Here is a 93,962-nt window from a genome sequence, read left to right as displayed (position 1 = left end):
GCCAAATCATCAAATTCAGCCACCATCACCCCGCCACACACCGAAGCGGGGCAAGCACAGATGACGGCAATCGCCTGACCCAAGCTGCAACGCCGGTTATGCAACAGTCCCCAGCGGGGAGAAGGTGGCCCGAAGGGTCGGATGAGGGGGCCGCATGGCACGCCCTTCATGTTGCCCTCCGCTTCCGCTACGTGCATTCGCGGCTTTGCCGCTCATCCCCCTCATCTGCCTGCTGGCATCTTCTCCCCGCTGGGGAGAAGAGGACGTGCCGCAACGTCCTTCCCCAAGCACTCTCCGTAGAAACAAAAAACGCCACCTCCGATCGGGAGGTGGCGCTGCAGTTCTCAAATCAGCCTTATCAGGCCGTGGCTTCGACGACGCGGACGGCTTTGGCGCGTTCCAGGGCTTCCTTGCGGACAGCATCCTGCACCTTCTCGAAGGCGCGAACCTCGATCTGGCGGACGCGTTCGCGGCTGATGTCGAATTCGGCCGACAGGTCTTCCAGGGTCACCGGCTCCTCGGCGAGGCGGCGAGCCTCGAAGATTCGGCGCTCGCGTTCGTTCAGCACGCTCATTGCTTTGCTCAGCATACGCCGGCGGGTTTCGAGTTCGTCCTGTTCGATCAGAACGTCTTCCTGGCTGTCGTGATCGTCCACAAGCCAGTCCTGCCATTGACCGCTGTCGCCTTCGGCGGCCTTGATCGGCGCGTTCAGCGAGGCGTCACCGGAGAGGCGGCGGTTCATCGAAATGACCTCCTCCTCCGAGACGTTCAACTTGGTGGCGATTTCCGATACGTGCTCCGGCTTCAGGTCGCCATCGTCGATCGCCTGAATGCGGCCCTTCAGCCGACGTAGGTTGAAGAACAGGCGCTTCTGGTTCGCGGTCGTCCCCATCTTCACCAGCGACCACGAGCGCAGGATATATTCCTGTATCGAGGCCTTGATCCACCACATGGCATAGGTGGCGAGGCGGAAGCCGCGCTCCGGATCGAATTTCTTGACAGCCTGCATCAGGCCGACATTGCCTTCGGAGACGACTTCCCCGATCGGCAGGCCGTAGCCGCGATAACCCATGGCGATCTTCGCGACGAGGCGGAGATGGCTGGTGACGAGCTTGTGGGCGGCGTCGCGGTCGCCGTGCTCGGCATAACGCTTGGCCAGCATATATTCCTGCTGCGGCTCGAGCATCGGAAATTTGCGGATTTCGTCGAGATAACGATTGAGGCCGGCTTCGCCGGCGGTAATGGACGGCAAGGTATTTCGGGCCATAGTGCACCCTCCTAAAGTGAATTCCGGTTCCCGATGAAAACGCGTCCCCGCGTCGAAAAGGCAAACCGGGACGTGCGGCTTTCTACCCAAGCCCGCACTAAGTCGATATACAGATAAGTATGGCGAAACGGCGGTTCAAGGCGCCGCTCACGCAGGTGTGAGACGGGGGAGGCGGAATTCCGCGGTCCCCTCTAACTCCGCAAGGCCTCGACAAGTTCCACCATGTCCTCCGGCAGCGGTACCTCGAAATGCATGAGTTCGCCGCTGCGGGGATGCTCGAATTGCAACATGAAGGCATGCAGCGCCTGGCGGTCGAACCCGTTGACCACCTTGCGGATCTCTTCGGGCAGCAGATTGGCCTTGGTCCTGAAGCCGGCGCCGTAGACCGTGTCGCCGAGCAGCGGGTGGCCGATATGGGCCATGTGCACACGGATCTGATGGGTGCGGCCGGTTTCGAGGCGGCATTCGACCAGCGAGGCGAGCGCCGTCGCGTCCGGGGATTCATGAAAGCGCTCGATCACCTCGTAATGGGTGATCGCCTCGTCGGCATCATGGCTGTCGGGGCGCTTGACGGCGCGGCGGGTACGATCGCCGGTGGCGCGGCCAAGCGGCGCGTCGACCGTGCCTGTCAGCGACCGGGGCCGGCCCCAGACGATCGCCTGATAGGCACGCTCCAGCGGCATAGTGCGGCCATGGTCGGCAAACTGAAGCGAGAGGTGGCGATGGGCAACGTCGTTCTTGGCGACCACCATGACGCCTGTCGTGTCCTTGTCGAGACGGTGGACGATGCCGGGGCGGCGAACGCCGCCGATGCCGGAGAGCGTATCGCCGCAATGATAGATCAGCGCATTGACCAGCGTTCCGGTCCAATTGCCGGGGCCGGGATGGACGACCAGGCCGGCAGGTTTCGATATGACGATGATGTCGTCGTCCTCATGAAGGATATCGAGCGGGATATCCTCGCCCTGAGGCGTCGGGTCTTCCGGTTCGGGCAGGGTGATCTCGAAACTGTCGCCGACGCGCACCTTGCGCTGCGGATCGGTGACGGGTACGCCCCGCATGGAAACCAGGCCGTCCTTGATCAGTGCCTTGATACGGCTGCGGGAAAAATCCTCGCCGACCTGCGCCGTCAGCCAGGCGTCGAGCCGGCCTTCGGCGGTTTCATCGGCGGTCAGGACTTTTCTAATGCCAACTGCTTGTTTAAAGGGGTCGCTCAAGACGCTTCTTCTCCGACGTATTCTTAGAACGGGACGCACAGATGACAGCAATCGAGCCAGACGACCAGGAAGAGAAGCCCCTTGATCCGGCGATGGAAAGTGTCCGGCGCAAGATGGTCCGCCTGCAGATCGTTTCCGGCGCCATCATGTTCGTGAGCCTTATGGCGGTCTTCGGTGCGGTTGTCTACAAGACGATGCGCGAGCCGAAGGACACGGCTCCGGCTGCCGCTGCCTCCGGTGTGCCCGCGGAGGCGCCGCTTGCGGCGACCGTTTCGCTGCCGCTGGGTTTCAAGGTGCAGTCGACCTCGTTCTCGGCGGGGCAGATCCTGTTTTACGGCGAGACCGTCGAGGGCAAGGCCAAGGCGCTGATCTTCGATCTCCGGAGCGGCCGCTCCGTCGCTGAGCTGACCGTCACGGGCAATTGAGCCCGGCATGGCCGCTCCCCCGATCGCCATCGCCAAAGCCGACGATCCGCGCGTCGCGGAATTCCGCGACATCCGCGAGCGCGATCTGACCGGGCGGGAAAACCGCTTCATCGCCGAGGGTACCGTCGTGCTTAGAATGCTCGCCGAGGCGCATGCGCAAGGCCGCGGCTTTCGCGCCGAAAAGATCCTGCTGCTGCGCAACCGTGTCGAGGGCATCCTGCCGATCCTGGACCGGTTTCCCGCCGACGTGCCTGTCTATGTCGCCGAGGCCGACGCGCTCGAGGGCATTGTCGGTTTCCATCTGCATCGCGGCGTGCTCGCACTTGGCCGGCGGGAGGAGCGTGACGAGGCAGCGCTTCTTGACGCCCTGCCGGAACGGGCGCTAGTCCTCGTCGGCTGCGGCATTTCCAATCACGACAATGCTGGCTCGATGTTCCGCAACGCCGCCGCCTTCCGGGCAGATGCCGTGCTGCTCGACGAAACCTCCTGTGATCCTCTTTATCGCAAAGCGCTGCGTGTCTCGGTCGGATCGGTGCTGAGCGTTCCGCACCGGCGCGGCGGCAAGGCGCTGGATCTGCTCCTTGCACTCGCCGAACGGGGTTTTGCCATCTGGACGCTTTCGCCGCATGGGAAAACGGACATTCGCGCCATTCCGGCGGCGGCACGCATGGCGCTCGTCGTCGGCACCGAGGGGGAGGGCTTGCCGGCAGCGCTGCTGGCCCGCTTTCAGAGCGCGCGCATCCCGCAATCGGACGAGCTCGATAGCCTCAATGCGGCGACGGCGACGGGGATCGCGTTGTTTTCCATGGCCTCGGCCATGGGTCGGATCTGACCCCTAAAGCAGTCGCGATCTTCAGATTCGCTCCCCGCTTTGGGTCTTTTATTATCTCGCATGTCGTTGTCGCAAACGGCTGCACAGTTTTGCGCGACATGCTTTAACGCACCGGATTGGCGATGATGGCGGCCGCCCTGTCGGCAAGGCTGACGCGGTCGTTCGGGTTCTTGGTCCCGGCATCCGGCAGCAGCGTGCGGATCGGCGAGGAAGGGCCTTCGTTGAGTGCGGTCAGCGCCACCATATTGGCGGCGATCGAGGCGATCTCCTCGCGGATCGCACCATCACGTCCGGCGACGGACTTTGCCTTCTGCAGGCGCTCGGCAAGGGCGGCGCTGCGCTTGCGGACATCCTCGCCCATCTCAGCCGCCATTGCGGCGGTATCGAGCATGGACGCGGCTGTGTCTTCGGCCGTCAGTTCCGCCGGCAGGTCAGCCGCCATTTTGGCAAGGCCTGCGTCGCGCAGCACCCGGTTGATCTTGCGGATCTCGGCATTGGCGGCTTTCAACTGCTCCTTCAGCTTGGCGATTTCCTGCTGACGGCGGGCGAGCAGGGTTTCCTTCTCGGCGGCGGAAGCGCTCTCACGCGCGGCCTTATCTTCCAGGCGGATCACCATATGCTGTTGCTGTGTCAGTTTCTGCTCGGCATCTTTGGCCCGCTTCTGCAGCAGGGTGACGTCCTGGCGCAATGTGTCGCGTTCGTCTCGCAGAGCGTTTGCGCGGAATTTCAGGCTTTCGGCCTCTGTTTCACGCGCGGCCAGATCAATTCTCAGCCCATCGGTTTGTTCGCTGAGCTTGCTCAGCCGCGTCCGCATTGCCGCCAGTTCGCTCTCCTTGTTGGCAGCGGATTGCTCGGCAATATGCAGATTGGTCTTCAACTGGCTGATATAGTTCTCATCCTTGCGCAGGTGCGAGCGCTGCTCGGCCGCCTCGACATGCATCTCGCCGATCTGGGCCTGCAATTCACCGATATCGGCGGCAAGCCTGCCGGCATCGACGGCAAGGGCATCGTGCCGCAGCTGGAGCGAGAAGGATTTTTCGCGTTCACGCAAAAGGTCCTGGGTGGTGCGCGCGTTTTCGGCGGCATAAAGGGCGCGCACCATATCTTTCTGGGCGCGGACCTCTTGCGGGCTCAGCGGCATCGTCGCTTTCAGCCGGTTTTCGGTATACCAGACGATGCGGCGGTGTACGGCCGGCGAAACCAGAAAGACGAGGAAGGCCGCGGTCAGGAAGCCCAATCCGAACAAGAGAGCGTATTCGATCACGGCGGGGCCAATCCCGTTCTTCGTTGGGCGGAACTTGACATCCGAAAACCGATTACGCGTTCGGCGTCCTATTCCGGGTCATCCGTGATGATTAAGCACGCATGGCGCATCGGGGCAAGGGCGCCGATGCGGGTGGCGACGGTTTCCGACGCTCCTGTGGCTTCAGAAGGGGTTCCAGGTCGGCGCCTGGGTGATCTTGAGATAGCCGACATTGACGCCGAGTCGGGCGCCGACGCCGGTGCGGATCGGCACGACCAGCACGTCGTTGTTCTTCAGCACCGTCATGCCGAAGCCCGCAATCACATAGGCCGAGCCACTGACGCCGCCGAAGCGGGCATAGATGCCGTCGATGGAAGGCAGATCGTAGACCAGCATCATGACGCGCGAGCCCTGTCCGCCATAATCGATACCTAGGGAGGGGCCTTGCCAGTAGAGCGGATGCTCGCCGGCATTCTTGGTGTTCAGCTGGCCTTCGCCATAGGTGAGACCGGCGATGAAGGCGCCGCCGCCTTCCTGTCCGAGAATATAACCGTTCGGCAGGCCGTATTTCTGGAAGGCGCTTTCCACCACCTTGCCAAGACCGCCGCTGGCGGAGCCAAAGAAGGAGTGGCCGGTATCGATGATTTCCTGCATCGTATACTGACCGTTGTTCTGAGCGGCGGCCGGCCCGGCCACTATCATCGAGGAGAAGACGAGGGCCGAGAGCAACCTGCAGAAGCCGATGAATCGGTGCGGAAATCGAGGGCGCATGGTGTCATCCGTTCGTCGTTGGTCGGGAGCGGACAACCGCTCGCGTCAATTGCTGCATTTTGCGCCGATCATCTTAACAATCGGTTTACCAAATATGGTGTCATTATGGCACCCAATGCGATCGCAAACTTCGCGCAATTTAGATGACGCATATTACCGGGCGCGATGAAATTGCCGCCCCTCAGGAGACGATGATGTCCAAGAACCCGAACCTTACCCTGTCCGGCCCGGATCTGGCCGCGCTCCTCTGCAGCCGCGTTTGCCACGACGTCATCTCGCCCGTCGGCGCGATCAACAACGGTCTGGAACTTCTCGATGAAGGCGGCGCCGATGCTGATGCGATGGACCTGATCCGCACCAGCGCCCTCAATGCTTCCGTTCGGCTGAAATTCGCGCGTCTCGCCTTCGGCGCGTCCGGTTCCGTCGGTGCCTCGATCGACACCGGCGAGGCCGAGCGGGCCGCCAAGGATTTTGCGGTGGCGGAAAAAAAGACCGAGGTTATCTGGAACGGACCGCGCGCCATCGTTGCCAAGAACCGGGTCAAGCTGCTGCTTAACCTCTTCCTCGTCGCCTATTCCTCCATTCCACGCGGCGGCGTGCTTGAGGTGACGCTGGAAAATCCCGAATTCGACGCCAAATTCACGCTCACCGCCAAGGGCAAGATGATGCGCTTGCCGCCGAAATTCGTTGAAATATCGACCGGCACGATCGAGGAGGCAATCGACGCCCATTCGATACAGCCCTATTACACCGTGCTGCTGGCTGAAGAGTGCGGAATGACGCTCGATCATAGCGCCAGCGCCGACGAATTGGTGTTCACGGCGGTAGTCGCTGCTGCTTGATTGCGGAGCCCGGGCGGGCGTCGGCGCCCATCCGGTAACGATTCCTTAGCCTGATGGACCTATCCTCCAGGGTTGTAAGAGGCCTCTTGTTGCGACGAATGCGGGGGCAAAGGAGCAGTCATGCAAAGGTTCATGATCACCGATAATTCGGACATCGTCCGCAAAGTCGGCAAGCGCATTCTCTCCGAACTCGATTTTCTCGTCAGCGAGGCTTCCAATGCCAGCGAGGCGCTGCAGCGCTGCCAGGCGGAACTGCCGGAATATCTGATCGTCGATTCCGGCATGGAAGGCGCGCTCGACCTGATTGCCGCCATCCGCGCGATGGATGGGGGCAAGGACGTCAAGATCTATTACTGCGTCATCGAAGCGGACCTCAAGAAACTGATGGCCGGCAAACGCGCCGGCGCCACGGATTTCTTGCTCAAACCCTTCGATCGCAAGATCCTGACCGCCGTTTTCGGGAACCGCGCGATCGCTGCCTGACGGCAGGCTTCTTGCCGGCGGAATCGGCCGCCCGTGAACATAAACGCCGAAGCGTAGCCGGACGCCGGCTGAGGCTGCGCTCCTCCGTTGATCGACATGCATAAAACAATGAACAAGGTGCGTCGCATGCGCCAAGTTTGATGCGGCGCTCTTTACGCCTATCCCGCCGATCGACCGAGTCTTGATCGCTTATTCGGGCGGCGGCCCTGTGCGGCGGAAACGAAAAATCCCGCCGGAAGGGCGGGATTTCGTCATTCCGATAAGGGGGATCGGAAGATTGGAAGCTCAGGCGGTTTCCGCGTATTCGGTGCCATCCGGCTCGCGAAGAACGTAACCACGGCCCCAGACTGTCTCGATATAGTTGGCGCCGCCGGCGGCATTGGCGAGTTTCTTGCGAAGCTTGCAGATGAAGACGTCGATGATCTTCAGTTCCGGCTCGTCCATGCCCCCGTAAAGGTGGTTGAGGAACATTTCCTTGGTGAGCGTGGTGCCCTTGCGGAGCGAAAGCAGCTCCAGCATCTGGTATTCCTTGCCCGTCAGATGGACGCGCTGGCCGCCGACTTCAACTGTCTTGGCATCGAGATTGACGATCAGTTCGCCGGTCATGATCACCGACTGGGCGTGGCCCTTGGAGCGGCGGACGATGGCGTGGATGCGGGCGACGAGTTCGTCCTTGTGGAACGGCTTGGTCATGTAGTCGTCGGCTCCGAAGCCGAGGCCGCGAACCTTGTCTTCGATGCCGGCCATGCCCGACAGAATGAGGATCGGTGTCTTGACCTTCGACAACCGGAGAGTGCGAAGCACTTCATATCCGGACATGTCGGGCAGGTTCAGATCGAGCAGGATGATATCGTAATCATACAGCTTGCCCAGATCGACGCCTTCTTCACCGAGATCGGTGGTATAAACATTAAAACTCTCTGATTTCAGCATCAACTCGATGCTCTGCGCCGTAGCGCTGTCGTCCTCGATGAGAAGTACCCGCATAATTATCCCCTTTACCGCCGCCGAAAGGTGGTCTGGCCCCCTACACGCTACCGAACAAGCTACGTGATTTGGAAGCTGCCACGAAATGGTTAACAAATTCTGATTCACTCTGGCAAGGAGTATCGAATTTATTAAATATTTTTTCCATTTCTCTGTTTTCCAATAGGAATCTCAAAAAGGCTTTCCTCAATTTTAACATTAGGAAACAGCGCTAAGTGATTCATCCGACTCGCCAATGAAAAGGTTCGAACTTCATGCCGCGGCATTTACCGACCCTTAAATCATCGGGCCTATCATTAACGATGCCCGTAAACGAAAGGTTACCAGCGGTAGGTTTTTGTTAATATCGCAGGAAATTTTTTAGCAAACCGTGTCAAAGCGGCGCGCAGGGCGGTTTCAAGTTGAGCCGGGGTCTCGCATCACGGGAGTAATGCGTATGAAGTCGCGAGAAAGTCTCGTTCGCCTGAAAGAGTTTCAGGTGAACGAAAAACGACGTCAATTGCAGCAGTTGCAGATGATGATGTCCGAATTCGAACGGATGACGAAGGATCTGGAGAGCCAGATCGTCGTCGAGGAAAAGAAGTCCGGTATATCAGACCCGAATCACTTTGCTTATCCGACCTTCGCCAAGGCCGCGCGTCAGCGGGCCGACAACCTGCAGGTTTCGATCAAGGAATTGAAGATGCAGGAAGAGGCGCTGGAATTGGCGCTTGAGGAGATGCAGGCGGAATATGCAAGGGCGTCGGCGCTGGAAGAACGTGACAGCGGCGCCCGAGCAAGGGCGTAAGAGAAAACGACGGGCGCCGGCTTCGGCGCCCCGGGAATCGCCACAGAGAAGCCATGTATGACGGGCGTGCTGGTCCGTCATACATGGCTTTTGGTGTTTGTCAGTTCACGACGTCGCGCCATTCCGGGTGGCGCTGCGCCTGCGCCTTGAAAAAAGGGCAGAGCGGAATGATCTTCCAGCCGCCGCTGCGGGCAGCCTCCACCGCGTGCAGCGCCAGTGCCTGGCCGACACCTTTGCCGCGCAGGGCATCGGGAACGGCGGTATGATCGATGATGACGAGCTTCGGCGATGTGCGCGAATAGGTCATTTCCGCCTGATGCCCTTCTACCTCGGCCGAATAACGGCCGCCGGAGGCGCCTTCGTCGTTTCGAATGTCCATTGTCTTTCCTCGCAGAGGGATGGGGATATTGTCGCCGGCGACGGTGACACGACCTCGCGATCATGCCAAGTCGGCGAGGCAATTGCTCGAGGAGACGGAGTGTTCATGAAAAAGATCGGTTCGGTGCGAGGTTCGCGCGGATGAGGGCGCTTTCGATGATCCGCCCGGTTCTGCTCGTGGCGGCGCCGTTCCTCTTGGCGCTCGGCCTCATCTTGCCGCTGGTCCGTTTCGAGACATTGTATTTCTTCGATCAGACCCCATCGCTTGTCGAGATCGTAGCCTCGCTCTGGCAGGGCGGGGATGGGCTGCTGGCGGCGATCGTTGCACTGGTGTCGATCGTGCTTCCGATTCTGAAGATGGTCGGGATCGCTGCGGAAGCGACAGGTGCCGGCGGCGGGGCCGGCAGTCTGTTTTATCGTCGCGTCGTGCCGCATCTGTCCAAGTGGTCAATGATGGACGTGCTGCTGGTCGCGATCGTCATTGCGGCGGCAAAGACGACGGGGTTGGCAGATGCATTCACCCAGCCTGGCCTGTGGTGCTATGCGGCCTCGTCAATGATTTCGGGCCTTCTGCACTCCCTGACGGGAGATGCGTCCGGCCCGAAATAACTCGTCGATGTTGGCGTGCGATCAGTGGCGATACTGCTGAATGCGCGTGGTGCGCAGGCCGGCGAGGCCATGGCTGTTGATCGACGACTGCCAGGACAGGAACTCTTCGACCGTGAGCGTATAACGCTCGCAGGCCTCTTCCAAGCTCAACAGGCCACCGCGAACAGCCGCGACAACCTCTGCCTTCCGGCGGATGACCCAGCGCCGCGTATTGGGCGGCGGAAGGTCCGCGATGGTCAGGGGGCTGCCATCGGGGCCGATGACATATTTCACTCGGGGACGTATCATTTCGGTCATTGGACTCTCTACACAACGCAAGACCACGAGCGCCACTCTAGCCTGCCACATTTAAAAATTGCCTAAGCCCAACGTAAGACTTTGATAACAAATTTAGACGCCCCGGAGTGGCCGATGAATGCCTGTCTGCCTCGCAAGACTTCGTCTCCGACCTCCCTTGTCCCGGCCCAGTTCATACGATTTGATGCTTGCTGCCCTCGCTTGCACAGCCAAACGGTCTTCGTCGACACTCCGGCGTGAGCCTTTCATCGCCGGCAGCGAAAACCGTTGATCAGCAATCGGCAGCAAAGCCTCGTCAGCTTTTACCAGGCCGCCGAACTCATTTATTGCTACAGACCAGGTGACGGCAATGGAGCGGACGATCCCTGACGATCTTCTGAGCGGAAGGGGCGTTTGCGAGGAGGGCGGCCAACCAGGAAATCGTCATCTGGACACGCTCTTCCAGGATGCGGTGAGAAATACCGTTGCCTTCGCATTACGTGGCGCTGACCTGAAACAATACATTTTCGCCTTTGTTAGGCAATGGCGCCCATGCCGGCAGCGAAGCAGGCTTGGCAATCGCTCCACCGCCTCAGGCGCTTCTCGGGCCAGCTCAGTCTGGAAGGCGCTCACCTCGCGCCAGATCGGATGCCTGAACCTATTCAAAGTGCTGCAGCGTCCTATGCGCCTCAGAAACGGCGCTGGGTCGGCTGACGGCAGGAGCAGGGACGAGACGCGATTCTTCTCGATCTCTCGTCCTATATGATCGTGGGGGTAGCTGAGGAGTGAGATGGCAATCGCGATTCGCTCAACCGCATGCGGGCGGTCGCCCGAGCATTCCGGTACCGGCTGCTCCGAGCAGCCGGCCCGTTCTCACAAAAAGCTTAGAAGCCTTTTCCGCCGGCCAGTTCCGATGCGACAGTTCCGACGATGATGCGCATATCCATCCAGATCGAGAAATTCCCGACGTAATAGAGATCGCTGGCGATGCGGGCGCGGGCTTTGGCCGGACGATCGGTCGGGCCGCGCAGGCCGCGCATCTGGGCGAGACCGGTCATGCCCGGACGCATTGCGTGGCGCTGGTGGTATTCGGGCACCAGCTCTTCGTAGAGCATGCCGCCGGCGCGCATGCCGATCGCGTGGCAGCGCGGACCGACGACCGACATGTCGCCCAACAGCACGTTCAACAGCTGCGGCAACTCGTCGATGTTCGTGCGGCGCAGGATGGCGCCGATGCGGGTGACGCGCGGGTCGTTCTTCACCGTCTGGGCAACGCCCGAGACATCGCAGAGATCGGTGCGCATGGAGCGGAACTTGTAGACCTTGATGGCCTTGCAGTTCTTACCCCAACGGGTCTGCTTGAACAGCACCGGTCCGGGGCTGTCCAGCTTGATCAAGAGGGCGACAAGGAGAAGTAAGGGCGCGAGGACGAGGAGGGCGCTCAACGACGAAACAATGTCGAACGCCCGCTTCAGGACGAGATCCACCCACGGCGCCTGCGACGCATCGCTGTGGATAACCGGGGTCTGGATCTTCAGGCTCGGCTGCTGGCGGCGGCTCGGCCGGAAGGACTCTGTCGAAATGGTGTTGTTTAGTTCCGTGATGCTCAAGGATCGTACTCTGTTGTCTTCGAGGGGCGCGGCGGCAATAGGCGATCAATGGTTTACCCTGTCACCAGGGCTGCACTCAGGTGTTGGTAACCCTACTAAAACGGAAAAATGCGACAATTGTGTAATGGTGTCCAGAGAAATATCGCATCGCAATAAATCTTTCGCACTTGCGTTAAGTTGAGGCAAACTCATGATATTTTGTTAAGAATTGGAATTTCGTCAAGGTTTTTAGGCCTTTGGCAGGGGCTTCCGGGGTGCTCCGGACGTTCCTTTTCGGTACGTACCGCATTGCCCACAAGCGTCATTTCTTAACAGAAACCGGGGCGAAATTTTTTCGCAAGAACGGTCGGCCTGTTATCTAACAGTGCCAAAATGTGACAAAACCAAGGCGGGATCGACGAGCTTTTGCAGGCAGAAGCTGTGGAGACACGGGGCTATCCCGCAGAATCACGTCTGTCATCCGGCTCTGCGAATCAGTCCATGACCGGCGGAGCTGAGATAATCGGCACGGGGAAGGGGCCTGTGGAAGGCGCGGAACGGCGAAGAAACGTGCCTGCGGCCTTTCAGCGATCCTTGCCGGCGGTCAGGCGGGCTCGAGGACGCGTTTCCTGCCGCCCCAGGAAATGAAATTCGGGTTGGCGAAATCGAAATCGGCTGCCGTTCCGGTCTTGCCGTAGGTCAGCGGCGCTCCGTCGAGCGTCACGGTCGAACCGCCGGCGGCGCGAAGCACTGCGTCGCCGGCCGCCGTGTCCCATTCCATCGTGCGGGTGAAACGAGGATAGACGTCGGCCTTGCCTTCGGCCAGCAGGCAGAATTTCAGCGACGAACCGATATTGGTGCACTTCGAAATCGCATGGTCGGCAAGGAAGGTTCCGGTCTCCGGGCTGTTGTGGCGAAGGCTCGCGAGCGCCAGACGGTCGGTCGGCTGTTTGCGCACGGTGATTGCACTGCGTGCGCCGACAGTGAAATCCTCCGTAACCACGAGCCTTTCGGCGTGGCCGCGTTCTCCCGAGAAGGCAAGTCCGAGCGCCGGAGCGTAGACGATCCCGGCCACCGGAGCGCCGTGCTCGATATAGGCGATGTTAACGGTGAATTCCTGCCGCCCGTCGACGAATTCACGCGTGCCGTCGAGAGGGTCGACCAGGAAGAAGCCCCGACCGCTGATGTCGGGCACACTGCCGGCGGCGACCGACTCTTCCGCCACGACGGGTATTTCGGGATAGTCTCGGGCAAGATGCGCGAGGATGATGCGTTCGGCCTCCTCGTCGGCGACCGTGACCGGACTTGCGTCCGCCTTCATGGCGACGGGAAAGCCTTCGCGCAAGACCGTTATGATGGCCCTGCCGGCTTCGAGCGCCGCCTTTTCGAATGTCCTCAGCATTGTCCTTTGCCGTTCGCCGCGCGGTGAGCACCCCGTTGTCGCTCGTCCGCAAACCATCCCTGCCACCATAGCCAATCTTATATGGTGTTTTGCCCCGCGCTCCGCACCCCGATAACGCAGTCTGCGATGCTACCATAAGCTTTCGGTCTTGTCAGACGAAGATGGCAGTTATTCGCTGGAATGGGATTCGCCAAAGCGGCGCGTTGCGGGTCTGATTTTGCTCCATCTTCCAATTCTGTGGAATAGCCTACGGCGCAAGAGCTTCATGAAGTTGAGAGTGAAATCGCCGGATGGTTAATTCGACGCCGGTTTTTGGCTAAAAACAGGACGTGCTTCGCCGATTTTCTGTGGATTTTGGTGCAAAATGCGCCATTTAGCCCTGTTCGAACAAGAATCTGCCGGAGTAAATCCTTTTTGTCTTCACATTTGCAACGAAACCGCTATGCATGCGGTCATGAGGTTGCCTGAAACGGGTGACCGAAGAACCAAAAAGAGATGCAGCATATTCGGCTCGCATCCAGGGGAAAACGACATATGGAGTATTTCGTCCAGCAGCTCTTCAACGGGCTGACGCTCGGATCCATCTATGGCCTTGTGGCTATCGGCTATACGATGGTTTATGGCATTATCGGCATGATCAACTTCGCCCATGGCGACATTTTCATGCTCGGTGGTTTCGCCGCTCTTATCGTCTTCCTCGTCCTCACATCCATCTTCGCAGGTCTCCCCGTGGCAATTCTGCTGCTGGCGATGCTTGTCGTCGCGATGCTGATGACGAGTTTGTGGAATTGGACGATCGAGCGTGTCGCATACCGTCCTTTGCGCGGCTCGTTCCGCCTGGCGCCGCTGATTACCGCGATCGGCATGTCGATCGTGCTGTCCAACTTCATCCAGGTGACGCAGGGTCCGCGCAACAAGCCGATCCCGCCGATGGTGAGCTCGGTCTATCAGTTCGGCAACATCTCGGTGTCGCTGAAGCAGATCATCATCATCGTGATCACCGCGGTGCTGCTCGCTGCCTTCTGGTACATCGTCAATCGTACCGCGCTTGGCCGCGCCCAGCGCGCCACCGAGCAGGATCGCAAGATGGCGGCGCTTCTCGGCGTCAACGTCGACCAGACGATCTCGATCACCTTCGTGATGGGTGCGGCACTCGCTGCCGTCGCCGGCACGATGTATCTGATGTATTATGGTGTCGCGTCATTCGCCGACGGCTTTACGCCGGGTGTGAAGGCATTCACCGCAGCCGTTCTCGGCGGCATCGGCTCATTGCCGGGCGCCGTTCTCGGCGGGCTGATGATCGGCCTGATCGAATCGCTGTGGTCGGCCTATTTCACCATCGCGTACAAGGATGTGGCGACCTTCGCCATCCTCGCTTTCGTGCTGATCTTCAAGCCGACGGGTATCCTCGGGCGGCCGGAAGTCGAGAAGGTATAACGTCATGGCAAACTTCGAGAATACTGCAGGCAAGCCCGATGCCGGACTTGTCCGCAAAGGCCTTACCGAAGCCCTTTTCGCCGCCGTCCTGTCACTCGGCATGTTCGTTCTCTATGTCGGTCTGAAGACCGATCAGAACATCAACAACGAGCTGATCATCGTCCAGCGCTGGGGATTGCTTGCGATCTTCGTCGCTGTCGCTGCGATCGGCCGTTTCCTGATGGTCGTTTTCATCAAGCCGAACATCGACCGCCGCAAGCTTAGAAAGGCGCGGGAGGGCGATCTCGATATTTCGACCGAGAAGAACTTCTTCCATCGGCACTTCCTGAAGATCGCGCTGCTTGCGCTCGTGCTCTATCCTGTCGTGATCGTGGCGCTGGTCGGTGCCCAGGGCTCGCTGAAGTGGATCGACAACTTCGGCATCCAGATCCTGATCTACGTGATGCTCGCCTGGGGGCTGAACATCGTTGTCGGTCTCGCCGGTCTGCTCGATCTCGGATATGTCGCCTTTTACGCGGTCGGCGCCTATTCCTACGCGCTGCTGTCAAGCTATTTCGGCCTGTCCTTCTGGGTGCTGCTGCCGCTTTCCGGCATCTTGGCCGCACTCTGGGGCGTCATCCTCGGCTTCCCGGTGCTGCGCCTGCGCGGTGACTATCTCGCCATCGTCACGCTTGCCTTCGGAGAAATCATTCGTCTCGTCCTCATCAACTGGACCGATGTGACCAAGGGGACGTTCGGCATCTCGAGCATTCCGAAGGCGACGCTGTTCGGCATCCCCTTCGATGCGACGGCCGGCGGCTTTGCCAAGCTCTTCCAGCTGCCGATGTCGTCCGCCTACTACAAGATCTTCCTCTTCTATCTCATCCTGGCGCTTTGCATGCTGACGGCCTACGTCACCATCCGGCTGCGCCGCATGCCGATCGGGCGTGCCTGGGAAGCGCTGCGCGAAGACGAGATCGCCTGCCGTTCGCTCGGCATCAACACGGTGACGACCAAGCTCACGGCCTTCGCGACGGGTGCGATGTTCGGCGGCTTCGCCGGCTCGTTCTTCGCAGCGCGGCAGGGCTTCGTCTCGCCGGAATCCTTCATCTTCCTGGAATCGGCGGTCGTTCTCGCCATCGTCGTTCTCGGCGGCATGGGCTCGCTGACCGGCATCGCGATCGCTGCGATCGTCATGGTCGGCGGCACCGAGGCGCTGCGCGAAATGGACTTCCTGAAAGTGGTCTTCGGGCCAGACTTCACGCCGGAACTCTACCGCATGCTGCTCTTCGGCCTCGCCATGGTCGTCGTCATGCTGTTCAAGCCGCGCGGTTTCGTAGGCTCGCGTGAACCGACGGCCTTCCTCAAGGAGCGCAAGGCAATATCCGGAAGCTTTACCAAGGAGGGCCACGGTTGATGAGCCCCGTTACCAACACGATATCGAGCGATACGCTGCTCAAGGTCGAGCACCTGTCGATGAAGTTCGGCGGCCTGATGGCCATCAACGACTTCTCCTTCGAAGCCAAGCGCGGCGATATCACCGCGCTGATCGGCCCGAACGGCGCCGGCAAGACCACCGTCTTCAACTGCATCACCGGCTTCTACAAGCCGACGATGGGCATGATCACGCTTAATCAGAAGAGCGGCAAGCAATATCTGCTGGAGCGTCTGCCGGACTTTCGCATCACCAAAGAAGCCAAGGTGGCGCGCACCTTCCAGAACATCCGGCTGTTCTCCGGCCTGACGGTTCTCGAAAACCTGCTGGTCGCCCAGCACAACAAGCTGATGCAGGCATCCGGTTATACCATCCTCGGCCTCATCGGCGTCGGCCCCTACAGGCGAGAGGCCGCCGCGGCGATCGAGCTCGCGCGTCATTGGCTGGTAAAGGCCGATCTGATCGATCGTGCCGACGATCCGGCAGGCGATCTGCCTTACGGCGCCCAGCGGCGTCTCGAGATTGCCCGTGCCATGTGCACCGGCCCGGAGCTGCTTTGCCTGGACGAACCGGCCGCCGGCCTCAACCCGCGGGAATCGGCAACGCTCAATGCGCTGCTGCAGAGCATCCGGGCTGAAACCGGAACGTCGATCCTGCTCATCGAGCACGACATGTCGGTGGTGATGGAAATCTCCGACCATGTCGTCGTCCTCGAATACGGCCAGAAGATTTCCGATGGCACGCCGGATCACGTCAAGAACGATCCGAAGGTCATCGCGGCCTATCTCGGCGTCGAGGATGAAGAAGTGGAAGAGGTGATCGCAGCCGTCGAGCAGCTCGAAGGAGGCGCAAACTGATGGGCGAAGTAATGACGGGCCAACCGCTCCTTCAGGTGAATGGCGTCGAAACCTATTACGGCAATATCCGTGCGCTGGCCGGCATCGATGTTCAGGTCAACAAGGGCGAGATCGTCAGCCTGATCGGCGCCAATGGCGCCGGCAAGTCGACGCTGATGATGACGATTTGCGGCAGTCCACAGGCCCGCAAGGGCGTGGTCGTCTTCGAGGGCCGCGATATCACCAAGCTGCCGACACACGAGATTGCGCGCCTGCGGATCGCGCAGTCGCCTGAGGGACGCCGCATCTTTCCGCGCATGACGGTCCTGGAAAACCTCCAGATGGGCGCCGGCCTCGACAATCTCAAATATTTCGCCGAGGACGTCGAGAAGATCTTCACGCTCTTCCCGCGTCTCAAGGAACGCCACGCCCAGCGCGGCGGCACGCTCTCGGGCGGCGAGCAGCAGATGCTGTCGATCGGCCGCGCGCTGATGGCGCGCCCGAAGCTCCTGCTGCTCGACGAACCCTCGCTCGGCCTTGCGCCGCTGATCGTCAAGGGCATTTTCGAGGCGATCCGCAAGCTCAACGAACAGGAAGGGCTAACCGTATTCCTGGTCGAGCAGAATGCATTCGCTGCGCTGAGGCTTTCCCATCGCGCTTACGTGATGGTGAACGGCAAGGTGACGATGAGCGGCTCCGGCAAGGAACTGCTCGCCAATCCCGAGGTTCGCGCCGCCTATCTCGAAGGCGGAAGACATTAGTCGAAGGGAGAGTTTGATATGCAGGGTCTTTTCTTCGAAAGCGATATCGGCGTTCGGATCGTCATCCGTACGCTCGTCGTGCTGATCGGCTTCTGGACGGCCTGGCGGGCCGGCAAGGCGGTTGCCGACGGCTGGAACAATTATCCGCTGGTCGTCGTCTATACCTTCCTGCTTGCCTGGGCGATGCAGTTCCTGCACCACGCCCTGTTCAACGGACCGATGCTCAGCGCCCTCTATTACGGCATCGATTTCGTGACGCTGCTCGTCTTCTCGACGGCCGGCTTCCGCTATCGCCGCACCAATCAGATGGTCAACAACTATTACTGGCTGTACGAAAAAACTTCCGCGTTTTCGTGGAAGGACAAACATTGACAGTCCGTTGAAACTAGGCATGAATTGCCTTCAGAGTGGAACAGCTTTCCTGGCGCAGTCAATGGTGGGTAATGCGCCGGGCCTTGGACCGGAACCCGCCCAAAAATTGGGAGTAACAATATGAAGAAGTCTCTTCTGTCGGCAGTGGCTCTGACGGCGATGGTCGCCTTCAGCGGCAACGCCTGGGCCGACGTTCTCATCGCTGTCGCTGGTCCGCTGACCGGCCCGAACGCCGCTTTCGGCGCGCAGCTTCAGAAGGGTGCCGAGCAGGCGGCGGCCGATATCAACGCTGCCGGCGGCATCAACGGCGAGCAGATCAAGATCGAGCTCGGCGACGACGTCTCCGACCCGAAGCAGGGCATTTCGGTCGCCAACAAATTCGTTGCTGACGGCGTCAAGTTCGTTATCGGTCACTTCAACTCGGGCGTTTCCATCCCGGCTTCGGAAGTCTATGCCGAAAACGGCATTCTCGAAATCACCCCGGCTGCTACCAACCCGAAGTTCACCGAGCGCGGTCTCTGGAACACGTTCCGTACCTGCGGCCGTGACGACCAGCAGGGCGCCATCGCCGGCAAGTATCTTGCCGACCACTTCAAGGATGCAAAGATCGCCGTCGTTCACGACAAGACCCCCTACGGTCAAGGTCTTGCCGACGAAACCAAGAAGGCGATGAATGCTGCCGGCGTGACCGAAGTCATGTACGAAGGCATCAACGTCGGCGACAAGGACTTCTCGGCCCTCATCGCCAAGATGAAGGAAGCCGGCGTCTCGATCATCTATTGGGGCGGCCTGCACACCGAAGCCGGTCTCATCATCCGTCAGGCCGCCGACCAGGGCCTGAAGGCAACGCTGGTTTCGGGCGATGGCATCGTTTCGAACGAGCTGGCTTCGATCGCTGGTGACGCCGTTGCCGGTACCCTCAACACCTTCGGTCCCGACCCGACGCTGAACCCGGCAAACAAGGAACTCGTCGAAAAGTTCAAGGCCGCCGGTTTCAACCCGGAAGCCTACACGCTCTACTCCTATGCTGCGATGCAGGCGATCGCAGGTGCCGCCAAGGCTGCCGGTTCGGTGGATCCTGAGGCCGTTGCCACGGCGATGAAGGAAAAGGGTCCGTTCCCGACGGTTCTCGGCGATATCTCGTTCGACGAAAAGGGCGACCCGAAGATTCCTGGTTACATCATGTACGAATGGAAGAAGGGCGCGGACGGCAAGTACACCTACGTCCCGCAGGGCATGTAAGCATAACTTCCCTTTTGGGATATGAGATTGAAGCCCGGTTCCGACCGGGCTTCTTTGTTTTACGAAGGTTTCAATTTCTGTTCGCCGCAGGGCCACCGACCTGCTGCGGCCGTCCCGCGAAGATCCTCGGCAATTTCGGCGGCGGCGATCCCATGCCGTTAATACCTTGTCGCCTGGAAAAGTGCAGCGGTTCGGGGACAACGACATGCATAAAAACAAAGAGCTAAAGCGCGTCGCATTAATCAAATTTGATGCGCCGCTTTATCGCTCACATCTCGTGCAGCACATGGGTCGCCTTGACGGCGGCCGATGCGCGGTTTTCGACGCCGAGCTTCACATAGATCTGTTCGAGATGCTTGTTCACCGTGCGCGCCGACAATCCCAGTATTTCGCCGATGTCGCGGTTGGCCTTGCCCTTGGCGATCCAGAGCAGCACTTCGGATTCGCGCTGGGTGAGCGAGAAGCGCTGGCGCAGCATCTCGTCGTCGCTGCGCGGATTGGCGGCAGTGAGGCGAAAGAGATATTCGTCAGGGCCGATTGCGCCGAGGAAGGCGAGCTGCAGCGCTGCTTGGCCGGCATGGGCGATCGAGATGATGCCGTCGCGCGCTGCGGCGACGCGGTCGCGCATCCAGCCGGCGATATGGCGGACGACGATTTCCATCCCGTCGTCGCTGCCCATGGCGGCATTGACAAGGCGCGTTGCCTGCGGCGTCGACCAATGGATCGCGCCGTCGCCCTTGACCGCCAGCAGATGGCGCCCGGCGGCGTCGAGGGCGACGCGGGCGCTCTGGGTCGAGCGGGCATTTCTGAGATGGACGCGAATGCGGGCGCGCAGCTCGTCGATATTGATCGGTTTGCTGAGGTAATCGACACCGCCGGATTCCAGCGCATGCACGACATGCTCGGTCTCGGTCAGGCCGGTCATGAAGATGACAGGCACCTGCGCCGCAGCGACATTCGCCTTCAGCCTGCGGCAAGTCTCGAAGCCATCCATGGCGGGCATGACGGCGTCGAGCAGGATGAGATCGGGCGTGATGCGCTCGACGATACCGAGCGCTGCCGTGCCCGATGTGGCGATAAGCACGGAAAAGCCGGATTGCTCGAGCGCATCGGCCAGGAAACCGAGCGCTTCGGGTGAGTCGTCGACAAGCAGAACGATGTCACGGGGCAGGGCCGGCTCAGCCAATGGATTCCACCTTTTCGTCGAAGTCGTGCAGGAAGGTCATGAAGCCGCCCATGTCGAAGGCGGCGACGTAGGCGCGAAGCTCTTCCGTGAATGGCCGATTTGCCTCCAGCTTGGCAAGGTCCGAAAGCTTGGCTTCGATGCCTCTGATATAGCCAATCTCCCCGAGCCGCAGCAATTCCTGCACATGGGCCGGGCCAGGACTGAGCATCGACGCTTCGGTCTTTTCCACAATGGCGGGGGCGTCGTCGGCATAGATCCATTTCAGGCCGAGATGGAGGGCGAGTTTGTCGCGCAGCTGGCGGATATCGACCGGCTTGCCGATCGCATCATTGTGGCTGTCGTCACTGTCGCTCAGAACGGCCGCATCGCCGATATTGGCCGAAAGCATCACCATCGGCGCCGTCTGGCCGGCCTCGCGCAGGCGCGAGACGAGCTGCCAGCCGGTCATGCCGGGCATCAGGATATCGACGAGGAAGAGATCCGGCATAATGCCGTCGATCAGCGTCAGGCATTCGGCGCCGCCTGCCGCCGTCAGAACGATGAAATCGAGCGGTGCCAGGATTTCGCGCATCATTTCGCGGTGATCTTCATTATCGTCGACGACAACCAAAGTGCGGCGCGAACCGTCATAACCGACGATGCGCTTTTCCTGCGGCGGGGCGGCGGCGCGCATGACGGCCGACAGCATCAGCCGCACGCGGAATGTCGAACCCTCGTCCCTCACGCTCGAGACTGAAATCTCGCCGCCGAGAGTGTTGGTCAGAAGCCGGGTGATGGTGAGGCCGAGCCCGAGACCCGGCATCGGCCGCACGCTTTCGGCCTCGCCGCGCTGGAAGGGTTCGTAGATGCGGGGCAGGTCCTTCTCTGTGATGCCGCGGCCGGTATCGGCAACGGTGAAGGTCGCCACCTGGCTGCGATAGCCGACATCGAAGGTGATACTGCCTTCGTCGGTGAACTTGATGGCATTGGAGAGCAGGTTGACGAGGATCTGGCGCAGCCGTTTTTCGTCCGTGCGGACGAATTGCGGCAGGGCCGGCGAGCGATCGTGAACGAAGTCAAGCCCCTTTGCCTGCGCCTGCGGCCGGAACATCTCGACGATCTGGTCGAGGAAATCCTGGATGTTGATCTCGTTGGAATAGACCTGCAGGCGGCCGGCCTCGATCTTGGAGATGTCGAGCAGTCCGTCGATCAGCCCGGAGAGGTGTTCGGCGCTGCGGCGGATGACCTTGATCGAGGATTGGCGCGGCGGAGGAATGGTTTCGTCGCGCTCGAGGATCTGGGCGTAGCCGAGCACGGCATTCAACGGCGTGCGCAGTTCATGGCTGAGGCCGACGACATAGCGGCTCTTGGCGCGATTGGCGGCCTCAGCCGTCTCCTTGGCATTCTGCAGGGCGGCGTCGGTCTTCTTGTGGGCGGCGATTTCCTTGAGCAGCAGCGTGTTCTGGCGCGAGGATTCTTCCTCGGCGACGACGCGGCTGTCATGGGCGAGCACATAGAACCAGCAGACGACGCCTGCGATCACCGAGAAGACGAAGAAGACGATGAGGATGGTGCGGTTGACGACTTCAGCCGTCTCGGGGGAGGCGGCGGCGACCTGATGGGCGATCATCGCCAGGATCGCGCCGATGGCGGTCAAGGCCAGGACGACGGCGATGCCGTAGCGGCCGAGGCGCGTCGTCAGCTTGCCCAGAATGGTTTCCGGCAGCAGCACCTTGGCGACGGTGCCGACCTGCGCGTTGAAACGGGCGGCCGGTTTGCACATGTCGTGGCAGCGGCTGTCGAGCGAGCAGCAGAGCGAACAGATCGGCGCGGCATAGGCCGGACACCACGCCATATCCTCCGGCTCGAAAGGATGTTCGCAGACGGAGCAGGTGATGCTCGTCAGGTTCTTCCAGCTCTGGCGCGGCTTGCGGGCGAGGTAGAATTTTCCTTTTGTCGCTAAGGCGAGCGCCGGCGAGGCGATAAGCGCTATGACGAGGGTGATATAGGGGGCGAGCGAGGCGGCGATAGCGCCGAAGGCGCCGAAATGAGCGATCAGCGATATTGTTGCCGACAGCGTCATGGCGCCGAGGCCGACCGGATTGATGTCGTAGAGATGGGCGCGCTTGAATTCGATGCCGGGCGGAGCGAGCCCAAGCGGCTTGTTGATGAAGAGATCGGCGAAGATCGTGCACAGCCAGGCCATGGCGATGATCGAAAAGATGCCAAGCGTCTCCTCCAGCAGCCGGTAGATCCCGAGTTCCATCAAGAGCAGGGCGATCGCGACGTTGAAGACCAGCCAGATGACGCGGCCGGGATGGCTGTGCGTCAGCCGCGAGAAGAAGTTTGACCAGGCGAGCGAGCCGGCATAGGCATTCATCACGTTGATCTTCAGCTGCGAGACGACGACGAAGGCGGCCATCAGCAGCAGCGCGGCATTGTGCCAGGGGACCATGTAGCCGAAGGCGGTCAGATACATCTGCGCCGGGTCGGCGGCGCGATCGACCGGCACGCCGGAGGCCAGGGTCAGCACGACCAGGAAGGAACCGGCAAGCAGCTTCGGCGCACCGATGACGACCCAGCCGGGTCCGGCAAGGAAGACGGCCAGACGATGGCGCCACTTGCGCCGCGGCTCCGGCGGCAGGAAGCGGAGGAAATCGGCCTGTTCGCCGATCTGCGACATCAGCGCCAGGATGACGGCCGAGGCTGCCCCGAATTGCACCAGATCGAACGCGGCGACCGTGCCTGGCGGGCCGGAGGTTTGGCGGATGCCGGCAAAGGCACGCCAGAGATCGAATTTTTCCCAGTCCATGAAGGCGATGAAGAGGAAGGGCAGGATATTCAGCACGATCCAGAAGGGCTGGGTCATCAGCTGGAACTTGCTGATCAGCCGCACGCCGTGCGTCACCAGCGGGATCACCATGACGGCGCTGACGATATAGCCGATCCAGAGCGGAATGCCGAGCGTCAGTTCCAACGCGCCGGACATGATCGAGGCCTCGATGGCAAACAGCATGAAGGTGAAGCTCGCATAGATCAGCGAGGTGATGGTCGAGCCGATATAGCCGAAACCGGCGCCGCGCGTCAGCAGATCGATATCGACGCCGTGGCGGATGGCGTAGCGGCTGATCGGCAGGCCGATCGCCAGCATGGCGATGCTTGCGACGATGATGGCGTAGAAGGCGTTGGTGGTGCCGTAGGAGAGTGTGATGGCGCCGCCGATCGCCTCGAGCGCCAGGAAGGAGATCGCGCCGATCGCCGTCTGCGCGATGCGCTGCGAGGAGAAGTGGCGGGCGCTCTTTGCGGTGAAACGCAGCGCGTAATCTTCCAGCGTCTGGTTGGCGACCCAGCGATTATATTCGCGTCTTACCGGAATGATGCGTTGGCGCGCTGCCATGTCTTCCTTTCGACATTCCGGTTGGCCTAATCGTCTCGGAACAGTTTTGGCGGTATGGGTGAGAAAGGCAAGGGCGGAGCACTGGCAGATTCACTGAACTGCCATATTTTTGAAGCCGCTCTGTCACACTCGCCCTCTAACTCTCCCGCCGTTCCTTCAACCATTTCAGGTATCATCCATGTCTGTTTCAAGCCTTTTCCGCCTGAGCACTGCTCTCGTCTGCCTCGTTTCGATCGTGCCGTCGCTTGCTGGCGCCGAGCAGGCCACGGCGGCGAAAGCACCTTACGTCGAGGCCGGAAACACCAACAAACGCGGTGACGCCTGTTTTTCGACTGCCGACACCAATGCCGCCGTTCACCTTCTCTCCGGCTTCCTCGAAGTCTGGACCCCGCGCACGCCTTTTGTCGACGCGGGCGTCGAAGCGCCGGCCAAGGACAATTGCCCGGCGGTCGCCAAGACGGATTGGGACGGCATTCCTTTCAGCAAAACCGACGGCCAGATCGTCAACAAGCTCGTTCATGATGCGAACATCGCTTATGTCGTCAAGGCGACGCGGGCGCGGACGGCCGAGCAGGCGGTCGCCGCCTATCTCGACGACCGGCGCGGCAAGAATGCCAGCATCGTCGACGGCCTCGGCCCGCTGACGGATGCCTGGAAGGCCGGCTCCAAGCAGACCACCACGATCACCGAGGTGGCGGCCGACGCGACGACGGTCAAATATGACGACAAGGGCAATAATCGCGGCGCCGGCAGCAAGCCGGATCCGGAAAACAAGACCGATGCCAACCCGGACATGGGGCTTGCGATCGACTTCATCAACGCCGCAAGCGCTGACGGCTCGACGGAACCCGCCAAGCGCTATTTTAAATATGGCCGTCCGTATCGCTGGAGCCAGGACGTGTCGGTTGTCCCGACCCTGGTGCCCGCCAAGAGCGGCAAGCCGGTCGAGGACGGCGGTTTCCCGAGCGGGCATACGGCGGAAGCGTGGCGGGATGCGCTCGCCATGGCCTATCTCGTGCCGCAGCGCTTTCAGGAAATGATTACGCGCGCCAGCGAACTGGGCGAGGATCGCATCCTTTCCGGCATGCATTCTCCGCTCGACGTGATGGGCGGCCGCATGCTCGGCACCGCGACGGTCGTCTACAATCTGAACAAGGCCGACAATTCAGCGCTGAAGAGCGATGGCTATGCCCAGGCGCAGTCGTGGCTGATCGCCAAGTCGGGCGTCCAGGATGCGGGGGCGCTTCAAGTCGCCGCCCATGCCGCGCCGCTTGCCGCAGACCGTTTTGCCGATCATGACGCCAATCGCGCTTACGTGCTGCAGCGTCTGAGCTACGGCCTGCCGACGATCCATGCGACCGATCAGCCGGCCCGCGTGCCGCAGGGCGCCGAAGCGCTGCTCGAGACCCGTCTGCCTTATCTCGACGGCGAACAGCGCCGCGAGGTTTTGAAGACGACGGCGATCGCCTCTGGCTATCCGCTCATCGACGACGCCGAAGGGTACGGCCGCCTCAACCTGTTCGCCGCAGCCGACGGTTACGGCGCCTTCGACCAGGATGTAAGCGTGACGATGGATGCGGCCAAGGGTGGCTTCAGTGCAATCGACACCTGGCGCAACGACATCGCCGGCAAGGGCAGGCTGGTGAAGAGCGGCAGCGGCATCCTCGGCCTGTCAGGCGCCAACAGCTATGCGGGCGGCACGGTTCTGGAAGAGGGCGTGTTGGTCGCCGGCTCGTCTTCGGCCTTCGGCACCGGCGGGCTGACTGTCAATGGTGGCTCGCTGGTTCTCGCCGCCGACAAGCCGTTGACCGTGGGTGGCGACTATCAGCAGACCTCCAATGCTGTCGTGAAGCTGGCGATTGGCGCGGACGGTGCCGGCACACTCGTTGTCGAGGGCAAGGCGGAGCTCGCCGGCGACCTCGACGTCACGCTTGCCGACGGCTTCACCCCGGCGCCCGGAACCACGATCGAGATTCTGAAGGCATCCAACGTCACCGGCAGCTTCGGCAAGTTCACCATCTCCGGCCACAGGGCGAGCCTCTCCTATGGTCCGACATCGGTCACTTTGACGATCGGCGACTGATTTCCGTGTCATAGCTGGAGGGCATCCCGGTCGCGGGATGCCCTTTGCTTTTCGGCCTGCCCGTTTACCTCCTGCGCCTACGTCATTTTGCGTATGTGTTTTTGCGATGCGGCACCCGATAGTCGCCTCGGCAACAGTTAACTCCGTTTCCGGCCTGTTGCGGAACAAGAGAGGGGATCAACCATATGAATCTCAAATCCACTATCACGGGTGCTGCACTCGGCGCCGTCATGGCGGCGTCGGCCGCCCTAAATGGCGCGGTCGCGGCCGATGACACCATCAAGGTCGGCGTGCTGCATTCGCTTTCCGGCACGATGGCGATTTCCGAAACCACGCTGAAAGACGCCATGCTGATGCTCATCGACGAGCAGAACAAGAAGGGCGGTCTTCTCGGCAAGAAGCTCGAAGCCATCGTCGTCGATCCGGCTTCCGACTGGCCGCTGTTTGCCGAAAAGGCCCGCGAGCTGATCGAAAAGGACAAGGTTGCCGCCGTCTTCGGCTGCTGGACATCGTCCTCGCGCAAGTCGGTGCTGCCGGTTTTCGAAGAGCTGAACTCGCTGCTCTTCTACCCCGTGCAGTATGAAGGCGAGGAATCCTCGCGCAACATCTTCTACACCGGTGCTGCTCCGAACCAGCAGGCGATTCCGGCGGTCGACTACCTGATGAACACCGAGGGCGTGAAGCGCTTCGTGCTTGAAGGCACCGACTACGTCTATCCCCGCACAACCAACAAGATCCTTGCGGCCTATCTCGAATCCAAGGGCATTCCGAAGGAAGACATTCTCGTCAACTACACGCCGTTCGGTTTCTCCGACTGGCAGACGGAGGTCGCCAAGATCAAGGAATTCGGCTCGGCCGGCAAGAAGACCGCCGTCGTCTCCACCATCAATGGGGACGCCAACGTGCCCTTCTACAAGGAACTCGGCAACCAGGGCATCAAGGCAACCGACATTCCCGTCGTCGCCTTCTCGGTCGGCGAAGAAGAGCTTGCCGGTCTCGACACCAAGCCGCTCGTCGGCCACCTCGCCGCCTGGAACTACTTCGAGTCGGTTGAAAGCCCGGCCAACAAGAAGTTCATCAAGGAATGGCACGCGTTCACCAAGAACGACAAGCGCGTGACCAACGACCCAATGGAAGCCGCCTATATCGGCTTCAACGCCTGGGTAAAGGCCGTTCAGGCCGCCGGCACCACCAATACCGATGCCGTCCTCGACAACATCATCGGCGTCACCGTGCCGAACCTCTCCGGCGGCTATGCCACCGTCATGCCGAACCACCACATCACCAAGCCGGTGCTGATCGGTGAAATCCAGGCCGACGGCCAGTTCGAAATCGTCCAGCAGACGCCTGCCGTCGTCGGCGACGAATGGTCGGATTACCTGCCCGACTCCAAGGACCTGATCTCCGATTGGCGCAAGCCCCTCAACTGCGGCAACTTCAATGTCGCCACCGGCAAGTGCGGCGGCAAGGGCTCCTGAGGAAGGATCCGATCCGTTGACAGCCTGAAGACTTCCGTCCGGAGCCGATCCGGACGGAAGCTCCGTCCTTACCGCTGCGCCTCCAGGTCGAGAGAGAAGATGTTTCGCGCCATCAAGATTTTTCTTCTGACATTGTGCCTGCTCTCGGGGCTGACGCTGCCGGTGGCCGGCCTTCGCGCCCAGGACGATGTGCATGCCCTTGTCGATGCACTCGGCGTCGGCGGCTTTCCCGAGCGCGATGCGGCCATCCGGGCGCTCGTCGCTTCCGGGGATCCGCATGTGAGCCAGATCCTGCAGCGCTTGAGCGACGGCCAGCTCTATGTCAATTCGGAAGGCGGCCCCGTTCTCGTGCAGGGCGGCACGGAGGACGAGCCGACTTATTCCGACCCGATCACCGGCGAGGCGGTCGCCGACATCGATCCCGACATGATGTCGAAGGTCAAGATCAACAATGCGCTGCGCACCACGATCACGACCATAATGAGTCAGTTGACGCTGCTGAGCCCGGATCGCTCCGCGCGGCTCGCAGCGGCCGAGGGCATGCTCAAGGACGCCGATCCCGCCAATCTCGATCTCCTGAATTCGGCCCTCTCGGCCGAGAAGGACGGCGAGATCAAAAACACGATGGAAGCGGCGCGCGCCGTGATGGTGCTGAAGAGCGACGCCGGCATCGAGGAGAAGAAGGCCGCGATTGAAACGGTCGCGGCGCGCGGCGGCCGCAATGCGCTGACGATCCTGTCGATGGCGATGGCGACCGCGCCCGACGATCTGAAGCCGGCAATCCAGGCCGAGATCGACTCGATCAAGCGCGACGTGGCGCTTTGGGATGTCGTCCAGAACGTCTGGTACGGCCTGTCGCTCGGCTCGGTGCTACTGCTTGCTGCAATCGGCCTGGCCATCACCTTCGGCGTCATGGGCGTCATCAACATGGCGCATGGCGAAATGGTGATGATCGGCGCCTACACGACCTATGTGGTGCAGGAAACGATCGCCTCGGCCTTTCCTTCGCTCGCCGATTATTCGCTGGCCTTCGCGGTGCCGGCCGCCTTCCTCTTCACCGGCCTCGTCGGCCTCGTCATAGAACGTTCGGTGATCCGCTATCTCTATGGCCGGCCGCTGGAGACGCTGCTTGCCACCTGGGGCGTTTCGCTGATCCTGCAGCAGGCAATCCGCAGCTATTTCGGCCCGACCAACCGCGAGGTTCGCAATCCGAGCTGGATGTCCGGCGCCTTTGATTTCGGCGGGCTGGTCATCACCTGGAACCGGCTCTGGATCATCGTCTTCTCGATGGTGGTGTTCCTGACATTGCTGATGCTGCTCAAGCGGTCCGCCTTCGGCCTGCAGATGCGGGCGGTAACGCAGAACCGGCGCATGGCCTCCTCCATGGGCATCCGCACCGGCTGGGTCGACGCCTTCACCTTCGCACTCGGCTCGGGCATCGCCGGCATGGCGGGCGTGGCGCTCTCGCAGATCGACAACGTCTCGCCGAACCTCGGCCAGAACTATATCATCGACAGCTTCATGGTCGTCGTCTTCGGCGGCGTCGGCAATCTTTGGGGCACGCTGGTCGGCGCCTTGTCGCTCGGTGTCGTCAACAAGTTCCTCGAGCCCTTCGCCGGCGCCGTGCTTGGCAAGATCCTGGTGCTCGTCCTCATCATTCTCTTCATCCAGAAGCGTCCGCGCGGGCTCTTCGCACTCAAAGGAAGGGCGGTGGAAGCATGATAACGGCCTTCCTTCTCCGGTCTCTCGATCGCAGGATCTCTATCGCCGTCGCCTTGTTGCTGGTGGTCGCCATCCTGGTGCCGGTTCTGAACCTTGCGACTGGCCCGAGCCATCCGCTGCACATTCCGACCTATATCATGGCGCTGTTCGGCAAATATCTGACCTATGCGCTACTGGCGCTGGCGCTCGATCTCGTCTGGGGTTTCTGCGGTATCCTCTCACTAGGCCACGGCGCTTTCTTCGCGCTCGGCGGTTATGCGATGGGCATGTATCTGATGCGTCAGATCGGCTCGCGCGGCGTCTATGGCGATCCCGTGCTGCCCGACTTCATGGTGTTCTTGAACTGGAAGGAATTGCCCTGGTTCTGGTACGGCTTCGACCAGTTCTGGTTCGCGGCGTTGATGGTGCTCGCCGTGCCCGGTCTGCTCGCCTTTGTCTTCGGCTGGTTCGCCTTCCGTTCGCGCGTCAACGGCGTCTACCTCTCGATCATCACCCAGGCGATGACCTATGCGCTGCTGCTTGCCTTCTTCCGCAACGACATGGGGTTCGGCGGCAATAACGGCATGACCGACTTCAAGGATATCCTCGGTTACAACATCCAGGCCGACGGCACGCGTGCCAGCCTCTTTGCCGCGACCGCGATCTTCCTGGCGCTGTCACTGACGATCGCCTCGGCGATCGTGCGCTCTAAGTTCGGCAAGGTGCTGGTCGGCGTACGCGATGCCGAGAGTCGCACGCGCTTCCTCGGCTACCGCGTCGAGCATTTCAAACTCTTCACCTTCGTTATATCGGCGATGATGGCGGGGATAGCCGGCGCGCTCTACGTGCCGCAGGTCGGCATCATCAATCCCGGCGAATTCGCGCCGGCCAATTCCATCGAAGTCGTCATCTGGACGGCTGTCGGGGGGCGGGGGACGCTGATCGGGCCGATTATCGGCGCGATCCTCGTCAATGGCGGCAAGACGATCTTTACCGGCCTCTTTCCGGAGTTCTGGCTGTTTGCGTTGGGCGGTCTCTTTGTCGCAGTGACGTTGTTCCTGCCGAAGGGCGTCGTTGGTACGATCTCGCAATATCTCGTCAGGCGGAAACCCGTTACCGACGCTGCCGAGCCGGCGGCTGAGGAAGACGGTATCGAGCCGAAAATCCAGGCAGCGGAGTGAGCACAATGATCCCCGACGTCAAACCCACCAGCGTGCTATACCTCAGCGGCGTCTCCGTTTCCTTCGATGGCTTCAAGGCGCTGAATTCGCTGTCGATCGTCATCGAACCGGGCGAACTTCGCGCCATCATCGGCCCGAACGGCGCCGGCAAGACGACGATGATGGACATCATCACCGGCAAGACCAGGCCTGACGAAGGCGAGGTGTTCTTCAACGGCACGATCGACCTCACCAAGAAGGACGAAGCCGATATCGCTGAGCTCGGCATCGGCCGCAAATTCCAGAAGCCGACGGTCTTCGAAAGCCATACGGTCTGGGACAATCTGGAGCTGGCGCTGAACCGCCGCCGCGGGGTGTTCTCGACCCTGTTCTACCGGCTGTCCGGCGAAGACAAGACGCGTATCGAGGAGATCCTGGAGACAGTGCGGCTCACGCATCGCCGCGACGAACTGGCCGCCAACCTCTCGCATGGGCAGAAGCAGTGGCTGGAGATAGGCATGCTGCTGGCGCAGGAGCCAAAGCTGCTGCTCGTCGACGAGCCGGTGGCCGGCATGACCGATGCTGAGACGGCGGAGACGGCGATCCTGCTCAAGGATATTGCCAAGACCCGTTCGGTCGTCGTCGTCGAACACGATATGGGCTTCATCCGCGACCTCGGCGTCAAGGTGACGTGCCTTGCGGAAGGCTCGGTGCTGGCGGAAGGATCGATCGATTTCGTGAGTTCGGATCCGAAGGTGATCGAGAACTATCTGGGGCGGTGAAGAATGCAACTTCGAGTCTTGAACCTGACAAGAGAAGACGCTCTAAAAGAGCGGGTTTATTGTGGGGTTTCATCATGGCTTTTCTCGGCATTCTGGTCGCGGCGATCAGCGGCGCGGTCATCTGGTATTGGCGTTTTAAAATGATGCGTGAGGCGGGAAACGAGATCATCGATTCCGTCGAGCGTATGCGGGGTGCCTATAAGCGCGGAAAGCTTCGCAAGCAGGCGGAGGCAGCGCCGCTGGCATCGATTGCCGATCCGGCGATTGCGGCGGTGGCCTTCTTCTTCTGCCTTGCCAAGGAAAAGCCGATCCATCTCGACGCTGCGAAGGATGTCGTCCGCAACCGCATGAAAGGTGTCATTAGGCCGGGCGACATGGAAGAGGTATTGGTTTTCGGCGAGTGGGCGTCCAAGAATGTCACCAGTCCCGAAGATCCGATCCGCCGGTTCCGGGATCTCTGGATAAAGGCGCTCGACATGCAGGAACGCCAGCAGCTGATCGGTATTGCCGAGGACGTGGCCGCGGCCGGCGGCGAAAGAACAAAAGAACAGGAGTACGCCCTGCAGACGCTGAGGCGCACGCTGATGAACTGATGGGGAATGGGTGAACGAATGCTGACAGTCGAAAACGCAAATCTGCATTACGGCGCAGCGCAGGCGCTGCGCGGCATCTCGATCAAGGCGGAGATGGGCAAGATCACCTGCGTGCTGGGGCGCAACGGTGTCGGCAAGAGTTCGCTTCTGCGCGCGGTCACCGGCCAGCATCCGCTGTCGGCCGGCACTGTCACCTTCAACGATACCAGGCTGAACGGCCTGCCGCCCTTCGCCCGTGCCAAGCAGGGCATCGGCTACGTGCCGCAGGGGCGGGAAATCTTCCCGCTGCTGACGGTCAAGGAAAATCTTGAAACAGGTTTTGCTCCGCTTGGCCGCCGCGACCGCAACATTCCCGACGATATCTTCAGTCTTTTCCCGGTGCTGAAGTCGATGCTGTCGCGGCGCGGCGGCGATCTTTCCGGCGGCCAGCAGCAGCAGCTGGCGATCGGCCGCGCCATGGTGACGCGGCCGAGGATCCTCGTGCTCGACGAGCCGACCGAGGGCATCCAGCCGTCGATCATCAAGGATATCGGCCGGGCAATCCGCTACCTGCGCGATTCCACCGGCATGGCGATCCTGCTCGTGGAACAGTACCTAGATTTCTGCCGCGAGCTTGCCGACTACGTCTACATCATGGATCGCGGCGAGATCGTGCATGAAGGACTTGCCGAGACGCTGGATACGCCGGAGGCCCGCCGTCATCTGACCGTCTGACCGGCAGCTGCCGCTTTTTACGGCAGACGGCGCAATGCTTTGCCAATCACCCGCGCGGGCAGACGGTCCTTGCTAGGCGGCATGGGAATTGCTTCCTTTCTGTCATCAGCGCGATTGAATGGAAGCGGCGGCGCGACTGAAAGGAACGATATGACGATTGTGGCGACAGCCACGCGACCGCAAAGAGCGGAGGGGCGCGGGCATCTGGCAGCAAAACTGCTCGACGGCCGTACGCGCATCCGTGAGCTCTATCAGGAGGGGGCGGCGAAGATCCGCCTGCCGGATACGTTCGATGCCTCGATGGAAGCCGTCATTATCAATACCGCCGGCGGGCTGACGGGCGGCGACCGGATGGACTGGAGCATCGTTGCCGGCGCCGGGACGAAGATCGACGTTACCACCCAGGCTTGCGAAAAGATCTACAAGGCCTCGGCCGGCGTCGCCGGGGTGACGACCCGCATCGAAGCGGGGGTGGGGGCACGTGTCGACTGGCTGCCGCAGGAAACGATCCTGTTCGACCGGGCGGCGCTCTTCCGCCGGCTCGATGTGGATCTCGACGACACTGCCGAATTTCTGGCGGTAGAAGCCGTGCTGCTCGGCCGCAAGGCCATGGGCGAGACGGTTGACACGGGGCTTTTCCGCGACCGCTGGCGCATCCGCCGCTCGGGCCGGCTGATCCATGCCGAGGAGCTTAGGCTTTCCGAGGGTGTTGCGGCGCTCTCGGCACGCCCGGCCGTGCTCGGCGGGCAGGTGGCCTTTGCGACGCTGCTTTATGCCGGGCCGCTGGCGGAGGCCTATCTTGGCAGGGTCCGGCCGCTCGTCGATGGGATGATGGGCGGTGCAAGCGCCTGGAGCGACAAGCTGGTCGTTCGCCTTGCGGCGGCCGACGGTTTCACCCTGAGAAAAATCCTGATCCCTGTCATTTCCGTCTTGCGCAATGGTGCGCCTGTGCCGAAAGTCTGGAATCTCTAAAGCGAAGCATGAAGCAGATGGGCAAGCAATGAACCTCACTCCGAGAGAAAAAGACAAGCTGCTGATTTCAATGGCGGCGATGGTGGCGCGGCGGCGGCTCGAGCGCGGCGTCAAGCTGAACTATCCCGAAGCGATCGCGCTGATCAGCGATTTCGTCGTCGAAGGCGCCCGAGACGGCCGTCCGGTCGCCGAGCTGATGGAGGCCGGCGCCCATGTGATCGGCCGTGATCAGGTGATGGAGGGAATTGCCGAGATGATCCACGATGTGCAGGTCGAGGCGACATTCCCCGATGGCACCAAGCTGGTCACCGTGCACGAGCCGATCCGGTGAGGAAATAGAATGCTGGAGCTCAGACCCAATTGCGAATGCTGCGACAAGGATTTGCCGCCGGAGAGCACCGAGGCGCGGATCTGCACCTACGAATGCACCTTCTGCGCCGATTGCGCAGACGATGTGCTGAAGGGCACCTGCCCGAATTGCGGCGGCAATCTTGTTGCCAGGCCCATACGGCCGACTGATATGCTCGCCAAACATCCGGCGTCGACGAAACGTGTGCTGAAGGCCGAGGGCTGCGCGCCCAGGGCAGCTTGAGGGGAACATCATGATTCCAGGCGAAATCATTGCCGCAACCGGCGACATCGAACTCAATGCCGGCGCACCGACGGTAACGCTGGAAGTTTCCAATACCGGCGACCGGCCGGTGCAGGTCGGCAGCCACTATCATTTCGCCGAGACCAATGCCGGCCTCTCCTTTGACCGCGCGGCGGCGCACGGCAAGCGGCTCGACATTCCGGCGGGAACGGCGGTGCGTTTCGAGCCGGGGCAGACGCGCTCGGTGACGCTGATCCCGCTTGCCGGCAAGCGCGAGGTCTACGGCTTCCGTCAGCTGGTGATGGGCAAGCTTTAACGGGAGGGATGCATGCGTTTGAACATCTGCCTCATCGGGGCGGCGATGCTGCTGGCGGCGGGTAGTTCCTTTGCTCAGGACATCGATTGCCAGAACCCCAAGACGCAATCGGATATGACATCCTGCGAGGCGGCGCGCCACGAGACCGCGGACAAGGCGCTGAACGAGCAATACAAGAAAACCCGCGCCGCCATGGTGGCGATCGACAAGGATCTCGACGGCGACATGAAGGGCGCGGAAAAGGCGCTGGTGAAAGCGCAACGTGCCTGGATCGACTATCGCGACGCCCAATGCGACGCCTTCGGCTTTCAGGCTCGCGGTGGCACGATGGAGCCGATGCTGGTTGCGGGATGCCTGGCAGAAGAAACGGACAAGCGCACCAAAGAGCTGAAAGAGCTCGAAGAGACGATGGGCAACTGAGGTGATCAAGAAGATCGTGATCGTCGGCAATGGCGAGGTCGCAGAGGCGGAAGCACGCGTAATCGATGCCGCCGATTTCGTCATCCGCTTCAACGATTGCCGCTCCTATGGCGCCGGCGGTGGTCGCACGGATGCCGTTGCGGTCTGCAACACCGGCCGGCCGGCCAAGGCGATGCTCAGTTCGCCTGAGTGGCGCGCTCATCCCGGCGTCGTCTCGGCCCGCGAAATCTGGAGCGTGCGTGACCCGGAAAAATTCGCCGCGATGCGAGCGCCGCTTGCCATCTCGCATCCCGATCTCGACGATTTCTGCGACGACTATACGGAGGCGTTCGGCGCCTTCTGCGCGGAGGTCGGCAAGAAGCATGTGGTGATCGATCAATCGGTCCACGACGCCGTCGATGCCTCTCTTTCGGCCTTTGCGCCCACCCCCTATGTCGTGCCGAGCAGTGGCATGATCGTCATCGCCCAGGTACTGAGCAAATTTGCCGAGTCCGAGGTGGCGCTGGCCGGCTTCGGTCATGCCGGCTGGGAATGGCACCCCTTTGCCGCCGAACGGCAGCTTGTCGATGGTTATATTGCCGCGGGCCGCCTCAGGCGGCTCGGCGGAAAAATGCTTGTCTCTTCCTCCTACGGAGTCTGATGGATGCCCTATAAGATCTCGCGCGCCGCCTATGCCGGCATGTTCGGACCGACCACCGGCGACAAGGTGCGCCTCGCCGATACGGAGCTCTTCATCGAGATCGAGAAGGATTTCACCACCTATGGCGAGGAGGTGAAGTTCGGCGGCGGCAAGGTGATCCGTGACGGCATGGGCCAGAGCCAGGTGACGCGGGCAGACGGCGCGGTCGATACCGTCATCACCAACGCGGTGATCGTCGATCATTCCGGAATCTACAAGGCCGATATCGGCCTCAAGAACGGGCGCATCGCTGCGATCGGCAAGGCGGGCAATCCCGATACGCAGCCCGGCGTCAATATCATCGTTGGCCCTGGCACCGAGGCGATTGCCGGCGAAGGCAAGATCGTCACCGCCGGCGGCATGGACAGCCATATCCACTTCATCGCTCCGCAGCAGATCGAGGAAGCGCTGATGTCGGGCATGACCTGCATGCTCGGCGGCGGCACGGGACCGGCGCACGGCACGCTCGCCACGACCTGCACGCCCGGCCCCTGGCATATCGCGCGGATGATCGAAGCGGCAGACGCCTTCCCGATGAACCTCGCTTTTGCCGGCAAGGGCAATGCTTCGCTGCCGGGCGCGCTGACGGAGATGGTGCTGGCCGGCGCCACTTCGCTGAAGCTGCACGAGGACTGGGGCACGACGCCGGGCGCGATCGACTGCTGCCTCTCAGTCGCCGACGACTATGACGTGCAGGTGATGATCCACACCGATACGCTGAACGAAAGCGGCTTCGTCGAGGATACGATCGGCGCCATCAAGGGTCGCACCATCCATGCCTTCCACACGGAAGGGGCAGGCGGCGGGCATGCGCCGGATATCATCAAGATCTGCGGCCAGCCGAACGTCATCCCGTCGTCCACCAATCCGACGCGGCCCTATACCGTCAATACCATCGCCGAGCATCTCGACATGTTGATGGTCTGCCATCATTTGTCGCCATCGATCCCTGAGGATATCGCCTTTGCCGAAAGCCGCATCCGCAAGGAGACGATTGCGGCCGAAGACATCCTGCACGATATCGGCGCCTTCTCGATCATCTCGTCCGACAGTCAGGCCATGGGCCGCGTCGGCGAAGTGGCGATCCGTACCTGGCAGACGGCCGACAAGATGAAGCGCCAGCGCGGTCGGCTGAAGGAAGAGAAAGGCGACAACGACAATTTCCGCGTTCGCCGCTATATCGCCAAGTACACGATCAACCCGGCAATCGCGCACGGTCTCAGCCATGAGATCGGTTCCGTCGAGGTCGGCAAGCGCGCCGACCTGGTGCTTTGGAACCCGGCCTCCTTCGGCGTGAAGCCCGACATGGTGCTGCTCGGCGGCTCGATCGCGGCAGCGCCGATGGGCGATCCGAACGCCTCGATCCCGACGCCGCAGCCGGTGCACTACCGGCCGATGTTTGCTTCTTACGGCAAGAGCCTCACCAGTTCCTCCGTCACCTTTGTCAGCCAGGCCTCGCTCGATGCCGGTCTCAAGGGCAGGCTCGGAGTTGCGAAGGAACTGTTGGCGGTGAAGAATACCCGCAGCGGCATCTCCAAGGCATCGATGATCCACAACGACCTGACACCCGAGATCGAGGTCGATCCTGAGACCTATGAGGTCAGGGCGAACGGCGAGTTGCTGACATGCGAGCCGGCGACGGTGCTGCCGATGGCGCAGCGCTATTTCCTGTTCTAGGCCCCCTCGTTCCGTGCGCCGGACGGTTCCGATGAAAACAGGCATCCGCTGGATGTTGCGGACCATATTGCTGGTCGTCGCTCTGGCGACGGCCGGAACCTTCATTCCCCGGCCGCTGATCGCACCGGTCGAAGCATCGTCCGCGGTGGCAACCCACCGGATTCTGCTTCTGTCGGGAACGATCCATACGGATATTGCGATTCCACTCGACGAGGAGACGCGGGCGGCTTTTTCCTTTCTCGACGATTCCGGCTTTCCGCTCGGCCATCCGAACGCGGAATGGCTAGTCGTCGGCTGGGGCGGCCGCGCCTTCTATCTGGAAACGCCGACATGGTCGGAGCTAAAGCCGATGCCGGTGTTGCGGGCCCTGACGATCGACCGTTCGGTGCTGCACGTGGATCTCGCCGGTCATATCACCGAGCCGCAGCCGGCCATTATGGCCTTCGATATCGGTAACGAACAATTGGCGCGGCTGCGCAATTTCATCTCGGATAGTTTTGTCCGCGACGCGGGCGAGGTGAAGCCGATCTCAAACGCAGGTTACGGCGAGATCGACCGGTTCTTCGAGGCGGAGGGATATTTCAACGCCCTCTTCGGCTGCAACACCTGGACGGCTGCCGCGCTCCGCTCGGCCGGACTTCGAACCGGCTTATGGAACCCGCTTCCACAATCATTGCGACTATCTGTTGGTGTCTACAATTGACGCAGCTGTGGACCGGCGCGCCGTCGTGCACGAACGAGAGGGTCTCCATCATGCCTGGCACGGACTCGCCGATAATGGGCTCGATGCCAAGGGCAGGGGCGACAACGTGATGCAGGCTTACGGGACATAAAAGTCCTGACCTGAGAAAAAGGCCATTGGTGCTTGCATCGGGAAAGGCTATTTTGCATGGTCGTCTTAGCAATACGGACATATCATGCAGCGCGTCACTTCCTATCTTCCCGCCGGTACCCCATCCTCCCATCCGACCGCCCAGGTCAAGCTGCCGCACGATCTGCGCCATCTGCGCCGCAAGCTGCTGCATCTGGAAAATGGCGAGATGGTCATGCTCGATCTCAAGGACCCGGTGCTTTTTGCCAACGGCGACCTGCTGGTGCGCGAGGATGGCGAACTGATCGAAATTCTGGCTGCCGACGAGAAACTCTTCGAAATTCGCGGACGCGACCGCACGCATCTCGTCGAGCTCGCCTGGCATCTCGGCAACCGGCATCTTGCCGCGCAGATCGAGGAGGACCGCATCGTCATCCTGCGCGACCATGTCATTCGCTCGATGCTGCAGGGCCTCGGCGCCACCGTCCTCGACATCGACGAGCCCTTCCAGCCGGCACGCGGTGCTTATCATTCCCATGCCGCCCATTCGCACGATCACGGTCATGCGTCTCATGACCATAGGCATGAGCACAAACATGAACACGGCCACGACCATGTGCATGGGCCGGGATGTGACCATGACCATGACCATGATCATGATCATGATCACCACCACGGGCATCACGGCCACAAGCACGACTGAGGCTCGATGACTGGGGATTTCGAGCTGCAGGCAATGCTGCGCTTGACGGCATGGCTCTCGCCGGCCTTTCCGATCGGTAGCTTTGCCTATTCGGGAGGGCTGGAGCGGGCGGTGGCTGACGGGCTCGTCACGGATGCGGCCTCGCTTGCGGCGTGGATCGGCACGCTGATCGGCCATGGCGCGATCTGGAACGATGCGGTGCTGCTTGCCGAAAGCCACCGGTGCCAGGCAGAAGCCGCGCGCCTCGCCGAGGTTGCCGCACTCGCAGAGGCGCTTGCCGGATCACGCGAGCGCCATCAGGAAACCATGCTGCTCGGAGACGCCTTCCTAGCGGCGGCCCGGGCTTGGCCGGACGAAGTGTTCGAGAGGCTGACCGGCAAGACCGCTTATCCCGTCGCGGTGGGCGCGGTTGCCGGTGCGCATGGTATAGGGTCCGAGCAGGTGCTCGCAGTCTTCCTGCACGCCTATGCCTCGCAAGCGGTTTCGACCGGTATCCGCCTCGGCGTCGCCGGGCAGAGGGACGGTGTTGCCCTGTTGGCCGGCCTTGAAGGGCACATTGCGGAGGTTGCCCGGCGGGCGGCAGCGTCGTCGCTCGACGACCTCGGCTCGGCCACCGTGCAGGCCGATATCGCCAGCCTGCGCCACGAGACGCAGGCGACGCGGTTGTTCCGCTCGTGAGGAAGTCAATTATCCGCAAAGACTGCGTCATTTGACGGTGGCGCCCGCTGCCGCCGTCGCTATCATTCGGTGCGATTGGAGTGAAACACATGAAATCAAGGAACGGACCCCTGCGCGTCGGCATCGGCGGACCGGTCGGCTCGGGCAAGACGGCGCTGACGGAAAAGCTATGCAAGGCGATGCGCGACGACTATTCCGTCGCCGTCGTCACCAACGACATCTACACGACCGAGGATGCCGAGGCGCTGGTGCGCATGCAGGCCTTGCCTTCGGAGCGGATCGTAGGCGTCGAAACCGGCGGCTGCCCGCATACCGCCATCCGCGAGGATGCGACAATCAATCTGCAGGCGATCGCCGGCCTCAATGAGCGCATTCCCGATCTCGACGTCGTCTTCATTGAATCCGGCGGAGACAATCTGGCGGCGACCTTTTCGCCAGATCTCGCCGATATCACCATCTATGTGATCTCCGTCTGCCAGGGCGAGGAAATCCCGCGCAAGGGCGGGCCCGGCATCACCCGATCCGACCTGCTCGTCATCAACAAAAAGGATCTGGCGCCCTATGTCGGCGCCGATCTCGAGGTGATGGACCGGGATGCGACGCGCATGCGCGCGAGCCGCCCGTTCGTCTTCTCGGACATGAAGCGCGGCGACGGCATCAGTTCGATCGTCAATTTCCTCAGGGAGCAGGGCGGGCTCTGAGTCAAACCGCCGCCGGTCGAAACCGCCGGTGGCATGATTGACAAAACAAAACGGGCCGGGAGATCGCTCCCGGCCCGTTTGTTTTTTCTTGGGCTTTGCTCACTCCGCCGCAAACGGCGGTAGCCGGAGCACGTTGGTGTCGTTGCCTTTGGCGGTCTTGCGCTTGCCTTCCGGCTTTTCGATCGCCGTCAGGCGCTCGTCCAGCGCATCGATATCGCTGCGGTTCTCGCGGGCCACGCGGGTGAGATCCTCGGGCGACAGCGGCAGTTCCTCCTCGTCCTTCCTGCCGACCATGCGGCCGAACATCCAGCCGAGCAGGCGGGACAGATCGTCCATGATCAGGAAGAAGGAGGGCACGACAACAAGCGAAAGCACCGTCGAGACGATGATGCCGCCGATCACCGCGATCGCCATCGGCGCGCGGAACGAGCCGCCTTCGCCGACGCCGAGCGCGGAAGGCAGCATGCCTGCCGACATGGCGATCGAGGTCATGATGATCGGCCGGGCGCGCTTGCGGCCGGCTTCGACCATGGCCTCGACGCGGCCCATGCCCTGATGACGCATCTCAATCGCGAAATCGACGAGCAGGATAGCGTTCTTGGTGACGATCCCCATCAGCATCAGAATGCCGATCATCACGGGCATGGATAGCGGGTTGTTGGTTATGATCAGGCCCGCCGCAACGCCGCCGATGGCGAGCGGCAGCGAGAACAGGATGGTGAAGGGCTGGATCACATCCTTGAAGAGCAGGATCAGCACGGTCAGCACCAGCAGCAGCCCCATCAACATGGCGTTGACGAAGCTCTGCTGCATCTCGGTCTGCACTTTGGTATCGCCGCTTTCGGCAAGATGCACGGTGGCCGGAATGTTGGTCTCCTTGACGATCTCGCGGAAACGGGCCGAAGCCGTGTCGAGCGCCACGCCCTGCGGCAGGTCGGAGCCGATCGAGACGACACGGTTGCGGTTGTTGCGCTTAATCGAGCTGACGCCTTCCGAATAGTCGATATTGGCGACGCTCGAAAGCGGAACGGTGCCGCCGCTGGCGGTCTGGATCTTCAATGCCCGGAGGGCCGCAAGATCGCGGCGCATGTCGAGTGCCGCCTGCACCCGGATCGGGATCTGGCGATCGTCGAGCGAGATCTTGGCAAGCGCCGCATCGACATCGCCGATAGTGGCGACACGGATCGTTTCGGAGATCTGCTGCGGGGTGATGCCGAGGCGGGCGGCCTCGTCCTTGCGCGGGTAGACCTGCAGTTCCGGGCGGGGCAGGGCGCCGTCGGCGCTGACATTGGCGAGCAGCGGGTCGGCGCGGAGCTTGGATTCGAGAATGCCGACGGCGTCGTTCAAATCCTTCTCGTTTTTGGAGAGGAAGTTGAAGGAGAGGTCGCGTTCGCCCCGATCGTTGAGCTTCAGGATATGGACGTCGGGAATGTCGCGCACCTTGGCGAAGACTTCCTTTTCAATATCCCATTGCGGGCGTTCACGGCCGTGGACTTCCACCTTTGGCAGCATTGGGCCGATGACCGGGATGTCACCGAGCACATCGTTGACCACCTTCTTGACCAGCGACTGGTCGAGCTTGTGGAGAGCCAGCGTGATGGTTGCACGGCGTAGTTCGAGATCGCCCTTCGGCGACGCGCCGCCGAGGACGAAGACACTTTCGACGCCGTTGATGTCCTTGACCCTGTCGTAGATTGCTTTTGTCGTCGTCTCGGTGTCGTCGAGCCGCGCGTTGGGCGGCAGTTCGACGGAGAGAACGATGCGCGAGGCGTCTTCGGGCGGCAGGAAGCTACCCGGAACCTTCATCAGCAGCATAACCGAACCAACGAGGAAGCCTACCGCCGCCAATAGTGTCAGATATCGGGAATATTTATGCCCGGTCGTCGCGCGGATCAGGCGCGTGTAGCCCTTCATCAGCAGACCGTCATTGTCGTGATGGTCGTCGACACCGTCTTCGGCGCGCATGAGGTAGGCGGCCATCATCGGGGTGATGAGGCGCGCCACCATCAGCGAGAAGAAGACGGAGAAGGCGACGGTCAGGCCGAACTGAATGAAGTACTGGCCGGGAATGCCCGGCATGAAGGAAACTGGCACGAAGACGGCGATGATGGTGAAGGTGGTGGCAATGACGGCGAGGCCGATTTCATCAGCCGCCTCGATCGCCGCCCGATAGGGCGTCTTGCCCATCTTGATATGGCGGGCGATGTTTTCGATTTCGACGATCGCGTCGTCGACGAGGATACCGGTCGCCAGCGTCAGGGCCAGGAAGCTGACGAGGTTCAGCGAGAAGCCCATCATGTCCATGACCCAGAAGGTCGGGATCGCAGACAGCGGCAGCGCGATCGCCGAAATCAGCGTCGCGCGCCAGTTCCGGAGGAAGAGCAGGACGACGATGACGGCGAGCAGCGCGCCTTCGAGCAGCGTGTGGATGGCGGCTTCGTAGTTGCCGTAGGTGAAATACACCGAATCGTCGATCATCTCGATCTTCACATTCGGGTTTTCGCTTCTGACCTTGTCGAGGCTCTGCGCTACGGTTTCGGCGACGCTGACCTCGCTGGCGCCCTTCGAACGAAAGACGCCGAAGGTGACAACAGGCGTATCGTTGAAGCGCGAGAAGGATTTCGGCTCCTCATAAGTGTCCTTGATGACGCCGAGGTCGGACAGCTTGACGAAACGGCCGTTCGGCAGCGCGATCGTCGTGTCTGCGAGTTCGGCAACATTGCGGGCATCGCCGAGTACGCGGATCGCCTGTTCGCTGCCCGCCACCTGGCCGCGGCCGGAGCCGAGGTCGACGTTGGTGCCGCGCAGCTGCTGGTTGACGCTTGCGGCGGTGATACCATGGGCATCGAGCTTGGCGGGGGTGAGTTCGATGCGCACTTCGCGCTCCGCGCCGCCGTAGCGGTCGACGCGGCCGATACCGGCCTGGCCCTGCAGGGCGCGCTTGACCGTATCGTCGACGAACCAGGAGAGTTCTTCGAGCGACATGGCGGGCGAGGAGACGGCGAAGGTCTGGATCGCTTGGCCCTCGACGTCGACCTTGGTGACGATCGGCGTTTCGGCCGTGGCCGGCAGGTCGCTGCGGATGCGGTCGATCGCATCCTTGACGTCCTGCACGGCCTGTTCCGTCGGCACTTCCATGCGGAACATGACGTTGGTCTGCGAGCTGCCGTCGGTTACCGTCGACTGGATTTCGTCGATGCCGGTGATCGAGGCGATCGCGTCTTCGATCTCCTTGGTCACCTGCATTTCCAGTTCGGCCGGCGAAGCGCCGCTCTGCGTCACGCTGATCGAAACCAGCGGCACGTCGATGTTCGGGAAGCGTGTGATCGGCAGCGTGTTGAAGGACTGGATGCCGATGAATATCAACAGGCAGAAGGCCAGCAGCGGCGCGATCGGGTTTCGAATGGACCAGGCTGAAAAATTCATCGGATGGTCTCTTTAGTTGGAAGCCGAGGGCTGTTCACGCACCGGCGTGATGCGGTCGCCGTCGCGGACATAGGCGCCCGCCTTGGCCACGACCTCATCGCCGCTCTTCAATCCATTGACGATCTCGACATAGGCCCCGTCCTGGATGCCGGTCTCGATCTTGGCGAATTTTACCACACCATCCTCGACCTTCCGGGCCGACGAGCCTTCATTGCCGGTCAAGACCGCGGTCAAGGGAAGCGATACGCCTTGGGTCTCGCGCACGATGATCTCGGCACTGCCATACATGCCGGAGCGCGCCTTGCTGTCATCGTCGATGGAGATATGGACAAGGCCGAGGCGGGTGGCCGGATCGACGGTCGGCGACACGAGGCGCACGGCGCCGGAAAGCTTCTCGCGGCTGCCGGAAAGCGAAATCGTCGCCTTCTGGCCGGCCATGATCCTGACGATGTCGCTTTCGGCGACCTCGGCGACGAGCTCGATATCGCCGTCGCGGATGAGTGTGAACAGCGGGTCGCCGTTACCGGCGGCAATGGCGCCGACCTTGGCGTTCTTTGCCGAGATCGTGCCGGCGACCGGCGTCTTCACATCGGTGCGCGCCAGCTTCAGATCGGCATCGGCGATCTGGCTGTCGAAGACCTTGAGGTCAGCTTCAGCGACCTCGATCGCCTGCTCGGCGGAGACGACGCGGGCATTGGCGGCGGCGGCGGTCGCATCGGCCTGCTCGACCTGGGCGGTGGAAACCGTGCCCTTCTTGACCATTTCCTGGGCGCGGGCCTGCTGCTGCCTGGCCTGTTCGGCATTGGCCTGCGCCTCGATGAGCTGGGCGCGCAGCTGGGCGAGGCTTGCCTCGCCCTTGGCCTTCGTCGCCATCATCTGGCTCTTCTCCAGGACCAGCGCGTCATCGTTGAGCGTCGCCAATGTGCTGTCGGCCTGAACCTTGTCGCCGATATCGGCTCTCAGCGTGCGGATCGACAGGCCCTCGACCTGCGGCTGGATATAGACTTCTTCGACTGGCTTGACCGTTCCCGTGCCGATGACACGGTCGACGAGGGTGCGATTTACAGCCGTGGTGACGACGATCGCCGGCAGGTTCTGCTGCGGTTTTGCGACCGGCGTTTCCTGCGAAAAGGCGGAGGATGCAGCAAGTGCGGCTGCAAAGAGGGTGGATGCGCCTAGAATTCCAATCGGCTTGCGTGCCATTCGTCTTCGTCCAATCTTGTAACAAGGTTGGCCGAATTCGCGCGTCTGCAGATCAGCTCGCGATCAGGCCACTGCCTTCCTGTATTCTCAAGGGTATCCGCACTTCATTTGCCGTCTTCGTCCCTCACCGGCAAATCGGTCTCTAATTGGTATCGATTTGCTCGATATGCAAGTCCGGCAGAAAACAATTCCCCACGAGCTCATAATAATTACCATGCTAACCTGAATCAATCATCGGAAGGTTATGTGAACATGACGATGATTGATCGCGCCTCTACCCAATGACGTTTGACGTCCGACAAATGCGACAGGCGCGGGGCCATTTCTTCTGGGCGCGGAAAACTGACAAAACGCGCGGAAATCTCCCCGCGCGTTTCCCGTTGCATTGCAGCGGATTTACTTGGAGGCGGCGTCGGTGATGTCGTGCGTCCAGGCGCCCGATGGCTCCTTGCTAATGATCTTCTGGTCGAGCAGCGCCTTTGCCGTGCGGGCATAGAGAGCTTCATCCAGCTTGCCGGAGCCGTCCCCGACGAGCTTGGCTACTTCGCCCATCATGCGCTTCTGGTGGTTTTCGTCCTGGCCGCCATTGTCCACGACGATCTCGGCAGACTCGTCAGGATTATCGGTCGCATATTTCCAGCCCTTCATCGAGGCGCGGACGAACTTGACCATCTTCTCCTTGAAGGCCGGGTCCTTCAGCTTGTCCTCCATCGCATAGAGGCCGTCTTCCAAGAGGTCGTTGCCCATCTCGGTATAGTTGAAGACCGTCAGTTCCTCCGGCTTGAAGCCGGCATCGATCGCCTGCCAGTATTCGTTATAGGTCATGACCGAGATGCAGTCGGCCTGCTTCTGGACGAGTGGCTGCACATCGAAGCTCTGTTTCAGCACGGTGACGCCGTTCGGGCCGCCTTCCGTCGACAGGCCGAGCTTGTTCATCCAGGCGAAGAAGGGGTACTCGTTGCCGAAGAACCAGACGCCGAGCGTATGACCCTTGAAGTCGGCCTCGGTCTTAACAGGGCCGTCCTTCCGGCAGATCATTTGCAGGCCCGACTTCTGGAAAGGCTGAGCGATGTTGACGAGCGGAACGCCCTTTTCGCGGGCAACCAGAGCGCCGCCCATCCAGTCGACGATCACATCGGCGCCGCCGCCGGCGATCACCTGTTCGGGGGCGATATCAGGACCGCCCGGCTTGATGTCGACTTCGAGACCTTCCTCCTTGTAGAAGCCCTTGTCCTTGGCGACGTAATAGCCGCCGAACTGGGCCTGCGTGACCCATTTCAGCTGCAGCACCACCTTGTCGGCGGCCATCGCGTGCGCGGCGGCAAGCGTCATCGCGCTCGCCATCATTGCAACCATCAACTTTCTCATTTTCTTATCCTTACCCTCTGAAGTTATGCCCGGACCCGTTTGCGAGCCCGCGCGCGTCTAGCCACCACGGATAGACGGATGCCAGAATGTCATCGCCCGTTCGGTCAGGGCGATGACGCCATAGAAGATCGAGCCGGCCAGCGCCGCGACGGCGATTTCCGCCCAGACCATGTCGACATTCATGCGGCCGATCTCGGTGGAGATGCGGAAGCCCATGCCGACGATCGGCGTCCCGAAGAATTCGGCAACGATGGCACCAATCAGCGCCAGCGTCGAGTTGATCTTCAGTGCGTTGAAAATGAACGGCATGGCCGCCGGAAGCTTGAGCTTGAGCAGCGTCTGCCAGTCGCTCGAGGCATAGGTGCGCATCAGGTCGCGTTCCATACTGCCGGAGGCTGCAAGCCCGGCGACGGTATTCACCAGCATCGGGAAGAAGGTCATGATAATGACGACGGCCGCTTTCGACGGCCAGTCGAAGCCGAACCACATGACCATAATGGGGGCGACGCCGATGATGGGCAGGGCCGAGACCATGTTGCCGATCGGCAGCAGACCGCGGCGCAGGAAGGTGATGCGGTCGGCCAGCACGGCGACGACAAAGCCGCTGAGGCAGCCGACGATATAACCGATCAGCACTGCCTTGAAGATCGTCTGCCTGACGTCGGCACCGAGGATCGGCAGGGAGGCGATGATACGGGCGCCGATGGCGCTCGGCGGCGGCAGGATGATGAAGGGAATGCCGGCGCCGCGCGTGGCTGCTTCCCAGAGGATCAGGATCCAGGCGCCGAAGATTGCCGGGATCAGCAGTTGAAGCGTCGATTTGCCGAAGGCGGTTACGGGCTGGTGTTTCGAAAGCTCGGTGACGCATCGCCAGGCCAGCAGCCAGCAGGCGAAGAGCAGCAGGAAGAACGCCCGACTGGCCATGCCCTCGTTGCCGGAGAGAGCGGAAAGCAGCATCCAGGCGGCGCCATGGGCGCCGATGAACAGCACGGTGGCACGATAGGCCGGCGGCTGCGGCGCAAAGGAAAGCAGGGCGGCGGCGATAACGATGATGAAAACGAGGCTGGCCGTGCCGTCAGTTAAGGGCCGGGGTGCGCCCTCGGCCAAAAGCGGCAAGTTGATCAGTGCAGCCATACAGAGAAGGAGAGCGGTCACGCCCTGCCAGGAGAAGGACAGATGTCTCATGCCGGCCTCCCGCCCATGGCGTGGTCGACCATCTTCGCAGCAAGGCCGACGATTGCAACCAGGATGCCGGCCAGCAGCGATCCGGCGACGAGGGCCGCCCAGATGTCGACGGTCTGGCTGTAATAGGAGCCGGCAAGCAGCTTCGAACCGATGCCGGCGGTGGCCCCCGTCGGTAGCTCGCCGACGATGGCGCCGACCAGGCTTGCGGCGATTGCGACCTTCATCGAGGTGAAGAGGAAGGGGATCGATGCCGGAACGCGCAGCTTCCAGAAAGTCTGCATCGGGCTGGCATAATAGGTGCGCATCAGGTCGAGATGCATGATCTCAGGCGACCGCAATCCCTTCACCATACCGACGGCGACGGGAAAGAAAGAGAGGTAGGTGGAGATCAGCGCCTTGGAGACGAGGCGGGAGGCGTCGGAATCGAGGTTCAGGAGATGGGCGAGCGCATTGTCGCCGGTCAGCACATTGTAGGAAATGATAACGATCATCGGCGCGATGGCGAGGATCGGTATGGTCTGGCTCGCCACAAGCCACGGCATCAGCGAGCGGTCCATGGCGCGGTTGTGCACGATCAGCACGGCAAGGAGAATGCCGAGCAGCATGCCGAAGCCGAAGCCGAGCAGGGTGGAGGAGAGCGTGACCCAGCTGTGATAGACGAGACTGCGATTGCTCGACAGGCTGCGCAGCACGGTGTTCTCGTAGACATTCTGCGCCACCTGATGCGGCGCCGGCAGGATCGGTTTCGGCTGCGCCAGCGTCTTACCGATGAATTCGAGCGTCGTCGATGTGGCCCCGGCACGGCTGTCCATGTCCCGCTGGAACGGCGCGTTCATCAGGACCGCGGCGACATACCAGATGGCGATGAGGACGAGCAGGATGGTGGTGACGGGGACGACCTTGTTTTTGAAAGTGTCGGGTTTCACGCGACGCGCTCCTTCAAAAATGGAGCGGCGTGTTTTTCGATGGTGATAAACACGTAGTCGGGTCCGTCGAGCACCTGGGCGTTGTCGAAGCGCTGCACTGTGAAACCTTGACTGCGCAGGAATGCATCGCGGGCGAGATCATGTCGCCGACCCTCGACCGTCTCGTGACTGTCGCCGTCGACTTCGACAATCAGTCTTGCTGAAAGCCAAGCGAAATCCGCGATATAGGGACCAATTGGCGTCTCACGCCTGAATCTCGCGCCATAGGGCCTGAGATCGCGCAGCATGTCCCACATCGCGGCCTCGGCTTTCGTGAGTTCACGACGAAGGCGCTTTGCCGTGTCGCGGGTTTTGGGGGTGATGTTTGAAGGTGGCATTTAAACCCCCCCCCAACCCCTCCCCACAAGGGGGAGGGGCAAACCTGCCGCGCTCGCCGAGTTCTCCAGCGACGGTCGCGAAATAGTATCAAGGCTGGCGACGGGTTCGGCGCTCAAGCCCCTCCCCCTTGTGGGGAGGGGTTGGGGAGGGGTCTTTTCCGACAACACGCGCCTAAACCTCATGGCTATGCCCCGTCCTCAGCCCCTCGCGGACGCGATGGGCGATTTCCAGGAATTCGGGGGTGTCGCGGATGTCGAGCGGGCGTTCGGCCGGCAGCGTCGAGTCGATCACGTCGGTGACACGGCCCGGGCGCGGCGACATCACCACGATCTTGGTCGAGAGGTAGACGGCCTCGGGGATGGAATGGGTGACGAAGCAGATCGTCTTGTTGGTGCGGGCCCAGAGTTTCAGCAGTTCTTCGTTCAGATGGTCGCGGACGATCTCGTCGAGCGCGCCGAAGGGTTCGTCCATCAGCAGCAGATCGGCGTCGAAGGCGAGCGCGCGGGCGATCGAGGCGCGCTGCTGCATGCCGCCGGAAAGCTGCCAGGGGAATTTCTTCTCGAAGCCGGAAAGGCTGACGAGATCGAGCGCTTCGGCAATGCGCCGCGTGCGGTCGGCGCCGGAATATCCCATGATCTCCAGTGGCAGGGCGATGTTGTTTTCGATGGTGCGCCAGGGCAGGAGCGCCGGCGCCTGGAAGACATAGCCGTAGGCGCGGGCCTTGCGGGCTTCTTCCGGCGTCATGCCGTTGATCGAAATCTCGCCCGACGTGCTCTTTTCGAGATCGGCGATGACGCGCAGGAAGGTCGTCTTGCCGCAGCCCGACGGGCCGATGAAAGAGACGAAGTCGCCCTTGCGGACATCGAGATTGACATCGCTGAGGGCCTGCACCGGGCCGTCATTCGCCTGGTAGGTGAGACAGAGATCCTTGGCGGATACGACGGAGGGTGCTTGCATCAATGCGACCGTTCTTGTTTTCGCCGCGGGGAGGCGGTTTGCATGTTACCATCGCCACAGGCACTGCCGGCGGCACATTTCATGGAGGAAGAGAATGGACGCGACATCACAACCTACCTGCCACATCGTTCGCCCTAAGCATGCCTATGACGGCAAGCAGGGGCTCAGCTACTTCGAAGGGATAGCGGCCGAGACGGTCGGCGCCAAGGGCATCTGCATGCACCTCCTGACGATCCCGCCCGGCGTACGCGCCAAGGCGCATCTGCACGAGGCGCACGAGACGGCGATCTACGTGCTCTCCGGCGAGACCCATACCTGGTACGGGGACCGGCTGGAGCATCACGTCGTTACCCATGCCGGCGAGCTCTTCTACATCCCGGCCGGCGTGCCGCATATGCCGGCGAACCTCAGCAGCACGCCATGCACGGCAGTTATTGCCCGCACCGATCCACACGAGCAGGAAAGCGTCGTGCTTCTCCCGGAGCTGGACGCGCTGGTGCCGGCGTGAGGTCATCCGCATGAAGGCGTCGTTCCCCGGTTGATGGCCGTATCATTATGCTCCATCGTCATACGCCGGTTGCCGGAATGCCGCTTCGTTCCACCCTGCGCGGAGAGGTGATCTCCTTCCAGGTGGATAGTGCCTTGCTGACGGCAGTGACCGGTTCGCGCCTCACGAATTCGCCGTGGCCCTCGCGGGTTTTGATCGTGCTTTCCTCGATGGCGACCACGCCGCGCGTCAGCGTGAAGCGTGGCAGGCCCGTCACTTCCTTGCCCTCGAAGACGTTGTAATCAATCGCCGACTGCTGGGCCTTGGACGAGATGACCTTCGAACGGTTTGGGTCCCAGACAACGATGTCCGCATCGGCGCCGACGAGGATCGCGCCCTTCTTCGGATAGATGTTGAGAATCTTGGCGATATTGGTCGAGGTGACGGCGACGAATTCGTTCATCGTCAGCCTGCCGGTGTTGACGCCGTGGGTCCAGAGCATCGGCATGCGGTCTTCGAGACCGCCGGTGCCGTTCGGGATCTTGGTGAAGTCGCCGACGCCGAACCGCTTCTGTGCCGTGGTGAAGGCGCAATGGTCGGTGGCGACCACCTGCAGCGAGCCGGAGGCAAGCCCGGCCCAGAGGCTGTCCTGATGCTGCTTGCTGCGGAAGGGCGGCGACATGACGCGGCGGGCGGCGTGATCCCAGTCGGGATTGGAATATTCGCTTTCGTCCAGCGTCAGATGCTGGATCAGCGGCTCGCCATAGACGCGCATGCCCTTGGCGCGGGCGCGGCGGATCGCTTCATGCGCCTGTTCGCAGGAGGTATGGACGATATAGACTGGGCAGCCGGCCATGTCGGCGATCATGATGGCGCGGTTGGTGGCCTCGCCCTCGACTTCAGCCGGACGGGAATAGGCATGCGCCTCGGGGCCGTTATTGCCTTCGGCGAGCAGCTTTGCCGACATCGAGGCGACGACGTCGCCGTTTTCGGCATGCACGAGCGGCAGCGCGCCGAGCTCGGCGCAGCGCTGGAAGGAGGCGAACATCTCGTCGTCGTCGACCATCAGCGCGCCCTTATAGGCCATGAAATGCTTGAAGGTGTTGATGCCCTTGTCGCGAACGATGGTCTCCATCTCCTTGAAAACCTGCTCGCTCCACCAGGTGACCGCCATGTGGAAGGAATAGTCGCAATTGGCGCGGGTCGACTTGTTGTCCCACATGGTCAGCGCTTCAAGCAGCGACTGGCCCGGGGCAGGCAGGGCGAAATCGACCACCATGGTCGTGCCGCCGGAAAGGGCCGCGCGCGTACCGCTTTCGAAATCGTCGGAGGAATAGGTGCCCATAAAGGGCATTTCCAGATGGGTGTGCGGGTCGATACCACCCGGCATGACATAGCAGCCGGAGGCGTCGAGCGTCTCGTCGCCGGAGAGGTTCGGACCGATCTCGACGATCTTGCCGCCGTCGATTTTGACGTCAGCCTTATAGGTGAGGTCGGCCGTGACGATGGTACCGTTTTTGATGACTGTGGTCATGATCGTTGCCTATCCTTATTTGTGAATGCGGCTGGCGAATAGAAGCCGGGCAGTTCGGGACTGAATTCGAGTCGGCCCTGCAAGGCCGCAAGGATCGTTTCGAGTCCGGAGCGCCGCTCGCGCGAGATTTCCTGATTCCAGAAGCGCAGGACCAAAAGCCATTGGCATTGAGCCATTCGGTTCGGCGTTGATCCGTCGTGCTTTCGGCGTGCTGGAAGCCGTCGACTTTGGGAGAAGGGGGAAGACGCAACGTTAGCCGCTCCCTTCTCCCCAGCGGGGAGAAGGTGGCCCGAAGGGTCGGATGAGGGGGCTCCGGGCGAGACATCAGACATCACACCACGATCTCCGCCGTCTCGACCACCGCATGGAACAGCACATCGGCGCCCGCCGACGCCCATTCCTTGGAAATCTCTTCCGCTTCGTTGTGCGAGAGGCCGCCGACGCAGGGGCACATGACCATCGTCGCGGGCGCGACCTTGGCGGCCCAGCAGGCGTCGTGGCCGGCGCCGGAGATGAGGTTCATGTGGTTGTAGCCGAGGCGTTCGGCGGCGGAGCGAACCGCGGTGACGAGCTTTTCGTCGAAGGTGACGGGGGCGAAATGGCCGATCGCCTCGATGGAGCAGCCGACACCCAGGGCATCGCAGATGCCAGGCGCTTCCGACTCGATCTTTGCCCGCATGCGGTCGAGCTTGGCCTTGTCGGGCGAGCGGATGTCGACGGTGAAGACCACCTTGCCAGGCAACACGTTGCGGGAATTCGGCGAGAAGAAGACCTGGCCGACGCCGCCGACGGCGCCCGGCTGCTCGCCCATCGCCACACCCTGAACCATTTCCAGGATGCGCGACATGGCAAGGCCGGCATTGACGCGCATGTTCATCGGCGTCGAGCCGGTATGGGCCTCCTTGCCGGTCAGGGTGAATTCCAGCCACCACAGGCCCTGACAATGGGTGACGACGCCGATCTGCTTGTTCTCGGCTTCGAGGATCGGGCCCTGCTCGATGTGATATTCGAAATAGGCGTGCATCTTGCGGGCGCCGACCTCTTCGTCGCCGACCCAGCCAATGCGCTTCAACTCGTCGCCGAACAGATTGCCCTCGGGATCCTTGCGATTATAGGCAAAGTCGAGGCTGTGCACTCCGGCGAAGACGCCCGAGGCCAGCATGGCCGGGGCAAAACGGGCGCCTTCCTCGTTCGTCCAGTTGGTCACAACGATCGGGTGTTTGGTTCTGATGCCGAGGTCGTTCATGGTGCGCACGACCTCGAGAGCCGCGAGCACGCCGAGAACGCCATCATATTTGCCGCCGGTGGGCTGGGTGTCGAGATGCGAGCCGACATAGACGGGCAAAGCATCGGGATCGGTGCCGGGGCGGGTGGCGAACATCGTGCCCATCTGGTCGATGCCCATGGTGAGGCCCGCGTCGTCACACCATGTCTTGAACAGGCTGCGGCCTTCGGCATCCGAATCCGTCAGCGTCTGGCGATTGTTGCCGCCGGCGATGCCCGGTCCGATCTTCGCCATGTCCATGAGACTGTCCCAGAGACGGTCGCCATTGACGCGCATGTTCTCGCCTGGTGCTGCCACCATTTTTCAAGCCCTCACCTGTTTGCGGCAGTCATGCGAAGTGGCATGCCTGCCTGTTCCCGTGGTCTATTCCTGCGCCTCTTATTGGTTTTGTCGAGCGCCGGAAAATCGCCAGTTGCCTTTGTTTTTCATCTGGCGGATAATTTGACCGATTGGTAAACATTACAACTTCCATCGCCGGGCTCAAGACGAAAATCACGAAAATTGCCGATAAAAATACGAGCAGTTGCTCAAGCAAGCGGCGGGGTGGCCTCCGGTCAAAAACTTGAGCGAAGAAGTTGAATTTCAAGGGGAAACGACAGCCTGTGACCATACCGAGAGCAGCGAAAACCCTGAGGCGGACGCGAATCCAGGAGGAGAAGGAAGAGCAGATCCTGGAAGCGGCGCTCGACGTGTTTTCGGCAAGCGGCTTCCGCGGCTCGACCATCGACCAGATCGCCGAAGTGGCCGGCATGTCGAAACCCAACCTGCTCTATTACTTTCGCACCAAGGAAGCCATGCACCGGGCGCTGATCGACCGCGTGCTTTACACCTGGCTGGAGCCGTTGCGCGCCTTCGACGCCGAAGGCAATCCGGAAGAGGAAATCCGCAGCTATATCAGACGCAAGCTGGAGATGGCCCGCGATTTTCCACGGGAAAGCCGGCTCTTCGCCAATGAGGTGCTGCAGGGCGCGCCGCATATCGAGGACGAGCTAAAGGGTCCGCTGAAGGAACTGGTCGACGAGAAAGCCGAGGTCATCCGCGCCTGGGCGAAATCAGGCAAGATCACCGAATGCGATCCATACCACCTGATCTTCTCGATCTGGTCGACGACCCAGCATTATGCGGATTTCGACGTACAAGTGCGCGCTGTGCTCGGACAGGAGCATGCCGGTGAGGGCCGCTTCGAGGATGCGGCGCGGTTTCTGGAACAGCTCTTCATCGGCGGCCTGCGGCCGGATCGCTCCGAACGCTGATGTCTACTTACGTTTAGGAAGCGGCAGACGGGCGAGACTGTCCGTCACAGCTTCCATCGTATAGGGCTTTTGTAAGACGGGCGCATCCGAATGGCTGTTCGCCTGGGCGATGCCCTCCCCATAGCCTGTGGCAAAAATGAAGGGCACACCTCCGGCTGCCAGTCGGTCGGCAATCCCGAAGCTGGTCTCATCACCGAGATCGACATCGAGAAGCGCCAGGTCGAAGGACCGGTGGTCCAGGATTTTCATGGCCTCGGCAACGCTTGGTACGGTTGCTACTTCGGCGCCCAGCCGGCGCAATATATCTTCGCCGTCCATGGCAATGATCAGGTTGTTTTCCACCAGCAGCACGCTCAGGCCGGAAAGCGGCTGTCGACCGCCTGCAATCAGCTTGGGTGCAGCTGCGCCGAACGGCGTTGAATCTGATCGCTCACTCGTCGGGCGGACAACATACCGCCCCGGAATGAAGAAATCCGCTTCGAGCCCGTTCCTGTTGTAGCGCACTTCGGCCTTGCCGCCGAGGTCATAGGGAATTGAGCGCCGAATGATCGTCGAGCCGAAGCCGTGATGCGTGGGTTCGGTGACGGGCGGGCCATCCTTTTCGCGCCAGCCAATGCGCAGATTGCCTTCGTCATCGCGGGACCAGCCGAGTTCGACGATGCCGCTGCCAGTGCCGGAAAGGCTGCCATATTTGGCGCTGTTGGTCATCAGCTCGTGGAAAACAAGGGCAGCGGTGGAAAAGGCCTGCGGCTCCAGCAGCACGTCCTCGCCGCGCATCTGAATGCGTTGCGCATATTTGCCAAGATAGGCGGCGGTCTCGGCCAGCAGCAATTGCCGAAGCGAAGCAGGCGCCCAGTGATCGCGGGTAATCTGGTCATGAGCACGGGCGAGTGACTGGACGCGGCCCTCGATCTGGCGGATGTAGTCGCTGAGGCTCACGGACGTTGTCTGCGACTGGCGGATGATGCCGGTGATCAGGCTCAGTATGTTGCGGACGCGGTGGTTGAGTTCGGCGATCAGCAGCTCTTGTCGCTCATTTGCCATCTGGCGCGCCATGCTGGCCTCGTCCGTCAGGCGCAAAACCACCTCGATCAGCGTGGCGCGGATCGTTTCGGCGACGCGGCGCTCCGCTTCCGTGAACGGAAGTGAGCGGCCGCGCACCAGTTCCGACCAGGCCTCGAAACTCTTGCGCGGCGTCAGCCTCGGGCCGTTGGGTCCATATTCCACCGGCTTGTGCGGGTCGCCGCCCCAACGGACGGTCCGCACCAGCTCCTGGCGGAAGAGCACGACATAATCGCGCGGCGAGCGCGAGATCGGGATCGCCAGCATGCCCGCCACCGCACCGTCGATCCCGAGCTCCGGATAGGTTTCGGCAAGCCTGTCGACGGCATAGATGCGGCCGGCGGCGTTGCGATTGAGATGGCGGACGAGGGCCGCAAAATTTTTCTCATCCGGCCCGATGCCGGCAAGCGCCAGCCGGCCGTTGATCCACACACCGATCCCGTCGGCAGGAATGGCGTCGGCGACTGCCTCGATCAGCCAGGCCGGGTCGTCGAGCAGACTGGCATTGTCGGCGACGGAGGTGAGAAGCCGGTCGGCGATGCGACGCGCCTTGGTCTCATAGTCGAGCGCCAACCGCCGTTCCCGGCTTTCCAGACGCGACGCGAACATCTGACCGAAGAGTTCGGCGGTGGAGCGGCTTTGAGCCGACGGCAGGCGCGGGCCGTAATGGTGGCAGGCAAAGAGGCCCCAGAGCTTGCCATCCACCACGATCGATATGGAGAGCGAAGCGCCGACGCCCATATTCTTCAGATATTCGATGTGGATCGGCGAAACCGAGCGCAGCACCGACATGGAGAGATCGAGCGGCTGGCCGCGTTCGTCGCGTTCCGGAAGGACCGGGACCGGAACGGCATCGACATCGGCAATGATGCGGAACAGGTTGCGCAGGTAAAGCGCTCGCGCCTGCACCGGGATGTCGGAAGCGGGATAATGCAGTCCCAGGAACGAGCCGATGCCGCTGCGGGCGGCTTCGGCTACAACCTCGCCGGAACCGCCTTCGTCGAAACGATAGACCATGACCCGGTCGAAGCCGGTCAGGGCGCGCGCCTGTCTTGCCCCCTCGCGGAAGAAGGCATCCAGCGTTTCCGACTGGTCGAGGCGGGACATCATGCTGCGCATGGAGAGGGATGGGGCGTTGCGCCTATCTTCCTGGCAGCGCTCGCCTTCGATGATGACCTGATCTTCATTGAAGTGCACGGCAACGTCAAACTTGGATTGATCGGGCGTCAGGGCGATCGCGAAAATGCGCTCGACGACATCGGCACCGCGCAAGGTGGTGAGCTTATTGCGGATCGCATGGAGCGCTTCGGGCATGATCAGCGTGGAAGCGGGACGGCCGAGAGCATCGGCCTGTGTCACGCCCAGAAAGTCTGCAAGGTTTACGGAGGCGCGTGTGACGATCCAATCCGAAGATACTGCCAGCAGAAAGCCGAAGGGCTGGATTGCGCCGAGCTGATGGATCGGCTCGCGGTCGCAATTGGTGAGGTCGACGGGTTCGCGTGTGCCGCTCATGGGACGGCTTCCAGTTCAAGCTGACCGGCTTTGAGGAAGAGATCGAAGACAGTGCGGGCCGCGGCGACGGCCGCCGCGGGATCGTCGACATCGCTCGCGTCGAGGCGCTCCATGAAGAGACGCATGGCGCCCTTCGACCCTTGCGGCGCGAGATAGCTGCTCGGCAGGTGATCCGGCACGGATTTGGCGAGCAGAGCGCCGCCGAGCTTGGAGCCTTCGAGTACATAGAGCGCTCCCCAGAGTGCCGCTTCGCAGCCGAGCGCCGGCGGCGGAAGGAGCGCCGGCATTTGATCGCCGAGCGCGCGGATATCGGCAAAGAGAAGCGGCGCGCGTCTGCGTTCCGACCAGTCGGGCAGCAGGCGGAGGATTCCGGCATTCTCGATCGCATTTTCGGCGGCCGGCACGATCCGGGCATGCGCGCGCAGGAATGTCCTATACCGCTCTCTATTGGAAAGATCGAAGGTGCCGAAAAGCATATCGACCTCGGCGTGGCAATCTGCTGTTTGTGCGCGAAGCACGCTGCGAAGTGACATGCGGACCGGTCTACGGATTATGGCATAGGGTGCCGTTCATCTGAGGATGAACTAGCGATATATTGCAGCATTCCCGTATTTCCAGGGAAGCCCATAGAAAAACATGGGCTTCCCTCAACTCCATGTGACCGCATGATGAGGGCATTGTCCGTCTTATTCGGCAGCCATGGCCGCGCTTTCGAAGGCAAAGCCCTCGTCGGCCCAGCCGGTCATGCCGCCGATCATCAACTTCGTCCTCAGGCCGAGCTTGGCGAGGCGGAAAGCGGCCTTATCGGCGCCGTTGCAGTGGGGACCGGCGCAATAGACGACGAACAGCGTGTCCCTTGCCCATTCCGACATGCGGTGCGCGGTCATCTTGCCGTGCGGAAGATTGATCGCGCCAGGTACATGGGATTGCGCAAACAGGGCCGCCGAGCGCACGTCGAGGAGAACGAAATCGACCTTGGCGCCGGCAAAGGCAGCATGGACATCCGAGCAATCGGTTTCGAAGGCGAGCTTGGCGGCATAATGGGCGGCGGCGAGATCGGGCTCGGCGGCGGGTATTTCGGCGACAGGGCTTGGCATATGTCTTTCCTTTCGTGTTGGAATTGCAGCCTGGTATCGCCGATGCTACAGCTTTGCGAAATTGGCCATCATGACTGACACCGTAAAAATCATGCCAAACACATCGCCGCATCAGACGAAAGGCCCCCTGGTCGCAGCCCTTGCCTATGATGGGCTTTGCACCTTCGAATTCGGCATCGCCTATGAGGTCTTCGGCCTGCCGCGCCCGGAGATGGGCGAAGGCTGGTATCGCTTCTCCGTCTGCGGCATCGAGCCGGGGCCGCTGCGCGCCGCCGGCGGGTTGACGGTCGCCGTCGACAAGGGAATGGAGGTGCTTGAGGAGGCGGACCTGATCGTCGTGCCGGGCTGGCGGGCGATCGATGCGCCGGTGCCTGCGCCGCTCGCCGCAGCGCTTAGGGCAGCCCATCAGCGCGGCGCGCGCATCATGTCGCTCTGCTCCGGCGTTGCCGTGCTTGCTGGGGCCGGTCTGCTCGCCGGACGGCGGGCGACCACGCATTGGCGCTACGTCGCCTCGGTCGCAGCGCGTTATCCCGACATCACTCTTGACGCCGATGTTCTCTACGTGGACGAGGGCAGCATTCTGACGGCGGCGGGAAGCGCGGCCGGCATCGATCTCTGCCTGCATGTGGTGCGCGGCGATTTCGGCCCGGATGCCGCAAACAGCGTGGCGCGACGGCTGGTCGTTCCGCCGCATCGTGAGGGCGGGCAGGCGCAGTTCATCGCGGCTCCCGTGCCGGAGGAGCGCGAGGGCATGCGTCTCGGGCCGCTGATCGAATGGATGCGGGAAAGCCTGTCCGAGGAGCAGCCGATCAATCTGCTCGCCAAAAGAGCGGGCATGAGCATGCGCACCTTTCAACGCCGCTTCGAAGCCGCAACGGGTGAGAGTGTCGGCGAGTGGCTGCTGAAGGAGCGGCTGCGGCACGCGCGCGATCTTCTCGAGAAAGAGCTTGCGGTATCGCTCGACGACATCGCCATATCAAGCGGCTTTGGCACGCTGGCGACCATGCGGCATCATTTTCGTCGGAGGCTGGGGACGAGCCCAGGCGCCTATCGGAAATCATTCTGCGGTTAGCGCGCCTCATGCTTGCAATTCCAAGCACCGCAACAAAGCCCTGGCGCTTCAGCGCCTCCAAGCAATGTTGCACCAAATTGAGGCTGAGAAGCAGGCGGCGACCAAATCCGGACGCTTTGTCGCCAACCGGACCATCGAACGGGGCAACGAGATCAGGACTTTCCAGCTGTGATCCGGCATGTCGCTTTGCCCGCATGATGAGCGGCGCCCTTCTGTAAAGGGCGCCGCCACCTTCAGTCACGGTTTCTAAAAATAGTAATCCCGTTGAATGCCGTCATAGCGGCCGGAATGCAGGCAGCAATTCTTGAAACCGCCTCCTGGAACCGCAGGGGCAGGGATCGTTGCGGCCGAGTTTTTCGATCAATTCGACATCGCCATGAACGATCTGCGAACCGGTCTTGACCCGGGCTTCGGACGGGAAGGATTTACGTCGTTTCGACGTGACCTCAAAAGCTGAAGTCGGTGAGGTGTTTGCGAGCCATGGCTGCCTCCTCTGCGGTTACACGCTGCGATCGTGCAGCGAGTTCGACATAAATCTATTGCCGGTTCAATGCAACGCTGCGGATCGACCTTTGTCAACGGCGTTGCAAAGCCGTCACTCCGGTCCCGGCGAGACCTGCCATGTTCGTTTCGGAGCTTCACTCAGACGCTTATGGCGAACGCCTCGTATGGCTTGAGCTCAATGGTTTCGCTGATCGTCGCTATCGAGCGTACGGGTATAGACGAAGACATTGGGGTGTTGGTCGAGCCAGGATCGGTATTCGCGGTAGACGATGAGCGGGTGCGTCTTCCGGAGGGCGATCAGCTTGCGATAGTGGTTCCAGATCGACTTCTCGTCCCTAGTGGCCGCTTCGGCATTGACTTTCGAATAGTTGGGATTGACTTCGATCCAAGGCACACCGGTCGAAAAGCCGCCATAGGGGGCGGTGCTCCAATGCATTGGAGTGCGAGCGTTATCGCGGCCGTTCTCGTTTGCTCCGCGGATGAACTCCTCCGGTGCCGGCAGGTTCCGACAGGAAAAACACCCTCCATCATCCTGCGACGCCAGTGAACCTGAGAGGATCCAAGGAACTCAGCCCCTCCGGAACCGTTAGATGTTTCCAGCAAGGACTAACAGGAGACCGTCGTGGAGCCGCACCGAAGCAGTAGCTGGTATAAGGAGGCCGTGATCTACAGTATAGATGTTGAGAAATTTGCGGATGGCAATGGCGACGGCATTGGTGACTTCATCGGTCTTGCGGAAAAGCTGACATATCTTTCGGAGCTTGGCATCACCTGCATCTGGCTCCTTCCGTTTTATCGCAGTCCTGACCGCGACAACGGTTATGACGTCAGTGATTTTTACTCGATCAACCCGAAGGTGGGGACGCTTGAAGATTTCCTGGCTTTTCTGCACAGCGCTGGTGAGCACGGCATTCGCGTCATTATCGACCTCGTCGTCAATCACACCTCTGATCAGCCCCCCTGGTTCCAAGCCGCCAGACACGACGACGAGACGCGCTACCGCGATTACTATGTCTGGAGCGCCGACCCTCCACCCGTCGCTTCCGGGGCGAAGTCGATTTTTCCGGGCGAAGTGAACAGCCTCTGGACCTACGATGAGGTGGCGAGAGCCTATTATTTCCATAACTTCTACGACTTTCAGCCTGAACTGAATATTGCAAATCCGCAGGTGCGTGAAGAGATATTGCGTATCGTCGATTACTGGATTGCATTCGGCGTCAGCGGGTTCAGGCTGGACGCGGCTCCACTTATTATTGCCGACAAAGGGTTCGAACACGCCAACCCCCGCGATCCACATGGCGTATTGAGGCAGATTGGAAGCTATCTGCACAGCAGGCGACCGGGCGGTGTGCTTCTCGGAGAAGTCAATCTTCGGCCGGAGGCTTCCGACGCCTTCTTTGGAGAGGGGGACCAACTTCATCTTCTGCTGAATTTCATGCTCGCCTGCTACCTCTTCGCAGGTTTCGCCAGAGAGGACGCGGCCTCCATCAACCAAGGACTGAGCCTGCTTCCGGAGCCGCCAGCGGGCTGCGGCTGGGTAAATTTCTTGCGCAACCTCGATGAGCTCGATTTTTCACAGGTTCCGGCGGATTTGAAGAAGAATGTCTTCGACGCCTTTGCGCCGAAGGAAGAGATGCAGGCCTTCGGCCGCGGCATCCGCCGCCGCGTCGCGCCCATGCTAGGTGGCAATCAGCAGCGGATCGAACTTGCCTTCAGCATCATCTTTTCTCTGAGCGGGCCGCCGCTTATCGTCTATGGGGACGAGATTGGCATTGGGGAGGACCTTTCTCAGCCCGGACGCAGCACCGTGCGGGTACCGATGCAGTGGTCAGGGGAGAGGAACGCGGGGTTCTCCAACGCCAGCAGCGGAAAGCTATGCCAGCCGCTCGTCGCCGAGGGGCCGTTTTCCTATAGAAAGGTGAACGTGGCCGACCAGTGTGAGGACCCGAATTCTCTATTGAACAGGGTTAAGCGCTTTATTTTCCTACGCAGGAACCAGCCGCTTTTCACCAAGGGCCGGCTGGTGAGGCTGAGCGCCGGCGATCCGGCTGTTTTGGTCCACGGTTTTGAAGCGGCCGGCGCGCTCCTGTTGCTCGTCCATAATCTTGCGGATCGGCAAATCAGAACAGAAATCAACTTCGGCGGCATGCAACCCAAACGCTTTCGAGATCTCATAGGCAACATGGAGTACGAGGGGGTCGCCCATCCGCGCCCTGAGCTTGAGCCCTACGCCTATCACTGGTTTATTTCGGAAGGGAACGGATCATGACGCTGATCGGTTATCACGCGTCCCACGAACAATTTTCGCCAAGCGAGCTCCTCGGACATGTGCAAGCCGCAGAGGCCGCAGGTTTCCAGGCGGTGATGTCGTCGGACCACCTGACGCCATGGAGCGAGAGGCAAGGTCAGTCTGGCTTTGCATGGGCTTGGCTAGGGGCGGCGCTCCAGGCCACGCACTCTATTCCGTTCGGTATCATTACCGTTCCGATGGGCTGGCGTTATCATCCGGCACTGACCGCACAGGCGGGCGCGACGGTCGCGCAGATGTTTCCAGGGCGCTTGCCGTGGATTGCCGTCGGCAGCGGGCAGGCGATGAATGAGCATGTCACCGGCGACCGCTGGCCCTCGAAACCCGAAAGAAATGAACGGCTGAGGGCGGCGGTGGAAATCATGCGGGATTTATGGTCGGGGAAGCTTGTCAGTCGCGCAGAGCCCATCAAAGTCGATCAGGCACGCGTTCATACACTTCCCGACGACCTTCCACGGATTGTCGCCGGCGCGCTGTCGCCAAACACGGCAGAGTGGGCAGGCAGTTGGGCGGATGCGCTCATCACCATCAATCAGCCGCGGGACAAGCTTGGCGAGATCGTCGATGCCTTCCGGCGTGGGGGCGGGGCAGGAAAGCCACTCTACTTACAGACGCACATTTCCTATGCCGGGTCCGAAGACGAAGCCAGGACAAACGCCTACGACCAGTGGCGCAGCAACGCGATTTCCGCCGCTATCTCCGAGATGCTTCGATTGCCGGAGGAGTTCGACGAGGCCTGCCTCAAGGTGCGGCCGGAGGATATGGATGAGCACGTTCGCATCTCGGCCGAGCCGCATCGGCATGTCGAATGGCTGGAAGCCGATGTCGCGATGGGATTCGAGCAGATCTATATTCACAATGTCGGTCGCAATCAGCGCGAGTTCATCGAAATCTTCGGACGCGAGGTACTGCCGAACTTCCAGGCTGGAGCGTCGGTTGCTTCCTTCGATCGCTCTGCGCGGGATGACTTGGAAGGCAGGTCAGGGATCAGCTGATGAGCATGTCGGCAAATGCGGCTGGTCTCTCACACAACCGCACTCGAGAATAGACCTGTCTAAGGAGGTATCATGTTCAAAAAGTACGCCTATGCCTGGATCACCGTTGGCTTCTTCCTATTTTCGCTCGCCGGCCATTGGCTGTTTGGCTGGTTCGCCTTTGTCGGCGAGCAGCAGAGCCACGGGCAAACGCCTGAGATCAACGCCTACCTCATGGAAATGAGCAGAGACACTTTTGAAAACTGGCAGTCCGAATTCCTGCAATTGCTCTGGCAGGTCGTTGGTCTTGCCTACTTCCTCTATATCGGCTCCCCCTCTTCGAAAGAAAACGACGATCGTACGGAAGCAAAATTGGACGCTCTCATCAGATTGAATGGTGGAGAGAAGGCTGAAGCGATCATCGCTGAGATAGATAGGCACTTCATGAGAACGGGCGGGCATGCCGGCCCATACGCTCACGAACTGGAGACGCGCCGGGGACGTGAAAGGATCGGTGACGCCACCTGAACCGCTCAGGAGGATGGCGCCCGCATCGCATATCGGCTCGATCACGGTTGAGCTGGGCAACCCGTTCGTTGCGCCGGACTATCGATGAGCGTCGGCTTGTCGTCTGGACCCGCCTTATCGACCGCATGTCGGTTTTCTTTGCCCTGAGAGGATGCTGCACAAACCGGCCTCTACAGAGCGAGCGATGTTTTCGGTTAGGGGCCGGAGTTTTCGTCTCGCGAGATTCCGGCTTAACGGTCGTTCGTGGGGCCGGGTGAGGCCGGTCGACCGTTGCTCACCTTTACGGAGGCGAGAACCAAAGCAATATCCCCATTCAACACCCAACGCTTCTGAAAGTCATAAGGTCGGCGTCCGCTGCCGCCGTAAGAAGCGTCCTCGCTCGACCAGCAAAGACGCCATTGCTGGCCTTGTGGTGGAGCAAAAAGCGGATCCGGCAGACTATCGATGACGAGGTCCTTGCCGAAGTTGATTAGCAGCAGCCTCTCGTCAGACTGTTGCTCAGCGAAAAACCTCAGGAGAAAGGCGGAGCTCGATAGGACGCTGCCGTCTATCTGGCCATCACGAGCGCAGGCTTGGCGAGAAAAGGCCTTGTGTGTTTGACGCAGTTTGAGCAGGTCGCGATGAAGAAGAACGACAGCCGCGTTGTTTTCACATTCAGCCCAATCAAGCTTCGCGCTGTCGAACGTCTCGCGGGCACATGGGTCCGCCATCTGGATGATGAGCCGTTTGTCCCTCAGATTGGGGAATTGGCTGATGAATTCACGCCGACCTTGCCGTACAGTGTCGGCGAATTCTCCGTCATGATCTGCGAAATAACAGAAGGGAGATGAGGCGCCAAACTCCTGCCCTTGAAAGAGCATGGGTGTCTGCGGGCCCAGCAACTGGAGAGCTGTCAGGGCCCGAAGGCGGGCTGGCGACGTTATCTGGCCGATCCTGGCGCCGGTGCCGGAATTGGCGATCTGGTCGTGATTTTGGAGGAAGTGCACGAAATTCCACGGTTTGAGGTCGAGCCCGGCGGTTCCCCTCGGTCGGTCTTGCCAGTCATATCGCTGCCCCTGAAACAGACAGCCATATTTGGCGGCGGACACGAATTCCTGCGCTGTACCGCGATGATCATGGTAGTACCCTTCGTTGCGCCCGGTCAGAGCGACGGTGGCGGAACGATGGAAATCATCATTCCACAAGGCGTCCAGCCCATGCCCTCCCGTCGCTGCCGGCCGCACCATGTCGGTTTGTTGCGGCTCATTTTCGCTCACGAGATAGATCTGCCGTTGTCCTGCCGCGGCCCGCGCTTCCCTGGCGATGACCGTGACGATGTGTTCCAGGCTCGCGTCGAACAAGGCCTGGGTTGCATCGATACGCAGACCATCGAAATGGTATTCGTCGATCCAATAGGCCGCGTTTTTTGCGACATATTCCCGAACGCCGTGGCTGTTCGGGCCATCGAAGTTGATCGACTTACCCCACTCGTTCGAGTAGCGCTCGGTGAAATAATCGGGCGTTAACTCGCAGAAACGCTCGCCGTGACCGAAGTGGTTGTAGACCACGTCGAGGATCACCCCGATGCCGATCCGGTGCGCCTCGTCGATGAAGGCGCGCACGTCATCCGGAGTTCCATAGAGGCGCGTCGGAGCATATAGCAGTGTGCCGTCATATCCCCAGCCGAATTCGCCTTCGAATTCATTGATCGGCATTATTTCAAGGCAGTTGATGCCGATTGCGCGCAGTTTCGCCAGCTTCTCCTTGGCCGCGACAAACGTACCTTCCCTAGTGAAGGTGCCGATGTGCATCTCGTAGAGAACAACTCCGATTGGGCGGATGCCTCGCCAATCACGATCATTCCACTGATAACGCCCCGGATCCACGACAACAGAAGGCCCCGATGGGCCATCGGGCTGAAAGCGCGAAGCAGGATCGGCAAGAAGATCGGTCGCGTCACCGAAGTGGAACCGGTATCTCGTGCCTGCAGCGTGACCAACGAGATAAAGGTGAAAATATCCGCCATCCTCCGCCGTCATCTCATACTCGACGTCGTCAATCACGAGGAAACAGCGCTTCCGCGCAGGAGCCCATATGCGGAATGAAACACCTTCAGCATCAACCTCCGCTCCAATCGGGAGACGTCGGCCTGAACCAGGGGGCATCGATTTCAAGTTTTCGCTGCTAGGGTTGTCGCGCATAGGTCTCTCGTGGAGATCGCCTGCGCTAACTTCGGCAGCGTCATGATGTTCCCAGAAGCGCCCTCGTCACCTCCGAGCTGCCAATCAAGCTCGGATTGGCATTCGCGGCAGCACAACGCCGCGGACTAGGCATGTCCGCAGCGTTGCAAAGCCGTCACTCCGCCGCCTGGCGGGCCATCGGATTGTTCGGGTGGGTCGTCCAGTTGGCATAGTTCGGATCGACGACGCGGCCGGTGCGTTTGTCGAGGGTCCCGGCGGCCAGCGGTTCCATGGTGATGCAGTTCTCGACCGGGCAGACGTTGACGCAGAGATTGCAGCCGACGCATTCCTCTTCGATCACCTCGAAATGGCGCAGGCCATTGACGACATTGGTGATCGCCTGGTGCGAGGTGTCCTCGCAAGCGATATGGCAGCGGCCGCATTTGATGCAGGCATCCTGGTCGATCTTCGCCTTGGCGATATAGTTGAGGTTCAGATACTGCCAGTCGGTGACGTTTGGCACGGCGCGGCCGGTGATGTCGTCGAGAGTGCGATGACCCTTTTCGTCCATCCAGTCGGAAAGGCCCGAGATCATCTCGTCGACGATCTTGAAGCCGTAGGTCATCGCCGCGGTGCAGACCTGGACGTTGCCGGCGCCGAGAACGAGGAATTCGGCGGCGTCGCGCCAGGTGGTGATGCCGCCGATGCCCGAGATCGGCAGGCCGTAGGTTTCAGGATCGCGGGCGATCTCGGCCACCATGTTGAGGGCGATCGGCTTGACCGCCGGGCCGCAGTAACCGCCATGGCTGCCCTTGCCGCCGACCGTTGGGTTGGGGGCGAAGTTGTCGAGGTCGACGGAGACGATCGAATTGATCGTGTTGATCAGCGAGACGGCGTCGGTGCCGCCGGCCTTGGCGGCGCGGGCTGGGCGGCGGATATCGGTGATGTTCGGCGTCAGTTTGGTGATGACGGGCATGCGGGTGTACTGCTTGCACCAGCGCACGACCATTTCGATATATTCCGGCACCTGGCCGACTGCCGAGCCCATGCCGCGCTCCGACATGCCGTGCGGACAGCCGAAATTGAGCTCGATGCCATCGGCGCCGGTCTCTTCGACGAGCGGCAGGATCGATTTCCAGGCCTGCTCTTCGCAGGGCACCATGATCGAGGCGATCAGCGCCCGGTCCGGCCAGTTCATCTTGACCTGCTTCATCTCCCGCAGGTTGGTGTAGAGGTCGCGGTCGGTGATGAGCTCGATATTGTTGAGGCCAAGCAGGCGGCGGTCGGCGCCCCAGATGGCGCCGTAGCGGGGGCCGTTGACGTTGACGACGGGCGGGCCTTCTTCGCCGAGCGTCTTCCATACCACGCCGCCCCAGCCGGCCTTGAAGGCGCGCTCGACATTATAGGCCTTGTCGGTCGGCGGCGCAGACGCCAGCCAGAACGGATTCGGGGATTTGATGCCGACGAAATTATTGCGCAGATCAGCCATGGTTCATTCTCCCCTTCAAGCAACCGCGACAGCCGGAGCGGCTGCTGCGGAGAGGGCGCGATGGATGGATTCAGCCGCGTCGCGGCCATGGGCAACAGCGGAAACCGTGAGGTCCTCGCCGCCGAAGACGCAGTCGCCGCCGGCCCAGACGCCGTCGAGGGAGGTGCGGCCTTCGACATCGACGGCGATGCGGCCGGATTCCATGCGCAGCGAACCGAGGCCGGAGGCGTCGAAGCTCTGGCCGATCGCCTTGAAGATCTGGTCGGCGGCGATCACGCCGGTCTCGCCGGTACCGACCAGGCGACCTTCGACGAGCTTGGTGTATTCCACTTCGATGGCGGCGACCTTGCCGTCCTGCGCCAGGATCGATTTTGGCGCCAGCCAATGGCGGATAATGACCCCCTTGGAGCTGGCCAGATCCTGCTCGAATTCCGAGGCGTTCATATGCTCCTTGCCGCGGCGGTAACAGATCGTCACCTCTTCGGCGCCGAGCAGCTTTGCCTGCACGGCAGCGTCGATCGCCGTCATACCGCCGCCGAGCACGACGACACGGCGGCCGATGGCGATGTCGCCCTTGTCTTCGGCCTGGCGCAGTGCGGCGATGAAATCGACGGCGTCGTCGACCCCGGCAAGGTTCTCGCCCTCGATGCGCAAGGCGTTCACGCCGGCAAGGCCGATGCCGAGGAAGACGGCATCATATTGCGCCTGCAGGTCGGCAAGCGAGAAATCGCGGCCGAGAAGGGTGCCGTGGCGGACTTCGATGCCGCCGATCGAAAGGACGTAATCGACTTCCTTCTGGGCGAAATCGTCGACCGTCTTATAGGTGGCGATGCCGTATTCGTTGAGGCCGCCAGATTTTTCCCTGCCATCGTAGATGGTGACGGAGTGGCCTTTCACCGCCAGGCGATGGGCGGCGGCAAGGCCTGCCGGGCCGGCGCCGACGACGGCGATGTTCTTTCCCGTGGCGTCGGCCCTGATATAGAACTGTCGGCCTGCCTGCATGGCGGCATCGGTCGCATAACGCTGCAGCCTGCCGATCTCGACCGGACGCTCTTCGGCGGTGTTGCGCACGCAGGCCTGTTCGCAGAGCTCTTCGGTGGGACAGACGCGGGCGCACATGCCGCCAAGGATGTTCTGATCGAAAATCGTCTTCGCCGAGCCGATCGGGTTGCCGGTTGAGATCTGCCGGATGAACAGCGGAATGTCGATCGAGGTGGGACAGGCCGTCATGCACGGCGCGTCATAACAGAAATAACAGCGATCGGCGGCGACCAGCGCCTCGTGATTGTCGAGGCGTGGATGAAGATCGGAAAAGTTAGCCTCATACTCGGCGGGCGAAAGCCGGCCGGCATGAATCCCAGTTTCCAGTCGTTCCATTGAAGTTCCCTCATTATTGGTAAACGGCCTGTGAGGGAAAGCCTAACTCAGGTTTAAAAATTTATCAAACGGTAAAATTTCCACGATCCGCTCTTGCGAGCGTCCGCGCAAGCTTCTGTTTTCACAGGAGAAATTCTCCCACTTTGGGTAAGTGAAATATTTGCGGGTTCGGCTCAGGCAGGGCGTCCGAAAAAAGATTCAAAAAGTGGATTTTTTTTACGATCCCAGGGAACCAAACTTGGACGTCCTCGTTAATGCGATATCCGGATGGTGATCGCATCGACCCAACATGCGCGCCCCCAACCCACTATCCGGACGTACTCACGGTCCCCTCCCGGTGAGTGAAGACAGCCGGTGCGCCGCCCTCGCACCGGCTGTTTTTCCGTTTGCCGTTTATCATTGAGGCTTTCACACACGCCTGAAGATTTCGAATTCTGTTTCCGGAATGCACAGCCGATATTCGATGCGACCGGGCACAAGGTTCAGTTCCGCTTTGCCGTTGACCGACGAGGGCACGACACGCTCCAGCACGGTGCGGCCGAAGCTGTTGTCGCTGAATTCGTGGACTTCCGACTGATCCTGCAGCACTTCAGCCCAGGCGATTTCGATCGCCCTTCTGTCGCCAATCGCAGCCTCCCGGCAGTTGAGCGTGATGGAGGCAGCGCCGCCGGCAATTGCGCCATAGGAGGCGGAGTTGACGATGAGTTCGTGGAGGGCGAGCCCGAGATGTACGGCGGCATTCGGCGTCAGATGCGCGTTGATGCCGTAGATCGGCATGGAGCCGGCTGTCTCCGGCCAGTAGGGGGCGAATTGTTTTTCGGCGAGTTCGAAGAGATAGGCGCCGCGCCAGCTCGAATCCGTGATCAGGTCCTGGGAATTGGAAAGCGATTGCAGCCGCCCGCGGAATTTCAGGAGGAAGCTGTCGAGAGAGAGTGTGTTGCGCGCCGTCTGCGTAGCGATGCCCTGGATGATGGCGAGAAGGTTCTTCGAACGGTGCGAGAGTTCGCGCAGCAGCGATTTCAGTACTTTTTCACGATGCCGGCTTTCGGTGACCTCAGTCATGACGGACAGAAGCCCGTGCCTGCCACGGTCACCGGTGCGCTGGATTTTCAGTTCATAGGTGCGCATTTCGCCGTCGACGTCGATCTCGACCTCGGCATTGTTGGGGATGCCGGTCTCCAGAACCTTGTGTTTCAGCGCTGTCAGATACTGCCCATGGATGTCACCGAAAAGGCCGGCATCAGTGCCGCCGGGCATGAAAAGCGCTGCGAAATGCGGCGGCAGATTTTCAGCGTAGAAAATCGAAAGCCGGGCGTCCTGGCAGAGAATTGAAATACCGGCGCTCCCGAGCGCCCGTTCCATCATTGCGGCTTTGCCTTCGAAGGTGAAAGGCGTGCCCGACAATGGTTCAGTCGTATTCACTCGGCCGCCTTTCCTTGTGACATCTTGAACGTCGCTGAAGGGAACGCCTTCCAGAAACCGCCTGCCAACTCTAGAACAAAGCGCTGCAAAAACCGTTAAGGCCGTCAGCGCGTCCCGGCAGCACCGGAACGCCTGTTTCGACGGTTTGGTTCCGAAGGCCGGAAAATTGCGTCTCAGGCGGCTACTTTGGTCGATTCATTGAAGAAAAGCGCTTGGCTGATCAGTGCCTTGACCATGTCGGGGTTGAAAGGTTTGGTGACGAGGAAAGTGGGTTCGGGGCGCTCGCCCGTCAGAAGCCGTTCCGGGAAAGCGGTGATGAAGATCACCGGCACGCTCGACGTCTTGAGAATGTCGTTGACCGCATCGATGCCGGAACTGCCGTCGGCAAGCTGGATGTCGGCGAGCACCATGCTTGGCTTCGTCTTGTTATAGAGCGCGACGGCTTCGGCATGGGTGCGGGCGATGCCGGTGACGCGGTGGCCGAGGCTTTCGACCATCTGTTCGATATCCATGGCGATCAACGGCTCGTCCTCGATGATCATGATATCGGTTGCCACCTGGCGGGAAATCTCCTGCGAAGCCTTGTCGAGCAGCTGCATGACATCCTGTTCGTCGAGCTCGAGAATTTCTGCGATTTCAGCGACGCGGAAATTCTCCACGGAAGCGAGCAAAAAGGCCTGACGGGCGCCGGGCGAAACTTTGGACAGATTGAGGGTGGCGCGCTGTTCCCACGCATATGGCGAGGTCGGCTCTGGAATCTGGACTGCAGTGGAACCAAACAGTTGCGTAAACAGTTTGTAGAGGGCGACTCGGTCATTCGCCGTATCCGGGAAAATCGACAGATCGGCGATGATGGCTTCAAGAACGGCGGCGACATAGGCGTCACCTGAAGTCTGGGTACCGGTCAGCGCGCGGGAATAGCGACGCAGGTAAGGCAGGTGCGGCGCAATTCGAGTAGAAAGTGTCATAAATGGCTCCTGTATACAGGCCGGCATTGGCTTCAATGAGCGGTTAACGTCATCTTGATAAAAAAGTTCCGGAAAAGCAGGAACTTTTTTGGGCGCGCCGCATTATTCCAGCCGACAAAGAAAGGGCGTAGCATTTTGACCCACGCCGCGGCAAACCCGGCGACATCGACAGTCGAAAGCCTCGGTGTCGCGGGTTCAAGTTGTGATTATGCCGTGCACGCCTCTGGAACAGACAACCGGCGAGAAGACGAATTGATGACCACACGCAAGAAAGAAGCAGCCGATCAGCGACAGCTGGAGCTGCGGGCAAGCGATATCCTGGACCCGAACAATCAGATCGGCGTCAAATTGCGCTCGCTTTATGCGGCCGCACAGGGTGAAGCGATCCCGGATCGTTTTCTCGATCTTCTCGAAAAGCTCGACCATGCCGAGATGATGGCTTCCGCCAAGATGGCCGAATAGGACCGCCCGCATGGAAGATAAAGTGCAACCCAGCTTCAAGCGGGAACTGCTGGCGGCCCTCCCAAGCCTTCGCGCATTCGCTATTTCTCTGATCGGCAGGCATGATCGTGCCGACGATCTAGTTCAAGACACCATCATGAAGGCCTGGGCCAAACAGGATCATTTCGAGATGGGCACCAATATGAAGGCCTGGCTCTTCACGATCCTGCGCAACGAACTCTACAGCCAGATGCGTAAAAGCGGCCGCGAGGTGCAGGATAGCGACGGCCTGTTCACCGAATCGATGGCGATGCACCCCTCGCAATATGGCGCGCTCGATCTGCAGGATTTCAAGAAGGCCCTCGACCAGCTGCCGCCTGACCAGCGCGAAGCGATTATCCTCGTCGGCGCCTCGGGTTTTTCCTATGAGGAGGCCGCCGAAATCTGCGGCTGCGCCGTCGGCACCATCAAGAGCCGCGTCAACCGCGCCCGCCAGCGGCTGCAGGAGTTGCTGCAGATTTCAGGCGAAGCCGATTTCGGCCCGGATGCGACATCGGCGCCGCTCACGTCGAAGGCGTTTGCGTTTTGAGGTGGGCCGGCTACTGAAACACCGGCTTTTTGCATGGTGTTAAGGGGTGATCGCTACCTCTCCCCGCCCTCATTCCTGTGCTTGTCACAGGAATTCAGTGCGCCCAAGTCCTTGGGCGCAAGAGACTCTTTCCGTTGAAGTACCGGGTGCTTCACGGCGCGGACGCCCCATGGCTGGATTCCTGTGACAGGCACAGGAATGAGGGTGGGTGAGGCGGGCGTCTGTGCATCGTCCACCGGTGTGTGGAGGAATACACGCTCTCCTTTTGAAAAGCATTCGGAAATGACGGACCCAATCCTTCCTCAATCCTCCCGCTTCGACCCCACCAGATTGGCCGCGACAATGGCCGCCAGCACGCCGGCGGTCAGGAGCGGCTGAGCCCGGACGAGGCCGAGCCCGACGGCCGCCAGCGATTCCAGTGCTGCGCGGCGCTCGCGGGCGCGGCGTTTCTCCTGGGCGTTGATCATCACCATCACCACCACCAGGATGATGGCGATCAGCAGCGCGCAGGCGGCCAGGAAGAGGGCGGCGCCGACCGGGCCGTAGATCCCGGCGAGCCAGATGGCGCCGGCGCTGACGGCCAGCGCATAGGCGGTGAGGAGGAAGAGCAGGGCGAGCACAATGAAGATGCTGGTGCGCTTGGCGCGCGCGACGGTCCGGTGCACGCTTGCGCCCGTCAGCAGGCTGAGGATCGAGAGCATCGCGCTTCCTCAGCGCCGGGCGAGGAAGGCGATGGCCAGGCCGAAGGCGGCTGCGGCGCCGATCGTTGCCAGTGGATGTTTGCGCACGGTCTCGCGCATCTCGGTCGCGCCGCGCTCGTAGCCGTGCTGCAATTCGCGTAAGAGATCTTCGCTGCGGGCGAGTAGTTCGTCATAGCCGGCGCTTGCCTGGCCGCGGATTTTATTGCCGTGAAGGCGGGAACTCTTGCCGACGAGGCGCGTCAGTTCCGCGAGTTCGTCGCGTAGTGCCTCGATCTGTTCCTCGATGCCGGATTCGAAATTGTGGAAGGTGCCGTTGCGGCGGCTGCGGCCGGAGTGAAAAATGGAATAGGTCATGGCTGTCTCCATTTGGCTGGGGCGCGCGCAAGCCCGCCTGTTTTGCACGGGGTCACGACCGTTCGTTGCATAGATGAGGCCGCCCGGCATTGACTCAAATCACTGCCGACAACGTGCTGGGGGCTCAAAAGTTCCGCCGTACGCGGTGGTTAGCGCTGGGAAGCGGCGCTGTGGGCGAGCACGAAGGGCGTGCCGTCGGCGGGCACCTGATTGATGCGCAGCGCGCAGCCGAAGACCGAGAGCATGGCCTCATCGGTCAACACCTCATTGATGCCGCCGGCGGCGGCGAGGCGGCCGGATTTCATCAGCACGACGCGGTCGGCAAAGAGCGCCGTCAGGTTGAGGTCGTGCATGACGGCGATGACTCCGCCGCCGCGTTCGCAGAAATCGCGGGCGAGCGACATGATGGTCAGCTGATGGCTGATGTCGAGGCTGGAGACCGGCTCGTCGAGCAGCAGCCAGCGGGACTTGCCGTCGACGACGGGCTCGGCGATCTGGCAAAGCACGCGGGCAAGCTGCACACGCTGTTGCTCGCCGCCTGAGAGTTCCTGATAGAAACGGCCTTCGAAGCCAGTCAGGTCGACGGAAGCAAGAGCTGCAGCCGCCGTCTCCTCGGCCTTGTCGGGACTGAGATTGATGCCCGAGGTCAAGCCCATGCGGACGATCTCGCGCACGGTGAAGGGAAAGGAGATGTTACTTGCCTGCGGCAGCACGCCGCGAATGGCGGCAAGCTGCCAGGGTTTCAGTCCTCGCACCTCGCCGCCGCCGATGCGCACCGAGCCGCCATAAGCAAGCTCGCCGGAGATCGCTTTCATCGTCGTCGTCTTGCCGGAGCCGTTCGGCCCGGCAATCGCCATCAGCTCGCCGGCCTTGGCGGTGAAGGCGACGTCGCTGATGATTAATTTGCCGGAAAGGCGCACGGAAAGGCCGGACACTTCGATCATCTGCACGTCACTCACAAGATCGCTCACAGGGCAAGGCGCGAACGCTGCTTCAGCAGGATCCACAGGAAGAAGGGGCCGCCGACCGCCGCGGTGATGATGCCGATCGGCAGTTCGGCAGGGGCGACCAGGATGCGCGCCAGCACGTCCGCGAAGATCAGCAGCGATCCGCCGAGAAGGGCTGCGGCCGGCAGCAGGAAACGGTGATCCGGGCCGATCGCCATGCGCAGGATATGCGGCACGACGATGCCGACGAAACCGATGCCGCCGCTGACGGCGACGGACGCGCCGGTCGCCGCGGCGACGCCGACGATCGCGACATTCTTCAGCCGCTGCACCGGCACGCCCATATGAAAGGCGGCTGCCTCGCCGAGCGTGATGGCATTGAGGCCGCGGGCCATGAAGGGCAGCGCCATGAAGGACAAGAGGATGATCGGGCCGGCGGCGGCGATCTTCGTCCATGTGGCGCCGGCAAGCGAGCCCATGCTCCAGAAGGTCAGGTCGCGCAGCTGCTGGTCGTTGGCCACGTAGATCAGCAGGCCGGTCAGGGCGAGGGTGAGCGCGCCGAGCGCGATGCCGGCAAGCAGCATCGTCGCCACCGAGGTCTGGCCGTGACGGGTGGCGATCCTGTAGAGCAGCAGTGTCGTGACCAGACCGCCGCCGAAGGCGGCCACCGGCAAAGCATAGATGCCGAAGAACGCCTGGAACGGTGCCGAGAGGCCGCTGCCGAGCACGATCATGGCGACCGCGCCGAGGCTTGCGCCGGAGGAGACGCCGACAAGGCCCGGATCGGCGAGCGGATTGCGGAACAGGCCCTGCATCACCGTGCCGGAGACGGCCAGCGAGGCGCCGATCAGAAAGCCGAGGATCGTGCGGGGAAGGCGGATATCGAAGATGATGATCCGGTCACGGGCGCTCAGCGCCGCCTCCGACCCGGTCATGTTGCCGACGACGTCGAGGATCGAGGCATCCGAGGCGCCTGTCGTCACCGAAAACAGCACCGCGAAGGCGGAGCCGGCGACAAGCAGCGCGATCGCCAGTACGGCGAGCCGCGTTCTGTCGCCCGCCCGCCTGGTTTCGCCGATTTCTGCCATCGCAAAGCGTCGCCCTCGTTGCGTCATGGCTTGCGGCAGGGCCATGATCAGCCCCCGTAGATCGCCGCGTTGAGCTCGCGCGCGGCGGCGGCCGTGCGCGGGCCGAAGCCGAGCAGGTAGATGCCGTCCATCCGGACGATCGCCTTCTTCTCGCCGGCCGGCGTCAGCGCGATCGCCGGCTGGGCCAGCAGGTCCTCGTTTCTGGTGCCGGCGCCATCGCCGCGGTCCATCATCAGGATGATGTCGGGCTTGGCTTCGATGATCGCCTCGTCCGTCAGCGGCTTATAACCGGGGAATGCGCCGATGGCATTGAGGGCGCCGGCAAGCTGGATGATGCCGTCGGCCGCCGTGCCGGTGCCCGAGGCCATGATCCGGCCGTTCTGGGCGCTGAGGATGAAGAGAACGCGCTTGCGTTCGGCCTCCGGGCGCTTTTCTGCGTCGGCGATCGCCGCATCGAGATCGGCCGCGACCTTTCCTTCAAGCGCCTTCGCCTTGTCGGGCACGCCGAGCAGCGCGCCGACGCGATCGATCTTGGCGATGATGCCGTCGCGGGTGAACGGGCTCGGCACGGTCTCGAAGGGCACGCTGGCATTCTTCAGCACGGCCAGCGCCTCCTTCGGGCCCGAACCCTCGACTGCGATGATCGCCGTCGGGTTCATGGCGAGGATGCCTTCGGGCGAGAGCGCGCGCATATAACCGACATTGGGCAGTTTCAGCGCCGCTTCCGGATAGGTGCTCGTCGTGTCGCGGGCGATCAGCCGGCTTTCCTCGCCGAGCGCATAGATGATCTCGGTGACGTCGCCGCCGACTGAAACCAGGCGTGACGTATCGAGTTTTTTCTCCTCGGCGTGGGCTGCGCGGACAAAGGCGATGCCTTTGACCGCCGGCGCCGAAGGGATCAGCGGCAGCGCCATGACGGCCGCCGTCAGCGCCAGTTGCCAGGGGCGGATTCGGCGCAGATTGTTACGCATCGTCATCGTTGCGATCCTTATGCGGCGACACTTGCTGCCCGCGGCAGGTTTTCGATGATCTCGCGCCATTCGACGCGTTCGTCAGAGCCCTCCTTGCGCTTGCCGAAGAACTGGATGATCATCTCGCCGTCGGCATTGTAAGCCTCGAGCGAAGTGACGTGGCCGTCCTTGGTCGGCCTGCGCACGGCCCAGGTCTCGGCTATGTGATCCTGACGCAGATGCAGGTGGAAGGTCGGGTCCATGATGTTGATCCACGGGCCCATGGTCTGCACGTTGAAGATCGGGCCGGAATGGATCTGGACGATGCCGTTGTTGGCGACGAAGCACATGATCGGCAGGCCTGATTTCACCGAGGCATGCATCATCTCCGCCGTCGCGCCGTTGTCGAGCTTCCAGGCATAGTCGTCGCCGACGCTGCGGATGGCCGCCTGGCGGCCGATCTTCAGGCGCTTCAGCATGCCGAAGAACTCATGCGTGTCGGTGAGCCTGCTCCAGTTGTCGCGCAACTCGTCGCGGTCGACATCGGCGGTCTCATCGGCGGCATTCGAAATCTCCGCCTCGACGAATTCCTGCGACTGGTCTTCGAGCTTCAATTCGGCGACGATCGCGTGATAGGCCTCGACATTCGAATTCGGTCGCAGATGCACCTTGTGCACGGCGTTGCCCGCCTTGTCGAAATATTGCAGGCTGAGACGCTCCTGGTCGCCATCCCTCTTGGAGACGGCGAAGCCATGCTCCCAGCGGTTGGGGAAAATGCGCAGGTCGATGTTCTCGCCGAGCACGATGGCGCTCTGCATGCCCATCTTGATGTTTTCGAAGACGCCGATCTTCTCGTGCACGGCGCTTTCGTTGCGCGACAGCGCCATCACTTCGCCGAGGCCTGCGACGCGTTCCAGAAGCTTCAGCGCGCTGCCGTCGATGCGGGTGACGCTGATACCGGTTTCGGCGGCGACGAGGGCTGCCTCGGAAATCTTCAGCCGGGCGGCGATATCGCGCTCGCGCATCTTCGAATTTTCGGCGCGAAACGCACGGATTTCGGCCGGCGCCGGTCTTTTCTGTTCAGTCATGTCTTACCTACTTATTGGCCCTATTTATTAAGAATGAGCTTGCCCTGGCGGGTGATCTTCAGGCGGTAGACCAGCCCGTCGTGTCTGATCACGATCTCGTTTGTGCCGCGGAAAAGATCCGCGCTGTCGACGATCCGCTGTTGCGCCGCCGGCTCGCTGGGCAGCGGCGCATGTTTAAAGCTATCTGGCTTTTCAACCATCATGTCGGTTGGCAATTCCGTGAAGCCGGGGATCAGTGGTCCCCGGTGTGGTGACAATTAACTTGACTTTCTTACTCATACTTTTTTAAAGACGCAATAGGAGACTAACATAGTCAAGTTTTTGAGATTGCTGATTTGCGGCTGCCTGCCGGCGGCCTGCGACAATGGCGGAGAAGATCATGACGGGTAGGTTTGCGGCCGTTGCGGCCGGCTGGGTGATGGGGGTTGCGAGCGTATGCCAGGCACAGGAGACGGCGTCGGCAGCCTCTCTCAATGTCGAGCTCAATGCGCTGGCGCCCTCGCAGAAGGGCTGCATGATGACCTTCGTCGCGCTCAACCAGCTGCCCGCCGCCATCAATAAGGTGTCCTTCGAACTCGCCTTCTTCAACGACAAGAACGCCGTCGACCGCATCACCGTCCTCGACTTCCGCGATCTGCCGCAGGGCAAGAAGCGGGTGCGTCAGTTCGACATGCCGAATGTCAAATGCGAGAGCGTGACCCGCATCCTGATCAACGACACGCCGGTCTGTGACGGGCCGGCTGCCGGCGGGTGCATGAAGGATCTGGTCACCCGCTCGCAGATTTCCGTTCCCTTCGAGGGCTAAGATAACGCCGGGGATGAACCCCGGCGGACATGTTTCAGGCTGTCCGAGGCGTAGACAATGGCGATTTCAGCGAAAACCAGATCGAGACAGGTGCTCATCGGGGAGGCGGACGCCGGCGGCAGCCTGAACGACAACACGCCCGGCATGCATCCCGGCCACGAGCTTCCCGAACTGCTTAACGCGCAGCGGCAGCCGGCCGGCGAAACGGTGGTCCACTACACTCGTTTTGCGCAGATATCCTCCTTCCCCGACCATCCGGAAAGCGTACCGGCAGCTACCGTTCCGCCGCCGCCGATGGATGCGGCGGTGGAAAAGCAGGAAGACGAGAAGGCGCCGGTGCGACGCCGGGTGGCGCTGACTTGTGTCGGCTCGTTCTTCTTTCATGCAGGGTTAGCGATCGCTCTTGCCCTGTTCGCACCGAAACCACCGACTGAAGTAATCGAAGATGCCGGTGAAGCTGTGAGCGTCATCGTGTTTGGCGATTACGATATCGACCAGACTTCGGCAGGTGATCCCGAGCTGGAATTGAAGCCGGATGAAATTGCCACCGAGGAAGTTAAACCGGATACGGTTCAACCCGTTGAGGTAGAATCTGTAGACGCGATGCAGCCAGCACAGGAGGTGACGCGTATTTCCCCTGAGACAGTTGTGGCTGCGGAACCGGAGATTCTTGTGTCTCAGAACCCCGCCGACACTTTCGTCGCTCAGCCAATGGGAGCGGCGGTCCCGGAACAGCCTGTGCCTGATATCATGCCAACTACAGCGCCAGAACAGGTGGCGCCTGCAGTGCAGCCGACCGAAGTCCTGCCAGAAGAAGTGAAGCCCGTCGAAGCCGCTGAAGTTTCGTCGAAGCCTGAGGAAAAGCCGGAGCTGAAACCGAAGTTGAAGGTGGAGAAGCCGAAACCGGATGAAAAAAGGCAGTCTCGGAAGAAAGAGGAGCCTACGGGCGGAAAAAATGGCTCGGATCGCAAAGACACGACGAGAGGCGTAGCGACCGGTCAGGACGCGCCAGAGTCTAGCGGTATGTCAACGGGAGCCGGCAGGGGCGATGGCGCCGGGAGCGCAGCTGTAGCCAATTATCCTGGGAAGGTGCAGAAGCGTATTCGCCGCGCTATTCGAGTGCCTAGCGAATACAAGAGGATGGGCGAGGCCATTTCCGTGCGCCTCAGATTGACGATTGATGGAACGGGCAGGCTGTCGTCAGTTTCCGTTGCCGACAGCTCAGGTATTCCAGACTTGGACAAGGCTGCTCTCGATGGCGTACGCCGCGCTGCGCCGTTTCCGCCGTTGCCGCCTGAGTGGGGTAAGACCAGTTGGAGCTTCACCCAGGAGGTTCAGGTCACCTCGCAATAAATATGATAAATCATTCAACTTTATACTTTACTACAAAAATCAAGTTTAATAAGGTCCGTTCGCACACGCAGGAATCGTGTGACGATCAACGAGCGAACGGGTGGTAAATGGCTCGAAAGGGCAAGAAGCGTTCGAACCGGGAGGTCCGCAACAGCGCGGGCGAGGACGCAAGTCAGGCATCCCCCGGACGGTCCAAACTGGATGGCCGCAGTTTCCTCTATGTCGGCGGGCGTGACTGCCAGGTGGCGCATCTTCGCCAAATCTGCAGCAATTTCGGCGCCGAGCTCATTCATCACGACGGCGGCCTGCGCGAAGCGGTGTCCCGCATCGATACCGTGCTTCCCTCGGTCGACTGCGTGTTCTGCCCGATCGACTGTATCAGCCACGATGCCTGCCTTCGGGTGAAGACCGGCTGCAAGAAGTTCGGCAAGGCCTTCATCCCGCTGCGCAACGGCAGCAAGTCCAGCCTGGAGCGTGCGCTGCAGACGATGAACGAACGAGACAATTCCCGATGAACGACCAGCATCCCGACGGCTTCACCATGATCGGCCTGCACAAGCTCGCCGCGCAGAGCGGCGACGCCCTCGTGCCGGAACTCTACGAACTTTTTCAGCAGCATGCCGAACGCCAGCGGATCTATCAGAATGTGACGCTGTTCCCGACCTGGGAGACGCGCATGCCCGGAGAAGCGACGACGAGAGCACTTGGCCCGGCGGCGGCAAACGGCAATAATATTCTCGCCTTTCCCGCGCTTGCGGCAAGGGCGGATAAGCGGAAGGCGTAGGGAGATTTCATGTATATCGCAATGAACCGCTTCAAGGTCGCAACCGGGAGCGAGAGTGATTTCGAGACGGTCTGGCGCAATCGCGATTCCAGCCTGACCGAGGTGCCCGGCTTCGTCGAATTCCGCCTGCTGCGCGGCAAGGCCAACGAAGAGGAGGGCTATACGCTCTATTCCTCGCACACGCTCTGGAAGAGCGAAGCGGATTTTCAGAACTGGACGAAGTCTGAGAATTTTCGCGCCGCCCACCGCAATGCCGGCGACCGCAAGGCGATGTACAAGGGGCCGCCGGTGTTTGAGGGCTTCAATGTGGTCGATGGGATATAGCTGCTGACAGTTAGCTCGGCGTTCGTAGCCCCCTCATCCGCCCCTTCGGGCACCTTCTCCCCGAGGGTAGAAGGACGTGCCGCAGCGCTCGTTTTCCCCTCTCCCCTCGGGGAGAAGGTGCCCGAAGGGGCGGATGAGGGGGCTGCACGCACACCTTCATGCGACTCCTAGTTTGCTCTTGAGCAACCGGCAGCGATTGCCAAACTCTACGCCCGAACGCGCAACACCGCACCTGCCGCAACCGCCAGCCAGCCAAGCATCATCGCCCAGCCGCCGGTCGGGGCGGCATAGGGGAAGAGGCCTGAACCGGCAAAACGCAGCGAGACCAGGTCGCCCGCAAAGAGCAGCGTGCCGACGATCATCAGAAAACCGGCCAGCCAGGCGGTTTTGAGTCTCGTGGTGCCGAAAGCCAGTGCCAATAGGGCAGGGGCGTGCGCCAGGCACATGGCGGATGCGGATGCCGCGAGACTGGCTTGCCCGCCGCCATGGGCGGCAACGGCGGCGAGTGCCACGCCGGCCACGCCGAACAGGCCGGCAAAGAGATAGAGCACTGGTTCCAGACGCGCATTCAGGCTCATGGCTGTTCCTTGTTCTGCATATGGTAGGCGAGGCGCTCGACCGGCGCCCAGATGAGATCGCGCAGTGCCTGGGTCGCAATCGTCTCGTCCAGGGCGCGGCGGAAGCAGAGCAACCATTCGTCGCGCTCGACAGGGCCGATCTCGGCGACGAAGTGGCGGCTGCGCAGCCGCGGATGGCCGCGCTTGTCGGTATAGAGCGGCGGCCCGCCGAGATAACCGCTCATATATTCGTAGAATTTCTCTTCGCTCTCCTGAAGGCTCGGCGGGTGCACGGCGCGCACGTTGCTTGCCTCCGGCAGCCTGTCCATCAGCTCATAGAAACGGCGCGTCAGCGCCCGCACGGCGTGATCGCCGCCGATCGCTTGATATAGAGTGGTGACCTTCTCCGTCACGAAACCATCCCAGATGCATTCCCCGTCTTCCGACCTTCATGCACCGGGCGGAAAATGATCGCAACCGTCATCAAGCTGCCGCGGCATTTCGCGCATAATGCCGGCTCCATAGGGTTTCCACAGATTCTGCTTGACAAAACCGTCCAGACGGTATCTTTAATCCCATATGTCCAACGCTCATCACCGCAAGAAACAACCGGCCCTCGTGCGCCAGCAATTGCTGGATGTCGCCGCGCGCCTTGCCGCGAGCGAAGGCATGGCCGCGGTCACACTCGATGCGGTGTCCGCCGCCTCCAGCGTCAGCAAGGGCGGGCTGCTGCATCACTTCCCGACGAAGAATGCGCTGCTCGACGCCCTGTTCGAGAGCCTGCTTGAAAAGTTCGACGCCGATATAGAGGAACTGATGCGAGGTGATCCGCTACCGCAGGGCCGTTTCACCCGGGCCTATGTCAAGGCGGTATCCGGCCTCAAGGATCGTCCCGATGATTCCAGGAACTGGACGCAGGTGACGATCGCGCTGCTTGCCGAACCCCGGCTGCGTCTGCGCTGGCGCCAGTGGGTGCAGGCGCGGGCGGAGGAATATGTCGGCACCGATTCCTCGCTCGACGCCCAGATCGTGCGGTTTGCCGCCGACGGGCTTTGGTTCGCGGACACGCTGGAAAGCCACGATATCGACGGTGCCCTGAGGCGCGATCTCATCGGCCGCCTCGTGGAGCTGACGGGCAAGTAATCCGAAGGGAGTTCGTCATGAGCCAGGCCGCCGTTTACGGGCTGCTTTTTGCAGCCGTCGTACTTGAAGTCATCGGCACGACCGCGCTGCAACTGTCGCAGCAGTTCACCCGCATCGGACCGACGGCGCTCGTCGTCGCCTGTTATGCGGCCGCCTTCTACTGCCTGTCGCTGACCCTGAAAAGCATCCCCGTCGGCATCGCCTATGCGATTTGGAGCGCTTTGGGAATCGTGCTGATTTCCTCCGTCGGCCTTGTCTTTTTCAGGCAGCGGCTCGACCTGCCGGCAATCATCGGCCTCACGTTGATCATCTCCGGCGTCGTCGTCGTCAACCTGTTTTCGAAGTCCGTTTCCCATTGATATTGCTTCGATATTTTATGAAACCGTCTCCCACTTCACGAGAGAAATTTTCCCCTTTGTCAAATTCCTGACAAAGGGCTATGTGTTGCTTGGACGTGGTGGAGAGCGAGGCGCACACAGCGCCGTTCTCCAAAGCGCTTTGGATCCACTTTCCCGCCTATCGAGACTTCCACTCTACAGGAGCACACCATGGCCATTCGCACCGTCGTCTGGGGTGAAAACATCCATGAGAATACCAATGAGATCGTCCGCGGCATCTATCCCGAGGGCATGCACACGACGATCGCCAATGCGCTGAATGCCGATCCCGGCATCTCGGCGACGACGGCGACGCTGCAGGAGCCGGAACATGGGCTGAGCGAAGCCCGGCTTGCCGACACCGACGTGCTGACCTGGTGGGGCCACAAGGATCACGGCGCCGTTTCCGACGTCGTTGTCGAGCGGGTCGCAAAGCGCGTCTGGGAGGGCATGGGCCTACTGGTGCTGCATTCCGGCCATTTCTCCAAGATCTTCAAGCGGCTGATGGGAACGCCCTGCGCGCTGAAATGGCGCGAGGCCGGCGAGCGTGAGAGGCTGTGGACGATCAATCCACGCCATCCGATCGCCGCTGGCATAGACGAGCATTTCGAGCTCGAGAATGAGGAAATGTATGGCGAGCAGTTCTCGGTGCCGGAGCCGCTCGAAACGGTGTTCATCTCCTGGTTCCAGGGTGGGGAAGTGTTCCGCTCCGGCCTCACCTGGCGGCGCGGCGCCGGCAACATCTTCTATTTCCGCCCCGGCCACGAGACCTATCCGACCTATCACGACGCCACCGTCCAGAAGGTGCTGATCAACGGCGTCAAGTGGGCGTATAACCCGCAAGCTGCGTTAACTGGTATTACCGACGCTCCAAATGTGCCTGTAGAAAAGGCGCTGGAGCCGATCGTCGAACGCGGCCCGAAATTGCACCAGGCCGGCGAAGCCGGTTACCGCTGAGGAGCATCCATGCGACTACTCGTTCTTGGCACCGGCGTGATGGCGAAAAACCAGCTCACCCACTTCAGCAAAATCGACGGCGTGACTGTTGTCGGCGCCGTCGATACCGATCCCGACCGGCTTTCCGCCTTCGCCGACAAGTTCGGCATCGAAAGGCGGTTTCTGTCGCTGGACGAGGCGATCGACTGGGGCGAATTCGATGCGGCGACGAACATTACGCCCGATCGCATCCATCACCCAACCACGCTGGCGCTGATCGCTTCCGGCAAACATGTGTTCTGCGAGAAACCGCTGGCGGAAAACTATCCGAAGGCGCTGGAGATGACGGAAGCGGCCGAAAAAGCCGGCGTCATCAACATGGTCAACCTCACCTATCGCAATGTCGCGCCGCTGCAGCGCGCCCGTGAGATGGTGCTCGCCGGCGAACTCGGCACGATCAAGCATGTCGAGGCCTCCTACCTGCAGAGCTGGCTCGTCTCGCGTGCCTGGGGCGACTGGCGCACGGAATCGACCTGGCTGTGGCGGCTTTCCACCGGCCACGGCTCGAATGGCGTGCTCGGCGATGTCGGCATCCACATCCTCGATTTCGCCGCCTATGGCGCCGCGACCGACATCGACCATGTCTTTGCGCGGCTGAAGACCTTCAACAAGGCGCCCGGCGGCCAGATCGGCGAATATATGCTCGACGCCAATGACAGCTTCACCATGTCGGTCGATTTCGCCAACGGCGCGCTCGGCGTCATCCATGCCAGCCGCTGGGCGACGGGCCATCTGAACGAGCTGAAGCTGCGCATCTATGGCGAAAAGGGCAGCCTCGAGGTCATTCATCGCCCCGGCGGTTCCGAATTGCGCGGCTGCCTCGGCGAGGATGCCGAGACCGCCACCTGGAGGGAGATCGAGGTGACGCCGGTGCCGACCAACTACCAGCGGTTCGCCGAGGCGGTGGCAAGCGGCATCCAGCCGGATCCCAATTTCCGCCACGCCGCCAACCTGCAGAAGGTACTCGACCTCGCCATGGTGACCGAGCGTGAGCGACGCGAGCTGAAGGTCTGATGCTGCTGGAGAAAGAGCCGGAGGGGCAGGGACAAGCCGTATGAAAAGCCTTCTCACAAGCTGGCCGCTTTGGGCGCTTCTTTCTGCCGGCTTTGCGGCGCTCACCGCGATTTTCGCCAAGGTCGGCGTCGAGAACGTGAATTCCGACTCCTTCATTCGCACCATCGTCATCCTGCTGGCGGCGGGCGTGATGATCTATGTGACCGGCAATTGGCAGGAGCCATCCTCGGTGTCGAGCAGGAGCTGGTTCTTCCTGGTGCTTTCGGGCCTTGCCACCGGCGCATCCTGGATTTGCTATTTCCGGGCTCTGAAGCTCGGCGATGCTGCCCGTGTTGCGCCGATCGACAAGCTGTCCGTCGTCTTCGTGTCCGTCTTTGCGGTGCTTTTCCTCGGAGAACGCCTGACGCTGCCGAACTGGCTCGGCGTCATCATGATTGCCGGAGGCGCCGTGCTCGTCGCCTATCGGGCCTGAACCTGGGAGAGGGCATAAAGCTGTAAGGTTCCGTTCTGACGATGACTTTTCTTCGCAGCTGGTCGAGCCACTTCGATCTGATCAATTTTCGCGTTATGCTTCCGCATGGGCAGCTCGACGCTTTCCTTCGCTCCGTTCCTTTACGATCCCCGGACAGGAAGCCTGTGGCGGGAGGGCAAGCCTGTTGCGACAGGGCCGCGGCCGGCCGCCTTGCTTGGTCTGCTGCTGGAAGCCGAGGGACGGGTCGTTACCAAAGCGGATCTGATGGAGCGGGCTTGGCCGGGGCTTGCCGTCGAGGAAGGCAACCTCACCGTCCAGATCGCCGCTCTCCGGAGGCTTCTCGGTGTAAGGGCCGATGGGACGGACTGGATCGTCACCGTTCCCAGGGTCGGCTATCGTCTGCCGCGGCAGGACGAGGCCGCATCGGCGCAGCCGCCGACCGTGGCGGTTCTTCCCTTCGTCAATCTCGGCGGCGATGCCGATCAGGATTACTTCGCCGATGGCGTGGTGACTGACATTATCACCGCGCTGGCGCGCTTCCGTTCCTTTTCGGTCGTCTCGCGCAACTCTGCGTTCGTCTACAAGGGCCGCAGCATCGACATCAGGGAGGTCGCAGCTCAGCTCGGGGTGCGCTACGTGCTCGAAGGCAGCATCCGGCGCGAAGGTTCGCAGGTGCGCATCAACGTGCAGCTGGTCGACGGCGTGACGGCGGCCAATCTCTGGGCCGATCATTTCGAAGACGGCATCGGCGGCATGTTCGCCTTTCAGGATCATATCACCGAGCGGGTCGCCTCGACCGTCGAACCGACGATCGAAGTCGCCGAAATCCAGAGATCGCGGCGCGACCGGCCGAACAGCCTGGCGGTTTACGACCTCTATCTGCGTGCGCTCGCCGCGATCATCGATGAGTCGATGGAAAATAATGCCGTCGCCTATGGTCTGCTGCAGCAGGCGCTGGCGATCGAGCCGGAAAATCCGATGATCCTGTCGCATGCCGCCTGGGCGCTTGAACATCGCATCGCCATGGGCTGGCCGTGGCTTGGAAGGGACGATGTAGCAGAATGCGTTAGTCTCGCGCGGCGCGGTCTCCAGCACTGCGGCGGCGATCCCCGGGTCATGGCCCATTGCGGCATGGCATTGGTGCAGGCCGGCAAGGATTATGAAGGCGGCATGGCCGTACTGGAGGCGGCCGCGGCCGCCAATCCCAACGATCTTTTCGTCGCGGCCTGCTCCGGCACCGCCGCCCTGCATTGCGGCGATATCGATCGGGCGCTCGAGCGCCTCCATCGCGCCTTGAGGCTGGGGCCGCGCGACCCGGATGCGCGGTTTTCGCTGACCGCCATCGCCATGGCCGAGCTCACCCGCGGCAATTACGAGGCGGCAATTTCCTATGCATCGCGTTCGCTGGCGCTCAATGCCCATTTCGATCCGACCTATTGGATGCTGATCGCCGCGCATGCGCATCTCGGCCATATCAACGAGGCGCGGCAGTTCCTGCATGCACTTGAAGCGATCGCGCCCGACGTTACGCTGGAGAGTATTCTGGCGGGGCAGCCGGCCAAAGACCCGCGACGCTTTGCGCCTGTTCTGGACGGTCTGGCGCGTGCCGGGATGCGGGCGCGCGCATAGGTTTTTGGAAGTTTTAGCAGCTTTTAGCAGAGCCTTTAAGGACGCAGCCGCGTTGCATGCACCACTCTCGTCCATCGAGATGGATGAAGGATCGGCACATGCTTTCAACCCTGACTATTCTATCGCTGAAACAGGGCAAGCTGTACGGCGAACAGATCCCGATAGAGGCGCTGCCGCCAGGATTCAGGCTGCCGCGGCTCCTTGTAGTCCTGTCGTTGCTTTTCGGCCACTGGCGCAAACGTACAAAAGGCGGCCCCGCCGAAGCGGGGCCGGAGGTTGCCGAGCCGCAGGGGCGGCATCGGCCGCTTGATTATTCGATGACCTGCACGACGCGGTGCGTGCGGGGTTCGACGATCACGCGCTGATTGTTGATGACCGTGTAGGCGTATTTCGGGTTATCGGGCACCGGAGTGACGACGACATCGGCCGGGAGCGGCTTGCCGACGACGATCGGCTCCTCAACCACCACGCGGGCAGTCGGGGCAGGCTGCTGCTGGACGTAGGTGACGACCTCGCGCGGCGGCGGATCGACGACAGCGCCGGCGACACCGCCGGCTATGCCGCCAACGGCAGCACCCACGGGGCCGCCGACAATCGCGCCGGTGATGGCGCCGCCGGCCGCACCGGTGACAGCGCCGTCAGCAAGAGCGTTGGTAGCGAAAGACGAAAGCGCAAGGGCGCCGGAGACAAGTAGAATCTTGTACATTTTGCTTCTCCTTTGCTGGGGTTGCGTCTGGGTAACGACGCCGCCTGGCCGATGTTCCGGCAGGAGATTCACGCTTTGGAAGCCCGGTTCACATTCTGTGAGGTGGCTGAAATCGCCTCATTCCAGCCGCCGGCGAAAGAGCCACGCGGCGGCGCTGAGCGTGACGGCGGCGATCAGCGCCAGCGGGATCGTCTGGTTTATCACCTCGCTCAAGGGGATATCCTTGAGGAAGACGCCTTTGACGATCACCAGGAAATAGCGCAGCGGATTGATGAAGGTTATCGGCTGCAGCCAGCCCGGCATGTTCTCGATCGGGGTTGCGAAGCCGGAAAGCAGCATGGCCGGCACCATGAACAGAAAGGCGCCGAGAATTGCCTGCTGCTGCGTCATCGACAGTGCCGAAATGAAGAGGCCGAGGCCGGCGACCGAGCCGAGATAGAAGATCGCGCTGCCGTAAAGCAGCAAGAGCGAACCGCGCAGCGGCACCTCGAACAGGAAGACGGCGGCGAGGATATAGACGGTGATGTGGAACAGGCCGATCATCATCGGCGGGATCAGCTTGCCGATCAGGATCTCGTGCATGCGCAGCGGCGAAACCATCAGCTGGTCGAAGGTGCCGAGCTCGCGCTCGCGGGCGATCGACAGGGCCGTGACGATCAGACCGATCAGCAGCGCGATGCTGGCGATCAGGTTCGGCACCATGAACCATTGGAAGGTGAGGTTCGGGTTGAACCAGTTGCGGGGCACCGTCGACACCATCTCAGTGCCGGCGCGCTTGCCCGCCGGCGTCTCGGCGGCGAGGGTCGCGCCGATCTGCGCGAGGTAGCCCGCGACGATCTGCGAGGCATTGGAGCGGCGGCCGTCGAGCACGACCTGCAGATCGGCGGGTGTTCCCGCCTCGATATTGCGCGAAAAATCCGGGCCGATCTCGACGGCGGCGATCACCGTCTGGTTATCGATCGCCACCCGGACTTCGCCCTGATCGGCGGCGAATTCGATGTTGCGAAAGGTCGGCGACCCGTCGATGCGCTCGATCAGTTCCTGGCCCCAATGGCCGCTGTCGCGGTTGAGGATCATGAGGTCGACATTGCGCACTTCCAGCGTGGCGGCATAGGAAAAGACGAGAAGCTGGACAATCGGCGGGCCAATGAGGATGGCGCGGCCCTTGGGATCGCGCAGCACGGCGAGCAGTTCCTTGACGATGAGGGCGTAAAGCCTTGTCCATCCCATCTCAGCCGATCCTCTTTCGGGTGCTACGCGCGGCGAGCATGAACATGATGGCGCCGATCGTCAGCATGACGGAGATTGCCTTGGTGAACATCGGCCAGATGTCGCCGGCAAGGAACACGGTCTGCAGGCTGGGGATAAGGTAGCGCGCCGGCACGATGAAGGTGATCCACTGGATGATCTCAGGCATGGAGTTGATCTCGAACAGGAAGCCCGACAGCAGGAAGGCAGGCAGGAAGGCTGATATCAGCGCCAGCTGCGAGGCGAGGAACTGGTTCTTAGTGGCCGTCGAGATCAGCAAGCCCTGCCCGAGCGCCGGTATCAGAAAGGCGGCCGAAAGGGCGTAAAGGGCCGCGACCGAACCGCGGAACGGCACACCGAAGAGAAAGACCGCAAGCAGCACGCAGAGCGTCATCGAGGTGAGGCCGAGCAGGAAATAGGGCAGGATCTTGCCGGCGAGCAGCTCGACGGCGGTTACCGGCGTCGCCATCATCGCCTCCATCGTGCCGCGCTCCCATTCGCGGGCGACGACCAGCGAGGTCAGAAGCGTGCCGACCAGCGTCATGACGATGGCGATCGAGCCCGGCACGAGGAAATTGCGGCTGGTCAGCTCCGGATTGAACCAGAAGCGCTGCTCGACCGCGATGGTGGCTTCGGAGGTGGCGACGTCCGCCTGGCGCTGCTGCTCCCAGTTGGCAACGGCACCCTGCGCATAATTCTGCACGAAATTGGCCGTGTTCGGATCGGAACCGTCGACGATCACCTGGATGGAGGGGTGGTTGCCGGCGGTATAGCGTGTGGTGAAATCGGCCGGAATGACGACGATGCCGCGGACCTTGCCGATCACGAGATCTTCCTCGAACAGGCGCCGGTCTCGGCCGATCGCCACATCGAAATAACGCGAGGCGCGGAAGCTGGCCGCAAGATCCTGCGTCAGCGGCGTCATCTCCTCGGTCGCCAGGCCGATGCGGGTGCGGCTGGTATCGAGCGAGACGCCGTAGCCGAAGAGAAAGAGCAGGATCAGCGGCAGCACGAAGGCGATGAGGATGCTGCTCGGATCGCGGATCGCCTGAAGGCTTTCCTTGCGCACCAGGGCTGAAAGACGCCGGAGCCGGCCTGACGAGGCGCTCATGCGGTGTCCTCCGCTTCCGACTGCTGCACCAGCGCAATGAAGGCATCCTCCATCGTCGGGTCCGGCTCATCCTTTGTCGCGACACGGGCCTTCAATTCATCGGGCGAGCCGAGCGCGATCGAGCGGCCGCGATAGATCAGCGAAATACGGTCGCAATATTCCGCCTCGTCCATGAAATGGGTGGTGACGAGGACGGTGACGCCTTTTTCGACGAGCGCATTGATATGGGTCCAGAATTCGCGCCGGGTGATCGGATCGACGCCGGAGGTCGGTTCGTCGAGGAAGAGTGCGCGCGGCTCGTGCATGACGGCGCAGGCGAGCGCCAGCCGCTGCTTGAGGCCGAGCGGCAGATCCTTGGCTGCCTCGCGGTCATGGCGGCCGAAATCGAAAATATCAGCCATCAGCGCGATGCGTTCGCGTCTGCGCTGGCCGCGAAGGCCGTAGACGCCGGCGAAGAATTCGAGGTTCTGCATGACGGTGAGATCGCCATAGAGCGAGAACTTCTGCGCCATGTAGCCGAGTTGGTTGCGGGCCTCCGCGGCATCACGGCGAAGATCGAAACCGGCGACGCGGCCTTCGCCGCCGGTCGGTTTCAACAGGCCGCAGAGCATCTTGAAGGTGGTGGATTTGCCGGCGCCGTTCGGGCCGAGCAGGCCGAAGATCTCGCCGCGGCGGATATCGAAGCTGATGTCGTCGGCGGCGGTGAAATCACCGAAGCGTTTGGTGAGGCTCCTGGCCTCGATCACCGGGCGGTCGCCCTCGACCTTCAGCGGTTCTTGCGCCTCGGCAAGCCGGGAGCGGCCTCCGGGACCGCCGCCCAGCATGTCGACGAAGGCATCCTCGAAGCGGGGCGGGGCAGGGGCAAGCGATGCGCCGTCACCGGCCTTGCCGATATCGGGCCTCTTGTCCTTGGCTGCCACCAGGCGGATCGCCTCGCCCTGGATCACGCCGTCGATGACGCCATCAGCCTGTAATAGTTCGGCAAGCACCTGCCGCCGGCGTCCCGTGACGCCGGAAACCCTGAAGACCCGGTCGCCGACGCGTTCGGTCAGGTCCAGAGGTTTTCCCGAGAAGAGCAGCTTTCCCTGGTTCAGGAGCAGCACATGGTCGCAGGCCTCCGCCTCATCAAGGTAGGCGGTCGACCAGAGCACGCCGATGCCTTCCTTCGTCAGGTTCTCGACCATCTTCCAGAGGTCGCGGCGCGAGATCGGGTCGACGCCCACGCCTGGCTCGTCGAGCAGCAGCAGGCGCGGCTTTTTCAGCAGCGCGCAGGCAAGGCCGAGCTTCTGCTTCATGCCGCCGGAAAGCTTGCCGGCGAGCCGGCCGGTGAAGCGCTTGAGGTCGGTGAACGTCAGCAGCTCGTCGAAGACGCCGGCGCGTTCGCTCCTCGGCAAGCCGCGCAGATCGGCGTAGAGATTGAGGTTTTCCAGCACCGAGAGGTCCTCATAGAGGCCGAAGCGCTGCGGCATGTAGCCGATCGCCGCTTGGATACCGGCGGCATTCTTCCTGGTGTCGAAGCCGAGAACTTCCACGCTGCCTGTGTCCGGCAGCATCAGGCCGGTCATCAGGCGGATCAATGTCGTCTTGCCGGCACCATCGGGGCCGACGAGGCCGGTGATCGCACCGCCGCCGATCACACCGGAGATGGCGTCGAGGGCCGGAGGCGCATCGCCGAACCGCTTGGTGACGCCATCGATCCGGACGAATGGCCTGTCGTCGTCCCTGGGCCCTGCGGCGGTCATTGTCCGCGCGCCGCAGGCTGGGAAAGCCGCACCGTGACCGGCATGCCCTGGCGCAGATCCGGGCCAGGCTTGTCGATGACGATCCTCAGGCGATAGACAAGATCGGTCCTGAGCTCCGGCGTCTCCACCGATTTCGGGGTGAATTCGGCAACCGGCGAGATGAAGCCGATCGTTCCCTCATAGGGCTTTTCCGGCGCCGTATCGGAGGCGACGGAAACCTTCATGCCGGGATGGATGCGGCCGAGATCGGGCTCGGCGACGTAGCTGCGCACCCAGACGGGCTCGGTCAGGGAGAGCACGAAGACGGTATCGGCCGGCGATACGATCGCGCCGTTCTCGCGCACCCGGGAGAGGATGATGCCATCGTTCGGCGCACGCAGCTCGGTATCTGCGAGCGAGGTGCGGGCCGAGGCGAGGGTTGCCTCGGCGGCCTTCAGCTGGGCGTCGGCGGCGGCGATATCCTCGACGCGCGAGCCTTCCTCGAGCAGTTTCAGCGCCTCATTGGCGGACTGGGAGCGGGCGGCGGCCATTGCCTTCGCAGCGGTCGCCTGATCGAGGCTCGCCTCGGAAATCGTGCCCTGCGGGCGAAGCTGGCGGGCGCGTTCATAGGCGAGGTTGGCGTTTTCAAGATCGGCGAGGCTCTCGTCATAGGCGGCACGCGCCTGGGCGATTTCGGTCGGCCGCGGGCCGGCCTTCAGCTTGTCGAGCGTTGCGCGAAGGGCTGCGGCATTGGCCTCGCCCGAGCGGACGGCGAACTCATAGGGCGCGGCGTCGAGCTTCGCCAGGACCGCATCCCTCTTGACGACATCGCCCTCGTCGACGCGGAGCTCGGAGAGGCGGCCGCTGACGCGAAAGCCGAGCGAGACCTGGCGGATATCGACATTGCCGTAAAGGACGAATTCGCGGCGGGCTTCGGGCAGCCAGCCGAGCTTCTCGGGTACACCGTACCACCATGCGGCAGCGCCGCCGGCGACGAGGATAAGGATGGCGAGGGGAAGGATGCGTTTCATGCTGCACCGCCTTTCGGCTGACCTATGACTTCGGCCAGTTCGGCGGCCAGGCGCCGCAAGATCTCCACCTGCTCGGGGCCGAAGGTCTCCCATTCCATCTGCGCGAGCACGGAAGCATGGGCGAAGCGGAAGATGAGGATACTGCCGACGAGATTGAAGGTGCGCAGGCGCACATGTTCGGACGCCGGATCCTCGCGCAGAATGGCGCCGACGAGCCGGCGACCCATCTCGATCATCGGCCTCATCATGCCCTGATAGACCCGCCTGAAAGCCTCGGTCGGCTCCATCTGCTCGCGGATCAGAAAGCGGGCCCAGGGTTCGGATTCCTTTGCGACGAAGAGCGTCACCATGGTCTGGAGAACTTCGGTGAGGAAGGCGCGCGCCTGGGCTTCGCCGAGCGGTTCGCCGGCCGCGTCGAGCGCCATCAGATGCGCACCGATGCGTGCCCGCATGCCGCTGACATGGGCGTCGATCCGCGTCATCAGATATTCGGCGGTGGCGATGTAGAGGCCTTCCTTGCTGCCGAAATAATAGGGGATTGCCTGCAGGTTGACGCCGGCCGCTTCTGTCAGCTGGCGGGTCGAAGCACCATCGAAGCCGTAGCGCCCGAATACGTCGAGAGCGGCCGTTAGCATCTTCTGCCGCGCGATCTCGGCGCGGGCGGAGGTTGGTGGGTTTTGGGTATCGTTGTTCTGGGTCATGACGAATTTATAGCACCAACGTAAAAATCAGTCAATCGAATGATATATATCGGGATGCGTTTTGACGGGAGAGGGAACGGATCCTGGGAGGCGGTGGTAAAGGACGGGGAGGTTGCGGGGCAGACCGAGCTTTCCTGCTCGAGCCAGTCGAGATTTTCAGATCGGCAAAGATGTGCCGGCAGGGAAAAGCAATGAAGCCCGTGCAAACGGACCTCTCAGGGAGCTTGGGGTGGCTGCTAACAGTAGCGCTGTGGCATCGCTAATTTCGACACTAGTATGTCTGGGGTCGTCCGCCGCGGAATGACTATCCCGCCGTTTTTCTCGTTATACGCTCATTTTTTGACACAAAACTGCCTTGCTCCTTCCGTATCGCCAAATGCGATGCGTATCCAAATCTATATTATCGCGCTCCTGCTGAGCGCCATTATGTGGTCGATCTCGTTCGACGCGGCGCGAGAGTCCTATCATGCTGCCCAGAGTGCGGGATTGATGCCCAATTTGCACATCAACAAGAAGCTGGATCGCATTCTGTAGACTGCGGGCCAGCGTTCACATCATTGGCATTGCGTGTTGGTCGCGGCGTATCGGCCGGCGGAGGCGCTCGCCATGGGTGCGGGGCGCTGTGCGGTCCTCAAATCCTGGAAAGCCGGAGAAAGTCAAATTTCGTAAAATTTGACCGATCCGCTTAAAAGCACTGCAAATCCTGGCGTGTAGAGTGGTCTCATGAAAGCGGCCGAGGCGTGGACAGACGCGTCGATCGTTTGGAACCGAACGGAGCGAAAGCCCGCCGATCCACAAATGGGGACTCGACATGCATAGAACACTTGCCGCCATCGCCTTGACTTTGACCGTCAATGCCGCTGCCGGGCCGGCCTTCGCCGTCGGCCCCGCCAGCCTCGCACGCGACCTGATGTACACCTCCGCCATCGGCTACGCGCCCGAGGTTCCGCTGACGACGCGCGCCGGATTCGTACGGCCGGGTGTACCCTTCGTTCTGCGCAGTCCGGCGGCGGTCGAAGGCGAAGGTTACCAACTCAAAACCTATGCACAGAACCTGACGGTCGTCGTCGACTATATGGTTTCGAAGGCTTTAGAGGCGGTGCAGGCGGCTGCGCTCCTCCGTTAAAGCGCCTCGCATCCTCCAGAGCGACCTAAGTCAGCCGTCGAGTTGGCCGCGCACATCGAGATACCATTCGACGAAAGCCTTGACGCCGACGTCCAAGGTCGTTGCCGGTTTGTAGCCCGTCAGCGCGACAAGCAGATCGGGGGCGGCGAAGGTGCGCGGCACATCGCCCTTCTGCATCGCCAGCATCTGGCGAATGGCAGGCTGGCCGAGTGCCTTTTCTACCGTCTCGACGAAATCCATCAGGCTGACCGGCTGGCCACCGCCGATATTGACGACGCGGAAGGGCGCCTGGCGCGAAAGCGTTTCGACCGCCGCGTCGTTGAGGCGATTTTCCTCGCGGGGCGCAATTGCCGACAATCTGACGATCGCTTCGACGAGGTCATCGATATAGGTGAAATCACGGCTCATATTGCCTTCGCCGTAGATCTCGATCGGCTGGC

Annotated in this window: 96 protein-coding genes and 2 pseudogenes; 51 read left to right on the top strand and 47 right to left on the bottom strand. The window is 61.6% G+C overall.

Annotation, left to right across the window (positions count from 1 at the left end; genetic code table 11):
- Nucleotides 1-358: 358 nt before the first annotated feature.
- Both rpoH and EFR00_RS29255 read right to left on the bottom strand, forming a co-directional pair.
- Nucleotides 359-1,267, bottom strand: a complete 909-nt coding sequence (gene rpoH, locus EFR00_RS29260) for an RNA polymerase sigma factor RpoH (RefSeq protein WP_012484996.1) — start codon at nt 1,265-1,267, stop codon at nt 359-361.
- Between the two features lie 191 nt (nt 1,268-1,458).
- Entirely contained in the window at nt 1,459-2,484 is a 1,026-nt protein-coding gene (locus EFR00_RS29255) for an RluA family pseudouridine synthase (protein ID WP_077990046.1), read from the bottom strand.
- A 41-nt stretch (nt 2,485-2,525) separates the two neighbouring features.
- On the opposite strand from EFR00_RS29255, the gene EFR00_RS29250 reads away from it, so the two are divergent.
- On the top strand, nt 2,526-2,909 hold the full coding sequence (locus EFR00_RS29250) for a hypothetical protein (RefSeq protein WP_077990047.1): 384 nt from the start codon (nt 2,526-2,528) through the stop codon (nt 2,907-2,909).
- Between the two features lie 7 nt (nt 2,910-2,916).
- Nucleotides 2,917-3,741, top strand: coding sequence for a TrmH family RNA methyltransferase (locus EFR00_RS29245; RefSeq protein WP_077990048.1), 825 nt, complete (start codon nt 2,917-2,919; stop codon nt 3,739-3,741).
- Between the two features lie 103 nt (nt 3,742-3,844).
- Here the strand turns inward: EFR00_RS29245 and EFR00_RS29240 are convergent, their stop codons facing one another.
- Together EFR00_RS29240 and EFR00_RS29235 are read right to left on the bottom strand one after the other, a co-directional pair.
- Nucleotides 3,845-5,005, bottom strand: coding sequence for a coiled-coil domain-containing protein (locus EFR00_RS29240; RefSeq protein WP_077990049.1), 1,161 nt, complete (start codon nt 5,003-5,005; stop codon nt 3,845-3,847).
- A 162-nt stretch (nt 5,006-5,167) separates the two neighbouring features.
- Complete coding sequence (locus tag EFR00_RS29235) at nt 5,168-5,755, bottom strand: DUF1134 domain-containing protein (RefSeq protein ID WP_009992762.1); 588 nt, start codon at nt 5,753-5,755, stop codon at nt 5,168-5,170.
- A 194-nt stretch (nt 5,756-5,949) separates the two neighbouring features.
- Here EFR00_RS29235 and chpT point away from each other — a divergent pair, with 194 nt between their 5' ends.
- Complete coding sequence (gene chpT / locus EFR00_RS29230; protein WP_038692755.1) at nt 5,950-6,597, top strand: histidine phosphotransferase ChpT; 648 nt, start codon at nt 5,950-5,952, stop codon at nt 6,595-6,597.
- A 120-nt stretch (nt 6,598-6,717) separates the two neighbouring features.
- Nucleotides 6,718-7,080: a response regulator gene (locus tag EFR00_RS29225; protein WP_004675721.1), complete on the top strand. Its 363-nt coding sequence runs from the start codon at nt 6,718-6,720 to the stop codon at nt 7,078-7,080.
- Between the two features lie 285 nt (nt 7,081-7,365).
- Here the strand turns inward: EFR00_RS29225 and ctrA are convergent, their stop codons facing one another.
- On the bottom strand, nt 7,366-8,067 hold the full coding sequence (ctrA, locus tag EFR00_RS29220) for a response regulator transcription factor CtrA (RefSeq protein WP_007533606.1): 702 nt from the start codon (nt 8,065-8,067) through the stop codon (nt 7,366-7,368).
- Nucleotides 8,068-8,503: 436 nt separating this feature from the next.
- Between ctrA and EFR00_RS29215 the strand changes: the two genes are divergently transcribed.
- A complete protein-coding gene (locus EFR00_RS29215) occupies nt 8,504-8,854 on the top strand; it encodes a hypothetical protein (RefSeq protein ID WP_009991379.1) in 351 nt (116 codons plus the stop codon).
- A gap of 100 nt (nt 8,855-8,954) precedes the next feature.
- Here EFR00_RS29215 and EFR00_RS29210 read toward each other — a convergent pair whose 3' ends face one another.
- Nucleotides 8,955-9,233, bottom strand: coding sequence for a GNAT family N-acetyltransferase (locus tag EFR00_RS29210; RefSeq protein ID WP_077990050.1), 279 nt, complete (start codon nt 9,231-9,233; stop codon nt 8,955-8,957).
- Nucleotides 9,234-9,295: 62 nt separating this feature from the next.
- Between EFR00_RS29210 and EFR00_RS29205 the strand changes: the two genes are divergently transcribed.
- Complete coding sequence (locus EFR00_RS29205) at nt 9,296-9,841, top strand: paraquat-inducible protein A (RefSeq protein WP_170961488.1); 546 nt, start codon at nt 9,296-9,298, stop codon at nt 9,839-9,841.
- A 21-nt stretch (nt 9,842-9,862) separates the two neighbouring features.
- On the opposite strand, the gene sciP is transcribed toward EFR00_RS29205, so the two are convergent.
- The 3 genes from sciP to cysQ form a co-directional block, all read right to left on the bottom strand.
- Nucleotides 9,863-10,138 (bottom strand): CtrA inhibitor SciP, encoded by a 276-nt coding sequence (gene sciP / locus EFR00_RS29200; protein ID WP_007533628.1) that lies wholly within the window; start codon nt 10,136-10,138, stop codon nt 9,863-9,865.
- A gap of 863 nt (nt 10,139-11,001) precedes the next feature.
- Nucleotides 11,002-11,727 (bottom strand): sugar transferase, encoded by a 726-nt coding sequence (locus EFR00_RS29190; RefSeq protein WP_038690874.1) that lies wholly within the window; start codon nt 11,725-11,727, stop codon nt 11,002-11,004.
- 583 nt (nt 11,728-12,310) lie between these two features.
- On the bottom strand, nt 12,311-13,108 hold the full coding sequence (gene cysQ, locus EFR00_RS29185; protein WP_077990051.1) for a 3'(2'),5'-bisphosphate nucleotidase CysQ: 798 nt from the start codon (nt 13,106-13,108) through the stop codon (nt 12,311-12,313).
- Nucleotides 13,109-13,642: 534 nt separating this feature from the next.
- Here cysQ and EFR00_RS29175 point away from each other — a divergent pair.
- From EFR00_RS29175 to EFR00_RS29150, 6 genes are all read left to right on the top strand, one after another.
- Nucleotides 13,643-14,545, top strand: coding sequence for a branched-chain amino acid ABC transporter permease (locus EFR00_RS29175; protein WP_010051810.1), 903 nt, complete (start codon nt 13,643-13,645; stop codon nt 14,543-14,545).
- Nucleotides 14,546-14,549: 4 nt separating this feature from the next.
- On the top strand, nt 14,550-15,941 hold the full coding sequence (gene livM / locus EFR00_RS29170) for a high-affinity branched-chain amino acid ABC transporter permease LivM (protein ID WP_077990052.1): 1,392 nt from the start codon (nt 14,550-14,552) through the stop codon (nt 15,939-15,941).
- Nucleotides 15,941-16,816 carry an ABC transporter ATP-binding protein gene (locus EFR00_RS29165; protein WP_038690869.1) on the top strand — a complete coding sequence of 292 codons (876 nt, stop codon included), beginning with the start codon at nt 15,941-15,943 and terminating at the stop codon, nt 16,814-16,816. The genes livM and EFR00_RS29165 overlap by 1 nt, the downstream gene beginning before the upstream one ends.
- Before the next feature lie 11 nt (nt 16,817-16,827).
- A complete protein-coding gene (locus EFR00_RS29160; protein WP_038692754.1) occupies nt 16,828-17,556 on the top strand; it encodes an ABC transporter ATP-binding protein in 729 nt (242 codons plus the stop codon).
- Nucleotides 17,557-17,574: 18 nt separating this feature from the next.
- Nucleotides 17,575-17,928 (top strand): DUF6867 family protein, encoded by a 354-nt coding sequence (locus EFR00_RS29155; protein WP_038690867.1) that lies wholly within the window; start codon nt 17,575-17,577, stop codon nt 17,926-17,928.
- A 120-nt stretch (nt 17,929-18,048) separates the two neighbouring features.
- On the top strand, nt 18,049-19,170 hold the full coding sequence (locus EFR00_RS29150) for a branched-chain amino acid ABC transporter substrate-binding protein (RefSeq protein ID WP_038690865.1): 1,122 nt from the start codon (nt 18,049-18,051) through the stop codon (nt 19,168-19,170).
- A 268-nt stretch (nt 19,171-19,438) separates the two neighbouring features.
- On the opposite strand, the gene EFR00_RS29145 is transcribed toward EFR00_RS29150, so the two are convergent.
- A complete protein-coding gene (locus tag EFR00_RS29145; RefSeq protein WP_077990053.1) occupies nt 19,439-20,356 on the bottom strand; it encodes a response regulator transcription factor in 918 nt (305 codons plus the stop codon).
- Complete coding sequence (locus tag EFR00_RS29140; RefSeq protein ID WP_077990054.1) at nt 20,349-23,732, bottom strand: hybrid sensor histidine kinase/response regulator; 3,384 nt, start codon at nt 23,730-23,732, stop codon at nt 20,349-20,351. Before EFR00_RS29140 ends, EFR00_RS29145 begins: the two co-directional genes overlap by 8 nt.
- Nucleotides 23,733-23,910: 178 nt before the next feature.
- Between EFR00_RS29140 and EFR00_RS29135 the strand changes: the two genes are divergently transcribed.
- The 19 genes and pseudogenes from EFR00_RS29135 (at nt 23,911) to ureG (ending at nt 39,792) form a co-directional block, all read left to right on the top strand.
- A complete protein-coding gene (locus tag EFR00_RS29135) occupies nt 23,911-25,815 on the top strand; it encodes an acid phosphatase (RefSeq protein ID WP_077990055.1) in 1,905 nt (634 codons plus the stop codon).
- Between the two features lie 185 nt (nt 25,816-26,000).
- Nucleotides 26,001-27,293, top strand: coding sequence for an urea ABC transporter substrate-binding protein (gene urtA / locus EFR00_RS29130; RefSeq protein WP_077990056.1), 1,293 nt, complete (start codon nt 26,001-26,003; stop codon nt 27,291-27,293).
- A 99-nt stretch (nt 27,294-27,392) separates the two neighbouring features.
- Nucleotides 27,393-29,015, top strand: a complete 1,623-nt coding sequence (gene urtB / locus EFR00_RS29125; RefSeq protein WP_077990057.1) for an urea ABC transporter permease subunit UrtB — start codon at nt 27,393-27,395, stop codon at nt 29,013-29,015.
- Entirely contained in the window at nt 29,012-30,175 is a 1,164-nt protein-coding gene (urtC, locus tag EFR00_RS29120; RefSeq protein ID WP_077990058.1) for an urea ABC transporter permease subunit UrtC, read from the top strand. The genes urtB and urtC overlap by 4 nt, the downstream gene beginning before the upstream one ends.
- Before the next feature lie 5 nt (nt 30,176-30,180).
- Nucleotides 30,181-30,936: an urea ABC transporter ATP-binding protein UrtD gene (gene urtD / locus EFR00_RS29115; protein WP_077990059.1), complete on the top strand. Its 756-nt coding sequence runs from the start codon at nt 30,181-30,183 to the stop codon at nt 30,934-30,936.
- Nucleotides 30,937-31,010: 74 nt separating this feature from the next.
- The gene (locus EFR00_RS29110) at nt 31,011-31,529 is read left to right on the top strand and encodes a hypothetical protein (protein ID WP_039623453.1); all 519 of its coding nucleotides are present in this window, start codon (nt 31,011-31,013) and stop codon (nt 31,527-31,529) included.
- Between the two features lie 18 nt (nt 31,530-31,547).
- Entirely contained in the window at nt 31,548-32,243 is a 696-nt protein-coding gene (gene urtE, locus EFR00_RS29105) for an urea ABC transporter ATP-binding subunit UrtE (protein ID WP_003581844.1), read from the top strand.
- A gap of 150 nt (nt 32,244-32,393) precedes the next feature.
- The gene (locus tag EFR00_RS29100) at nt 32,394-33,215 is read left to right on the top strand and encodes an urease accessory protein UreD (protein ID WP_077990060.1); all 822 of its coding nucleotides are present in this window, start codon (nt 32,394-32,396) and stop codon (nt 33,213-33,215) included.
- A gap of 28 nt (nt 33,216-33,243) precedes the next feature.
- A complete protein-coding gene (locus EFR00_RS29095; protein WP_003561955.1) occupies nt 33,244-33,546 on the top strand; it encodes an urease subunit gamma in 303 nt (100 codons plus the stop codon).
- A 9-nt stretch (nt 33,547-33,555) separates the two neighbouring features.
- Nucleotides 33,556-33,807, top strand: a complete 252-nt coding sequence (locus EFR00_RS29090; protein ID WP_077990061.1) for a DUF1272 domain-containing protein — start codon at nt 33,556-33,558, stop codon at nt 33,805-33,807.
- A 10-nt stretch (nt 33,808-33,817) separates the two neighbouring features.
- Entirely contained in the window at nt 33,818-34,123 is a 306-nt protein-coding gene (locus tag EFR00_RS29085) for an urease subunit beta (RefSeq protein ID WP_038690840.1), read from the top strand.
- Between the two features lie 12 nt (nt 34,124-34,135).
- Nucleotides 34,136-34,543, top strand: a complete 408-nt coding sequence (locus EFR00_RS29080) for a lysozyme inhibitor LprI family protein (protein ID WP_039621643.1) — start codon at nt 34,136-34,138, stop codon at nt 34,541-34,543.
- Between the two features lie 16 nt (nt 34,544-34,559).
- Nucleotides 34,560-35,183 (top strand): Urease operon accessory protein, encoded by a 624-nt coding sequence (locus tag EFR00_RS29075; protein ID WP_179363868.1) that lies wholly within the window; start codon nt 34,560-34,562, stop codon nt 35,181-35,183.
- Nucleotides 35,184-35,186: 3 nt separating this feature from the next.
- Nucleotides 35,187-36,899: an urease subunit alpha gene (ureC, locus tag EFR00_RS29070; RefSeq protein WP_077990063.1), complete on the top strand. Its 1,713-nt coding sequence runs from the start codon at nt 35,187-35,189 to the stop codon at nt 36,897-36,899.
- Between the two features lie 31 nt (nt 36,900-36,930).
- Nucleotides 36,931-37,602, top strand: a complete 672-nt coding sequence (locus EFR00_RS29065) for a TIGR02117 family protein (RefSeq protein ID WP_077990064.1) — start codon at nt 36,931-36,933, stop codon at nt 37,600-37,602.
- A 4-nt stretch (nt 37,603-37,606) separates the two neighbouring features.
- A pseudogene (locus EFR00_RS33760) lies at nt 37,607-37,732 on the top strand (GGDEF domain-containing protein); the annotation flags it as partial.
- Between the two features lie 84 nt (nt 37,733-37,816).
- Nucleotides 37,817-38,413, top strand: coding sequence for an urease accessory protein UreE (ureE, locus tag EFR00_RS29055; RefSeq protein WP_077990065.1), 597 nt, complete (start codon nt 37,817-37,819; stop codon nt 38,411-38,413).
- Nucleotides 38,414-38,419: 6 nt separating this feature from the next.
- Entirely contained in the window at nt 38,420-39,091 is a 672-nt protein-coding gene (locus tag EFR00_RS29050; RefSeq protein WP_077990066.1) for an urease accessory protein UreF, read from the top strand.
- A gap of 89 nt (nt 39,092-39,180) precedes the next feature.
- A complete protein-coding gene (gene ureG, locus EFR00_RS29045) occupies nt 39,181-39,792 on the top strand; it encodes an urease accessory protein UreG (RefSeq protein ID WP_038690830.1) in 612 nt (203 codons plus the stop codon).
- 99 nt (nt 39,793-39,891) lie between these two features.
- On the opposite strand, the gene EFR00_RS29040 is transcribed toward ureG, so the two are convergent.
- The 7 genes from EFR00_RS29040 to EFR00_RS29010 form a co-directional block, all read right to left on the bottom strand.
- Nucleotides 39,892-43,218: an efflux RND transporter permease subunit gene (locus EFR00_RS29040; protein ID WP_077990067.1), complete on the bottom strand. Its 3,327-nt coding sequence runs from the start codon at nt 43,216-43,218 to the stop codon at nt 39,892-39,894.
- Between the two features lie 12 nt (nt 43,219-43,230).
- Nucleotides 43,231-44,421, bottom strand: a complete 1,191-nt coding sequence (locus EFR00_RS29035; protein WP_077990068.1) for an efflux RND transporter periplasmic adaptor subunit — start codon at nt 44,419-44,421, stop codon at nt 43,231-43,233.
- A 396-nt stretch (nt 44,422-44,817) separates the two neighbouring features.
- A complete protein-coding gene (locus EFR00_RS29030) occupies nt 44,818-45,789 on the bottom strand; it encodes an ABC transporter substrate-binding protein (protein WP_077990069.1) in 972 nt (323 codons plus the stop codon).
- 57 nt (nt 45,790-45,846) lie between these two features.
- Nucleotides 45,847-46,974, bottom strand: a complete 1,128-nt coding sequence (locus tag EFR00_RS29025) for an ABC transporter permease (RefSeq protein WP_077990070.1) — start codon at nt 46,972-46,974, stop codon at nt 45,847-45,849.
- Complete coding sequence (locus tag EFR00_RS29020; RefSeq protein ID WP_009994013.1) at nt 46,971-47,900, bottom strand: ABC transporter permease; 930 nt, start codon at nt 47,898-47,900, stop codon at nt 46,971-46,973. Before EFR00_RS29020 ends, EFR00_RS29025 begins: the two co-directional genes overlap by 4 nt.
- Nucleotides 47,897-48,277 carry an endonuclease domain-containing protein gene (locus EFR00_RS29015; RefSeq protein WP_009994012.1) on the bottom strand — a complete coding sequence of 127 codons (381 nt, stop codon included), beginning with the start codon at nt 48,275-48,277 and terminating at the stop codon, nt 47,897-47,899. Before EFR00_RS29015 ends, EFR00_RS29020 begins: the two co-directional genes overlap by 4 nt.
- 172 nt (nt 48,278-48,449) lie before the next feature.
- Nucleotides 48,450-49,235 (bottom strand): ABC transporter ATP-binding protein, encoded by a 786-nt coding sequence (locus EFR00_RS29010; protein ID WP_077990071.1) that lies wholly within the window; start codon nt 49,233-49,235, stop codon nt 48,450-48,452.
- A gap of 94 nt (nt 49,236-49,329) precedes the next feature.
- Between EFR00_RS29010 and EFR00_RS29005 the strand changes: the two genes are divergently transcribed.
- Nucleotides 49,330-49,743, top strand: a complete 414-nt coding sequence (locus tag EFR00_RS29005) for a cupin domain-containing protein (RefSeq protein ID WP_009995311.1) — start codon at nt 49,330-49,332, stop codon at nt 49,741-49,743.
- A gap of 58 nt (nt 49,744-49,801) precedes the next feature.
- Here the strand turns inward: EFR00_RS29005 and hydA are convergent, their stop codons facing one another.
- The 3 genes and pseudogenes from hydA to EFR00_RS28990 form a co-directional block, all read right to left on the bottom strand.
- Nucleotides 49,802-51,256 (bottom strand): dihydropyrimidinase, encoded by a 1,455-nt coding sequence (gene hydA, locus EFR00_RS29000; RefSeq protein WP_077990072.1) that lies wholly within the window; start codon nt 51,254-51,256, stop codon nt 49,802-49,804.
- Nucleotides 51,253-51,588, bottom strand: a pseudogene (locus EFR00_RS33755) (endonuclease domain-containing protein). Before EFR00_RS33755 ends, hydA begins: the two are co-directional and overlap by 4 nt.
- Nucleotides 51,588-52,841 (bottom strand): Zn-dependent hydrolase, encoded by a 1,254-nt coding sequence (locus tag EFR00_RS28990; protein ID WP_077990073.1) that lies wholly within the window; start codon nt 52,839-52,841, stop codon nt 51,588-51,590. The pseudogene EFR00_RS33755 and the gene EFR00_RS28990 overlap by 1 nt, the downstream one beginning before the upstream one ends.
- 275 nt (nt 52,842-53,116) lie before the next feature.
- Between EFR00_RS28990 and EFR00_RS28985 the strand changes: the two genes are divergently transcribed.
- Entirely contained in the window at nt 53,117-53,794 is a 678-nt protein-coding gene (locus EFR00_RS28985; RefSeq protein ID WP_009992464.1) for a TetR family transcriptional regulator C-terminal domain-containing protein, read from the top strand.
- Between the two features lie 3 nt (nt 53,795-53,797).
- Here the strand turns inward: EFR00_RS28985 and EFR00_RS28980 are convergent, their stop codons facing one another.
- The 3 genes from EFR00_RS28980 to EFR00_RS28970 form a co-directional block, all read right to left on the bottom strand.
- A complete protein-coding gene (locus EFR00_RS28980; protein ID WP_077990074.1) occupies nt 53,798-56,368 on the bottom strand; it encodes an HWE histidine kinase domain-containing protein in 2,571 nt (856 codons plus the stop codon).
- Nucleotides 56,365-56,901 (bottom strand): biliverdin-producing heme oxygenase, encoded by a 537-nt coding sequence (locus EFR00_RS28975; protein ID WP_077990075.1) that lies wholly within the window; start codon nt 56,899-56,901, stop codon nt 56,365-56,367. The genes EFR00_RS28980 and EFR00_RS28975 overlap by 4 nt, the downstream gene beginning before the upstream one ends.
- A gap of 153 nt (nt 56,902-57,054) precedes the next feature.
- The gene (locus tag EFR00_RS28970; protein ID WP_009993328.1) at nt 57,055-57,465 is read right to left on the bottom strand and encodes a rhodanese-like domain-containing protein; all 411 of its coding nucleotides are present in this window, start codon (nt 57,463-57,465) and stop codon (nt 57,055-57,057) included.
- A gap of 70 nt (nt 57,466-57,535) precedes the next feature.
- Here EFR00_RS28970 and ftrA point away from each other — a divergent pair, with 70 nt between their 5' ends.
- Complete coding sequence (gene ftrA / locus EFR00_RS28965) at nt 57,536-58,537, top strand: transcriptional regulator FtrA (protein WP_077990076.1); 1,002 nt, start codon at nt 57,536-57,538, stop codon at nt 58,535-58,537.
- A gap of 274 nt (nt 58,538-58,811) precedes the next feature.
- On the opposite strand, the gene EFR00_RS33750 is transcribed toward ftrA, so the two are convergent.
- Nucleotides 58,812-58,901 carry an SEC-C metal-binding domain-containing protein gene (locus EFR00_RS33750; protein ID WP_225880876.1) on the bottom strand — a complete coding sequence of 30 codons (90 nt, stop codon included), beginning with the start codon at nt 58,899-58,901 and terminating at the stop codon, nt 58,812-58,814.
- A gap of 315 nt (nt 58,902-59,216) precedes the next feature.
- Nucleotides 59,217-59,522 carry an alpha-amylase family glycosyl hydrolase gene (locus tag EFR00_RS28950; protein ID WP_483428776.1) on the bottom strand — a complete coding sequence of 102 codons (306 nt, stop codon included), beginning with the start codon at nt 59,520-59,522 and terminating at the stop codon, nt 59,217-59,219.
- 141 nt (nt 59,523-59,663) lie between these two features.
- Here EFR00_RS28950 and EFR00_RS28945 point away from each other — a divergent pair, with 141 nt between their 5' ends.
- The 3 genes from EFR00_RS28945 (at nt 59,664) to EFR00_RS28935 (ending at nt 62,851) form a co-directional block, all read left to right on the top strand.
- A complete protein-coding gene (locus tag EFR00_RS28945; protein WP_077990077.1) occupies nt 59,664-61,310 on the top strand; it encodes an alpha-amylase family protein in 1,647 nt (548 codons plus the stop codon).
- Nucleotides 61,307-62,344 (top strand): TIGR03885 family FMN-dependent LLM class oxidoreductase, encoded by a 1,038-nt coding sequence (locus tag EFR00_RS28940; RefSeq protein WP_077990078.1) that lies wholly within the window; start codon nt 61,307-61,309, stop codon nt 62,342-62,344. Before EFR00_RS28945 ends, EFR00_RS28940 begins: the two co-directional genes overlap by 4 nt.
- Nucleotides 62,345-62,416: 72 nt before the next feature.
- Nucleotides 62,417-62,851: a DUF6766 family protein gene (locus EFR00_RS28935; RefSeq protein ID WP_009990469.1), complete on the top strand. Its 435-nt coding sequence runs from the start codon at nt 62,417-62,419 to the stop codon at nt 62,849-62,851.
- Between the two features lie 230 nt (nt 62,852-63,081).
- Here the strand turns inward: EFR00_RS28935 and treZ are convergent, their stop codons facing one another.
- From treZ to EFR00_RS28910, 5 genes are all read right to left on the bottom strand, one after another.
- The gene (gene treZ, locus EFR00_RS28930) at nt 63,082-64,995 is read right to left on the bottom strand and encodes a malto-oligosyltrehalose trehalohydrolase (protein WP_077990097.1); all 1,914 of its coding nucleotides are present in this window, start codon (nt 64,993-64,995) and stop codon (nt 63,082-63,084) included.
- Between the two features lie 190 nt (nt 64,996-65,185).
- A complete protein-coding gene (gene preA / locus EFR00_RS28925) occupies nt 65,186-66,499 on the bottom strand; it encodes an NAD-dependent dihydropyrimidine dehydrogenase subunit PreA (RefSeq protein ID WP_038690796.1) in 1,314 nt (437 codons plus the stop codon).
- A gap of 15 nt (nt 66,500-66,514) precedes the next feature.
- Nucleotides 66,515-67,876 (bottom strand): NAD(P)-dependent oxidoreductase, encoded by a 1,362-nt coding sequence (locus EFR00_RS28920; RefSeq protein WP_077990079.1) that lies wholly within the window; start codon nt 67,874-67,876, stop codon nt 66,515-66,517.
- Between the two features lie 408 nt (nt 67,877-68,284).
- Nucleotides 68,285-69,280, bottom strand: a complete 996-nt coding sequence (locus tag EFR00_RS28915) for a sensor histidine kinase (RefSeq protein WP_038690792.1) — start codon at nt 69,278-69,280, stop codon at nt 68,285-68,287.
- A 191-nt stretch (nt 69,281-69,471) separates the two neighbouring features.
- The gene (locus tag EFR00_RS28910) at nt 69,472-70,266 is read right to left on the bottom strand and encodes a response regulator (RefSeq protein WP_020922074.1); all 795 of its coding nucleotides are present in this window, start codon (nt 70,264-70,266) and stop codon (nt 69,472-69,474) included.
- A 255-nt stretch (nt 70,267-70,521) separates the two neighbouring features.
- Between EFR00_RS28910 and EFR00_RS28905 the strand changes: the two genes are divergently transcribed.
- Nucleotides 70,522-70,728, top strand: coding sequence for a NepR family anti-sigma factor (locus EFR00_RS28905; protein ID WP_038690788.1), 207 nt, complete (start codon nt 70,522-70,524; stop codon nt 70,726-70,728).
- Between the two features lie 10 nt (nt 70,729-70,738).
- Nucleotides 70,739-71,296, top strand: coding sequence for an RNA polymerase sigma factor (locus tag EFR00_RS28900; protein WP_004677121.1), 558 nt, complete (start codon nt 70,739-70,741; stop codon nt 71,294-71,296).
- A 302-nt stretch (nt 71,297-71,598) separates the two neighbouring features.
- Here EFR00_RS28900 and EFR00_RS28890 read toward each other — a convergent pair whose 3' ends face one another.
- The 7 genes from EFR00_RS28890 to hemP form a co-directional block, all read right to left on the bottom strand.
- On the bottom strand, nt 71,599-71,997 hold the full coding sequence (locus EFR00_RS28890; protein WP_077990081.1) for a hypothetical protein: 399 nt from the start codon (nt 71,995-71,997) through the stop codon (nt 71,599-71,601).
- A gap of 9 nt (nt 71,998-72,006) precedes the next feature.
- Nucleotides 72,007-72,351, bottom strand: coding sequence for a DUF883 family protein (locus EFR00_RS28885; RefSeq protein ID WP_009991145.1), 345 nt, complete (start codon nt 72,349-72,351; stop codon nt 72,007-72,009).
- Between the two features lie 149 nt (nt 72,352-72,500).
- Nucleotides 72,501-73,295: a heme ABC transporter ATP-binding protein gene (locus EFR00_RS28880; RefSeq protein WP_077990098.1), complete on the bottom strand. Its 795-nt coding sequence runs from the start codon at nt 73,293-73,295 to the stop codon at nt 72,501-72,503.
- A gap of 23 nt (nt 73,296-73,318) precedes the next feature.
- A complete protein-coding gene (locus EFR00_RS28875; protein ID WP_077990082.1) occupies nt 73,319-74,431 on the bottom strand; it encodes a FecCD family ABC transporter permease in 1,113 nt (370 codons plus the stop codon).
- 2 nt (nt 74,432-74,433) lie between these two features.
- A complete protein-coding gene (locus EFR00_RS28870; protein ID WP_077990083.1) occupies nt 74,434-75,363 on the bottom strand; it encodes a heme/hemin ABC transporter substrate-binding protein in 930 nt (309 codons plus the stop codon).
- 11 nt (nt 75,364-75,374) lie between these two features.
- On the bottom strand, nt 75,375-76,424 hold the full coding sequence (locus EFR00_RS28865) for a hemin-degrading factor (protein ID WP_077990084.1): 1,050 nt from the start codon (nt 76,422-76,424) through the stop codon (nt 75,375-75,377).
- Nucleotides 76,425-76,444: 20 nt separating this feature from the next.
- On the bottom strand, nt 76,445-76,627 hold the full coding sequence (gene hemP / locus EFR00_RS28860; protein ID WP_010023267.1) for a hemin uptake protein HemP: 183 nt from the start codon (nt 76,625-76,627) through the stop codon (nt 76,445-76,447).
- 176 nt (nt 76,628-76,803) lie between these two features.
- Here hemP and EFR00_RS28855 point away from each other — a divergent pair, with 176 nt between their 5' ends.
- The 5 genes from EFR00_RS28855 to hmuQ all read left to right on the top strand — a co-directional run bounded on the left by EFR00_RS28855 (nt 76,804) and on the right by hmuQ (nt 79,690).
- A complete protein-coding gene (locus EFR00_RS28855; RefSeq protein WP_077990085.1) occupies nt 76,804-77,229 on the top strand; it encodes a hypothetical protein in 426 nt (141 codons plus the stop codon).
- 57 nt (nt 77,230-77,286) lie between these two features.
- Entirely contained in the window at nt 77,287-78,582 is a 1,296-nt protein-coding gene (gene tolA, locus EFR00_RS28850) for a cell envelope integrity protein TolA (protein ID WP_077990086.1), read from the top strand.
- 107 nt (nt 78,583-78,689) lie between these two features.
- Nucleotides 78,690-79,097 carry a DUF2325 domain-containing protein gene (locus EFR00_RS28845; RefSeq protein WP_009990333.1) on the top strand — a complete coding sequence of 136 codons (408 nt, stop codon included), beginning with the start codon at nt 78,690-78,692 and terminating at the stop codon, nt 79,095-79,097.
- Nucleotides 79,094-79,366, top strand: a complete 273-nt coding sequence (locus EFR00_RS28840; protein ID WP_009990334.1) for a hypothetical protein — start codon at nt 79,094-79,096, stop codon at nt 79,364-79,366. The genes EFR00_RS28845 and EFR00_RS28840 overlap by 4 nt, the downstream gene beginning before the upstream one ends.
- A gap of 9 nt (nt 79,367-79,375) precedes the next feature.
- Nucleotides 79,376-79,690, top strand: a complete 315-nt coding sequence (hmuQ, locus tag EFR00_RS28835; protein WP_009990335.1) for a heme-degrading protein HmuQ — start codon at nt 79,376-79,378, stop codon at nt 79,688-79,690.
- A gap of 206 nt (nt 79,691-79,896) precedes the next feature.
- Here hmuQ and EFR00_RS28830 read toward each other — a convergent pair whose 3' ends face one another.
- The gene (locus EFR00_RS28830) at nt 79,897-80,268 is read right to left on the bottom strand and encodes a DUF423 domain-containing protein (RefSeq protein WP_009994468.1); all 372 of its coding nucleotides are present in this window, start codon (nt 80,266-80,268) and stop codon (nt 79,897-79,899) included.
- The gene (locus tag EFR00_RS28825; RefSeq protein ID WP_009994467.1) at nt 80,265-80,660 is read right to left on the bottom strand and encodes a group II truncated hemoglobin; all 396 of its coding nucleotides are present in this window, start codon (nt 80,658-80,660) and stop codon (nt 80,265-80,267) included. The genes EFR00_RS28830 and EFR00_RS28825 overlap by 4 nt, the downstream gene beginning before the upstream one ends.
- Nucleotides 80,661-80,826: 166 nt before the next feature.
- On the opposite strand from EFR00_RS28825, the gene EFR00_RS28820 reads away from it, so the two are divergent.
- The 6 genes from EFR00_RS28820 to EFR00_RS28795 all read left to right on the top strand — a co-directional run bounded on the left by EFR00_RS28820 (nt 80,827) and on the right by EFR00_RS28795 (nt 85,878).
- Nucleotides 80,827-81,390 carry a TetR/AcrR family transcriptional regulator gene (locus EFR00_RS28820; protein ID WP_009994466.1) on the top strand — a complete coding sequence of 188 codons (564 nt, stop codon included), beginning with the start codon at nt 80,827-80,829 and terminating at the stop codon, nt 81,388-81,390.
- A 17-nt stretch (nt 81,391-81,407) separates the two neighbouring features.
- Nucleotides 81,408-81,749: a DMT family transporter gene (locus EFR00_RS28815; protein WP_077990087.1), complete on the top strand. Its 342-nt coding sequence runs from the start codon at nt 81,408-81,410 to the stop codon at nt 81,747-81,749.
- A gap of 189 nt (nt 81,750-81,938) precedes the next feature.
- Entirely contained in the window at nt 81,939-82,724 is a 786-nt protein-coding gene (locus tag EFR00_RS28810) for a ThuA domain-containing protein (RefSeq protein WP_077990088.1), read from the top strand.
- Between the two features lie 9 nt (nt 82,725-82,733).
- The gene (locus tag EFR00_RS28805; RefSeq protein WP_038690767.1) at nt 82,734-83,777 is read left to right on the top strand and encodes a Gfo/Idh/MocA family protein; all 1,044 of its coding nucleotides are present in this window, start codon (nt 82,734-82,736) and stop codon (nt 83,775-83,777) included.
- Nucleotides 83,778-83,817: 40 nt separating this feature from the next.
- Entirely contained in the window at nt 83,818-84,249 is a 432-nt protein-coding gene (locus tag EFR00_RS28800; protein ID WP_077990089.1) for an EamA family transporter, read from the top strand.
- A 105-nt stretch (nt 84,250-84,354) separates the two neighbouring features.
- Nucleotides 84,355-85,878, top strand: coding sequence for a winged helix-turn-helix domain-containing tetratricopeptide repeat protein (locus EFR00_RS28795; protein ID WP_077990090.1), 1,524 nt, complete (start codon nt 84,355-84,357; stop codon nt 85,876-85,878).
- Between the two features lie 310 nt (nt 85,879-86,188).
- Here the strand turns inward: EFR00_RS28795 and EFR00_RS28785 are convergent, their stop codons facing one another.
- From EFR00_RS28785 to EFR00_RS28760, 6 genes are all read right to left on the bottom strand, one after another.
- A complete protein-coding gene (locus tag EFR00_RS28785) occupies nt 86,189-86,584 on the bottom strand; it encodes a DUF1236 domain-containing protein (protein WP_009984915.1) in 396 nt (131 codons plus the stop codon).
- Between the two features lie 117 nt (nt 86,585-86,701).
- Complete coding sequence (locus EFR00_RS28780; RefSeq protein ID WP_077990091.1) at nt 86,702-87,814, bottom strand: ABC transporter permease; 1,113 nt, start codon at nt 87,812-87,814, stop codon at nt 86,702-86,704.
- 1 nt (nt 87,815) lies between these two features.
- Nucleotides 87,816-88,943: an ABC transporter permease gene (locus tag EFR00_RS28775; protein ID WP_077990092.1), complete on the bottom strand. Its 1,128-nt coding sequence runs from the start codon at nt 88,941-88,943 to the stop codon at nt 87,816-87,818.
- Nucleotides 88,940-90,685, bottom strand: coding sequence for an ATP-binding cassette domain-containing protein (locus tag EFR00_RS28770; protein ID WP_077990093.1), 1,746 nt, complete (start codon nt 90,683-90,685; stop codon nt 88,940-88,942). Before EFR00_RS28770 ends, EFR00_RS28775 begins: the two co-directional genes overlap by 4 nt.
- Entirely contained in the window at nt 90,682-91,695 is a 1,014-nt protein-coding gene (gene hlyD / locus EFR00_RS28765) for a secretion protein HlyD (protein WP_077990094.1), read from the bottom strand. The genes EFR00_RS28770 and hlyD overlap by 4 nt, the downstream gene beginning before the upstream one ends.
- A complete protein-coding gene (locus EFR00_RS28760) occupies nt 91,692-92,396 on the bottom strand; it encodes a CerR family C-terminal domain-containing protein (RefSeq protein WP_077990095.1) in 705 nt (234 codons plus the stop codon). Before EFR00_RS28760 ends, hlyD begins: the two co-directional genes overlap by 4 nt.
- 811 nt (nt 92,397-93,207) lie before the next feature.
- Between EFR00_RS28760 and EFR00_RS28750 the strand changes: the two genes are divergently transcribed.
- Nucleotides 93,208-93,522, top strand: a complete 315-nt coding sequence (locus tag EFR00_RS28750; protein ID WP_077990096.1) for a hypothetical protein — start codon at nt 93,208-93,210, stop codon at nt 93,520-93,522.
- Nucleotides 93,523-93,552: 30 nt separating this feature from the next.
- Here the strand turns inward: EFR00_RS28750 and EFR00_RS28745 are convergent.
- Nucleotides 93,553-93,962 (bottom strand): NAD-dependent epimerase/dehydratase family protein (locus tag EFR00_RS28745; RefSeq protein WP_125864880.1); only part of this gene is annotated, 410 nt, incomplete at its 5' end.

The sequence above is a fragment of the Rhizobium sophoriradicis genome (genome assembly GCF_003939025.1).
Lineage (GTDB): Bacteria > Pseudomonadota > Alphaproteobacteria > Rhizobiales > Rhizobiaceae > Rhizobium > Rhizobium sophoriradicis.
This window is presented reverse-complemented; position numbering and strand designations above follow the sequence as displayed.

Bases quoted from the DNA above. Each gene is read 5' to 3' on its own strand.
- rpoH (WP_012484996.1), bottom strand. From the start codon at position 1,267: ATGGCCCGAAATACCTTGCCGTCCATTACCGCCGGCGAAGCCGGCCTC.
- EFR00_RS29250 (WP_077990047.1), top strand. From the start codon at position 2,526: ATGACAGCAATCGAGCCAGACGACCAGGAAGAGAAGCCCCTTGATCCG.
- EFR00_RS29245 (WP_077990048.1), top strand. From the start codon at position 2,917: ATGGCCGCTCCCCCGATCGCCATCGCCAAAGCCGACGATCCGCGCGTC.
- EFR00_RS29235 (WP_009992762.1), bottom strand. From the start codon at position 5,755: ATGCGCCCTCGATTTCCGCACCGATTCATCGGCTTCTGCAGGTTGCTC.
- chpT (WP_038692755.1), top strand. From the start codon at position 5,950: ATGTCCAAGAACCCGAACCTTACCCTGTCCGGCCCGGATCTGGCCGCG.
- EFR00_RS29225 (WP_004675721.1), top strand. From the start codon at position 6,718: ATGCAAAGGTTCATGATCACCGATAATTCGGACATCGTCCGCAAAGTC.
- ctrA (WP_007533606.1), bottom strand. From the start codon at position 8,067: ATGCGGGTACTTCTCATCGAGGACGACAGCGCTACGGCGCAGAGCATC.
- EFR00_RS29215 (WP_009991379.1), top strand. From the start codon at position 8,504: ATGAAGTCGCGAGAAAGTCTCGTTCGCCTGAAAGAGTTTCAGGTGAAC.
- EFR00_RS29210 (WP_077990050.1), bottom strand. From the start codon at position 9,233: ATGGACATTCGAAACGACGAAGGCGCCTCCGGCGGCCGTTATTCGGCC.
- EFR00_RS29205 (WP_170961488.1), top strand. From the start codon at position 9,296: ATGCCAAGTCGGCGAGGCAATTGCTCGAGGAGACGGAGTGTTCATGAA.
- sciP (WP_007533628.1), bottom strand. From the start codon at position 10,138: ATGACCGAAATGATACGTCCCCGAGTGAAATATGTCATCGGCCCCGAT.
- cysQ (WP_077990051.1), bottom strand. From the start codon at position 13,108: ATGCTGAGGACATTCGAAAAGGCGGCGCTCGAAGCCGGCAGGGCCATC.
- EFR00_RS29175 (WP_010051810.1), top strand. From the start codon at position 13,643: ATGGAGTATTTCGTCCAGCAGCTCTTCAACGGGCTGACGCTCGGATCC.
- livM (WP_077990052.1), top strand. From the start codon at position 14,550: ATGGCAAACTTCGAGAATACTGCAGGCAAGCCCGATGCCGGACTTGTC.
- EFR00_RS29165 (WP_038690869.1), top strand. From the start codon at position 15,941: ATGAGCCCCGTTACCAACACGATATCGAGCGATACGCTGCTCAAGGTC.
- EFR00_RS29160 (WP_038692754.1), top strand. From the start codon at position 16,828: ATGACGGGCCAACCGCTCCTTCAGGTGAATGGCGTCGAAACCTATTAC.
- EFR00_RS29155 (WP_038690867.1), top strand. From the start codon at position 17,575: ATGCAGGGTCTTTTCTTCGAAAGCGATATCGGCGTTCGGATCGTCATC.
- EFR00_RS29150 (WP_038690865.1), top strand. From the start codon at position 18,049: ATGAAGAAGTCTCTTCTGTCGGCAGTGGCTCTGACGGCGATGGTCGCC.
- EFR00_RS29140 (WP_077990054.1), bottom strand. From the start codon at position 23,732: ATGGCAGCGCGCCAACGCATCATTCCGGTAAGACGCGAATATAATCGC.
- EFR00_RS29135 (WP_077990055.1), top strand. From the start codon at position 23,911: ATGTCTGTTTCAAGCCTTTTCCGCCTGAGCACTGCTCTCGTCTGCCTC.
- urtA (WP_077990056.1), top strand. From the start codon at position 26,001: ATGAATCTCAAATCCACTATCACGGGTGCTGCACTCGGCGCCGTCATG.
- urtB (WP_077990057.1), top strand. From the start codon at position 27,393: ATGTTTCGCGCCATCAAGATTTTTCTTCTGACATTGTGCCTGCTCTCG.
- urtC (WP_077990058.1), top strand. From the start codon at position 29,012: ATGATAACGGCCTTCCTTCTCCGGTCTCTCGATCGCAGGATCTCTATC.
- urtD (WP_077990059.1), top strand. From the start codon at position 30,181: ATGATCCCCGACGTCAAACCCACCAGCGTGCTATACCTCAGCGGCGTC.
- EFR00_RS29110 (WP_039623453.1), top strand. From the start codon at position 31,011: ATGGCTTTTCTCGGCATTCTGGTCGCGGCGATCAGCGGCGCGGTCATC.
- urtE (WP_003581844.1), top strand. From the start codon at position 31,548: ATGCTGACAGTCGAAAACGCAAATCTGCATTACGGCGCAGCGCAGGCG.
- EFR00_RS29100 (WP_077990060.1), top strand. From the start codon at position 32,394: ATGACGATTGTGGCGACAGCCACGCGACCGCAAAGAGCGGAGGGGCGC.
- EFR00_RS29095 (WP_003561955.1), top strand. From the start codon at position 33,244: ATGAACCTCACTCCGAGAGAAAAAGACAAGCTGCTGATTTCAATGGCG.
- EFR00_RS29090 (WP_077990061.1), top strand. From the start codon at position 33,556: ATGCTGGAGCTCAGACCCAATTGCGAATGCTGCGACAAGGATTTGCCG.
- EFR00_RS29085 (WP_038690840.1), top strand. From the start codon at position 33,818: ATGATTCCAGGCGAAATCATTGCCGCAACCGGCGACATCGAACTCAAT.
- EFR00_RS29080 (WP_039621643.1), top strand. From the start codon at position 34,136: ATGCGTTTGAACATCTGCCTCATCGGGGCGGCGATGCTGCTGGCGGCG.
- ureC (WP_077990063.1), top strand. From the start codon at position 35,187: ATGCCCTATAAGATCTCGCGCGCCGCCTATGCCGGCATGTTCGGACCG.
- EFR00_RS29065 (WP_077990064.1), top strand. From the start codon at position 36,931: ATGAAAACAGGCATCCGCTGGATGTTGCGGACCATATTGCTGGTCGTC.
- ureE (WP_077990065.1), top strand. From the start codon at position 37,817: ATGCAGCGCGTCACTTCCTATCTTCCCGCCGGTACCCCATCCTCCCAT.
- EFR00_RS29050 (WP_077990066.1), top strand. From the start codon at position 38,420: ATGACTGGGGATTTCGAGCTGCAGGCAATGCTGCGCTTGACGGCATGG.
- ureG (WP_038690830.1), top strand. From the start codon at position 39,181: ATGAAATCAAGGAACGGACCCCTGCGCGTCGGCATCGGCGGACCGGTC.
- EFR00_RS29040 (WP_077990067.1), bottom strand. From the start codon at position 43,218: ATGAATTTTTCAGCCTGGTCCATTCGAAACCCGATCGCGCCGCTGCTG.
- EFR00_RS29035 (WP_077990068.1), bottom strand. From the start codon at position 44,421: ATGGCACGCAAGCCGATTGGAATTCTAGGCGCATCCACCCTCTTTGCA.
- EFR00_RS29030 (WP_077990069.1), bottom strand. From the start codon at position 45,789: ATGAGAAAGTTGATGGTTGCAATGATGGCGAGCGCGATGACGCTTGCC.
- EFR00_RS29025 (WP_077990070.1), bottom strand. From the start codon at position 46,974: ATGAGACATCTGTCCTTCTCCTGGCAGGGCGTGACCGCTCTCCTTCTC.
- EFR00_RS29015 (WP_009994012.1), bottom strand. From the start codon at position 48,277: ATGCCACCTTCAAACATCACCCCCAAAACCCGCGACACGGCAAAGCGC.
- EFR00_RS29010 (WP_077990071.1), bottom strand. From the start codon at position 49,235: ATGCAAGCACCCTCCGTCGTATCCGCCAAGGATCTCTGTCTCACCTAC.
- EFR00_RS29005 (WP_009995311.1), top strand. From the start codon at position 49,330: ATGGACGCGACATCACAACCTACCTGCCACATCGTTCGCCCTAAGCAT.
- hydA (WP_077990072.1), bottom strand. From the start codon at position 51,256: ATGACCACAGTCATCAAAAACGGTACCATCGTCACGGCCGACCTCACC.
- EFR00_RS28990 (WP_077990073.1), bottom strand. From the start codon at position 52,841: ATGGTGGCAGCACCAGGCGAGAACATGCGCGTCAATGGCGACCGTCTC.
- EFR00_RS28980 (WP_077990074.1), bottom strand. From the start codon at position 56,368: ATGAGCGGCACACGCGAACCCGTCGACCTCACCAATTGCGACCGCGAG.
- EFR00_RS28975 (WP_077990075.1), bottom strand. From the start codon at position 56,901: ATGTCACTTCGCAGCGTGCTTCGCGCACAAACAGCAGATTGCCACGCC.
- EFR00_RS28970 (WP_009993328.1), bottom strand. From the start codon at position 57,465: ATGCCAAGCCCTGTCGCCGAAATACCCGCCGCCGAGCCCGATCTCGCC.
- ftrA (WP_077990076.1), top strand. From the start codon at position 57,536: ATGACTGACACCGTAAAAATCATGCCAAACACATCGCCGCATCAGACG.
- EFR00_RS28940 (WP_077990078.1), top strand. From the start codon at position 61,307: ATGACGCTGATCGGTTATCACGCGTCCCACGAACAATTTTCGCCAAGC.
- EFR00_RS28935 (WP_009990469.1), top strand. From the start codon at position 62,417: ATGTTCAAAAAGTACGCCTATGCCTGGATCACCGTTGGCTTCTTCCTA.
- treZ (WP_077990097.1), bottom strand. From the start codon at position 64,995: ATGCCCCCTGGTTCAGGCCGACGTCTCCCGATTGGAGCGGAGGTTGAT.
- preA (WP_038690796.1), bottom strand. From the start codon at position 66,499: ATGGCTGATCTGCGCAATAATTTCGTCGGCATCAAATCCCCGAATCCG.
- EFR00_RS28920 (WP_077990079.1), bottom strand. From the start codon at position 67,876: ATGGAACGACTGGAAACTGGGATTCATGCCGGCCGGCTTTCGCCCGCC.
- EFR00_RS28910 (WP_020922074.1), bottom strand. From the start codon at position 70,266: ATGACACTTTCTACTCGAATTGCGCCGCACCTGCCTTACCTGCGTCGC.
- EFR00_RS28905 (WP_038690788.1), top strand. From the start codon at position 70,522: ATGACCACACGCAAGAAAGAAGCAGCCGATCAGCGACAGCTGGAGCTG.
- EFR00_RS28900 (WP_004677121.1), top strand. From the start codon at position 70,739: ATGGAAGATAAAGTGCAACCCAGCTTCAAGCGGGAACTGCTGGCGGCC.
- EFR00_RS28890 (WP_077990081.1), bottom strand. From the start codon at position 71,997: ATGCTCTCGATCCTCAGCCTGCTGACGGGCGCAAGCGTGCACCGGACC.
- EFR00_RS28885 (WP_009991145.1), bottom strand. From the start codon at position 72,351: ATGACCTATTCCATTTTTCACTCCGGCCGCAGCCGCCGCAACGGCACC.
- EFR00_RS28880 (WP_077990098.1), bottom strand. From the start codon at position 73,295: ATGATCGAAGTGTCCGGCCTTTCCGTGCGCCTTTCCGGCAAATTAATC.
- EFR00_RS28875 (WP_077990082.1), bottom strand. From the start codon at position 74,431: ATGGCCCTGCCGCAAGCCATGACGCAACGAGGGCGACGCTTTGCGATG.
- EFR00_RS28870 (WP_077990083.1), bottom strand. From the start codon at position 75,363: ATGACGATGCGTAACAATCTGCGCCGAATCCGCCCCTGGCAACTGGCG.
- EFR00_RS28865 (WP_077990084.1), bottom strand. From the start codon at position 76,424: ATGACTGAACAGAAAAGACCGGCGCCGGCCGAAATCCGTGCGTTTCGC.
- hemP (WP_010023267.1), bottom strand. From the start codon at position 76,627: ATGATGGTTGAAAAGCCAGATAGCTTTAAACATGCGCCGCTGCCCAGC.
- EFR00_RS28855 (WP_077990085.1), top strand. From the start codon at position 76,804: ATGACGGGTAGGTTTGCGGCCGTTGCGGCCGGCTGGGTGATGGGGGTT.
- tolA (WP_077990086.1), top strand. From the start codon at position 77,287: ATGGCGATTTCAGCGAAAACCAGATCGAGACAGGTGCTCATCGGGGAG.
- EFR00_RS28845 (WP_009990333.1), top strand. From the start codon at position 78,690: ATGGCTCGAAAGGGCAAGAAGCGTTCGAACCGGGAGGTCCGCAACAGC.
- EFR00_RS28840 (WP_009990334.1), top strand. From the start codon at position 79,094: ATGAACGACCAGCATCCCGACGGCTTCACCATGATCGGCCTGCACAAG.
- hmuQ (WP_009990335.1), top strand. From the start codon at position 79,376: ATGTATATCGCAATGAACCGCTTCAAGGTCGCAACCGGGAGCGAGAGT.
- EFR00_RS28830 (WP_009994468.1), bottom strand. From the start codon at position 80,268: ATGAGCCTGAATGCGCGTCTGGAACCAGTGCTCTATCTCTTTGCCGGC.
- EFR00_RS28820 (WP_009994466.1), top strand. From the start codon at position 80,827: ATGTCCAACGCTCATCACCGCAAGAAACAACCGGCCCTCGTGCGCCAG.
- EFR00_RS28815 (WP_077990087.1), top strand. From the start codon at position 81,408: ATGAGCCAGGCCGCCGTTTACGGGCTGCTTTTTGCAGCCGTCGTACTT.
- EFR00_RS28810 (WP_077990088.1), top strand. From the start codon at position 81,939: ATGGCCATTCGCACCGTCGTCTGGGGTGAAAACATCCATGAGAATACC.
- EFR00_RS28805 (WP_038690767.1), top strand. From the start codon at position 82,734: ATGCGACTACTCGTTCTTGGCACCGGCGTGATGGCGAAAAACCAGCTC.
- EFR00_RS28800 (WP_077990089.1), top strand. From the start codon at position 83,818: ATGAAAAGCCTTCTCACAAGCTGGCCGCTTTGGGCGCTTCTTTCTGCC.
- EFR00_RS28795 (WP_077990090.1), top strand. From the start codon at position 84,355: ATGGGCAGCTCGACGCTTTCCTTCGCTCCGTTCCTTTACGATCCCCGG.
- EFR00_RS28785 (WP_009984915.1), bottom strand. From the start codon at position 86,584: ATGTACAAGATTCTACTTGTCTCCGGCGCCCTTGCGCTTTCGTCTTTC.
- EFR00_RS28780 (WP_077990091.1), bottom strand. From the start codon at position 87,814: ATGGGATGGACAAGGCTTTACGCCCTCATCGTCAAGGAACTGCTCGCC.
- EFR00_RS28775 (WP_077990092.1), bottom strand. From the start codon at position 88,943: ATGAGCGCCTCGTCAGGCCGGCTCCGGCGTCTTTCAGCCCTGGTGCGC.
- EFR00_RS28770 (WP_077990093.1), bottom strand. From the start codon at position 90,685: ATGACCGCCGCAGGGCCCAGGGACGACGACAGGCCATTCGTCCGGATC.
- hlyD (WP_077990094.1), bottom strand. From the start codon at position 91,695: ATGAAACGCATCCTTCCCCTCGCCATCCTTATCCTCGTCGCCGGCGGC.
- EFR00_RS28760 (WP_077990095.1), bottom strand. From the start codon at position 92,396: ATGACCCAGAACAACGATACCCAAAACCCACCAACCTCCGCCCGCGCC.
- EFR00_RS28750 (WP_077990096.1), top strand. From the start codon at position 93,208: ATGCATAGAACACTTGCCGCCATCGCCTTGACTTTGACCGTCAATGCC.